This is a genomic window from Klebsiella sp. PK18 (assembly GCF_057784655.1).
Genome location: NZ_CM173493.1, coordinates 226,501 through 341,337, shown reverse-complemented (window position 1 = coordinate 341,337; position 114,837 = coordinate 226,501). Strand labels below are relative to the sequence as shown.

Genomic DNA, 114,837 nt, shown 5'->3' with positions numbered 1-114,837 from the left:
CGGCAGTCTGACCACCAGCTTCTGCTCGCCCCAGCGCCCGTGGGCGAGGTTATCGGCACCTAAAATTTCCAGGGTATCCATCAGCAGCGGGATGCCGCCTTGCGCCTGCGAGCTTAAAATAAAGTGCTCCGGGCGGATACCGAGCGTCATTTTACGCCCGGCGTAGCGCCGATGCTCGTGATTCATCGGCAACGCCATGCCACCGGCCAGCTCGAAGCGGCCGCCGTCATCGCTCACCCGCCCTTCCAGCAGGTTCATGGCCGGGCTGCCGATAAAGCTTGCCACAAAGCGGCTGGCGGGCTTCTCATACACTTCCACCGGCGTGCCGATCTGCTCGGCAACGCCTTTATTCATCACCATCACCCGCTGGGCCAGGGTCATCGCTTCGACCTGATCGTGGGTGACATACAGCGAAGTCGTTTTCAGGCGGCGATGCAGCTGCTGCAGTTCCAGACGCATCTGCACGCGCAGCTTGGCGTCGAGATTTGACAACGGTTCGTCGAACAGGAATACCGCCGGGTCACGCACGATAGCGCGGCCCATCGCCACGCGCTGGCGCTGACCGCCGGAGAGCTCCCGCGGGCGACGCTTGAGCAGACCATCCAGCTCCAGAATACGCGCCGCCTCCTGCACCCGCTCGGCAATCAATCCCTTACCCATGCCGCGGATCTTCAGCCCCCACGCCATGTTCTCTTCCACGCTCATATGCGGATAAAGCGCATAGTTCTGGAACACCATCGCGATGCCGCGATCTTTCGGTTCCATCTCAGTCACCCGTTTGCGATCGATCCAGATATCGCCGCTGGTCACCCGCTCCAGTCCGGCAACCATCCGCAGCAGCGTTGATTTCCCGCAGCCCGACGGGCCGACCATGACGATAAATTCCCCGTCCGCCACGTCCAGCGTCAGCGGTTGAATCACCTGGGTTTTGCCATCCCAGCTTTTGCTTACTGCCTGTAGTTTTAAACCAGCCATTTTATTTCTCACTATCGACCAGGCCACGCACAAAGGCGCGCTGCATGGCTAAAACGATGACAACCGGCGGGATCAGGGTCAGCAGCATCGCCGCCATCACCTGATTCCACTGGGTAGTACCTTCGCCGGTGGCGATCATGCCTTTGATACCGGCGACGGCGGTGCCAAGATTCACATCCTGAATAATCAGCAGCGGCCACAGATATTGGTTCCAGCCGTAGATAAAGGTGATGACGAACAGCGCCGCAAGATTGGTTTTCGACAGCGGCAGCACGATGTCGCGGAAAAAACGCATCGGCGAAGCGCCATCAATACGAGCCGCTTCAATCAGTTCGTCCGGCAGGGTCATAAAGAACTGGCGGAACAGGAAGGTGGCGGTGGCCGAAGCCATCAACGGCAGCGTTAACCCGGCGTAGCTGTCGAGCATGTTGAGGTTAGCGATGACCTCCACCGTCGGGAAAATCCGCACCTCAACGGGCAGCATCAGGGTGATAAAGATCATCCAGAAGAACAGGTTACGCAGCGGAAAGCGGAACCAGACGATGGCGAACGCCGAAAGCATCGACACCACGATTTTGCCGACCGTAATGGCGAATGCCATGATGAAACTGTTGAGCATCATCAGCCAGAACGGCGCGCTGTTGACGCCGACGCCGTTCACCCAGATGGTCTTCATGTTCTCCAGCAGATGGCCGCCGGGGATCAGGGTCATCGGCGTTTCAAACACCGATTGGTTATCCAGCGTCGCCGCCACGAAGGCGACGTACAGCGGGAATAAAATGACGGCAATACCCAGAATGAGCATGGTGTGGCTGAAAATCGTCAGCCCGCGACGGTTCTCAATCATTGGTAACGCACCTTACTTTCAACGTAACGGAACTGCACCACCGTCAGGATAATAACGAGGAACATCAGCACCACCGACTGCGCGGCGGAAGCGGAAAGATCGAGTCCGGCAAAACCTTCGCGATATATTTTGTAGATTAGGGTGGTGGTGGCCTGCACCGGGCCGCCGGCGGTGGCGGCATCGATCACCGGGAAGGTGTCGAAGAAGGCGTAAACCAGGTTGACCACCAGCAGGAAGAAGCTCACCGGCGCAATCAATGGCAGCGCCAGCTTAAAGAAGCGACGAATGGGCCCGGCGCCGTCAATGGCGGCGGCCTCAACCAGCGAACGCGGGATCGACTGCAGCGCGGCGAAGAAGAACAGGAAGTTGTAGCTTATCTGCTTCCATACCGAGGCGAAGACCACCAGGAACATCGCCTGGCCGCTGTTTTGCGCGTGGTTCCAGTCGTAGCCCAGCTCGCCGAGGAAATGGGTGATCAGCCCGCGCCCGGGGTTAAAAAGGAAGATCCACAGCACCGCCGCGACGGCGGGAGCCACGGCGTACGGCAGCAGCATCAGCGTTTGATAAAAGCGGCTGCCGCGCACCACATAGTCGACCAGCGCGGCAAAAGACAGCGAAACGAGCAGGCCGCTGACAGTCACCAGGGTGCTGAATTTTATAGTGGTCCAGAACGAGTCCAGATAGTACGGGTCGTGGAACAGCGCAACGAAGTTATCCAGGCCGACAAACTGGCTGGAGAGACCAAACGGATCGACGCTCTGCAGCGAGTACCACAGCGCTTCGCCCGCGGGCCAGATAAAGAAAATCAGCGTGATAATCAGCTGCGGCGCGACCAGCACATAGGGCAGCCAGCGCGAGCGGAATACCGGACGGGATGATGACATTGAGATTGGGTTCCTGAACAATGCCGGGAGGCGGCTACGCCTTACCCGGCCTACATAGGGCACATCGTAGGCCCGGTAAGCGCAGCGCCACCGGGCAAGTTACAGATTACGATTTGGTCGCTTGCTCGAAGCGACGCAGCAGTTGATTCCCACGCTGAACAGCGGAATCCAGCGCCTGTTGCGGGGTTTTCTTGCCGGTCCACACGCTCTCCAGCTCTTCATCGACGATGGTGCGGATTTGCGGCATGTTGCCCAGACGCAGGCCTTTGGTGAACGGCAACGGCGGCTTGTTAAGCATCTGGCGGGTGGCGATATCGGCGCCCGGGTTCTTATCATAGAAGCCCTGCTGGCGCGTCAGATCGTAGGCCGCAGTGGTGATCGGCAGATAGCCGGTTTTCTGGTGCCATTCGGCGGCGATTTCCGGTTTGGTCAGGAAGTCGAGGAACTTCGCCACGCCGGTGTAAGTCTCTTTGTCTTTACCCTGCATCACCCACAGGCTGGCCCCGCCGATGATGGCGTTCTGCGGCGCGCCTTTCACGTCGGCATCGTATGGCATCATGCCGACGCCGTAGTTGAATTTGGCGTACTGACGAATATCGGCCAGCGAGCCGGATGACGCGGTAGTGATCGCGCAGTCGCCGTTATAGAACTTCTCGGTGGATTCATCCTTACGCCCGAAATAGCTGAAATCACCCTTCTTGTTCATCTCTTCGAGCAGCGCGATATGCTTCACCTGCTCCGGCTTGTTGAACTCCAGTACCGCGTCGGTGCCGTCAAAACCGTTATTTTTCGTGGCCACCGGCAGGCCGTGCCAGGCGCTGAAGTTTTCAATCTGGATCCAGCCCTGCCAACCGCTGGCGTAGCCGCACTTCATTCCGGCCGCTTTCAGTTTGGCGGTGTAAGCCGCCAGATCCTGCCAGGTCTTCGGCGGCTGCTCCGGATCTAAGCCGGCTTTTTTGAAGGCGTCTTTGTTGTAGTACAGCACCGGCGTAGAGCTGTTAAATGGCTGGGAGAGCAGATGGCCGGTTTTCGAATCGGTGTAATACCCGGATACCGTCGGCACGAACTGCGATTCATCAAACTTGATGCCCGCCTCGCTAAACACCTGGTACACCGGCTTAATGGCTTTTGACGCCATCATGGTGGCGGTGCCGACTTCATACACCTGCAGGATCGCCGGGGCGTTGCCGGTACGGAAAGCGGCGATACCAGCACTCAGGCTCTGTTCATAGTTGCCTTTGTATACCGGAACGATTTTGTAATCAGGATTGGCCGCGTTAAAGCGTTGCGCCAGAGAATCCACTTCTTTACCCAGCTCGCCTTCCATTGAGTGCCAGAATGGGATGGTGGTAACCGCCAGGGCCTGACCGGCAAAAGCCAGGCTCAGCGCCAGTCCTAAAGCTGTATGTCGTAACGATATCATCGGTTATCTCTCTTGTTGTGCCGGATGCGCGATTTCACGCGTTTTATGCTCGCGGGGTAACATGACATGTTCGAATTACAGAAAAATAACTTTTTTATTACAAAAAAAAGATAGTAACGGGTCAAAGAGATGACAAGCCGATGAAAGGACGGGGGAAGTAAAGTGGGAGCTGAGACACGGATAATAGTTGCGCGATCGGCTCCCGGGGTCGGCGCAAGCGCCTCGCCCGGGCTACAACGGCTTGGGTAGCCCGGCCAAGCGAAGCGCCGCCGGGTTGCAACGATTTAACCGTCATCCGCGCAAACGCGCGACAATCTGTTCCAGGGTAAGTTGCCCCGCTGCCGCCTCGACGGTCATGCCGACGAAGTCCGGGTTCGCCGGCAATATAATTCCATTTCGCTTTAAAAAAAGCAGGGTGATAAACAGTGCCGTACGCTTATTACCATCATTAAATATATGACCGCGAGAAATCGCCAGCAGATGCATCGCAGCGAGTCGCCACACGTCTGTCATACCTTCATATTCAATTTTGTTTAGCACCCTATACATTATCGCTTCGGCACGCCCCGGATCGGGCATACCGGCAACGCCAGGCGTGACGCGGAGCAGCCTGTCGTGAAACTGTATTATCTCTTCCGCTGAGATAATCTGCAGCGTCATTTATCCGCAAGCTCCCTGATCTCATCACCATGAACCGCCATAATAGCCGCGAACTCATCATCCATTCTGGCCGCCTGGTAGCGTTCAAATTCTTCTGCACTAATGATGACCGCAGATTTATGCCCACGACGGGTAATGGTCACAGGTATACCTGTCACTGCGCTTTCCAGCACATCGGCCAGATTTTGTCGGGCTTCGCTATAGTTAACCGTTCTCATAAATACCTCCAAAGCTGTACTCTTTTATTGTACAACATACATGTACAAAAAAAGAGCTATCAGGCTCTTTTAAAGGTATTTGTGCGATCGGCTCCCGGGGTCGGCGCAAGCGCCTCGCCCGGGCTACAAACCGGCGAAGTGAACGACGCCGGGTTGCGATGAATTAACCGCCGAGATAGGCGCTGCGCACCGCCTCGTTGGCCAGCAGCGCGTCGCCGGTATCCTCCAGCACCACGTGACCGTTTTCCAGTACGTAGCCGCGATCGGCCAGCTTCAGCGCCTGGTTGGCGTTCTGCTCAACCAGGAAGATCGTCATCCCCTGCTCGCGCAGCTGCTCGATGGTGTCGAAAATCTGCTGAATGATAATCGGCGCCAGCCCTAATGAGGGCTCATCAAGCAGCAGCAGGCGCGGCTGGCTCATCAGAGCGCGACCGATCGCCAGCATCTGCTGCTCGCCGCCGGACATAGTGCCGGCGCGCTGAATACGGCGTTCATGCAGACGCGGGAACAGCTCATACACCCATTTGATGCGGGTCTGGAACTGATCGCGGTCGGCAAAGAAACCGCCCATCGCCAGGTTCTCTTCCACCGTCATACGCGAAAAGACGCGCCGCCCTTCCGGGACGATCGCCACCGCTTCACGCATGATTTTCGCCGTCTGCCAGTCGGTAATATCCTTACCGTCAAAGACAATGCGCCCGCTGGAAGCGCGCGGATCGCCGCACAGCGTGCCGAGCAGGGTGGTTTTCCCCGCGCCGTTGGCGCCGATCAGCGTGACGATTTCACCCTGTTTGATATGCAGGCTGACGTTGTGCAGCGCCTGAATCTTGCCGTAGTGGGCGCTGACGTTGTCAAAAGTTAACATCGCGTTTTCCATCTTATGCCTCACCAAGGTATGCGCGGATCACGTCCGGGTTATTACGAATCTCTTCCGGCGTCCCGTTGGCCAGCGGCGTCCCCTGGTTCACGACGTAGATGCGATCGGAAATGCCCATCACCAGCTTCATATCGTGTTCGATAAGCAGGATGGTGGTGTTGTGATGGTTACGCAGCTCGGCGATAAGCTCGTCCAGCTCTTTGGTCTCTTTCGGGTTCAGCCCCGCCGCCGGTTCATCGAGCATAAGAATTTCCGGCTGGGTCACCATGCAGCGGGCAATCTCCAGCCGGCGTTGGTCGCCGTAAGCCAGGTTGCTGGCCTGACGGTTGGCGTGCTCCAGCAAGCCGATACGCTCCAGCCAGGTGGCGGCCCGGTCCAGCGCTTCGCTCTGCGCCCGACGGAAGGCCGGCGTTTTCAGCAGGCCGGAGAAGAGCCCGGTTTTCAGCTGCTGATGTTGCGCCACCAGCAGGTTTTCAATCACCGTCATTTCGCGGAACAGACGCACGTGCTGGAAGGTTCGCACCACCCCCATCCGCGCAATCTGCTGGCCCGGCAGCCCTTCCAGGTGCTGGTCGCGCAGCATAATGGTGCCGCCAGTGGGCTTGTAGAAACCGGTCAGGCAGTTAAAGACGGTGGTCTTCCCGGCGCCGTTGGGGCCGATCAGCGAGACAATCTCGCGCTCTCTGAGCTCCAGCGACACATTGTTGACGGCCAGCAGGCCGCCGAAACGCATCATCAGGCCGCTGACGGATAATAATGGCTGACTCATGCCTGCTCTCCTTTCGCCTGACCGTTTTTCAGCTTCAACTGCACGCGCGTCATTGGCAGAAGCCCCTGCGGACGCCAGATCATCATCAGCACCATCAGGCCGCCGAGCATTAACATGCTGTATTCGTTGAAGTCACGCATCAGCTCGCGCGAGACCACCAGCAGAATAGCCGCCAGGATCACCGCGAACTGCGAGCCCATCCCGCCCAGCACCACGATCGCCAGTACGAAGGCCGACTCAGCGAAGGTGAAGGACTCCGGGCTGACAAAGCCCTGGCGCGCAGCGAACAGCGTCCCGGCGAAGCCAGCAAACGCGGCGCTGATGGTAAAGGCGGTCAGCTTGATGCGCGTCGGGCTCAGGCCCAGCGAACGACAGGCGATCTCATCTTCACGCAGCGCTTCCCACGCCCGCCCCAGCGGCATTCGCAGCAGGCGGTTGATGACGAACAGGCTGAGCACGACCAGCAGCAGCGCCACCAGGTAGAGGAAAATCACCCGGTCGGAGGGATCGTATTTGACGCCGAAGAAGTTGCTGAAGGTATCCCAGCCGCCTTCGCGGGCGGTACGGCTAAATTCGAGGCCAAAGAAAGTCGGTTTCGGGATCTGGCTGATGCCGTTCGGCCCGCCGGTGATCTCGGTATTGTTGAGCAGCAGAATACGCACAATTTCACCGAAGCCTAAGGTCACAATCGCCAGATAGTCGCCGCGCAGACGCAGCACCGGGAAGCCCAGCAGGAAGCCGGCCGCCGCGGAGACCAGGCCAGCCAGCGGCAGACAGGTCCAGAAGCCGAGACCGTAATAGTGGTTCAGCAGCGCGAAGGTATACGCGCCGATGGCGTAGAACCCGCCGTAGCCCAGCACCAGCAGGCCGGAAAGGCCGACCACCACGTTCAGCCCAAGGCCGAGGATGATATAGATCATCGTCAGGGTGGCGATATCCACCGTACCACGCGACACCATAAACGGCCATGCCACGGCGATCACCAGCAGAGCAATCAGGAACAGCTTCTGCTTCACCGTTGAGCCGTCAATCGCCGGCATAATAAACTTCGGCCCGGAGACGTTCTTAACCGCTTTCTGGAACAGCGGCCGCAGCAGCTGGAAGAAAAAGACCACCGCGGTGCCGATAAAGATCCACTGCCAGCGAATATCGGCGGCGGTATCGACCACCAGCTTGGTGCCGTCCAGCTCCAGCTGCACGCCCATAAAAACGCCCGCCAGAATGAAGAACATCACGGCAGACAGCAGCGCCATTGCAATTTGCATCGGTTTCATACTTTTTCCACCTCCGGGCGGCCCAGAATGCCGGTCGGCATCACTAACAGCACCAGAATCAGCAGCGCGAAGGAAACGACGTCCTTATATTCGGTGCTGAGATAGGCAGAAGAGAGCGCCTCGGCAATACCCAGGATCAAGCCGCCGATCATTGCGCCAGGAATACTGCCGATACCGCCGAGCACGGCGGCGGTGAAGGCCTTCATCCCGGCCATAAAGCCGATATAGGGGTTAATCACGCCGTAGAACTGGCCGAGCAGCACACCCGCCACCGCCGCCATCGCTGCGCCGATGACAAAAGTCAGGGCGATGACGCGGTCGGTGTTAATCCCGAGCAGGCTGGCCATTTTCAGGTCTTCGGCACAGGCGCGGCAGGCGCGCCCCATCCGCGAGTAGCGAATGAACAGCGTCAGGGCCAGCATGGCGATAAAGGTCACCACCCAGATCACCAGTTGCATGGTGGTGATCGTCGCGGAGAAGCTGTCGCTGTGGCCGACGATCCACTGGCCGTTAAACAGGCTTGGCAGCGCCACGTCGCGCGACCCCTGGGTCAGGCTGACGTAGTTCTGCAGGAAGATAGACATCCCGATAGCGGAGATCAGCGCAATCAGACGCTTAGAGTTACGCACCGGCCGATAGGCAACGCGCTCGATACTCCAGCCGTAGGCGCTGGCTATCACAATGGCGCCCACGAATCCGGCGGCGACCAGCAGCCAGCTGGTGTCGATGCCCATCATCATCAGCGCGGCGATGATCATGAAGGAGACATAGCTGCCAATCATGTAGACCTCGCCGTGGGCGAAGTTGATCATGCCAATAATGCCATACACCATCGTGTAGCCGATGGCGATCAGCGCATAGGTACTGCCCAGCGTGACGCCGTTAAACATCTGCTGCAGAAAATAGAGAAACTGCTCGGACATAAGGTAACCTTTTTCAAACCGCCCGCGGTTCGCGGGCGGAGGGATAACTCGTCTTCAGCGCTTATTTCGCCGCGCTCGAAGAGCCGTCGGCGTGCCACTGGAAGACACCAAACTCAAATCCCTTCAGATCGCCTTTTTCATCCCAGGTCAGCGGCCCAATCACGGTTTTCGCCCCGTGCGCTTTCAAATCTTTGATTAAATCCAGCGGCTGCTGGCTGCCGGTTCTGTCCATCGCCTGCGCCAGCGACTGAACGGCGGCATAGGTGATCCAGACGTACGGCCCGCTCGGATCTTTCTTCTCCGCTTTCAGCGCGTTGACGATGGCGCTATTGGCAGGGTCCTGATCGTAGCGTTTTGGCATCGTCACCAGCATGCCTTCCGCCGCGGCGCCCGCGATATTGGACAGCGAGGCGTTGCCGACCCCTTCCGGCCCCATAAACACGGTTTTCAGCCCGACGGAGCGCGCCTGGCGCAGCATCTGGCCCATTTCCGGGTAGTAGCCACCGTAGTAGACGAAGTCGATGTTCTCTTTCTTCAGGCGCGCCAGCAGGGCGGAGAAATCTTTTTCCCCCGCGGTGATGCCGTCGAAGAAGACGATATTGGCCCCGGCTTTCTTCAGGTTGTCCTGCACCGAACGCGCCAGCCCTTCGCCGTACTGCTGCTTGTCATGAATGATGGCGATACGCTGCGGTTTCACTTTCTCGACGATATATTTCGCCGCGGTCGGCCCCTGCGAGGAGTCGAGGCCGGCGGTACGCATGATGTACTGGTATCCGCGTTGGGTCAGCTCCGGGTTGGTTGCCCCGGGGGAGATCATCAGGATGCCTTCATCCTCATAGATGTCGGAAGCCGGCTGGGTGGAAGAGGAGCAGAGGTGGCCGATAACGTACTGAATGCCGTCGTTGACGATTTTGTTGGCCACCGCGACCGCTTGCTTCGGATCGCAGGCGTCGTCATATTCGACGGCCACCAGCTTGTCACCCTTAATACCGCCGCTGGCGTTGATGTCTTTAATCGCCTGACGCGCGCCATTGAACTCCATGTCGCCCCACTGGGCCACCGGACCCGACATCGCGCCGACCACGGCGACCTTAATATCCTTGGCCATCGCCGCGTGCGACATCGCTAATGCGACAATGCCCGCGACGATGGTTTTCGCGTTCCTTTTCATGCTGCAGAACCCCGTTCGTGATGTGGTGTAAATGTTTTGTATTTTTATGGTTAAAAAGCATTCTGTGCTTTTATTAAACAACGCCATTTTTACCATTGAGTTTAATGGTTTAGCGCAGCTTTTCACTAAAAAACAGATTAAAATCTCTATTTTTCAGTCGATTAAGCAAAGATAATATTCTGTATTTTGGTGAAGATAAACAAAAAAAAGTCCATCCTGCAGCATAAAATAACGATACATAAGGCGGAATAAAACGCTGCGCATTAGGTTAAAATTCTGCTTATTTTTCGATCCATGACGGATTGCGCTACCCTGACAACGTCAGGAAAACGAATCCCCTGATGTATGCGCAAAAAACAGCGCTCCGCCAGACAGCAATTTTGGGTACACTGGCGCCTCTGTTTTGCACTGGATTTGCCGCCCATGAAACTGACCATTATCCGTTTACAGCACTTCAGCGATCAGGATCGCATCGACCTGGGGAAAATCTGGCCGTCTCAGGATCTGTCGACCCTAACCCTGGACGAGAATCATCGTCTCTACGCCGCCCGCTTTAACGAACGCCTGCTGGGCGCCGTGCGCGTCACCCTGCGCGGCGTCGAAGCCGAGCTCAGCGATCTGTGCGTGCGTGAAGTGACCCGCCGCCGCGGCGTCGGGCAATACTTAGTGGAAGAGACGTTGCGTGATAACCCGGCCATCAATAGCTGGCGCGTCGCCGACCAAGGGGTGGAGGACCGCGGCGTGATGGCCGCATTTATGCAGGCGCTCGGCTTTAGCGCCCAGCAGACCGGTTGGGAAAAGCATTAAGCCGTAGCCCCAATATGCGGAGCATGACCAAGGAAGAACCCGGCGGCGCTTCGCTTAGCCGGGCTACCTGGAAATTGTAGCCCCGGTAAGCGCAGCGCAACCGGGGTCAGACAACGCATCTGCGGCGTGAAAGGCCCCCCCCCCATTTAACCCAGCATTTCGCGTTGCAAAAAGGCGTCAAGACCCGAAATCCCCGGGAGCTTACTCAGTAAGTGACCGGGGTTGAGGGCCGCAGACAACGCATTTGCAGCGTGAAAGGCGCCCCCCATTTAACCCAGCATTTCGCGTTGCAAAAAGGCGTCAAGACCCGAAATCCCCGGGAGCTTACATCAGTAAGTGACCGGGGTTGAGGGACGCAGACAACGCATTTGCAGCGTGAAAGGCGCCGGTTAAATTATTTGGCGTCGGTCGCCGTACCGTTAGCATGCCAGGTAAAGACCCCGAACTCGAAGCCTTTCAGGTCGCCTTTCTGATCCCACGACAGCGGGCCCATCACGGTGTCTACCGTCGCGCCTTTCAGGTATTTAGCGATTTCCGCCGGATCGTCAGACTGATTCAGGCCCGCCTGCAGCGACTGCAGCGCCGCGTAGGTGGTCCACACGAAGGCGCCGCTCGGATCCTGTTTCTTCGCCTTGATCGCATCCACGATCGGTTTGTTCGCCGGCACCTGGTCGTAGTTCTTCGGCTTGGTCACCAGCAGGCCTTCCGCCGACTCGCCGGCGATGTTAGACAGGGAGACGTTCGCTACGCCTTCCGGGCCCATAAACTGGGTTTTCAGACCGGCAGCACGGGCCTGACGCAGGATCTGGCCCATTTCCGGGTGGTAGCCACCGTAGTAAACGAAATCGATATTCTCTTTCTTCAGGCGCGCCACCAGGGTGGAGAAATCTTTCTCACCGGCGGTGATGCCGTCGAAGAAGACCACGTTCGCCCCGCCTTTTTTCAGGCCATCCTGCACCGCACGGGCCAAACCTTCACCGTACTGCTGTTTATCATGTACCACAGCGATACGCTGCGGCTTCACTTTGTCGAGAATGTATTTCGCTGCGGTGGGTCCCTGATCGGAGTCCAGGCCGGTGGTGCGCAGGATCAGCTTATAGCCGCGCGCGGTCAGCTCCGGGGCAGTCGCTGCCGGCGTGATCATCAGAATGCCTTCGTCTTCATAGATGTCAGACGCCGGCTGAGTGGAAGAGGAGCACAGATGGCCAATAACGTACTTGATGCCGTCGTTGACCACTTTGTTGGCGACCGCTACCGCCTGTTTCGGGTCGCAAGCGTCATCATATTTGACGATCTGCAGCTTATTGCCCTTGATGCCGCCCTTAGCGTTGATATCCGCTACCGCCTGCTCGGCACCGGTAAACTCCTGGTCGCCGTACTGAGCCACCGGGCCGGACATCGCCCCGACGACCGCGATTTTGATGTCTTCCGCCAGCGCCGCGCTGCTCATAACTAAGGCAATACATCCTGCCAGTAACGCTTTACCCTTCATATTCATCCTGAGGCTCCCCATTATTATGGTTTTTGCATTTGTTGTGATGTTGTTTGTTAGCGCATTATTTTGTTTATATCGATAGGAAAAGCATATGATAGCTAATCCACCGGGGGCTGCTCGCGCTTTTGCAGCACACTATGCTAAACATACCGTCATTCTGAGGAATTTGAAACGACTAAATTGCGGGCTATGTAACAGATAAGTGACAAATAAAAAAACCGCGCCAGCATGAACCGGACGCGGTGCAAAACAGGCCCTGATTACCAGCCAGCGGGCAGGTAGCCTACCGCGGACGCTATCGCGTAGACGGCGCTGCAAAGATACAACAACACAATGAAGCATTGGATAAGCGGATGGGTCATCCAGGCCGGACAGGTCCAGCCTGGGGTCAGGTCGCCACGCTGGCGGGCGCCCTTCAGCATCAGGATCGGCATAATTGATAAAATGACGCCGCTGAACACTCCGGCAAAATAGAGCGCGTTGACGAAAGAAACCATGCCGCTATAGGCCAGCACGAACGGCGGGATCGCCACCACCAACAGCACCATCAGGCGCCGGGCGGGCTGTTCGTCATTCCCCAGGCGGAACTGATCGAAGATATTGGTCAGAAAGCTGCCGCCCAGCCCCCAGTAAGAGGTCAGCATGGCGCACAGCGCAAACAGGTTGGCCGAGAAGAACGCCCATTCGCCAAGCGCCCGCCCCCAGGAGATGGTGGCCACATCCGAGATATTGTCCAGGCCATTAAGCGAGATAACCGATAGCGGCACCAGCGCCAGCAGGGCAAAGGTCAAAGCCATACCGACCATAATGGCCCTGGGCAATTTTTCCGGTTTGTCGGCGAAGCCCCGCGCCATCTCCGGCACGATATACTGTGCCGAGAAGCAGAATGCCACGACGTTGAAGACCGGAACCATATACAGCCAGTTGCCGTCGAGCAGATAGCCCACGCGGGTGGTCTCTTTCAACAGCGTGGCAATCACCAGCACCGAGATCATCACCACCATGCCGATGCTGATAAATTTCTCGCCGCGGCCGATCGCCTTCAGGCCCAGGTAGAGCACCCCTGCCGCCGGGACGAAAAACAGCACGCTGCCCAGCGCCGGCGAGATGCCAAACAACGAGTGCAACAGCTTGCCGCTGCCGGTCATATAAGCCGTCAATGCGCCGACGCTGTTAACGCAAACGGAGAGGAACATCATCAGCGCGCCAAAACCGCCGACGTAGCGCTTCGATAAACCACTGAGCTGCAGATGTTTACGGGTGCGGAGCGTGGATTCCGCGACATAGAGCATAGTCACCGTCGTCAGGCTGCCCACCAGCACCAGCCAGAACAGCAGCGGTAAGAAGCCCGCTTTGCTCGACGCATAGGCGATAGAGAGGACACCCGCACCGATATTGGTACCGACAATCATCGATACCCCTTCGATGAAGCTCAGAGATTTTGTAGGGACAGCCGTACGTTCCCGGCCGGTGAGGACGGGAGAAAAGGTGGAGTTTTCAGACATAATACTTTCCGTTTTACTCCGGCGGTTTTTACCGCCGGAAAAAAGGTGATATCAGGGTGATAAACCACTCACGCTGAGCATGAACAGCTGGCTGCGGCGTCCTGTTTCTGTTCGGCTTCCGTGCCGCCGCAGCCCGCCGGGGAGACGTTAGCTCTTCAGGATGCGCGCCAGAATATCCAGCGCTTTCGAGAACTGGGCGTCGGGGATAGTCAACGGATACAGGAAGCGGATCACGTTGCCGTAGACGCCACAGCTCAGCAGCAGCAGGCCGTTTTCCTGCGCTTTCTGTTGCACCTGGCGGGTGAACTCCGGCGACGGCTCGCCAGTTTGCGGATCGTTAAACTCCACCGCCACCATCGACCCCCGGCCACGGACATCAACGATCGCCGGGCAGGTAGCGCGCGCCTGGTTGAGCACTTCCTGCAGATGGCTACCCAACTGCTCAGCGCGCTGGCACAGCTGTTCTTCGGCAATGACATCCAGCACCGCGTGCGCCGCGGCCACCGCCAGCGGGTTACCGGCATAGGTTCCGCCCAGCCCGCCTGGGGCTGGCGCATCCATCACCTCGGCGCGACCGACAACGCCCGACAGCGGGAAACCGCCGGCGAGGCTTTTCGCCATCGTCATCAGATCCGGTTTCACCTCATAGTGCTGCATAGCGAACAGCTTGCCGGTGCGGGCGAAACCGGTCTGCACTTCATCAGCGATCAGCAGAATACCGTGGGTATCGCACAGATCGCGCAGCGCCTGCATAAAATCGGCCGGCGCGACGTTAAAGCCGCCTTCCCCCTGGATCGGCTCGAGGATGATGGCCGCTACCTGGTCCGGCGCAATATCCGCTTTGAAAATGCGCTCCAAGCTTTTCAGCGCATCCGCGGTGGTCACGCCGTGCGCCGCATTCGGATAGACACCGTGATACACCGAGCCCGGGAAGGGCCCGAAGCCGATTTTGTAGGGCGCGACCTTACCGGTGAGGGCCATGGTCATAAAGGTACGGCCGTGGAAGCCGCCGCCGAAAGTAATCAGCCCCGGGCGGCCGGTGTAAGCGCGGGCAATTTTCACTGCGTTCTCAACCGCTTCCGCGCCGGTGGTGAAGAAAGCCGTTTTTGCCGGCCCGTCAATTGGCGCCAGATCGTTGATACGCTCCGCCAGCGAAACATAACTTTCGTACGGCACAATCTGATAGGCGGTGTGGGTGAACGCCTGCAGCTGATCGGCGACCGCGGCGACCACTTTCGGATGACGGTGACCGGTATTTAACACGGCGATCCCGGCGGCGAAATCGATCACCTCATTGCCTTCGATATCCCACAGCGTGGCGTTTTCCGCCTTCTCGACAAAGTAGTTACACATTACGCCTACGCCGCGCGGCGTCGCCTGCTGGCGACGTTGATTCAGTTCTGAGCTTTTCACCTGCGAATCTCCTGTCGTGTATGTCACGTTATCGCAACAAATTAGAAACGATGTCGTTTATTTACACAGGAGTTGGCCCTATAATCGAGTACCAATTTAGAATATCTGAGGGATCCAATTGCGTTCGCTGGTGGGTGACCTGGTGCTGGTCCGTCTGCAGGAAGAGCGGGATCCTCTTCTGCACAAACGCTTATATAACGCGCTGCGCCGCGCGATCCTCGATGGTTCGCTGGCGCCGCAAAGCCGCCTGCCGCCGTCGCGCGATCTGGCGGGTGAACTCGGCGTATCAAGAAACACCATATTAACAACTTATGAACAATTACTGGCGGAAGGATATGTGGTTTCCCGCCGGGGAAGTGGAACATTCGTTGCCCAAACCGCCCCTGAAAGCTCATTGACGGCTAAAGGTCAGCAAGAAAACAGCAGTATCGCGGCACCGACGGTGCATCTTTCACGCCGAGGCCAACATCTGCTCGGCCAGGTCAGCGCCAGCCCGCGCCAGTGGGGGGCGTTTATACCCGGCGTGCCGGACGTTAACGCCTTTCCCCACCCGCTGTTCAGTAAGATCCAGGCCCGTATCAGCCGTCGGCCCAAGCCGGAGCGGCTCAGCTATAGCTGCAACGGTGGCACCCCGGAACTGCAGCAGGCGCTGGTGGATTATCTGCGCGTGTCGCGCGGCGTCCACTGTCAGGCAGATCAAATTCTTATCACCGAGGGGATCCACCAGGCGATCGATCTGGTCACCCGCATGCTGTGTGATAACGGCGATCTGGCGTGGGTGGAGGAGCCTTCCTATTGGGGGATCCGCCACGTGCTGGCGATGAACGACGTTCGGGTGGAACCCCTGACCGTCGATGCCAACGGCCTGTGCCCGCCGGAAACGGTTGACGACGCGCCGAGGCTCATCTTCGTTACGCCTTCCCACCAGTACCCGCTGGGCGCGGTGATGAGCCTTGAGCGCCGCCAGCGACTGCTGGCGCTCGCCCGTCAGCAGGGGAGCTGGATCGTCGAAGATGATTATGACAGTGAGTTTCGCTTTTCCGGCCAGCCGATCCCCGCCCTGCAGGGTCTGGTCCCCGATGCCCCGGTGGTCTATATCGGCACCTTCAGCAAAACGCTCTATCCCGGCCTGCGCCTGGGCTACGTGGTGCTCCCCCGTCCGCTGGTCAGCGATCTGAAGCACGCCCATGCCGAGCTTTACCGCGGCGGCCATTCGCTGATCCAGATGGCGCTGGCGGAGTTTATTACCGCCGGCCACTATTCGGCCCATATCCGCCGTATGCGGTTGCTCTACAGCCGTCGCCGCGCCTTTTTAACTGAGCTTATCCAGCGGTACTGTATGCCGTACGCCCTGTCTGACTTCAGCGATAATGCCGGTCTGCATTTGATCCTCAATTTGCCCGCAGAGGCTGACGATGTGGCGATTGCCAAAGAGGCTAATGCGCGCCACATTCTGGTGCGGCCACTGTCGCGCTACTACCTGACGGCGGCGCGGAAGAAAGGATTACTGATGGGATTCGCCAGCCAGCCCGAAGAGCAGATGGCGCCGGCGTTCAGCGTCTTACTCGGCAGCCTGCAGACGCACTGCCCGCAGATGCTCCTGCCCCGGGAGGACGCAGAAAAACAAAACGCCCCAACCTGAGGCGGGGCGTTATCGGGGAGCCTGATATCAGGTATCAGGCAGGCGTGGCGTATCAGGCTTCGATAGCGGCACGCAGTTTTTTCATGGCGTTCTTTTCCAGCTGACGCACACGCTCTGCGGAGACGCCGTAGCGGTCGGCCAGTTCCTGCAGCGTGGACTTGTTGTCTTCGTCCAGCCAGCGGGCGCGGATGATGTCCTGGCTACGCTCGTCCAGGCCCTGCATCGCGTCAGTCAGCTTATTCGCCGCCTGCTCTTCCCAGTTGTCGTCTTCGATGCCGTCGGCAAAGTTAGACGTTTTGTCCTGCAGATAAAGGACCGGCGCCATCGGCTGGCTGTCGGACTCATCGTCGGAAGACATGTCGAAGGTCATGTCCTGGGCCGCCATACGGGATTCCATCTCGCGGACGTCTTTGCTCGACACGCCCAGCTCACGGGCCACCATTTCCACTTCATCCTGGTTGAACCAACCCAGACGCTGTTTGGTTTTACGCAGGTTAAAGAACAGCTTACGCTGTGCTTTGGTGGTAGCGACCTTCACAATACGCCAGTTACGCAGCACGTATTCGTGAATTTCAGCTTTAATCCAGTGCACGGCGAAGGAGACCAGGCGCACACCCACTTCCGGGTTGAAGCGACGCACGGCTTTCATCAGGCCGATATTGCCTTCCTGGATCAGATCCGCCTGCGGCAGGCCATAGCCCGAGTAGTTACGAGCAATGTGAACAACAAAGCGCAGGTGAGACAGAATCAGCTTTTTAGCTGCTTCCAGATCGCCCTGGTAATGCAGCTTTTCAGCAAGCTCCCGCTCTTCATCAGCCGACAGCATCGGCCAAGTGTTAGCGGCCCGGATGTACGATTCCAGGTTACCAACGGGGGCTAAAGCTAAAGTTTGCATTTCTTTGGTCATTCAAATCCTCTCAATTGATATCTTCTGACGCGTTCTTGTCCCCATCAGGCAACAAGCATGCCAGCATTCATGAGCAACGAGAATATCACTCAGATTAGTATCAGACAGTGATTTTATCCACAAGTTCCATGCAACGGTGTGAATAAATTACGCACAAAATGTGACACCACGATGAACAAGTGAGGGCAGGAAAAGGAGAACAAGCTTGCGGTATCTTTCCCTGCGAACAGGAACTCATTGCAGCAGGGAAAGATTATATCACGCTTTTTTTAATCGGGAGTAAAGTGACGTAAATGTTGCACTGTCGCCAGCCAGGCGGCGACCCACCCGATCATCGAGCAGACAATCAGCATCAACAGGCACTCGTCGAAGCCCAGGCCGCTCAGCTCAAACTGGGTGCCGAACACTTTCGCCACTTCGGTCACTGCCGACGAGAGGCGCATCACCAGAATCTCCGACAGGATCAGCGATAAAAACGCGCCGGAGAAGCCCAGCATCGCTCCGCCGTAGAGGAACGGACGCAGGATAAAGCCGTCGGTGGCGCCGATCAGCTTCTGCACGTTAATGGTATCGCGGCGGGCAAAGATGCTCAGGCGCACGCTGTTGCCGATCACCAGGAACACCGCCGCCACCATCAGCACGCCGATCATCGCCGACACGCGGCCTACCAGCCCGGTAAGCGAGGAGAGACGGGCAAACCAGCTGTCGTCCATCCGCACCTCATCCACCCCCTGGATCCGCGATACCCGCTCGCGCAGGGTATTGAGCGCTTCCGTGCTCTGGAAATCCAGCTTCGGCACCACGATGGCGACCGCTGGCAGCGGGTTCTCTTCCAGCATATCCAGTGCGCCGCCAAAGCCTGACCAGTTACGGAATTCACCCAGCGCCTCGTCACGGGACAAATAGTTTACCTTGTCGACGCCCTGCTCCGCCTGCAGCTGGCCCACCACCCGCGCCGCGGCGTCGTCATCCAGCGTTTTTTCCAGATAAACGGTGATCTGCGGCGATGGATAATACTGTGACGCCGCGCTGCTGACGTTTTTGTAGACCATGTAGCAGACGCTTGGCAGGGTCAACGAAATGGCGATGACCATCACCGTCAGGAAGGTCGCCAGCGGCGTACTTTTGAGATCCTGCAACGCGCCGTGCCAGGCATAGCGCACCTGTTCGTTGAACACGTTACTCTTACGCGAGGCCGGGTTAGGCGCCGCTTTCGGCCGTTTTGGCGCATTGCGCCCGCCGCCGCTGCCGCCCGCCGCGTTGCGCAGGCGATCGAACTTACTGCCGAACTGGCGAATCTGGTTCATTGCGTCGCGCTTATTCACCCCGAATGCCTCCATGCAGATGGCCGTCGCTGAGCGACAGCACGCGGTACGGACGACTGGAGATAAGCCCCAGATCGTGCGTCGCCATCAGTACCGTCACCCCAACGCGGTTAAACTCTTCAAACAGACGTAAAATCCCCTCCGAGAGCGCCTCGTCGAGGTTACCGGTCGGTTCATCCGCCAGCAGCACCGCCGGCTTGTTGACCACCGCGCGGGCTATACCGACGCGCTGCTGCTCACCGCCGGAGAGCTGAATCGGAAAGTTCTTCGCTTTGTCCAGCAGGCCGACCTTGTCCAGCGCCGCCGAGACGCGGCGACGAATGTCATCGCCGCTGGCGCCGGCGATAATCAGCGGGATCGCCACGTTGTCATACACGGTACGATCCATCAGCAAATGGTGGTCCTGGAAAATCATGCCGATCTGGCGGCGCAGGAACGGCACCTCACGGCTCTTCAGGCGGCTGATTTCATGACCGCTGAAGAAAATTTTCCCGGCGCTGGGCCGTTCGATACCACAGATAAGCTTCAGCAGGGTACTCTTCCCTGCGCCGGAATGGCCGGTCAGAAACGCCATCTCGCCCGGCTGCAGGTGGAAGGTCACCCCCTGCAGCGCTTGTCTCCCACCGAGATAGGCTTTGCTGACTTGTTCAAAGCGAATCATTCTTAATCCTCTCGGGCAAAAAGTGCCTCAATAAAGTCGCCCGCATTAAACGGACGCAGATCCTCAATACGCTCGCCGACGCCAATATAGCGAATCGGAATGCCGAACTGATCGGCCACCGAGAAGATCACGCCGCCTTTGGCGGTGCCGTCCAGCTTGGTCAGGGTGATCCCGGTCAATCCTACCGCCTCATGGAACAGTTTGGCCTGGCTAATGGCATTCTGCCCGGTGCTGGCGTCAATAGTTAACATCACCTCATGCGGCGCGTCGACGTCCAGTTTTTTCATCACCCGGACAATCTTCTTCAGCTCTTCCATCAGGTGCGATTTATTCTGCAGACGCCCGGCGGTGTCGGCAATCAGTACGTCAACATGGCGCGCCTTCGCCGCCTGAATGGCGTCGAAAATCACCGAGGCGGAGTCCGCGCCGGTATGCTGGGCGATCACCGGGATATTGTTACGCTGACCCCAGACCTGCAGCTGTTCCACCGCCGCCGCGCGGAAGGTATCCCCCGCCGCCAGCATCACCGATTTACCCTGCTGCTCAAACTGACGCGCCAGCTTGCCGATGGTGGTGGTTTTCCCCACCCCGTTTACGCCGACCATCAAAATAACAAATGGCGTTTTGCCTTCTACGTTCAGCGGCTCATCCACTTTGGCGAGAATCTCGCCCATCTCTTCTTTCAGCAGGCCGTACAGCGCTTCCGCATCGCGCAGTTGCTTACGGCTGGCGCCTTCCGTCAGGTTGGTAATGATCTTGCGAGTGGTTTCCACCCCGACGTCGGCGATCAGCAGTTGCTCTTCCAGCTCTTCAAATAGATCATCGTCGATCTTCTTGCCGCGGAACAGGCTGATAAATCCGGAACCAAGATTTTCTTTGGTTTTCAGAAGGCTACGCTTGAGGCGGGCGAAAAAGCCTTCTTTCGTCGGTTTTTCCTGCTCCTGAGCCAGCGCTTCCACCGGCGCCTCGTCCTCGGGCTCCGGCACCACGACCGCCGCCTCTTCGGCCGCCTCGGCCGCCAGCGCCAGTGCTTCCAGCTCTTCATCGCTTAACGGGGCGTCCTCTTCAGGGACATCCGTCTCCTGCGGCTCGGCGATAACGTCTGCCACAGGCTGCTCTGCTACGGCTTCCGCCACCACCGGTTCGGCGATCACCTCTTCCGCCAGCGGCTCAACCACCGCAGGCTGTTCAGACGGTTCGCTGACCGCGGGCTCCGGTTCAACAACAGGCGCTTCATCGGTCAGAGCAGGCGTTTCCACCCACTCTTTTTCCTGCACGCTGGCAGGCTCCGCGAGGTGCGCTTTTTCGCTTTCGACCACCGTCTCGGTCACTTCGACGACATCTTCGGCAAACGCCTCCGGGTCTGCTTTCGGCGCGCTCGGCTCAGCAGGGGTTTCCGCTACCGGCGTCTCATCGGCAACTGCTTGTTGTTCTTCTACTTTTTGTTCAGTCTCGGTTTCCTGTGCCTGTTCTTTCTGTCCAAAGCCCAGCCAGGAAAAGAAGCCACGTTTTTTCTCTTTTGCCATTTGCGACCACACTCCTCGCTGTTTTATTCATGGCGCAGCTTCATCAGAAGCTGAAAAAATGATGAAATTAGTCGGATAGTCTATCACTTAACTTAACTCGCAGCACCGCCCCCGGATTAAGGTTTCGTCAACCGCCGTCGATCGCTAGAATAGCAGGCCGGAAGTTGAGACTTGAGCAGAGAGATGAAAAAACCAAACCACGCGGGCAGCGGCCAGATCCGCATTATCGGTGGGCAATGGCGCGGCCGTAAATTACCGGTGCCGGAGAGCCCGGGCCTGCGGCCGACCACCGACCGGGTTCGCGAAACCCTTTTTAACTGGCTGGCGCCGTCCATCGTTGACGCGCACTGCCTCGACTGCTTTGCCGGCAGCGGCGCGCTGGGGCTGGAGGCGCTGTCCCGCTATGCGGCCAGCACCACGCTACTGGAGATGGAGCGCGGCGTAGCCCAGCAGTTGCAAAAAAATCTCGCCACCCTGAAAGCGGATCGCGGCAAGGTGATCACCACCAACACCCTCAGCTTCCTGAGCCAGCCGGGGACACCGCACCAGATCGTGTTCGTCGACCCGCCGTTCCGTCAGGGGCTGCTGGAGGAGACGCTACGTCTGCTGGAGACACAAGGATGGCTGGCCGATGAGGCCCTGGTGTATGTCGAAAGCGAAGTCGAAAACGGTTTACCGCCGGTGCCAGCTAACTGGCAGCTGTATCGTGAAAAAGTGGCCGGACAGGTCGCCTACCGTCTTTACCAACGTGAGGCCCAAGGAGAGCACCATGCTGATTAATTTAGGCCGCCTGCTGATGCTGTGCGTCTGGGCCTTTCTGTTATTGAACCTGTTTCAGCCCTTCCCGAAGCCGCTGAATATCTTCGTCAACGTCGCGCTGATTTTCATGATCCTGATGCACGGGCTGCAGTTGACGCTGCTCAAGGCGACGCAGCCGAAAGAGGCGCCGCCGCTGAGCCGCTTTGAGCAAATCCGCATTTTTATCTTCGGCGTGTTTGAGCTCGTCGCCTGGCAGAAAAAACTGAAGGCGACGCTGAAAAAGTAGTCCTGAAAAGGGCTCAGGGATCGGGAGTAAACGCCACGAACGCTGTGCCCTTATAACTCAACATCCCGCGATCGCCCACGCTCAGCGCATGATATTGCGGCGCGTCGAGGCGAAACACCACCTCCAGCCCACCGTTTTCGGGGCGAAAGCTCGCTTCATAGCGCATCTCACTGCCTGCGGGCGTCACCGTCTGCTGCCGCGAGCGCCGATCGTTAATCACTTTTTCCCGTTTATTGCTGACGATAACCCGCTTTTGTAGCAACGGCGCGGCGTCATTCGCCTGTTTCTCACGGCGCTGCTGGACATAGCGAAACGAAGCCGCCACCACAATCACCGCGACGACCAGAACAAAAAAGAGGGGCATTTTACTCATCAAGGTAACCCATAAAAAATATCAGGAATCAGCATACTGCGTCGGGAATAACATTGTCATCTGCTACGCCAAACCACTACACTGAGTTGTAGCATCACGCATCCGTAACTTTCTTTATGATAACAGATACAGGGACTTACTATGCTTTGGTCATTTATTGCTGTCTGTTTCTCCGCATGGCTTTATGTCGATGCATCCTATCGTGGGCCGGCCTGGCGACGTTGGGTATTTAAACCTGTCACCCTGATTCTGTTGCTGTTACTGGCCTGGCAGGCGCCGATGTTCAATGCCATCAGCTATCTGGTGCTGGCCGGCCTGTGCGCCTCGCTGCTCGGCGACGCCCTGACCCTGCTGCCGCGCCAGCGGGTGATGTACGCGGTGGGCGCTTTCTTCCTGTCACATCTGCTGTATACCATCTGGTTCGCCAGCCAGCTGACGCTGTCGTTCTTCTGGCCGCTGCCGCTGGTGCTGCTGGTATTCGGCGCCCTGCTGATGGCGGTGATCTGGAGTCGGCTGGAAGAGATGAAAATGCCGGTGCTGACCTTTATTGGAATAACGCTGGTGATGGTCTGGCTGGCCGGTGAGCTGTGGTTTGCCCGCCCCACCAACACCGCGCTGTCCGGTTTCGCCGGCGCGGCCCTGCTGCTGCTGAGCAATGCCGTGTGGCTGGTGAGCCACTATCGTCGCCGCTTCCGCGCCGATAACGCCATTGCCGCTGCGTTCTACTTTGCCGGCCACTTCCTGATCGTGCGCGCGCTATACCTGTAATTTAGTCCTTGACTCTGGAGTCGACTCCAGAGTGTATCCTACGGCTAATGAGAAAATTATCATTTCCCGGAGGGTGCCATGTCGACTCCAGACGCGCAGGATAAAAAAGTCCCACAATTCTCGTCATTCACCATGCGGCCAGCGACCGCGCCGGCGGAGAGCTGCTGTACAGATCACGCCTGCGCCACAGAATCCGCCCCTGCCGCCGAAGCGCTCGACGACGCCCGCTATAGCTGGCAGGTTGACGGCATGGACTGCGCCGCCTGCGCCCGCAAGGTGGAAACCGCGGTTCGCCAGGTGCCCGGCGTCAGTCAGGTCCAGGTGCTGTTCGCCACAGAAAAGCTGCTGGTTAACGCCGAGGGCGATATCCGCGCTCAGGTTGAGAACGCGGTCCGCCAGGCGGGCTATACGCTGCGCGATGCCGATGCTCCCGCAGCAGAGAAAACCCGAGGGTCGCTGCTGCGCGACAATCTGCCGTTACTGACGCTGTTTATCATGATGGCCCTGAGCTGGGGGCTGGAGCAGGCCAACCACCCCGCCGGTCAGTTGGCCTTTGTTGCTACCACCCTGGTCGGCCTGTGGCCGGTTGCTCGCCAGGCGCTGCGCCTGATCAAGAGCGGGAGCTGGTTTGCCATTGAAACGCTGATGAGCGTCGCCGCCATCGGGGCGCTGTTTATCGGCGCCACTGCGGAAGCGGCGATGGTCCTGCTGCTGTTCCTGATCGGCGAGCGTCTCGAAGGCTGGGCCGCCAGCCGCGCACGGCAGGGGGTGAGCGCGCTGATGGCGCTGAAGCCCGACACCGCCATCCGTCTGCGCAACGGTGTGCGGGAAACCGTCGCCCAGCGCGACCTGCGTCCCGGAGATGTGATTGAAGTGGCCGCCGGCGGGCGTCTGCCGGCGGATGGCCAGCTGCTGTCGCCGTTTGCCAGCTTTGATGAAAGCGCCCTGACCGGCGAGTCGGTGCCGGTGGAGCGTCAGGCCGGGGAACGAGTCGCGGCGGGCGCCACCAGCGTCGATCGCCTGGTGCAGCTTACCGTGATATCCGAACCGGGCGACAGCGCCATCGACCGCATCCTGAAGCTGATTGAAGAGGCAGAGGAACGTCGGGCGCCAATCGAGCGTTTTATCGATCGCTTCAGCCGGATCTACACCCCGGCCATTATGGTCGTAGCTTTGTTGGTCGCCATTGTCCCACCGCTGTTCTTCGCCAGCGCCTGGCTGCCGTGGATTTATAAAGGGCTGACGCTGCTGCTGATCGGCTGTCCGTGCGCGCTGGTCATCTCCACGCCGGCGGCCATCACCTCCGGCCTGGCGGTCGCCGCCCGCCGCGGGGCGCTAATCAAAGGCGGCGCGGCGCTGGAACAGCTGGGCCAGGTGCGGCAGGTGGCGTTCGATAAAACCGGCACCCTGACCGTCGGCCAGCCGCAGGTGACTTCGGTGATCGCCACGGCTGAGTTTGACGACAACGCGCTGCTGGCGCTGGCGGCGGCGGTGGAGCAAGGCTCCAGCCACCCGCTGGCGCAGGCCATCGTCCGTGAAGCACAGCGGCGTCAGCTGAGTATTCCGCTTGCCAGCGGCCAGCGGGCTCTGGCGGGCTCTGGTATCGAAGCCGAGGTGAACGGCAGCCGCATCTTGATCTGCGCCGCCAGCAAAGCCGCCCCGGCAGAGCATGAGGCGCAGATCCAGCAGCTGGAAAGCGCCGGGCAAACGGTAGTGCTGGTGATGCGCGGCGAGACGCTGCTCGGTATTCTGGCGCTGCGCGACACCCTGCGCGACGACGCGCGTCAGGCGGTGGATGCCTTGCATCAGTTGGGGGTTCAGGGGGTGATCCTTACCGGGGATAACCCGCGCGCCGCGGCAGCCATCGCCAGCGAACTGGGGCTGGAATTCCGCGCCGGTCTGCTGCCGGCGGACAAAGTGAAAGCCGTCATGGCGCTGAATGCCGATGCGCCGCTGGCGATGGTCGGGGACGGCATCAACGACGCCCCGGCGATGAAAGCGGCCACCATCGGCATCGCCATGGGCAGCGGCACCGATGTGGCGCTGGAGACGGCCGACGCCGCGCTGACCCATAACCGTCTGACCGGCCTGGCGCAGATGATTTCCCTGGCGCGCGCCACCCATGCCAATATTCGCCAGAACATCGCGATTGCCTTAGGGCTGAAGGGGATTTTCCTCGTCACCACCCTGCTCGGCCTGACCGGCCTGTGGCTGGCGGTGCTGGCGGATACCGGCGCCACCGTGCTGGTAACGGCTAACGCGCTGCGGTTATTGCGTAAGAAGTTGTAGCATAGATACCGGCTTCCCTGCTCGCGCTACGCTTAGCAGGGCTACGGTTCCAGACCGTCGGGTAGCCCGGATAAGGCGCTACGCGCCGCCATCCGGGGTATTCCCTGCTCGCGCTGCGCTTAGCAGGGCTACGGTTCCGGACCGTCGGGTAGCCCGGATAAGGCGCTACGCGCCGCCATCCGGGATATTCCCTGCTCGCGCTACGCTTAGCAGGGCTACGATTCCGGACCGTCGGGTAGCCCGGATAAGGCGCTACGCGCCGCCATCCGGAGTATTCCCTGCTCGCGCTGCGCTTAGCAGGGCTACGGTTCCGGACCGTCGGGTAGCCCGGACAAGGCGCTACGCGCCGCCATCCGGGATATTCCCTGCTCGCGCTACGCTTAGCAGGGCTACAATTCCGGACCGTCGGGTAGCCCGGATAAGGCGCTACGCGCCGCCATCCGGGGTATTCCCTGCTCGCGCTGCGCTTAGCAGGGCTACGGTTCCGGACCGTCGGGTAGCCCGGATAAGGCGCTACGCGCCGCTATCCGGGAAAAGCTCAGTGGCTTTTGCGGATCAGATAGCGGTACGGCAGGGCTTCGGTTTCCTGGGCCACCAGCTCATGCTCCATAAAGCGGCAGAATCCCGGGATATCGCGGGTGGTGGCCGGATCGTCAGCAATAATCAGCAGCGTCTCGCCGACCGGCATCGTCCGCACGGTTTTACGCACCATCATGACCGGCTCCGGGCAGCGGAGCCCCAGGGCATCCAGGGTATGGTCAGGAGTGGAGAAAAGTTCGCTCATTTTAGTCTCACGTTAACAAAACGGCCCTAGTTTACCCCCAGTTCGCCAGTACGCAAGCCAGGTTAACGTTTGCGCGAAAAACAACCATTGCATTACGCCGACAACGCAGTATCATGCAGCCGTTTTTTATTGGGTTCCCTCACCCCAACGTTCCGCTGCCGATTGCTCATTCACCTGAAGCATGACGGGCATAAAAAGGTCACAATATGAATCCGTTTACTACCGTACAGCGCAAAAAAGCGCTCGTCTGGCTTTCGCTATTTCATCTGCTGGTCATCACCTCCAGCAACTATCTGGTTCAGCTGCCGATCTCCATTTTTGGTTTCCATACCACCTGGGGCGCGTTTAGTTTTCCGTTTATCTTTCTCGCCACCGATCTGACGGTACGCATTTTTGGCGCACCGCTGGCGCGACGCATCATTTTCGCGGTGATGGTCCCGGCGCTGGTTATCTCTTACGGCATCTCTGCGCTGTTCTACATGGGCGAGTGGCAGGGCTTTGCCGCGCTGGGCACCTTTAATCTCTTCGTCGCGCGCATCGCCATCGCCAGCTTTATGGCCTATGCGCTGGGGCAGATCCTCGACGTCCACGTCTTCAACCGCCTGCGGCAGAGTCGCCACTGGTGGCTGGCCCCCACCGCCTCGACGCTGTTCGGCAACATCAGCGATACCGTCGCGTTCTTCTTTATCGCTTTCTGGCGCAGCCCGGACCCGTTTATGGCCGCCCACTGGGGGGAAATCGCCCTCGTCGACTACAGCTTTAAAGTGCTTATCAGCATTATTTTCTTCCTGCCGATGTACGGCGTGCTGTTAAATATGCTGTTGAAAAGACTGGCGGATAAATCTGATTTGTCGGCATTACAGCCGAGTTAAAGGTACTCGCGGGCCGATGTGTTAAGATAGCCGGATGAGCCATTAGTGGCCGTTTATCGAAAGGAAGATGTCAATGCGCAATTTGGTTAAATATGTCGGTATTGGCCTGCTGGTAATGGGGCTTGCCGCCTGCGATAACAGCGATTCAAAAGCGCCAACCGTTGGCGCAGCAGCGGAGAGCAATGCCAGCGGCCAGGCAATCAGCCTGCTGGATGGCAAACTGAGCTTCACCCTGCCTGCGGGCATGGCCGACCAGAGCGGCAAACTGGGTACCCAGGCGAACAACATGCACGTCTACTCTGACGCTACCGGCCAGAAAGCGGTCATCGTCATCGTCGGCGACAGCACCAATGAAGATCTGGCGGTACTGGCGAAACGACTGGAAGATCAGCAGCGTAGCCGCGACCCGCAGCTGCAGGTGGTGAGCAACAAATCGCTGGAGATGAAAGGCCATACCCTGCAGCAGCTGGACAGCATCATCTCTGCCAAGGGGCAGACCGCCTGGTCTTCAGTGATCCTCGGCAAAGTGGATGACAAACTGCTGACCCTGCAGGTGACCCTGCCGGCGGACAACCAGCAGCAGGCGCAGACCGAAGCAGAAAGCATCATCAACACCCTCACCATCCAGTAATTACTGGCCTGGTGCTATGGCCTCCGGTTCGCTAACCGGGGGCCGTTTTTTTAGCCGCCAGCCCAACAGCAGCGCCGCCATCACCAGCCCAGCCGCGGCGAGATAAATCATCGAGATCCCGGTCCACGCCATCAACAATCCGGCCAGCGGCCCGGTGACCCCCAACGACAAATCCATAAACACGGTATAGGTCGCCAGCGCCGACCCCTGATTGTGCTGCGGCACCGCTTTGACCGCCACCACCCCCAGCGCCGGGAAGACCAGCGAGAACCCCGCCCCGGTAAGGAAGGTACCGATTTTCGCCAGCAACGGCGTATCGGCAAAGCCGACCAGCAGTAGTCCGATAATCTCCACGCTAAAGCAGAGCATCGCCACGTTCAGTCCACCGAGGCGATTAATGCCGTTAGGAAACAGCAGCCGCGTGCCAACGAACGCGCAGCTGAATAACGTCAGAGCGAAAGCCGCGCCGTCCCAGCCTTTGGCGTCATAAAACAGCGTGATAAAGGTGGCGATCACCCCGAAGCCGGCGGAGGCCAGCGCCAGCGCCATGCCGTAGGGCCAGACGCGGCCAAGCACCGCGCGAAACGACATCGCTTTACCTTTGGTAGCCTTCACCGCCGCGCGGGGCAGCGCACAGAGGATCGCCACCAGCGCCACCGTCATAATGACTACCGCCAGGCCGCAGAGGCCAATGTGTGAATAGCACAGCACGCCGAGCGGCGCGCCCATCGCCATCGCCCCGTAGGTCACAATCCCGTTCCACGAGATCACCCGCCCGATATGCAGCGAACCGACCACACCGACGCCCCACAGCGTCGAGCCAGTGCCGGCGAAGCTCTGGCCGATACCAAGGATCACCCGTCCGAGGCATAACAGCAGCAGGCTAACCAGAGGCCAGCCGCTGCTCCAGGCCGCCAACAGATAGCTCAAACCGCTCAAAAAACAGCCACAGAGACCGAAGACGACAATCTTTTTAGGCCCCAGCAGGTCGGCGTAACGCCCGGCATGCGGGCGGCTGAGCAGCGTGGCGAAATATTGCAGACTAATCACCAGCCCGGCCCAGAAAGCGCTAAAGCTCATGACATCATGCACATAGCCGGGCAGCACCGCCAGCGGCAGGCCGATGGTGAGATAACTGGCAAAGTTAAAGATAACGACAGAGACAATCCGCAGATTGAGGCGCAGTCCATTGAGCGCCGGTTCGGCGACGGATTCGGGCATCAGGTTCCACCAGAGTTCTACAACATAGAACCACTATTACCACGACCTCCGTTGAAAAGCAGCCTTCCGATAGTAATAGCCGGACCGGCGGCTTCGCCATGCCCATCACCGCAAATTCCCCAACGATTAGTCGGCTTTACTCAATTGAAATGTATACATGCATATTAATGATTGTCGCTATTGCCTGGTCAGTATTAAATTACATATACTTCACCGCTGCCCTGATAGCGCCTTATTGTTTATCAGAATCTTAATATTTCAATAACATTGGAGTATCCATCTGTCATATTTATAAATACAGATGAAGATTTTAATCTGACAGAGCAACCACAGCATATCAGCCTGCTTAAATTTTTCTCACGTGGCATAAACCAATGCCCTGTAGCTAATAAATTGATATGGAGTATTCATGAAAAAAATTATTCATTGGATGATTGCCGCAACGGTTGTCGGCGCGCTTGCCGGTTGCGCGCGTACTGCCCCTATTGAACAAGTCAATACGATAGTGAGTGCCGGTCATACTGCGGCGCAGGTGAAGGATGCGATTATCAAAGCGGGTGCGCAGCGCGAATGGATTATGTCTGATGCGGGCCCCGGCGTTATTAAAGGTCACTTACAAAATCGCGACCATGTTGCTGACATTAAAATTAACTACTCCGCAACAAGTTATTCTATTGTTTATGTGAGTAGTCTGAATCTAATGGCCGCCAACGGAAAAATTCATAGAAACTATAACCGTTGGGTACACAACCTCGATAAAGATATCCAGGTTACCCTGGCGGCAAACACCGCTATGCAACAATAAATATACATACGGGTCACTAATGACCCGTTTCCTCCGATTATATGTAAAAGGTTGTACCAAACGTGTACCAACAGGATTCTCTCAGCGCGCTTGATGCCATCACTGAAGCGCAGCGTATTGCTTTTGCTCCTATGCTCTTTCAAAGTGCATTATGTCTACGAAACTCAGGCATTCTGGCTTTTCTGGACCAGCAAGGTAAACTCGGCGCGACGCTTGAAGCCATCAGCGAAATTTTCGAGGGAAAACAATATGCCGTTAGCGTTTTGCTGGATATGGGGTTAAGCGGTCGTATCCTTACCTGTAAAGAAGAGCGCTATTACCTTTCTAAAATAGGACATTTCTTACTTCATGATACGATGACGCGAGTAAATATGGATTTTACTCAAGACGTTTGTTATCAGGGATTATTCTTTCTGGAAAATGCCCTCCAGGAAGGAAAGCCTTCAGGGTTAAAAGTTTTTGGTGAGTGGCCAACGATCTACCCAGCATTGTCGCAACTTCCGCAAGCGGCGCGTAAAAGCTGGTTTGCTTTCGATCATTACTATTCCGACGGCGCCTTCAGCGCTGCGCTGCCATATGTATTCGCCAGTCGGCCCGCAACCCTGTACGATGTCGGCGGAAATACCGGCAAGTGGGCGCTGCGCTGCTGCCAGTATGATGAAAATATCGCAATTACGTTATTAGATTTGCCGCAACAAATTGCGCTGGCCCGCGAAAATATAGAAAATGCGGGCCTTACCCATCGCATTGACTGTCATGCTGTGGATATGCTGAGTGACGCCCCCTTACCAGGAGAGGCGGATATCTGGTGGATGAGCCAGTTCCTTGACTGTTTTTCCCCGGAACAAATTATCACCCTACTCAGTAACGTCGCGCAGGTCATGAAACCCGGCGCGCGCCTGTGTATTCTGGAGCTGTTCTGGGATGCGCAGAAGTTTGAAGCAGCATCATTTAGTCTGAATGCGTCTTCGCTCTACTTTACCTGTATGGCCAACGGCAACAGTCGTTTCTACAGCGTAGAGAAGTTTTATCGCTATCTGGAAATGGCGGGTTTCCGGGTAGAACAACGCCACGATAATTTAGGCGTTGGGCATACCTTGTTGATATGTCAGAAGAATAATTGATTTTTCGCGGACGCGTGTAGATGACATTTGCATTTAACATAGTTGATTGGCAGGCCTTCGCGCCTGGAGTCAGTGGCACCGAGCAGTGGCAACGGTGGTCACAGCATTTGCACGCCATCGATCCAACCGCGGCGCCGGCCAAACTTAGCGAATTACCGATGATGACCGCCCGTCGACTCAGTTCAGGCAGCAGGCTGGCCGTGGATTGCGGGCTGGCGATGCTGCGCCGCCATGAGATCGACGCCGTTCTCTATACCAGCCGTCACGGCGAACTAGAACGTAACTATCGCATCCTGCACGCCCTGGCGATGGAGCAGGCGCTCTCGCCTACCGATTTCGCCCTATCGGTACATAACTCCGCCGTCGGCAACCTGACGATTGCAGCGAAAAAACCCATTGCATCGTCATCGCTTTCCGCTGGGCGCGATACTTTCCAACAGGGTTTATATGAAGTGATGGCTCTACTACAGGCGGGCTATCAGCGCGTCTTGATGGTAGATTTCGATGGTTTTCTGCCTGAATTTTATCACTCGCAGCTACCACCGGCGATGCCAACCTGGCCCTACGCGGTGGCGTGGGTCATTGAAGCGGGAAACCAATGGCACTGCAAAGCGCAACGTCATGACGCAGTCGAAGAGAGCACGCTGCCGCAAAGCCTGTTGTTTTTACAGTATTATTTGCAGAATGCGCGCGCATTTACGCTACCCGGCGAACGCGTGCAATGGCAGTGGAGCCGTTCATGAACGCGCTTCTTTGTCGCCTTAATCGGCTCTGGCGCGCGGCGATGACCGGTTTTTGTTTCGCGCTGTTTGGCCTTGGCGGGCTGCTGCTCTCTGTCGTTTGGTTCAATCTATTGCTGCTCCTGGTGCGCGATAAGGTCCGCCGCCGCCGCATCGCACGGCGCAGTATTTCGCTCAGTTTCCGCTGTTTTCTCAGCGTGGTGAAAGGCGTCGGCGTACTCGATTACCAGATTCAAGGACGCGATATTTTACGTCAGGAGCGCGGCTGCCTGGTGGTCGCCAACCATCCCAGCCTTATCGACTACGTTATGCTGGCCTCGGTGATGCCGGAGACCGACTGCCTGGTGAAAAGCGCGTTGCTGAAAAACCCATTTGTCAGTGGCGTGATCCGCGCGGCGGATTATTTGATTAACGATCGCGCCGATGCCCTGCTCCCGGCCAGCCGGCAGCGCTTACAGCAGGGCGATACCATTTTGATTTTCCCGGAAGGAACCCGAACGGTACCGGGAGAAAAAATGCAGCTACAGCGCGGCGCGGCCAATATCGCCGTGCGCTGCGGCAGCGACTTGCGCGTCGTCATCATCCGCTGCACCGAGCATATGCTGGGTAAACAGAGCAAGTGGTACGACGCGCCGCGAACGAAGCCGTTATTTACCGTCGAAGTCGGAGAACGGCTGCGAATAGACCAGTTTTACGAGGCAAATAAACAAGAACCGGCGCTGGCCGCACGGCAGTTAAACCGGCATATTTTGCTTAAATTAGAATCAGGCACTACACCTGAAACAGGAATTAATGATGCAAGCGCTTTATCTTGAAATTAAGAATCTGATAATCAGTACATTGAACCTGGACGAGTTGTCCGCTGATGATATCGACACCGATGCCGCCCTGTTTGGCGATGGCCTGGGTCTGGACTCCATCGATGCGCTGGAGCTGGGCCTGGCGGTGAAAAATCAGTACGGCGTGGTGCTGTCGGCTGAGAGCGAAGAGATGCGTCAGCACTTTTTCTCCGTTGCCACGCTGGCATCATTTATTCAAGCGCAGCGTGCCTGAGGAGAACCGTCATGACCGAACAACAAGCCATTTACGAAGAAGTCTCCTCGCTGCTGGTGAAGGTATTTGAAATCGATCCGCAGGATATTAAACCTGAGGCCCGCCTGTACGAAGATCTCGAACTGGACAGCATCGACGCCATCGACATGATCGTCCATCTGCAAAAGAAAATCGGCAAGAAAATCAAGCCAGAAGAGTTTAAAACCGTACGCACCGTGCAGGATGTCGTCGATGCGGTAGAACACTTACTGAAAGAAGCGTAATTCACCATGTCGGGCATACGCTCGCTGCCGGTCGTTCCGTTATTGACAGGGGTATTGCTGCTGGCCTGGCCGTTCTTAGTCTGGTTTGGCCTCGCGCATAACAGTCTGCAATGGCTACTACCGTTAATGGCGCTGCTGCTGTTTTTACGCTTTCGCCAGACCCGGCGACAGGCGGGACCACTGAGCGTGGTTACTCAGGTCGTAGCGGCAGCCGGCATGACGCTGTGCATTGCCAGCTATCTGCTAAAAACCCATCAGCTGCTGCTGTTTTATCCGGTAGTAGTAAATAGCGTCATGCTGGCAGTGTTTGGCGGTTCGCTGTGGTCAAGCATGCCGATAGTCGAGCGCCTGGCGCGGCTGCGGGAACCGGTTCTTCCCGAGCGCGCCGTGCGTTACACCCGCCGGGTTACCCAAATCTGGTGCGCCTTTTTCATCCTCAACGGCGGCGTTGCGCTGTTTACTGCGCTATACGGCGATATGTCCCTGTGGACGGCGTGGAACGGCATGATTTCCTATCTTCTGATGGGAACTCTGATGGCCGGCGAGTGGCTGACCCGCCAGCAGATGATTAAACGAGATAAACCATGAAGCAGCCCCTTATGCTGGCCCAGTGGCTCAGCACAGCGCGTGCGGCGGACACGCTGATTGCGTGGCAGGAAGAACACCGCTGGACGCTGGCGCATCTGCGCTACGATGTCGCCCAGTTGCTTGCCTGTTTGCAGCAACAGCAAGGCGAACGCTGGGCGCTCTGTTTTGATAACAGCTACCTGTTTCTGGTCGCCCTGCTGGCCACGCTGCATGCGGGAAAAACGCCTGTGCTTCCCGGCCACAGTCGCGCGTCGTTATTAAACGAACAGCGGGCGCTTTTCGACGGCATATTGAGCGATAAGCCGCTGGCGTGGCGCGGGCCGTTACAGGTTGTGCATTCCGCCATGACGACCGCCCCCCACGAATACGCATTCCCGGCAATCGACGATGACGCCGATATTGAGCTTTTTACCTCCGGTTCTACCGGTGAACCGAAGCGAATTAGTAAGCCCGTCAAGAGTCTCGACCGCGAGGCGGCGCTGTTAGCCGCGCACTATGCCGGACGCCTGGCAGACTGCCAGGTAGTGGCATCGGTCGCGCCACAGCATTTATATGGCCTGACGTTCCGCCTGTTCCTGCCCATGGCGCTAGGTTTGCCGCTCCACGCAGCGATGATTGAGTATGCCGAGCAGTTAACGGCATTGAACCCTGACCATCGCTATCTTTTTATCAGCAGTCCGGCTTTCCTCAAACGTCTCGATCGCCAGTTGCCCCCGCCACCAGTCGCGATGATTTTGTCCGCCGGCGGCAAGCTTCTGTGGCAGGATACGGTGCAAACCGCCAGTTGGTTTGCTGTCTGGCCGGATGAAATTTACGGCAGCACGGAAAGCGGAGTTATCGCCTGCCGCCAGCGCCTGCAGGATGATATGCCGTGGCAGCCGTTCCCCGGCATCCGCCTTCAGCCGCAGGGCAACACAATTCGTCTATTTTCGCCGCTTATCGCCGACGATAACGGCCTGGTTATCGATGATATTTTGCATTTCAATGAAAGTGGTCAATTCCAGCTGGCAGGTCGTCGCGACCGGGTGGTGAAAATTGAAGAGAAGCGCATTTCACTAAGCGAAGTGGAACATCGATTACTGGAACTGGATGGCATTCTTGATGCCGCCGCCCTACCTATTACCCGCGGCAGTCGCCAGAGCGTTGGCGCGTTGTTAGTTCTGCACCCAGACGCCCGTCGCCGCTGGGGAAAAAGTCAGGAATTACAGTGGCGAAAAGCGCTGCGCGCCTTGCTGGAACCTGTGGCCATCCCTCGCTACTGGCGGGTGATTGACGAGATCCCCGTTAACAGCATGAACAAGCGTGTCTACGCGCAATTACAGGAGTTATTTCATGAAGCCCCATGAAATTGAGCGCCGTCAGCCGCAAGCCGATCGGGTTGAAATCGTACTCTCTCTCGACCCGGCTCTATTCTGGTTTCGCGGCCATTTTGCCGTGCAGCCGCTGCTCCCCGGCGTCGCGCAGATGGACTGGGCGATGCATTACGCCACCATGCTGCTGGCCCCCGGCTGGCGTTTTCACAGCGTTCAGAACGTGAAGTTTCAGTCGCCGCTATTGCCGGACACGACCGTTACGCTCGCCCTCAACTGGCAGGAGGCGCGCCAGACTCTGACGTTTAGCTATCTGCGCCACGACGGCGAAGCGCGACACACCGCCAGCAGCGGGAAAATTCGCTTATGCCGCTAGATTTCTCTCCCTGCGTTCTGATCCCCTGCTATAACCACGGCGCAATGATGCCGCGGGTGCTGGCCCGCCTGCAGCCCTTTGGCCTGCCGTGCATCGTGGTGGACGACGGCAGCGATACCAGTACGCGGCAGCAGCTGGAGCGGCTGGCGGCGGAAACCGCCAGCCTGACCCTAATCCGCTTACCACAGAACGCGGGCAAAGGCGCAGCGGTGATCCGTGGGCTACAGGCCGCGGCGGAAGCCGGGTTCAGCCATGCGGTGCAGGTCGATGCCGATGGTCAGCACGCCATCGAAGATATTCCACAACTGTTGGCACTGGCGCAAACGCATCCTGAAGCGCTGATTTCCGGGCAGCCGATTTACGACGACTCTATCCCGCGTTCGCGCCTGTACGGGCGCTGGATAACCCACGTCTGGGTATGGATTGAAACGCTGTCGCTGCAGCTGAAAGACAGTATGTGCGGCTTTCGCGTCTATCCGATAACGCCAACGCTACGGCTGGCGCAGCGCGTGCTCCTCGGCCAGCGTATGGATTTCGATACCGAAGTGATGGTGCGCCTCTACTGGCAGGGGAATACCAGCTACTTTGTTCCGACCCGCGTGACCTATCCACCGGACGGTTTGTCGCATTTTGATGCCTTCAAAGATAACTGCCGCATCTCGCTGATGCACACACGTCTGTTCCTCGGCATGCTGCCGCGGATGCCGTCGCTGCTGTTTCGCCGCGCCTCGCCGCACTGGGCGCGCCAGCAGGAGGTAAAAGGATTATGGGGAATGCGCCTGATGCTTCTGGTGTGGCGGCTGCTGGGGCGCAAGGCGTTCACGCTGCTGCTTTATCCGGTAATCGGCGTGTACTGGCTGACGGCCGCGACGGCGCGCCGCGCGTCGCAACAATGGATCACCCGCGCGCGCGAACAGCTCGCCGCGCGCCAGATGCCGATACCGCCAACCCTGACCAGCTACCGGCACTTCCTGCGCTTTGGCGAGGCGATGCTGGATAAAATCGCCAGCTGGCGCGGCGAGCTACAGTTTGGTCGCGACGTGGTCTTTGCCGCAGGCGCCGAGGAGACGCTGAATATCAGCGATCCGCGAGGAAAACTACTGCTGGCCTCGCATCTCGGCGATGTCGAAGCCTGCCGCGCGCTGGCGCAACTGCAGGGCAGCAAAACCATCAACGCCCTGGTATTCAGCGAAAACGCGCAACGTTTTAAACAAATTATGGCGGAGATGGCGCCTCAGGCCGGACTCAACCTGATGCCGGTGACCGATATCGGCCCGGAAACCGCCATGCTGTTGCAAGAAAAGCTGGATCGCGGCGAATGGATCGCTATTGTCGGCGACCGTATTGCGGTTAACCCGCAGCGCGGCGGCGAATGGCGCGTCTGCTGGAGCCGTTTTATGGGACAAGACGCCCCCTTCCCGCAGGGGCCGTTCATTCTCGCGGCTATTTTGCACTGCCCGGTGAATTTGATTTTCGCTCTCCGCCAGCAGGACAAACTGCGCATTTACTGCGAGCCGTTCGCCGATCCGCTGCTGCTGCCGCGCGCCGATCGCCAACAGGCGCTCCAGCAATGCATCGACCGCTACGCCGAACGGCTGGAACACTACGCGCTGCAGTCGCCGCTCGACTGGTTTAACTTTTTCGATTTCTGGCGTTTGCCGGATCCCAAAGATAAGGAGTAAAGGGTGCTTAACGATCCCCGTTTTACTGCTGAAGTAGAGCTGACTATCCCGTTTCATGACATCGATATGATGGGCGTTGTGTGGCATGGCAACTATTTTCGCTACTTCGAAATTGCCCGTGAGGCGCTGCTTAACCAGTTCAACTATGGCTACCGGCAGATGAAAGCCTCGGGTTATTTGTGGCCGGTGGTGGATACCCGCGTGAAATACCGCGACGTCATTACCTTCGAGCAGCGCATTCGCGTCCGCGCGCGGATAGAAGAGTTTGAGAACCGCTTGCGCATCGGCTACGAAATTTTTGATGCCGTCAGCGGCAAGCGCACCACCACCGGGTACACCATCCAGGTCGCGGTAGATGAAAATAGCCGCGAGATGTGTTTCGTCAGCCCGGATATCTTGTTTGAACGCATGGGGGTCACGCCATGAGATTACTGCTGCTGTTAGGGCTGTTTATCAGCCCGCTGGTCAGCGCCCTGACGCTTGATACCCTACAACAACGGTTCACCGAACAGCCGGTGGTACGCGCCCATTTCGATCAAGTTCGCACGATTAAGGATCTGCCGCAGCCGCTGCGATCCCAGGGGAAGATGTTGATCGCCCGCGACAAGGGATTGCTGTGGGATCAAACCTCGCCGTTCCCAATGCAGCTGTTGCTGGATGACAAACGGATGGTGCAGGCGATTAACGGCCAGCCGCCGCAGACCATCACCGCCGAAAACAACCCGCAGATGTTCCAGTTCAACCATTTACTGCGCGCGCTGTTCCAGGCGGATCGTAAAGTCCTGGAAGAAAACTTCCGCGTGGAATTTGCCGATAAAGGCAACGGCCAGTGGACGCTGTGCCTGACGCCCATCACTACGCCGCTGGATAAGATTTTTGCCCGCATCGATTTAGCCGGAAAAACCTATCTGGAGCATATTCAGCTCAACGACAAACAGGGCGATCACACCGATATTACGCTTTCCCAACATCAACTGACGCCAGCGCAACTGACCGATGACGAACGCCAACGCTTTGCCGCCCAGTAAACGCCCTGCGCTGTTATGGGCCGTCGTCTGCCTGATCTTCGCGGGCGCGCTGCTGTCGCTGCTGCCGCAGGCCAGGCTTAACAGTAGCGTACTGGCTATGCTGCCGAAACAGACGCTTGGCGCGATCCCGCCCGCCCTGAACGACGGTTTTATGCAGCGGCTGGACCGCCAGCTAGTGTGGCTGGTCAGCCCCGGTAAACAGGCCGATCCGCAGGCGGCCCGCGACTGGCTGCAGCGGCTGCAACAATCGCAGGCGTTGGCCGAGGTAAAAGGCCCAATGGATGCCGATAGCCAGCAGGCCTGGGGCGCGTTTTTCTGGCAACATCGCAACGGTTTAATTGACCCCGCTACCCGCGCGCGCCTGCAAAACGGCGGCGAAGCGCAGGCGCAATGGATCCTCTCGCAGCTCTATTCGGCATTTTCCGGCGTCAGCGGCAAAGAACTGCAAAACGATCCGCTGATGCTGATGCGCGGTTCGCAGCTGGCGATGGCGAAAGGCGGCCAGCGGATGCAGCTGCAGAACGGCTGGCTGGTGACCAAAGACGCCCAGGGCAACCTCTGGTATCTGTTGCATGGCGAACTGGCGGGATCGTCATTCGATATGCAGCAGACGCACCGGCTGGTCACGACCCTCGGCGAGCTGGAGAAGGAATGGAAAACGCGGTATCCGCAGGCGCAGCTATTGTCACGCGGCACCGTGTTCTATAGCGATTACGCCAGCCAGCAGGCGAAGCACGATATTTCTACGCTCGGCGCGGCGACGCTGTTCGGCGTGATCCTGCTGATCGTCGCGACGTTTCGCTCGCTCCGCCCGCTGTTGCTATGTCTGCTCTCTATCACGATCGGCGCGCTGGCCGGCACCGTCGTCACACTGCTGCTATTTGGCGAGCTGCATCTGATGACCCTGGTGATGAGCATGAGCATCATCGGCATCTCCGCCGACTATACGCTCTATTATCTGACCGAACGGATGGTGCATGGCGCGGAATTAACCCCGTGGCAGAGTCTCGCCAAAGTGCGTCATGCGCTGCTGCTGGCGCTGCTCACCACCGTCGTGGCGTATCTGATTATGATGCTGGCCCCCTTCCCGGCGATTCGCCAGATGGCGCTCTTCGCGGCGGTCGGCCTGAGCGCCTCATGCCTGACGGTGATTTTCTGGCATCCATGGCTGTGCCGCGGGCTCCCCGTGCGCCCGGTACCGGCAATGCTGCTACTGTTACGCTGGCTCGCCGCCTGGCGGCGCAATAAAAAGCTGTCCATCGGCCTCCCCGTTGCGCTGGCGCTGTTGTCGCTGGCGGGGCTCGCGACGCTGCGGGTGGATGATGATATTTCGCAGCTCCAGGCGCTGCCGCAGGATATTCTGGCTCAGGAAAAAGCGATTACCGCGCTCACCGGACAAAGCGTCGACCAGAAGTGGTTTGTGGTTTACGGCGAATCCGCCCAGCAAACGCTGGAACGGCTGGAAGCATTTATGCCCGCGCTGGCTAAGGCGCAAACCGACGGTATACTCGGCGGATATCGCGCCATTCCGCTGAATTCGCTCGCCCGACAGCAGCAGGATCTTACCCTGCTGCAACGCGCCACGCCCGTCGTCGGCCAGGCGCTAAGTCACGCCGGGGTGGCAAAAGTTAATCCCGATCTCAACCCGATGCCGGTAACGGTCGACGACTGGCTTGCCAGCCCGGGCAGCGAAGGCTGGCGGCTGCTATGGCTGACGCTGCAGGATGGCGAAAGCGGCGTACTGGTCCCGGTGAGCGGCGTGAAAGACAGCGCGGCGCTGAAGGCGCTCAGCGCAAAGCAGGCTGGCGTTGCGTGGGTCGATCGTAAAAGCGATTTCGACCAGCTTTTCGCGCTCTACCGCCATATTTTAACCGGACTGTTGTGCGTTGCGCTGGCGGTGATTGCCTGCGGCGCCGTTCTCCGCCTTGGCTGGCGCAAAGGGCTAATAAGCCTGGTGCCGTCGGTACTGTCACTGGGCTGCGGGCTGGCGGCGCTGGCGCTTAGCGGCCACCCGGTTAACCTGTTCTCCTTGCTGGCGCTGGTGCTGGTACTGGGCATCGGCATTAACTACACGCTGTTTTTCAGCAACCCGCGCGGCACGCCGCTGACATCGCTGCTGGCGGTCACGCTGGCGATGATGACTACCTTATTAACGCTTGGCATGCTGGTCTTTAGCGCCACTCAGGCCATTAGCAGTTTTGGCATTGTTCTGGTGAGCGGCATTTTCACCGCTTTCCTGCTTTCGCCGCTGGCGATGCCGACCAAAAAAGAGAAAAAAAGACGATGATAAGACCATCATTCTGGCGCGCCTTCGCGCTACTCGCCGCCTTAGTACTGGCCGGCTGCAGCCATTCGCAGCCGGAGCCGCAAGGCCGCCCGCAGGCATGGCTTGAGCCGGGTACGCGCGTCACGTTACCGCCGCCTGGCATCTCGCCGGCTATCAGCTCGCAACAGTTGCTCACCGGCAGCTTCAACGGCCAAACCCAGTCGCTGCTGGTCATGCTCAATGCCGATGATAAAAAGCTCACGCTGGCAGGCCTGTCGTCCGTCGGTATCCGTCTGTTTCTTGTGACCTACGATGAAAAAGAGCTGCGCGCTGAACAGTCAATCGTGGTTCCGCAACTGCCGCCAGCCAGCCAGGTGCTGGCCGATGTCATGCTCAGCCATTGGCCGGTTAGCGCATGGCTACCGCAGTTGCCGAAAGGCTGGACGCTAACCGACCGCGGCGACAAACGCGAACTGCGTAACGCGCGCGGGAAGCTGGTCACGGAAATCACCTATATCAACCGCAAAGGCAAGCGCGTGCCGATTAGCATCGAACAGCACGTCTTTAAATACCACATCACCATTCAATACCTGGGTGACTGAGATGATCTACATTTCTGCCGTCGGCATGATTAACGCGCTGGGTCGCGATAATGATGAAGTCGCCGCCAATCTGGCTCGCGGTATCGCGCCCGGCATGCGCCCGCGCGAGGGGTGGCTACAGGGACATCCGCAGGCGGTTTTCGCAGGCGTGGACGGCGAATTACCCACCATTCCCGATACCTTTAGCGCCCATCGTTCGCGCAATAATCAACTGCTGCTGGCGGCGCTGGCGCAAATTCAGCCGCAGGTGGATGACGCCATCGCCCAATACGGGCGTGAACGCGTTGCCGTAGTGCTTGGCACCAGCACCTCGGGGCTCGACGAAGGTGACGCGCACGTCACGTTGACCCTTAGCGGCGCGGAAAGCGCGGCCTGGCAATATCCGCAGCAGGAGCTGGGAGACCCGTCGCGTTTTCTCAGCCACTGGCTGGCGCTGGATGGCCCGGCATTTACGCTGTCAACCGCCTGCTCATCCAGCGCCAGAGCCATTATCAGCGGACGCCGACTGATTGAAGCCGGGCTGGCGGATGTGGCGATTGTCGGCGGCGCGGATACCCTCAGCCGAATGCCGATCAACGGCTTTCACAGCCTGGAGTCGCTCTCCACGACTCAGTGCCAGCCGTTTGGCCGCGATCGCTGCGGCATCACTATCGGCGAAGGGGCGGCGCTGATGCTGCTGACCCGCGAGCCGCAGCCTATCGCGCTGCTGGGTATCGGCGAGTCCAGCGACGCCTGGCATATTTCCGCCCCGCATCCTGAGGGAGAAGGGGCAATTCGCGCTATCCAGCAGGCGCTGGACGATGCGGGTATCGCCCCTGAACAGGTGGGCTATATCAACCTGCACGGCACCGCCACACCGCTGAACGATCGGATAGAGTCTCACGTCGTCAACGCGCTATTTGGCGAGCAGGTGCCATGCAGCTCCACCAAACATCTGACCGGGCATACGCTGGGCGCGGCGGGGATCACCGAAGCCGCCATCGGCATGCTGATCCTGCAACGCAATCTGCCGCTGCCGGCGCAGGACTTCAGCCAGTCGCCGCGCGACGCGACCCTTCCGCCGTGCGGGATTATCGAACGTCCCCTACCGTTGCCGCGGTCGATTATCCTGTCGAACTCGTTTGCCTTTGGCGGTAATAACGCCAGCATTCTGCTCGGGAGCATTTAATGAGCCACTACTTACCGCCCGGCGCTTATCTACCGCACAAGCCACCAATGCTGCTGCTGGAAGAGATCGTCAATGTCACCGACGAAACCGCTACCTGCCGGGTCACGGTCTCGACCCATGGCGTCCTGGCGCCGTTTATTGATGCCGAGGGCAATCTCCCCGGCTGGTTCGCCCTGGAACTCATGGCGCAAACCGTTGGCGTCTGGTCCGGATGGCACCGCCAACAACAGGGGCAAACGTCCATCTCACTAGGCATGGTGCTTGGCGCGCGCGAGTTAGTCTGCGCGGCAGGATATCTGCCGGGCGGCAAGGCGCTGTCCATCACCGTAAAGCTGTTAATGCAGGACGAGCGTTTCGGCAGCTTCGAATGCGCCATTACGGCAGACGATGAAGAACTGGCAAGCGGACGGGTCAATACTTTCCAGCCGACGCCAACAGAACTTAACACCCTATTTCAACAAGGAGCGTCAGAATGAGTCGTTCAGTTTTGGTCACCGGCGCCAGTAAAGGCATCGGTCGCGCTATCGCCCGTCAGCTGGCGGCGGATGGCTTTGTGGTCGGCATCCACTATCATCGCGATGCGTCGGGCGCACAGCAAACGCTGGAGGCGATTACCGCCGCTGGCGGCTCGGGTCGTCTGCTGAGCTTTGATGTCGCCAACCGCGCACAGTGTCGCGACGTGCTTGAGCAGGATATGGCCGAACACGGCGCATGGTACGGCATTATCAGCAACGCCGGCATCGCCCGCGACGGCGCTTTCCCGGCGCTCGGCGAAGAGGACTGGGACGCGGTGATCCACACCAACCTCGACAGTTTCTATAACGTCATTCATCCCTGCATCATGCCGATGATTAGCGCGCGCCAGGGCGGACGTATCATCACGCTCTCGTCCGTATCCGGCGTCATGGGCAACCGCGGTCAGGTCAACTATAGCGCCGCTAAGGCGGGGATCATCGGCGCCACCAAAGCGCTGGCCATTGAACTGGCGAAGCGCAAAATCACCGTCAACTGCATCGCCCCGGGGCTTATCGACACCGGGATGATCGAAATGGAAGAGACTGCGCTAAAAGAAGCGATGTCGATGATCCCGATGAAACGCATGGGACAGGCGGACGAGGTGGCAGGGCTTGCCAGTTATTTAATGTCGGATATTGCGGGATATGTCACCCGACAGGTCATTTCAATCAATGGAGGGATGTTATGACACGTCGTGTGGTCATTACCGGGATGGGCGGCGTCACCGCCTTTGGCGACAACTGGCAGGATGTTTCGGCGGGACTGCAGCGTTATAAAAACGCCGTGCGCGCCATGCCGGAGTGGCGTATTTACGAGGGTCTGCATACGCTACTGGGCGCGCCAATCGATGATTTCACCCTACCGGCCCACTATACCCGTAAGCGTATTCGTGCGATGGGCCGCGTGTCGCTACTTTCTACCCGCGCCACTGAACTGGCGCTCGAGCAGGCCGGGCTTATCGATGATGCCGTGCTGAGCAACGGCGAAACCGGCATCGCTTACGGCTCGTCAACCGGCAGTACCGGCCCGGTGAGCGAGTTCGCCACTATGTTGACGGAAAAGCACACCAACAATATTACCGGCACCACCTACGTGCAGATGATGCCCCACACCACCGCCGTTAATACCGGGCTGTTTTTCGGCCTGCGCGGCCGCGTTATTCCGACGTCAAGCGCCTGTACTTCCGGTAGCCAGGCGATCGGTTACGCCTGGGAAGCCATTCGCCACGGTTATCAAACGGTGATGGTCGCCGGCGGCGCGGAAGAGCTATGCCCGTCGGAAGCCGCGGTATTCGACACCCTGTTCGCCACCAGCCAGCGTAATGAACAGCCCGACCTCACCCCCGCCCCGTTCGATGAACAGCGCGATGGGCTGGTGATCGGCGAAGGCGCCGGTACTCTCATACTGGAAGAGCTGGAGCACGCCAAAGCGCGCGGCGCGACTATCTACGGTGAAATCATCGGCTTCGCCACCAACTGCGATGCCGCGCATATCACCCAACCGCAGCGCGAAACCATGCAGATCTGCATGGAACAATCGTTAAAAATGGCAGGCTTAAGCGCCTGGGATATTGGCTACATTTCGGCCCACGGCACCGCAACCGATCGCGGCGATGTCGCCGAAAGCCAGGCGACGGCGGCGATTTACGGCGACAGCGTGCCGATCTCCTCGCTGAAAAGCTATTTCGGCCATACCCTTGGCGCCTGCGGAGCGCTGGAGGCGTGGATGAGCCTGCAGATGATGCGTGAGGGCTGGTTCGCGCCTACGCTGAATCTGCATAATCCGGATGCTAACTGCGGCAATCTTGACTACATCATGGGCGAATCGCGCAAGATTGATTGTGAATTCCTGCAGAGCAACAACTTCGCCTTCGGCGGCATTAACACCTCAATCATTATTCAGCGCTGGCCGTGAGATGTATCAGCTTATCCTCGGCCACATCTCAACCCTTAGCGCCCTGCCGCTGCCGCCTGTGCTGATGGCGCAGGCGCCGGACGGCCCGCGGCGGGCCAGCTGGCTTGCCGGGCGCGCGCTGCTGGCGCATGCGACTACCCCGCTAATGGATATTCAGTATGGCGAACAGGGTAAACCGGCATTCCCGCCCGGTAGCGGGCGGTGGTTTAACCTTAGCCACAGCGGCGACCATATTGCCCTACTGCTGAGCGATGAAGGCGAGGTTGGCTGCGACATTGAAGTGATTCGCCCGCGCGAAGGCTGGCAGCGGTTAGCCAACGCCCTGTTCAGCGAGCGCGAGCACCAGGAACTGGAGCGTGAACCGCCGGAGCGGCGGTTAGTCGCCTTCTGGCGTATCTGGACGCGCAAAGAGGCCCTGGTGAAACAGCGCGGCGGCAGCGCCTGGCAGATGGCCTCTGTTGACAGCGCCTTTCACGGCGCGCTGTCATTAAGCCAGATTCAGTATGAAGGGTTAAGTATTGCGCTCTGTACGCCAACGCCATTCACGCTGACAGACGCGCACATTCAACATTTCAGAGGCGCGGTTTAAGCGGTCAAAAGATGATGACGGAAAAGCAGCCCTCCTTTCGGAATATTGGCAGTCGGCGAACCGCTACACTTATCTGGCGCGACTCATAAAAGGAATACCTATGTCCTCTCCGCAGGCTGATAAAGCCGGGCTCCATATTTTACTTAAGCTGGCAGCGTTAGTGATTATCCTCGCCGGGATCCACGCCGCCGCCGATATTCTGGTGCAGCTGCTGCTGGCGCTGTTTTTCGCTATTGTTCTCAACCCGCTGGTCACCTGGTTCATTCGCCGCGGGGTGCGGCGTCCGTTCGCCATTACCCTGGTGGTGACGGCGATGTTGGTGATGCTCACCGCGCTGCTTGGCGTACTGGCGGCGTCGCTCAATGACTTTGTCGCCATGCTCCCCGATTTCAACCGCGCCCTGACGCGCAAGATCCTCCAGCTCCAGGAGTATCTCCCCTTCCTTAATCTGCATATCAATCCGGAGCGCATGCTGCGGCGCATGGATTCAGAACGGCTGATGACCTGGGCCACGACGCTAATGACCCAGCTTTCCGGGGCGATGGCCAGCATCGTGCTGCTGGTGATGACGGTGATCTTTATGCTGTTTGAGGTTCGCCACCTGCCCTACAAACTGCGTTTTGCCCTCAATAACCCGCGCCTGCATATCGCCGGCTTGCACCGGGCGCTGAAAGGCGTCACCCATTATCTGGCGCTGAAGACGCTGATTAGCCTGTGGACCGGGCTGATTGTCTGGCTGGGGCTGCTGGCGATGGGGGTACAGTTCGCCCTGATGTGGGGGGTGCTGGCGTTTCTGCTGAACTATGTGCCGAACATTGGCTCCGCTATCTCCGCAATCCCTCCGATGCTGCAGGCGCTGCTGTTTAGCGGCATTTATGAGTGCCTGTTGGTCGGGGCGCTGTTTCTGGTGGTGCATATGGTGCTGGGCAACATGGTGGAGCCGCGCATGATGGGCCATCGGCTGGGAATGTCGACCCTGGTGGTGTTCCTGTCGTTGCTGGTCTGGGGCTGGCTGCTGGGGCCGGTGGGGATGCTGCTCTCGGTACCGTTAACCAGCGTCTGTAAAATCTGGATGGAGACCACCGTCGGAGGCAGCAAGCTGGCGATCCTGCTCGGCCCGGGCCGTCCCAAAAGCCGGCTCCCCGGCTAGCGGCGTTTGACCGGCCAGAAGATGGTCAACACGCCGGCGACAATGATCGTCACGCCCAGCAGCGATTGCCAGTAGAACGGCTCATGCCAGCCGGGCAACCAGATGGCGGCGGCCCACACGAGGATATAGCTCAGGCTCAGCAGGGCATACGCTTTCGACAGCGGCAGGCGATGCAGGGCAAAGTACCAGCAGACCATCGACAGCAGGTAGCCCAGCAGGCCGAAAAACAGGCCGAAGGTCCCGGGCTGGAAATGCAGCAGATGCTGGAGAAATGCCACAATATCGGTCAGCGGCGGCAAGGCCACCATGGCGCTGCGCAGCAGCAACTGCGCGGCGCTGACGAGGCCGACGCTGAATAATGCCCAGAGAAAGCCCATCAGACGCTGGTCCCCAGAATGACAATGCCCACGACGATCAACCCGACGCCAAGCCAGTGACGGCGAGCGACCGGCTCATGCCAGATGCCCCAGCCCGCGAGGGTAACCCAGACGAAATTCAGGCTCAGCATCGGATAGGCGATGCTGACCGGAATAGACTGCAGCACGCTCAGCCACAGCAGCATGCCGCAGCCCAGGCATAACAGCGCCATCCCCAGCCAGAAGAGTATATGGCGACTCCGCCGTCCGCGACGGGACGGGCGGGTCGCCTGTTTCTGGCAGAGTTGCCCGGCGCAGCTCAGCAGGCTGGCGAACACCAGACAGATCCAGACGCTCATTGCGGCAGATACTGAAGGAAGACCACCCGACCCAGCTCGTAGGCGTTATCTGGCTTCGGTAACGGTAAGTCAACCATACTCTCTCCTTTATCCATCAACAGCACCAGCGAGACCGGCCCCTGCTGACGGTGCGCGGCCAGCCAGTCGGCAAAACCGGCCTGGCTGACAAAGCTTCCCTGAGCATCCGGCCAGTCGAGACCGTACTTCAGCTCACCCTGTTTGTCGAACATAATAATATCGCTGCGCTTCAGCTCCCAGGCCAGGCCGCCGGCGATCCCAACGTTGTTGGTCAGGACGTAACGGCTGGGCTGCAGGGATTCACTGACGATATCCACGAGGAACTGCGGCTGTTTGCTGTCGATAACCCGGTCCGGGATGGCGAAGCCCACCAGCAGCGCCAGGCCGAGCGGACAGAGCGCGGCGAGGCTCCAGCGGCGGCCAGGGTTTTTCATCGCCAGCCAGCCCATCAGCGCCCAGACGGCGAAGGCGATCGCCGCCAGCAGACATTTATACAGCTCAATCTTGGTCCACACCGGCTTGTGCATCACGCCCCAGGGTGAGACCACCAGCACGGCGATCAGCCCCAGCAGGCCAACGCCCAGGTTGATCATCCCGTTGATGCGCAGCGCTTTTGCGCCGGTCTTTGCGGCCTCCAGCGCGTAGCGGGCCATCAGAATCGACAGCGGCGCAAAGCACGGCAGGATATAGGTCGGCAGTTTGCCTTTGGCGATACTGAAGAACAGGAACGGCATCGCCACCCAACCCAGCAGATACAGCGCGCCGCGAGCCTCATCGCGCTCAAGCCAGCCGCGCTTCAGCGCCCCCGGCAGCAGGGCCAGCCACGGCAGGCTGCCGGCGATCAGGAACGGAATGTAGTACCAGAACGGCGCTTTGTGCTGGGCATCTTTTTCGGCAAAACGCTGAATATGCTCGACCCAGAAGAAGTAGCGCCAGAAGTCAGGCTCGCGCTGGGCGATAGCCAGCCCCCAGGGCAGCACCACCAGCGTACAGACGATCACCGCCAGCCAGCCGTAGGTCAGCACTTCACGCCAGCGTTTACGGGCGATCACCCACGGCAGCACGCCCACCACCGGCACCGCCAGCGCCAGGAAGCCCTTGGTCATCACCCCCATACCGCAGGCGACGCCCAGCAGCGCGTAGCCCAGTATTTTGCCGCTGCGGCTCTGCGCCTGCGCCGCGCCCCAGAAGCTGCACATCGCCAGCGCCAGCCACAGGGTGATCATCGGGTCCAGCACCGCATAGGTGCCAATCGCATACACCAGCATCGCGGTAAGGAAAATCACCGGCGACAGGACAGCCACCTTTTTGTCGCGAAAGACGCGCCACGCCAGCCAGGCCACCAGCAGGGCAGTCATGGTGATAGCGAAGACCGACCCAAAGCGTACGCCGAAGTTATTATGGCCAAACAGCCACTGACCGATACTGTTGATCCAGTAACCGGCAATCGGCTTTTCGAAGTAGCGCAATCCGAGAAAATGCGGCACCACCCAGTCACTGGTGGCCAGCATTTCACGGCTGATCTCCGCATAGCGGGTTTCATCGGGTTGCCAGAGCAAACGAAAATTAAGCGGCAGCAGGTAATACAGCGCAAACAGCGCAATCAGAGAGACGCCATAGCGAATGCTTTTCATCAAACACCCGAAGTCAGTAATTGTTCACGTCCGAGCCAGCCTTCTCGGCCAGCCAGTTCACCCCGAACCACTTTGCCAGACGGCAGCTCGCTAAAGTCAGCGGGCAGCAGCTGGCTCAGTGGGCAAAACTGAATTTCCTCTTCCGCCGCCATGGTCAGCAGTTCATTGAACTGATCGGCGTAAGCAATACCTTCCACTTCGGCGTGAATGGTATAGACCGGCACGCCCGGGTCGCGATGGATGCAGTCGAGCAGGTAGCGGTTAAAGCCGGCGATATCGACCGCCGTGCCCACCGCCTCATCCCAGGTCGGCAGCGTGACCGGGATCTGCACCGTACCAAACGTGCCGCTACCGAGCTGGGGCAGGAACGGCCGCGTGCCGCGACAGTCGCTGTTGTAGAGAAAATCGAAGGATTCTTTGGCTTTGACCACCCGCTGATCGGCGCGCCAGCCGGCGACAGCCGAACAGGTGACCGGCCGGCCGATGATGCGTTCCAGTTCGAGCAGGCCGCGCTCAACCTCCAGCGCCAGCCGTTCCTGCGGCCAGACGCCGCTCCACGCCTGCCAGCTGTAGTGATCCCAGGCGTGCAGCCCGACTTCATGAGACTCGGCGGCCGCGCGGATCACCGCTTCGTTCCCCGCGCCGATGCGGCGTCCCGGCCACGCGGTGCCAGCCAGCAGAATATCCCAGCCGTACAGCGAAGCCGCTCTGGAACGCAGCATCTTCCACAGAAACTTCGGTTTTACCAGGCGCCACAGATGGCGCCCCATATTGTCCGGCCCGACGCTGAAGAAGAAGCTTGCCTGGATCCCGTGCTGGCCCAGCAGGTCCAGCAGCCGCGGAACGCCGTCCCGCGTTCCGCGAAAGGTATCGACATCTATGCGTAAGCCGACCTGTTTCATGGATTTTTATCGTCCACCAGTTCAACTGTACGCAGGAAGAAGTCCAGCGTGTGTTCGACCGTTTCTTCCATCTCCACCTTCGGTTCCCAGTTCAGGCAGCGTTTGGCGTTGCGAATGCTCGGCTTACGATGCTCAACGTCCTGGTAGCCCTTCCCGTAGTAATCGCTGCTTTCCACTTCACGGAAGCCGGCAAACGGCGGGAAGCGATCGCGCAGCGGATGGCGTTCGAAGCAGGCGAGCAGCATTTCGGCCAGCTCTTTGATGCTCGCTTCGTTTTCCGGGTTGCCGATGTTGATGATCTGCCCGTCGCAGCGGCCGTCTTTGTTCTCGATGATGCGGAACAGCGCTTCGATACCGTCGCTGATATCGGTGAAGCAGCGCTTCTGCTTGCCGCCCTCGATGAGCTTGATCGGCGACCCTTCCACCAGGTTGAGGATCAGCTGGGTGATGGCGCGGGAACTACCGATACGCGCGGCGTTGAGGTTATCCAGGCGCGGTCCCATCCAGTTGAACGGACGGAACAGGGTGAACTTAAGATCGTACTTATCGCCGTAGGCCCAAATCACGCGGTCCAGCAGCTGTTTAGAAACCGAGTAGATCCAACGCTGTTTGTTGATCGGCCCGACCACCAGATTGGAGGTATCTTCGTCGAAGTTTTTGTCGGTGCACATGCCGTACACTTCAGAGGTCGACGGGAAGATGATGCGCTTATTGTATTTCACGCAATCGCGGATGATCTTCAGGTTCTCTTCGAAATCCAGCTCGAACACGCGCAGCGGGTTGCGGGTGTATTCGATAGGGGTGGCGATGGCCACCAGCGGCAACACCACGTCGCATTTCTTAATGTGATACTCGATCCACTCGGAGTGAATGCTGATATCGCCTTCCACGAAGTGGAAACGCGGGCTCTCAAGGAAACGGCTGATGGCGTCGGAGCCGATATCCAGGCCGTAAATTTCATAGTTGTCGTCCTGCAGCAGGCGCTCGGTCAAATGGTTACCGATAAAGCCATTGACGCCGAGGATCAGCACGCGGGTGCGACGCTTAATCGCCACCACCGGTTTGCTGCTGATCACCGCCCCGGACACCAGGCCCAGCGCCTGCGCCAGCTGAGCGCCCTGCATGTACACACCGCGTTCGGTCTGGCCGGTGACAATTTCCAGCGCCCCGTCCTGGCACGCCACGATCAGCGGCGCAACGGAGATAACGGTGCCCGGTTTGGCTGCCGGCAGATCGTGACGGACGCGGGATTTCCAGACGATAAACTTGTTCGCGCCAGCGTAGCCGAACGCGCCCGGCCACGGATCCGAGACGGCACGCACCAGATTGTGCAGGGTCTGCGCCGGCTGCTCCCAGTCGAGGCGGCCATCCTCCGGGGTACGACGCCCCACGTAGGTCGCCTGGCTGTGATCCTGCGGGCGCTCTGCGGTTTTTCCTTCAAGGATCGCCGGCAGCGCCTGGCCCAGCAGCTCAGTGGCGGCGGCGCACAGCTTACGATGCAGCGTCAGGGCCGCGTCATCCGGGCCAATCGCCACGGTTTGCTGGGCGACGATATCGCCGGCATCCGCGCGGTTCACCATGCGGTGCAGGGTGACGCCGGTTTCGCTTTCGCCATTGACCAGCACCCAGTTCAGCGGCGCACGGCCACGATATTTCGGCAGCAGCGAACCGTGCAGGTTGAACGCCCCTTTCGGCGCCAGATTGAGGATCTCATCGCCCAGCAGGTTGCGGTAGTAGAAGGAGAACAGCACGTCCGGCTTCATCTCGCGGATACGCTCAATCCACAGCGGATGGTTCACGTCTTCCGGCGCCCACACTGGAATGCCCTGCTCGGCGGCAAGGCGCGCCACGGAGCCAAAGAAATGGTTTTCGCCAGGGTTATCCGGGTGGGTGAAAATAGCAGCGATATCATACCCGGCGTCCAGCAGGGACTGGATACCGGTGCAGCCCATATCGTGATAAGCGAAGACTACGGCTTTCATGAACGATCTTCCTCTTTAGATGCCGTTTCCGGCTGGCGAACAACACGTTGAATAAAGTAGCGGGGACGAGCGCGAACGTCGTTATAGATGCGTCCGATATACTCGCCGAGCAGGCCCATACCGATAAACTGGGCGCCGATGAACATAAACAGCACGGCGAAGAGCATGAACACCCCTTCTGCCGCCCACTGCGGCCCAAAGGCCAGGCGCAGCACCACCAGCAGCAGGCCGAAGGCGAAGCCCAGCAGGGCAATCACGCTGCCGAAAATGCTGAGCAGACGCAGCGGCGTGGTGGTCAGACAGGTCACCAGGTCGTACATCAGGTTGATCAGGCGCATGAAGCTGTATTTGGAGTCGCCGAATTCGCGCTCGGCATGCATCACCGGGATCTCGACCGCGCGACGGGCGAAGGTATTCGCCAGGATCGGGATAAAGGTGCTGCGCTCGTGGCAGTTGAGCATCGCGTCGATAATATGGCGGCGGTAAGCGCGCAGCATGCAGCCGTAGTCGCCCATCGCTTTGCCGGTGGTGCGCTGGATCAGGCGGTTGATCATCTTCGAGGCGCTTTTGCGGAAGATGCTGTCCTGACGGTTCTGGCGGACGGTGCCCACCACGTCGTAGCCTTCATCAGCCTTCTCTACTAACCGCGGAATTTCCTCCGGTGGGTTTTGCAGATCGGCATCAAGGGTAATAATCAGATCGCCCGTCACATGGCTAAAGCCGGCCATGATCGCCGAGTGCTGGCCGTAGTTACGGTTTAACAGCACGGCGACGACGTGACTGCCTTCCGCCTCGGCGGCTTCGGTCAGCATGCGCGCGGAATCGTCGCTGCTGCCATCGTCGATCAGCAGAATTTCATATTGCCGCCCCAGCGTGGCGCAGGCGGTATCCGTACGACGAAGCAGTTCCGGCAGACTATCCTGTTCGTTATAAACCGGGATAACCACCGAGACCTTCTTCACGGGAGGGTAAGTAAGCATATCAACGTCCTGACAGCTGGCGCAGTGCGGAAATGACGCGAGTGACATCGTCATCGGTCATGTCCGGGAACAACGGGAGAGAACAGATGCGGGCGCTGTTCCATTCGGTATTCGGCAGGGAAACCTCAGGGAAGCGCTCGCGGTAATATTTTTGCGTATGAGCCGCACGGAAATGCAGACCCGTGCCGATACCCATCGCCTTCAGTTTTTCCATCAGCGCGTCGCGGCTGATGCCGCATGCGGCCTCATCGACGCGGATGATAAACAAGTGCCAGGCGTGCTGGTGATCCCATGCCGGGACGGTCAGCGGTTTAAACGGCGTGTCCGCCAGCTCGCGCAGGTAGCGCTGGGCAATCTCCGTCCGGCGCTGATTGGCGTGGCTCAGTTTTTCCAGCTGGACCAGCGCCAGAGCGGCGTTGATATCGGCAAGGTTGTACTTAAAGCCCGGGGTGATCACCTCCGCCTGCGGCGCGCGGCCGTGGGTCTGACGATCATAAGCGTCCACGCCCAGACCATGGAATTTCAGACTGCGGATACGGGAGGCCAGCTCGTCGTCGTCGGTGACAATCAGCCCGCCTTCGGCGCAGGTCATGTTCTTGATCGCGTGGAACGAGAAAATGGCGGTCCCCTGCCAGCCAATGTGGCGGCCTTTATAATGGGTACCCGCCGCATGGGCGGCATCTTCAATCACCGGAATGCCGTGGCGCTCGCCCACCGCGCGAATGGCGTCGATGTCGGCTGGCGCGCCCGCGTAGTGCACGGGAATTATCGCTTTGGTACGCGAAGTGATCGCCGCTTCCACCGCGTCAGGGGTGATCATCAGATTGTCGTTATCGACATCGATCATCACCGGCGTAGCGCCCAGCAGGCAGATCATATTGAGAGTGGAGACCCAGGTCTGGGACGGCGTAATGACTTCATCGCCGGGGCCAATACCCAGCGCCATCAGGGTCACATGCATCCCGCCGGTCGCTGAACTGACGGCAATCGCGTGGCGGTTGCCGGTCAGCTGGCAGAATGCCGCTTCGAGTGCCTGATTCTTCGGTCCGGTGGTGATCCAGCCCGACGCTAAAACTTCACGCAGCGCAGCCAGCTCTGCGTCGCCCATCGACGGGCGCGAAAACGGCAAAAAATCGCTCATCATCATCCTGTTCTGTAGTTGACCCACGCACAAATCAGGGTCGTTAGAATAAAATATCCTGCGCCTGCGGACTTAAACGAAATTAAAATGAAGTGAGTTCAGCGCGGCATTCCATTTCAGGGTATTTCGACCACTATTAATGTAGTCGACCTTGCTTAGGATAATATTAAGAAATTAATATTTTCTCAGAATAAGTAATAACTCATTACTAAACAGCATGATAGGAATTTTTTATGGCAGGGGTATGGCAGGAAAGCGTTCCTGTTAAGCGGCAAGAAACAGGAACGCAATAGCAAAAAGTAAACGGGAATTAAACCAATACACAATACTTAAATTAGCGATCGTCACGCTTAATGACAAAATGTTAGCGCAGATCACAAAGTTATTTCTGCTGAATTACAAGTTTGCAGGAAAATCCGCAGGTAATTCGCTCGCCGGGCAATTAATGACCTCGTCATTATCGGCGCCACAGTCGCGAATGAAGGTGATAGTGGCGAACTCGTCAATCACTTCCGTTGGATAGGCCGGGCCGGCATCACGGTACGAATTCATCAGCGGAATATGGTCGTTCTGGAAGCAGACGGTTTTTTCCGGGTTATTCATGATCCAGCGCGGGAAGAAAATGGTGCCGTGGAACAGTTTGTCGCCCAGGTTGACGATCAGGCTGACGTCGGTGCCGGTCGGTTCGGTCCAGGAGATTTTGTAGATACTTTCCCCCACCCGCACGATGTACGCTTCCTGATCTTTCACCCAGCGATTGCCGACGATGCCGCTGTGAATACGGTAGTCGAGGGTGTGGCCATTTTTGACGTAAATCTCGTAGTTCCAGCCGTTGTCGTAGGTATAGACCAGATGTTTACCGATAAAGCCGCTGAGGTCATGTTTGTCGAAAGTGCTCATCATTTATTCTCCTCTGTTTTGTTGAGGACAGCATACGTCTTTAAAAAATGAATGAATAACGCTATGTTTGGATTAAATACATCCAAATTTTAGATTGATTATGCACAAGACAACCCTGGAGCAGTGGGCGTTACTCGAAAAGGTAGTGGAATTGGGGAGCTTTGCCAGAGCGGCGGAGGAGACCAACCGCAGTCAGTCTTCGGTGAGCTATAACCTCGCGCTGCTGCAGGAGCGCTTAGGCGTGGCGCTGCTGGCGCCGTCCGGCCGGCGGGCGGTGCTGACCCCGGCCGGCGAACTGCTGCTGAATCAGGTCAAACCGCTGCTGCAGGCCTTCGCCTACGTCGAGACCCACGCCGCCACCTTACGCAACGGGGCGCGTACCCGCCTGGATCTGGTGGTCGACAGCATTTTCCCTCGTCAGCGACTATTCGCCATTCTGCGCCAGTTTCAGCAGCGCTATCCGCAGACCCAGGTCAGACTCACCGAAGTGCTGGAAAACGTTGATGACGAGAGCGCGGCGCGGACGGAAGCTGATGTGATGGTGCTGACCCGCCGCCAGGATATTACCGGCCGCGGAGAGTGGCTGATGAATATTGATTTTATCGCCGTCGCCCACCGCGACCACCCTCTCGCCACGCTCGACGGGCCGCTGGAGGACAGCACGCTGGCGCCGTGGCCGCTGGTGCGCATTGCCGATCAGACCGGCGATGGCCAGGCGACGCGTGACGCCTGGACCTTCTCCACCATTGACGCCGCCATTGATGCGGTGATGTATCAGGTCGGGTTCGGCTGGCTGCCGGAAGAGCGCATTCGCCCCCATCTCGACCAGGGCGTGCTGAAGCGGCTGCCCCTCAGCCACGGCGCGCGCCGCGCGACGCCGCTGCACCTGATCGTTAAGCGGGACCTGGCGCCGATCGACGAGCAGGTAGCCACGCTGCTGGGCTTATTCCGGGCGCCCTGAGAAGCGCAGGCGGTGTTTACCGCCCGCGTGTAATGATACGATTTTCTTATACTTTCCGGCGCAATATTGATCCAGGTTACTCCCAAAGTATGATGAATCACTAAAATCGTCATACTTTCCTGTCGCTGAGATCGCCGTCTTGTCTACTATCCGCCTCACCCTGCTGGCGCTGGTTGCCTGCGTCCCTTTACTGGCTCAGGCCGCGCCGCACCAGCTCACCACCGCCTGGCCGGTTAACGTCGGCCCGCTGAATCCCCATCTCTATACACCCAACCAGATGTTTGCCCAAAGCATGGTCTATGAACCGCTGGTGAAGTATCAGGCTGACGGCAGCGTACAGCCCTGGCTGGCGACCCGCTGGCGTCACGCCGCCGATGGTAAAACCTGGTGGTTCACCCTGCGCGACGATGTGACCTTCTCCAATGGCGAACCGTTTAACGCCCAGGCCGCGGCGGCCAATTTCCAGGCGGTGCTGGCCAACCGCCAACGCCATGCCTGGCTTGAGCTCGCCAACCAGATCACCGACGTGCGGGCGCTCAGCGCCACTGAGTTGCAGATCACTCTGAAAAGCGCCTACGCGCCCTTACTCCAAGAGCTGGCCCTGCCCCGCCCGTTCCGCTTCATCGCGCCCTCGCAGTTTATCGATGGCGGCACCGCCAGGGGCATTAAAGCCCCGATCGGCACCGGTCCGTGGCGACTGGCGAGCTCGCAGCTCAATCAGCGCGATGTGCTGGTACGCAATGAGCGCTACTGGGGTCGTAAACCGGCACTGCAGCAAATCACCATCAAGGTGATCCCCGACGCCACCAGCCGGGCGGTGGCGTTCGAAACCGGGGAAATCGATATGCTCTACGGTGACGAAGGGCTGCTGCCGCTGGACACCTTCGAACGTTTTCGCCATCACCCCGGCTACGTGGCGCGCCTGTCCGCCCCGGTGGAAACGGTGATGCTGGCGCTGAACGCCAGCCAGGGCCCGACCCGCGAGCAGGCGGTTCGTGAGGCGCTCAACTACGCCGTCGATAAACAGACCCTTGTCGATAGCGTGTTGTATGGCACCCAGCAGGTTGCCGACACCCTTTTTGCCCCCTCGGTCCCCTACGCGCCGCAGGATCTGACGCCGCGCCGTTACGACCCGGCAAAAGCCCGCGCCCTGCTGGAGCAGGCTGGCTGGCAGCAGCCGGATGGCCAGCCCTGGCGACAAAAAGCCGGGCAACCGCTGGCGATTGAGCTGGCGTTTATCGGCACCGACGCGCTGGCTAAATCAATGGCCGAAATTATTCAGGCCAATCTGCGGCAGGTCGGCGTCCAGGTCACCCTGGTGGGTGAGGAGGAGAGCAGCATTTACGCCCGCCAGCGCGAAGGCCGCTTCGGTATGATCTTCAATCGCACCTGGGGCGCGCCCTACGATCCGCATGCCTTTTTAAGCTCGATGCGCGTCCCGTCGCATGCGGATTACCAGGCCCAGCGAGGCCTGCCGGACAAGGCGCTGATTGATAAAGAGATTAGCGAAGTACTGACCACGGGGGACGAGGCGCTGCGGAGAAAACGGTACCACGATGTGCTGACCCGCCTGCATCAGGACGCGGTGTATCTGCCCATCAGCTATGTCTCGCTGATGTCGGTTGCGCACCAGGAGGTCGGGGAGATCCCGTTCGCCCCGGTGACCACCGAGATCCCTTTCGATCAGATTAACCCGGTAACGCCATAATGCTACGCTATATTTTACGCCGCCTGCTGCTGCTGATCCCGCTGCTGCTCGCCGCCTCCGCCATCATCTTTCTGCTGCTGCGGCTCGGCACCGGTGACCCGGCGCTGGATTATTTACGCCTGTCGAACCTGCCGCCCACTGAAGAGATGGTTGCCTCGACCCGCGAGCTGCTGGGGCTCAACCAGCCGCTCGCGATGCAGTATCTGCACTGGCTGTGGCGGGCGCTGCACCTGGATTTCGGTCTCTCCTATGCCACCCAGCGCCCGGTGCTGGATGACCTGCTGCACTTCCTGCCAGCCACCCTGCTGCTCACCGGCGCGGCGCTGGCGCTGATCCTCGTCACCTCCCTGCCGCTGGGCATCTGGGCGGCGCGCCATCGCGATCGCCTGCCGGACTATGTGGTACGGCTGATTGCCTTTCTTGGCGTCTCAATGCCGAACTTCTGGCTGGCCTTTCTGCTGGTGATGCTCTTTTCCGTGCATCTGCAGTGGCTCCCGGCGATGGGGTATGGCGACTGGCAGCACCTGATTTTGCCCGCCGTCTCCATCGCCTTTATGTCGCTGGCGATCAACGCCCGCCTGCTGCGCGCCAGCATGCTGGACGCCGCCAGCCAGCGTCACGTGATATGGGCGCGGCTACGCGGATTGAGCGCGCGCCAGGTGGAGCGCCGACATATCCTGCGCAATGCCACCCTGCCGGTGGTGACCGCCATGGGCATGCACATTGGCGAGCTGATCGGCGGCACCATGATTATCGAAAATATCTTTGCCTGGCCCGGGGTCGGCCGCTACGCAGTTTCCGCCATTTTCAATCGCGATTACCCGGTGATCCAGTGCTTTACCCTGATGATGGTGACGGTGTTCGTGCTGGCTAATCTGGCGGTAGATGTGCTTAACGCGGCGCTCGACCCGCGCCTGCGCCGCCACGAGGAGGTGAGCGCATGAGATGGCTACAAAGCTTTCGCTGGCCGGTAAAACTGGCCATGCTGGTTATCGCGCTGTTGGCAGTCATCGCCATCGGCAGCGGCTGGTGGCTGCCCTGGGATCCAGCGGCGATTGACCTTCAGCAGCGGCTGCTACCGCCGGGCGCAGCGCACTGGCTCGGCACCGATCATCTCGGCCGGGATATTTTCTCACGCCTGCTGGCCGCCACCCGCGTTTCGCTGGGGGCGGTGATGGCTTGTCTGCTGCTGGTGCTGCTGATCGGTCTGGCGGTCGGCGGCAGCGCCGGGCTGCTGGGCGGCCGCGCCGACCGCGGCCTGATGCGCCTCGCCGAACTGTTTATGACCTTTCCGACCTCGATCCTGTCGTTCTTTATGGTGGGGGTGCTGGGTACCGGGTTGACCAACGTGATCCTCGCCATTGCGCTGTCGCACTGGGCCTGGTATGCCAGAATGGTGCGTAACCTGGTGGTTTCCCTGCGCCAGCGCGAATTTATCCTCGCCGCCCGACTGAGCGGCGCCAGCCAGTGGCGGCTGTTCAGCGACCATCTGGCCGGGGCGGTGATCCCCTCGCTGCTGGTGCTCGCCTCGCTGGATATCGGCCATATGATGCTTCACGTGGCAGGCATGTCGTTCCTCGGTCTCGGCGTCAGCGCGCCGACGGCGGAATGGGGGGTAATGATCAACGACGCCCGACAGTATATCTGGACCCAGCCGCTGCAAATGGTCTGGCCGGGGCTGGCGCTGTTCATCAGCGTGATGGCTTTTAACCTGCTGGGCGACGCGCTGCGCGATCGTCTCGATCCCCACCTGATCGCGGAGCATAGCCACTGATGCCGCAGAAGATCCAACTGGAACAGATCTCGCTTGCCGCTGACCGACCGCTGGTCAGCGACGTTTCCTTCACCCTGCGCCGCGGGCAGGTGCTGGCGCTGCTCGGCAGCAGTGGCTGCGGAAAATCGCTGACCTGCGCCGCCGCGCTGGGCATGTTGCCGCCTGGCGTCAGGCAAACCGCCGGCCGGGTGCTGCTCGACGGCATTCCGGTGCACGGCGAACAACTGCGCGGCTCGACTATTGCCACCATCATGCAAAACCCACGCAGCGCCTTTAATCCACTGCAGACCATGGCCGCGCACGCCCGGGAAACCTGCCGGGCAGCGGGTCGTGAAACGAATGACGCCGTGCTGCTGGCAGCGATGGAGGAGGTCGGTCTGGACAATCCGCGGGCGCTGCTGAAGCGCTACCCCTTTGAGATGAGCGGCGGCATGCTGCAGCGGATGATGGTCGCTCTCGCCCTGCTCAGCCGCGCGCCCTTTATCATCGCCGACGAGCCGACGACCGATCTCGATGCCATCGCCCAGGCGCGCATTCTCGATCTGCTGGCGGATATCGTCGCCAGGCGCGGTCTGGGGCTGCTGCTGGTGACGCATGATATGGGCGTCGTGGCGCGGCTGGCGCATCACGTGACGGTCATGGAGAACGGTCGCCTCGTTGAACACTGCGATGTGAATACGCTATTTAGCGCCCCGCGGCACCCGCTCAGCCAGCGCCTGCTGGCCGCGCATCTGGCGCTGTACGGCCTGGAGAAAACACCATGAATTTACTCAGCGTCACCGGAGTGAGTCACGATTATCCTCACCACGGCAGGGTCCTGCATGCGATCCATCTCGCCATCGCCCCCGGCGAAACGGTGGCCCTGCTCGGACGCAGCGGCTGTGGGAAAAGCACCCTGGCGCGGATGCTGGTGGGTCTGGAAACGCCGCAGCACGGTGATATTGCCTGGCGCGGCACGCCGCTGACTGCCCTCAAGGGCGAGGCCATCGGCGCCTTCCGCCGTGATATTCAGCTGGTATTTCAGGATGCCTTCAGCGCGGTGAATCCGCGCAAAACGGTGCGCGAGATCGTCAGCGAGCCGCTACGCCATCTGTTACGCTTGTCGCGTGAGGCGCGTTCGCGGCGGGTGGAAGAGATGCTGCTGGCCGTCGACCTCGCGCCGTCGCTGCTCGATAAGCGCCCGGCGCAGCTCAGCGGCGGACAGCTGCAGCGCGTCTGCCTGGCACGCGCCCTGGCGGTACGGCCGCAGCTGTTGATCCTGGATGAAGCGGTTTCAAATCTCGATCTGCTGCTGCAGGCGGAGATTATCGCCCTGCTGAAGCGTCTGCAGGCGCAGTTTGACACCGCCTGCCTGTTCATCACCCACGACCTGCGGCTGGTGGAGCGCTTTTGCCAGCGAGTGCTGGTGATGGAGCACGGGCGCATCGTCGAAACCGCGACGGTCAGCTTACCGCTGCGCCTGCACTCCCCTGCCGGACAGGCGCTCCAGCAAGCGGTGCTCCCCCCTTTTCCTGCCACTCTGCTAAACGAGGCCATGCCATGCAGCGCGTAACCCTGACCCTTGATGATGACCTGCTGGCCGCCCTCGATGCGCTCAGCGCCCGCCGTGGCTACCACAATCGCTCGGAGGCGGTACGCGATATTCTGCGCGACGCCCTCAACCAGGATCCTGCGTCGCCGGAATCACGGCGCGGGTATGCCGTCCTGTCGTACGTATATGAACATGAGAAACGCGAACTGGCGAGCCGGCTGGTGGCCACCCAGCATCATCATCACGATCTCTCCGTCGCCACGCTGCATGTGCATATCAGTCATGACGACTGCCTGGAGATTGCGGTGCTGAAAGGTGACATGGCCGAGGTACAGCATTTTGCCGATGAGGTGATTGCCCAGCGCGGCGTGCGCCATGGGCATTTGCAGTGTTTAGCGGATGAAAATTAAAACGATGGCGAGCTGCTGCATACTGTTTTAAGCCTGTTTGAGACGTTCATTGAGCGTCTCAAGGATCCAGGTATTTACGGAAACCTGCTCCTCCGCAGCGGCGGAGCTAAGACGCTCGCCAAATGACTCAGGATAGCGCAGCGTGAAGGTTTTCATCTTTTCCGGGTGAGCATAAGGCTCAATCCCCGCTTCATGACAATCTGCGAGATACTCCTGTAATGATATCTCGCCCTCCTGTTGTAACCCTTGAATACTATCGGAAACAAAATCGCAATATCCTGATAATCCAAGGAACTTACCGCGGAATGCATTGAGCTCAGGCACGTAATTGATAACGGCAGGCTGGCCGGCAATCTCCATTGAGTTTGGCGTTTTAGGTTTGATCATGGTTTTACCCCTATAGTGATTAACCAATCGCGCACGCTCTCCACGGCGCCTTTGTCAGTATCCGGCGAAGGATGAGGCCTGTGAAAGCTGGCAATGCTGTGGTTCAACAAAAATTTACAGCGCGAGCCGCGTCCTTCTTTAATCTCCCCGCCTAACGCTTTGATTAGCGATTCAATGTCGGCCCATTTAATGCCCTGTGGCACAGGGATTTTAAACAGTTGCTCCAGCGTGTGGCGCTGTTTATTACGTAAAGATAAAACCTGCTGCTCCATCGCCCTGCCCCATGACTTCATCCATTGAAGTCAAGCTAATGATAGCACAAGATGAAGTCAAGCCAAATTCTGATGAAGTTTGTTTATCAACAGTTGATAAACCACATAAACTATACGCTTTGTGAATTATCCCTCTTCGCCAATAATGGCGCCTCATTTAACGATCTCGTTATGGCGAGGCTCCTGCATAAATACAAGTTACCGCCCTGTTGGTATCGAGAGAGACCACTCAGGGAAATACAGGCTTCCATCGAATCAAGGTGTTGCCAAGGTAACTTCTGGCGGTCATGACCGTTCAGATACGTTATGCAGTGCTAAAACCAGGACGTAGGGATCTGCCTGCGCTAACCCTGTCTTGTTCGCCCCTATGAGTGATTTTTTATAGGGATTTTAATCATGTCTTCCATTCAACTCTGCGCCGCCCATCAGGCGACCTCTGGCTTCGACGGCGATGCGATCGCCCAGTACATGCGTACCGATTTTATTACGCTGCAGGAACATCTCAGCGTCCATGAGGCGCGCGAACACTTTATCTCCCAGCTGGACAGTGATGACATTCCCGGCCAGGTGTTTGTCGTCGCCGGCAGGAAACTGCGCGGCAGCCTGTCGGTCAAAAAGCTCCTGCAGGAAGGGGATGTCGGGCAGTCTATCCGCTACCTGATGGACAGCTGCCTGTTTCGCGTCAAACCTGACGACGAGCGCCCGCAGGTGATTGCCGAACTCACCGAGCGCGGCCTCGACCTGGTACCGGTTGTCGATAAAGGCGAGCTGGTCGGCTGCCTGATGGAAAAGGAGATCGCCCATCTGCTGGAGGATGACGTCACCGAAGACGCCCAGCTGCAGGGGGCGACGCTACCGCTGGAAAAACCGTATCTGGAAATCAGTCCGTGGACGCTGTGGAAGAAACGTTCGGTCTGGCTATTGCTGCTGTTCGTGGCCGAAGCCTATACCAGCAGCGTGCTTCAGCATTTCGAAGAGGCGCTGGAATCGGCCATCGCCCTCGCCTTCTTTATTCCGCTGCTCATCGGCACCGGCGGCAATAGCGGAACGCAGATCACCTCGACGCTGGTGCGCTCGATGGCGCTGGGGGAAGTGCGGCTGCGCGATATGGGGCGGGTGATCCGCAAAGAGGTGTCGACCTCGTTTCTGATTGCCCTGACCCTGGGTCTGGCGGGCTGCCTGCGCGCCTGGATGATGGGGATTGGCATGGAAATCACGCTGATCGTCAGCCTGACGCTGGTATGTATTACCCTGTGGAGCGCGATTGTCTCGTCGATCATTCCGATGGTGCTTAAGCGGATCGGCATCGACCCGGCGGTGGTTTCCGCGCCGTTTATCGCTACGCTGATTGATGGCACCGGGCTGATTATCTATTTCAAAATCGCCCAGTATTTTCTTGGGTTGAACTGATCAAGTAAGCCCGGGTGCCACAGTACCCGGGCCCTTGGATTACCCTTCCACCAGCGCCTGCGCGCAGGCCCAGGCGCTTGACCACGCCCACTGGAAGTTATAGCCGCCGAGCCAGCCGGTGACGTCCATCACTTCGCCGATAAAGTAGAGACCCGACGCCTTACGCGCCTCCATGGTACGTGACGAAAGTTCGTTGGTATCCACGCCGCCGAGGGTCACCTCCGCCGTCCGGTAGCCTTCGGTGCCGTTCGGCTGCACGCGCCAGGCGGTCAGTGTCTCCACCAGCGTCTGCTGATCGCGAACGTTCAGTTGCTTCAGTGTTACATCAGGTATCTGTCCCAGCTGCTGCAGACACTCCACCAGCCGCTTCGGCAGCTGCATCGCCAGGGTATTTTTCAGGCTCTGGTTGGGATGCGCGCTGCGCTGCTCGTTAAGGAAGTCCTCAAGATTGCAGTCCGGCAACAAGTTAACAGTGACGAACTCGCCGGGCTGCCAGTAGCTGGATATCTGCAGCACCGCCGGCCCGGAAAGGCCACGATGGGTAAACAGCAGATTTTCGCGGAACAGGGTGCCGTTCTCGGCGGTAATGGTAGAAGGCACCGAAACGCCGGAGAGCACCTGAAGCTGCTCGAGCAGCGGCTTATGCAGGGTAAACGGCACCAGCCCGGCGCGGGTCGGCAGTACCTTCAGGCCGAACTGCTCGGCCACCTTGTAGCCAAACGGCGAGGCGCCGAGCCCCGGCATCGACAGACCGCCGGAGGCAATCACCAGCTTTTTGGTCATCAGCGTTTCGCCGTTCACCTGTAGCCGGTAGCCTTGTTCATCTCGCTCGACGCTGAGGATTTCGCTGCGCAGGCGGATCTGCACGTCGCCCTTTTCGCATTCCGCGAGCAGCAGATTGACGATCTGCTCCGCCGAATCATCACAAAACAGCTGGCCGAGCGTCTTCTCATGCCAGGCGATGCCATATTTGCCGACCAGCTCGATAAAGTCCCACTGGGTGTAGCGCGCCAGGGCAGATTTGCAAAAATGCGGGTTTTGGCTCAAATAGGCCGCCGGCTCAACATACATGTTGGTAAAGTTGCAGCGGCCGCCGCCGGACATCAGAATTTTTCGTCCCGGCTTTTTGCCGTTATCGAGCAGCAGGACGCGGCAGCCGAGCTGGCCCGCCTGCGCTGCGCAAAACATTCCCGCCGCTCCGGCGCCAACGACAATGGCATCAAACCTTTCCACACCGCGTTCCTCGTTCCCCAATTGTCGGGTTTTGTAAATATTTCACTCTGGTCACACCAGCGGGAAAAATCCCGCATTAGATACATCATTGAAAGATATAGGATTACTCCCAACAGGGTAAAACCTAAACAGGAAGAAAATCAAAAAAAGTCTATATTTCACTTTGCCCGCGCCGCTAAAGTCACTGATAATGCGCCGCGTTCATGTCCTCAAAATGGCGTAACGTCCTATGCTACATTTATTTGCCGGTCTGGATTTACATACCGGACTATTATTATTGCTTGCTTTAGCTTTTGTACTGTTTTATGAAGCGATTAACGGTTTCCATGATACCGCAAACGCGGTGGCTACGGTTATCTACACTCGCGCAATGCGGTCGCAGCTTGCTGTTGCGATGGCGGCGCTCTTCAACTTCTTCGGCGTTCTGCTGGGCGGTCTCAGCGTAGCCTATGCCATTGTGCATATGCTGCCCACCGATCTGCTGCTTAACATGGGTTCCGCACATGGCCTCGCCATGGTGTTCTCTATGCTGCTGGCGGCGATCATCTGGAACCTCGGCACCTGGTATTTCGGCCTCCCGGCCTCCAGTTCTCACACCCTGATTGGCGCCATCATCGGTATTGGTTTAACCAATGCGCTGATGACCGGTACTTCAGTGGTTGATGCGCTGAATATCCCGAAAGTCATCGGCATTTTTGCTTCGCTTATCATCTCGCCGATCGTCGGTCTGGTGATTGCGGGCGGCCTGATCTTCATTCTCCGTCGCTACTGGAGCGGTACCAAAAAACGCGCGCGTATCCACCTGACCCCCGCAGAGCGTGAAAAGAAAGACGGTAAGAAAAAACCGCCGTTCTGGACCCGTATCGCCCTGATCCTGTCCGCTATCGGCGTGTCGTTCTCCCACGGCGCCAACGATGGGCAGAAAGGCATTGGTCTGGTGATGCTGGTGCTGATTGGCGTCGCCCCGGCGGGCTTCGTGGTGAATATGAACGCCTCCGGTTACGAAATCACTCGTACCCGCGATGCGGTCAACAACGTGGAAACCTTCTTCCAGCAGCGCCCTGACCTGCTGAAGAAAGCCACCGGTGTTGACCAGTTGGTTCCGTCTCCGGATACCAATACCGCGGCCAACGGTGAGTTTCATTGCCATCCAGCAAATACTATCAACGCGCTTGACCGCGTGAAGACTATGCTGACCGGCGTTGAAACCTACGATTCACTGTCACCGGATCAGCGCGGTCAGCTGCGTCGCATTATGCTCTGCATCTCCGACACCACTGATAAAGTGGCGAAGCTGCCGGACGTCAGCGCTGACGACCAGCGTCTGCTGAAGAAACTGAAAACCGATATGCTGAGCACCATCGAGTACGCGCCAATCTGGATTATTATGGCGGTCGCGCTGGCGTTAGGTATCGGCACCATGATCGGCTGGCGCCGCGTGGCGACCACCATCGGTGAGAAGATTGGTAAGAAGGGCATGACCTACGCTCAGGGGATGTCGGCACAGATGACCGCAGCGGTTTCTATCGGTCTGGCGAGCTACACCGGAATGCCGGTTTCCACCACCCACGTGCTCTCCTCCTCGGTGGCGGGGACAATGCTGGTGGATGGCGGTGGTCTGCAGAAAAAGACCGTGACCAGCATCCTGATGGCCTGGGTGTTGACCCTTCCGGCAGCGATTATCCTTTCAGGCGTCCTTTACTGGCTCTCCCTGAAACTGATTTAAACGTCATTCGATCAAAACGGGTCAGCTTGCTGGCCCGTTTTTTTATCCCGAAGATGTCGTTAGTGCCAGATCATCAGCGCAATCAGGCTCACCACCACCAGACCGCACAGCGCGCTGGTCAGGATAAACTGACGACGGACACGTTCGCAGCGACGAATAAATTCATCATCGTGATGGTCACGGTAACGCTGGGCGTAGATATACCACACCAGCCGCATCTGTTTGCTGGGCTGCCCATGCGAGGTAAAAAAGCCGCCGCCATCAACATACTGATAGAGCAAGGGATCGCAACCACGTAGCACCACCAATAATGCACGCAACGATGAGAAGTAGCGTGCCATATTCACCACACAAACGACACACAGGGCCCAAAACAGCGCAATAGTGCTGATCATACCTCCTCCCCGGCGACCCGCCCACGGAGAAATCCTCCGCGGCTACCGCTCCCCAAATAACCCACGACGATACCGTAAAGAGTGCGATTCCGATCACATTTATTTTTCCGACCGGCTCATTAAATAGTGTAGGAGATCCATTAATTTTTTTACCACAAGGTTATTCGTTATCAATACGTAAGACGGATAAATTTGTTTAACTTTTAGGTGAACCCAGTGCATTGACGGAGTGCGGGGGGCGCTATAAGGTAGGAAATATCTTCTACAATGAAGTCCTTAAAGGCTACCCTCCCGCGAATGTAGCACGCAGGACGCGGGCGAAACGGCAGCGCCAGCTGTCAGGTCCAATGGTCATCGACAAACTTATGGAAGGAGTAACACTATGGCTTACAAACATATTCTTATTGCAGTAGACCTGTCCCCGGAGAGTAAAGTACTGGTTGAAAAAGCCGTTTCTATGGCCCGCCCGTATAACGCAAAAGTGTCCCTGATCCACGTGGATGTGAATTACTCCGACCTCTACACCGGGCTGATTGACGTTAACCTCGGCGACATGCAAAAACGCATCTCCGAAGAGACCCATCACGCGCTGACCGAGCTCTCCACCAACGCGGGCTACCCGATCACCGAGACCCTGAGCGGCAGCGGCGACCTCGGCCAGGTGCTGGTCGATGCGATTAAAAAATATGATATGGATCTGGTGGTCTGCGGCCACCATCAGGACTTCTGGAGCAAGCTGATGTCCTCTGCCCGCCAGCTGATCAACACCGTCCATGTCGACATGCTGATCGTCCCGCTGCGCGACGAAGAAGACGAATAACCTTCCCGTTTTATCCGCGTAAGACGCCCGCCGATGCGGGCGTCTTTATTTTCGCTTTCCCCTCACCGCATGGCAGAGATTAAAGCCATAAAATCGCCATTCAATTAGTGTGATCAACCAGTTATTTGCCAAAACATCTATATAATAATCTATTCACTAAGCCAATAACCGCAGCATGGCGAGTTATCAGACATTTTCGGCGCGTTCTGGCATACGCGTTCATACTTTTTGGGAAAGTAAAACAAGGCGAAGGAATATGAATACAACTGCACCTACGGGCTTGCTGCAGCAACCTCGTCCGTTCTTCATGATCTTCTTTGTGGAGCTCTGGGAACGTTTTGGCTATTACGGCGTTCAGGGGATCCTGGCGGTCTTCTTTGTCAAACAGCTGGGCTTCTCTCAGGAACAGGCCTTTATCACCTTCGGCGCCTTCGCGGCGCTGGTTTACGGGCTGATCTCCATCGGCGGCTACGTGGGCGACCATCTGCTGGGGACTAAACGCACGCTGGTGCTCGGCGCCATTGTGCTGGCTATCGGCTACTTTATGACCGGGATGTCGCTGCTGAAACCGCAGCTGATCTTTATCGCTCTCGGCACCATCGCCGTCGGCAACGGTTTGTTTAAAGCCAACCCGGCGAGCCTGTTGTCAAAATGCTATCCGCCTAAAGACGCCCGTCTCGACGGGGCGTTTACCCTGTTTTATATGTCGATAAACATCGGTTCACTGCTGTCGCTCTCGCTGGCGCCGGTGATCGCCGAAAAGTTTGGCTATGCCGTGACCTATAACCTGTGCGGCGCGGGGCTGATTATCGCGCTGCTGGTCTACTTCGCCTGCCGTGGGATGGTGAAAGATATTGGCTCCGAGCCGGATCATCGCTCCCTCAGCCTGCGCAATCTGGCGCTGGTGCTGGCCGGGACGGTGGTAATGATTTTTCTCTGCGCCTGGCTGATGCATAACGTGATGGTCGCCAACCTGGTGCTGATTGTCCTGTCGATCGTGGTCATTGCGTTCTTTTTCCGCGAAGCGTTTCGCCTCGATAAAACCGGACGCAACAAAATGTTCGTCGCCTTTATCCTGATGATCGAGGCGGTGTTGTTCTACATTCTGTATGCCCAGATGCCGACCTCGCTAAACTTCTTCGCCATCAACAACGTCCATCATGAGATCCTGGGCTTTACCATCAATCCGGTCAGCTTCCAGGCGCTCAATCCCTTCTGGGTGGTGGTTGCCAGTCCGGTGCTGGCGGCGATCTACACCCATCTCGGTCACAAAGGGAAAGACCTGACCATGCCGGTGAAGTTTACCCTCGGGATGTTGCTCTGCGCGCTGGGCTTCCTGACCGCCGCAGCCGCCGGGATGTGGTTTGCCGACGCCCAGGGATTAACCTCGCCGTGGTTTATTGTGCTGGTCTATCTGTTCCAGAGCCTGGGCGAACTGCTGATCAGCGCCCTGGGGCTGGCGATGGTTGCCGCGCTGGTGCCGCAGCATCTGATGGGCTTTATTCTGGGGATGTGGTTTCTGACCCAGGCCGCCGCGTTCCTGCTGGGCGGCTATGTGGCGACCTTCACCGCAGTGCCGGAAAACATTACCGATCCGCTGCAGACCTTGCCGGTCTATACCAATGTGTTCAGTAAAATTGGCCTGGTGACGCTGGGCGTCACGGTGGTGATGGCGCTGATGGTGCCGTGGCTGAACCGGATGATTAATACCCCGGCCAGCGCCGAGTAACCGTTTAAGACGGCCGATCCGCGCTGGCGCCGTTTGTTCAGATATTGCGGTTCCCGGCTTACGCTACGCTGAGCCGGGCGACAATTCGGTAGCCCGGATAAGGCGCGTTGCGCCGCTATCCGGGAGATACCACCACGGCGTAATATTACTCCGGCGTACCGGCGTAAATATCAAACCGATGTCCTTTGGTCACCACCGCGTTCGGCGTGGCGACCTCCGCCAGCGGCGGCGCGTAATCCGGGCGCTTCACCACCACCCGTTTGGTCGCCAGCTGGCGCGCCGGGGCCAGCAGGCCATCGGCGTCTAAATCGGGCCCCACCAGCGACTGAAAGACGCGCATCTCTTTCTTCACCAGCGCGCTTTTCTGCTTATGCGGGAACATCGGATCGAGGTACACCACCTGCGGACGCGGGGTGATATCGGTCAGCGCCGTCAGGCTGGAGGCGTGGATCAGCTGCAGCCGCTCCTGCAGCCAGCCGCCAATTTCCGCATCGGCATAGCCGCGCGCCAGGCCATCGTCGAGCAGCGCGGCGACCACCGGATTACGCTCCAGCATTCGCACGCGGCAACCGACCGACGCCAGCACGAAGGCATCGCGTCCCAGCCCGGCGGTGGCGTCGACGACATCCGGCAGGTAATCACCTTTAATACCCACCGCTTTGGCGACCGCTTCACCGCGGCCGCCGCCAAACTTGCGCCGGTGGGCCATCGCCCCGCCGACAAAGTCGACGAAGATGCCGCCAAGTTTGGGCTCATCGCGCTTACGCAGCTCCAGATGCTCCGTCGTCAGCACCAGCGCCATCAGGTTATCTTCATCCTGCTCCAGCCCCCAGCGGGCGGCTAAAACAGATAAGGCGCCGTCTCCGGCGCCTGTTTCATCAATTAAGCAGATCTTCACCGCAGACTTAACCCTTGATCCCGTAGTGCTCCAGCATCGCGTCCAGCTGCGGCTCACGGCCGCGGAAGCGTTTGAACAGCACCATCGGCTCTTCGGAACCGCCGCGGCTCAGGATATTGTCGAGGAACGACTGACCGGTTTCGCGGTTGAAAATCCCCTCTTCTTCGAAGCGTGAGAAGGCGTCTGCCGCCAGCACGTCGGCCCACAGGTAGCTGTAGTAACCTGCCGCATAGCCGCCGGCGAAGATGTGGCTGAACGCATGCGGGAAACGGCCCCAGGTCGGGCCCGGCACCACAGCGACCTGCTTTTTAATCTCGGCCAGGGTCTCAAGAATTTTCGCCCCCTGCTCCGGCTTGTATTCCGCATGCAGGCGGAAATCGAACAGGCCGAACTCCAGCTGGCGCAGAATAAACATCGCCGCCTGGTAGTTTTTCGCCGCCAGCATTTTCTCCAGCAGCTCCTGCGGCAGCGGTTCACCGGTTTCATAATGACCGGAGATAAACGCCAGCGCTTCCGGCTCCCAGCACCAGTTTTCCATAAACTGGCTCGGCAGTTCGACTGCATCCCACGGCACCCCGCTGATGCCGGAAACGCCGGCGGTATCAATGCGGGTCAGCATGTGGTGCAGACCGTGGCCGAACTCGTGGAACAAGGTAATCACTTCGTCGTGGGTGAACAGCGCCGGTTTGCCGTTGACCGGGCGGTTGAAGTTACAGGTCAGGTAGGCGACCGGCTTCTGCAGGGAACCATCCAGTTTACGCATTTGGCCGACGCAGTCGTCCATCCACGCCCCGCCGCGTTTATGTTCGCGGGCATACAGGTCAAGATAGAAGCTGCCGCGCAGCTCGTTGTGTTCGTCATACAGCTCGAAGAAGCGCACTTCCGGATGCCACACATCGACATCGGTACGCTCTTTAGCGGTAATGCCGTAAATGCGCTTCACCACTTCGAACAGGCCGTTAACGGCTTTGTTTTCCGGGAAATAAGGGCGGAGCTGCTCATCGCTGATGCTGTAGAGGTGCTGCTTCTGTTTTTCGCTGTAGTAGGCGATATCCCACGGCTGCAGTTCATCGACGCCAAACTCGGCTTTGGCGAAGGCGCGCAGCTGGGCCAGCTCTTTTTCGCCCTGCGGACGGGCGCGTTTGGCCAGGTCGGTGAGGAAGTCGAGCACCTGCTGCGGATCCTCCGCCATTTTGGTGGCGAGGGATTTAAAGGCATAGCTGTCAAAGCCCAGCAGCTGCGCCAGCTCATGGCGCAGGGCGAGGATCTCCGCCATCACCGGGCTGTTATCCCATTTACCGGCGTTCGGCCCCTGATCGGAGGCACGCGTGGAGTAGGCGCGGTACATCTCTTCGCGCAGCGCCTGGTTGTCGCAGTAGGTCATCACCGGCAGGTAGCTCGGGATATCCAGGGTCAGCAGATACCCTTCCTGCTCTTTCGCCTGGGCCTGAGCCTGAGCGGCGGCCAGCGCGCTTTCCGGCATACCGGCCAGATCGGCGACGTCGGTCACCAGCTTGTTCCAGCCCATGGTGGCGTCGAGGACGTTGTTGCTGTACTGGTTGCCCAGCTCAGAGAGGCGCGCGGCGATTTCACCGTAGCGTTTCTGCGCCTCCGGCGGCAGGCCAATACCGGATAATTCAAAATCGCGCAGCGCATTATCAACCGCTTTTTTCTGCGCAGTATTCAGCGTGGCGTAGTTATCGCCATCGCGCAGGTCGCGGTAGGCTTTATACAGCCCTTCATGCTGGCCAACCCAGGTACTGTACTCGGAGAGCAGCGGCAGGGTCTGTTCGTAAGCTTCGCGCAGTTCCGGGCTGTTTTTTACCGAATTCAGATGGCTGACTGGCGAGAAGATGCGTCCCAGCACATCGTCCACTTCCGCCAGCGGCTGGCAAAGATTTTCCCAGCTATACGGCGCGCCGTGCGCCACCGCGCTTTCCACCGCGGCCCGGCAATCATCCAGCGCTTTGGTGACCGCAGGGACCACGTGTTCCGGTTTGATCGCAGAAAAAGGCGGCAGGGAAAAAGGCGTCAGTAATGGATTGGTCATATGCGCTGTCCTGTTGAAAAGGGTGAATGAAGCGCGCGTCCGGCGCTTATGCATGAGATCTAGAATGGGGGATAGTTGGGGGAATTTCAATGACGGGCGGTGCGTCATCCTGGGTATTGCTGCGATAAGTCCGCCCGTTGCGGGAAAAGGCCGACACGCGGTGCAGCGTGCCGGAAACCGCATTAATGCCTTTTTTGCGCCATCTCCCAGGCCGCCGACAGATTCAGCCGCTGCCAGAACTGCTGTTCGGGGGTGGCGCCGGAAAGGGGGTAACCCGCCGGCAGCGCGGTGTTGACCATCAACGCCCGACGCTGGGCCGCTGACAGTTGCGGCAGGGCAGCCTCCAGCAGTACTTCCGCCCCCTCAGGCACCTGCAGACGCGGCTGCGGCCCCTTCTGCTGCGGCAGATCGTAGGTCATGGTGAAACGAGAGAAATCACGCATCGCCGGATCGCGCCAGGGATCGTCTTTCACGCTGCTCTTCGCGCACTCAGCAAGCGATGTGCCGCAGGCTTTCGCCAGCGCGGCGCGCAGCTGATCGCGAGCTTCGTTAAATAATACCCGGTAGTGCGGATCGTTAAGATAATGGGCCACGTTGCGCTCGGCCACCATCCGCGAGCCGATCACGTCCAGCGGATAGTGGACGCCCAGCACGATGCGCGAGTAGCCATAGCGGGCGCCGCGGGTTACCAGCGCGTCGTAGCGCTCCGGGATCATCGCCGCCAGCAGCAGCGCATCGGTATAGCCGGTGTTGGTGTGGCCGCTGGGGAACGAGCCGCCGTCGGCGGTATAGGGCTGGTTATCCTTCACCACCACGTCGTCAGGCACCAGGTGAATGGTGTTGCCCTGAACCAGAAACGGCCGCGGATTGTTGAAGTGCTTTTTCGCCTCGCCGGTGCTGACTTCCGAGGCTTTGATCAATGCTGCCGCTTTCCCCAGCGCGCCCTGGTCATAGGCGGTCAGAAACGCTTTGCCCAGCCGCGGCCCCAGCGCATCGCTGAGGAAGTAGAGGTAGCTAATCCCTTCCGCATCGGCCAGCGCCTGACGGCGTGTCGTCTGCACGGCATCGCGATTGATGCTAGTCACCGTCGCCAGATTCTGCTTCACGACGGTCTCCGGCAGGGTGCTGAACGCCGACAACAGCGCAATACCCGCCTGCTGGTTGGCCCGGGTCTGGAAGTCATAGCCGCTGGCCTTCAGCCAGGCGGTATCGGCCTGAGTTTTGTTTTGTTTCGTGTGCGCCAGCCGATCGCGGGTCAGCGTGGCGGCATCCCCCTGCAGAGCGTGACGTAGCTGCGTCAGCCCCTGTTGCTCAAGATCGTCATACGCCTGGCTGGAGGCAGCCGGCGTCACGCTATTGGCGAGGGCCGCCGCCCTGTCCAGCGGGATGTCTTTGGCCAGAACCGGTTGCGCCAGCAGCAGCGCGATGGCCAGCAGTGAGAGTTGCCTTTTCATTATTTTTCCTTTTATTCAGATAATTACCTTGCCTGCACCCGACGCTAGCGCGGCCGTTTGACGTTTTTATGACAGCGTTATGTTTTGCAACGCTTTTGGCAGAAATGAAACAGCGCGGCGGCGCAGCGGTAATCTCGGCCGATCTGCGGTAAACTATCGGTTAACTTGTTTACTTCCCGGAATCTCTGTATCCATGCTCAGTTATCGCCACAGCTTTCACGCAGGCAACCACGCCGACGTCCTCAAACACACTGTTCAGAGCCTGATCATCGAAGCGCTGAAAGAGAAAGAAAAACCGTTTCTCTACCTGGACACCCACGCTGGCGCGGGCCGCTATCAGCTGAGCGGCGAGCACGCCGAGCGTACGGGCGAGTATCTCGAAGGCATCGCCCGCATCTGGCAGCAGGACGACCTGCCGGCAGAGCTGGAGCCGTATATTTCCGTGGTCGAACACTTCAACCGTAATGGCCAGCTGCGCTACTATCCGGGCTCTCCGCTGATCGCCCGCCAGCTGCTGCGCGAGCAGGACAGCCTGCAGATGACCGAGCTGCACCCGAGCGACTTCCCGCTGCTGCGCGCTGAATTCCAGAAAGACCGCCGCGCGCGCGTCGATAAAGCCGATGGCTACCAGCAGCTGAAAGCCAAGCTGCCGCCGGTATCGCGCCGCGGTTTGATTCTGATCGACCCGCCGTACGAAATTAAAACCGACTATCAGGCGGTGGTGACCGGGATCCACGAAGGCTACAAACGCTTCGCCACCGGTACCTACGCCCTGTGGTATCCGGTCGTGCTGCGCGCACAGATCAAACGCATGATCAAAGAGTTAGAAGCCACCGGCATTCGCAAAATTCTGCAAATCGAGCTGGCGGTGCGTCCGGACAGCGACCAGCGCGGCATGACCGCCTCCGGGATGATCGTCATCAACCCGCCGTGGAAGCTGGAGCAGCAGATGAACAATGTGCTGCCGTGGCTGCACAGCAAGCTGGTTCCGGCCGGCACCGGCCACGCTACCGTCAGTTGGATCGTACCGGAGTAATCGCAACCATCGGTGGAACCTTTTAAGCCTCGCGCTACAATCGCGGCAATCAACGATTAAGGACATATGGGCATGAGCAAACATTATGATTACCTCGCCATCGGCGGCGGTAGCGGCGGTATCGCCTCGATTAACCGCGCGGCCATGTACAGCCAGAAGTGCGCGCTGATTGAAGCCAAAGAACTGGGCGGCACCTGCGTCAACGTCGGCTGCGTGCCGAAAAAAGTAATGTGGCATGCGGCGCAGATCCGCGAAGCGATTCATCTTTACGGCCCGGACTACGGTTTCGATACCACCATCAACCATTTCGACTGGGAGAAGCTGGTCGCCAGCCGTAGCGCCTACATCGACCGCATCCATACCTCCTACGACAACGTACTGGGTAAGAACAACGTCGACGTGATCAAAGGCTTCGCGCGCTTTGTCGATGCCCATACCGTGGAAGTGAACGGCGAGACGATCACCGCTGACCATATCCTGATCGCCACCGGCGGCCGGCCGAGCCACCCGAATATTCCGGGTGTGGAATACGGTATTGATTCCGACGGTTTCTTTGAACTGCCGGCGCTGCCGAAGCGCGTGGCGGTGGTCGGCGCGGGCTATATCGCCGTTGAGCTGGCGGGGGTGATTAACGGCCTCGGCGCCGAAACGCACCTGTTCGTGCGTAAACACGCGCCGCTGCGCAGCTTCGATCCGCTGATCGTGGAGACCCTGGTGGAAGTGATGAACGCCGAAGGCCCGCAGCTCCACACCAACGCGATCCCGAAAGCGGTAGTCAAGAATGCCGACGGCAGCCTGACGCTGGAGCTGGAAGATGGCCGCAGCCAGACCGTAGATTGCCTGATTTGGGCGATTGGCCGCGAACCGGCGACCGATAACTTCAACCTGGCGGCTACTGGCGTCAAAACCAACGAAAAAGGCTACATCGTCGTTGATAAGTTCCAGAACACCAACGTGCCGGGCATCTACGCGGTGGGCGATAACACTGGCGCCGTCGAGCTGACCCCGGTGGCCGTGGCCGCAGGCCGTCGCCTCTCCGAACGCCTGTTTAACAACAAGCCGGAAGAGCATCTGGACTACAGCAACATCCCGACCGTGGTCTTCAGCCACCCGCCTATCGGCACCGTCGGCTTAACCGAGCCGCAGGCGCGCGAGCAGTACGGCGACGATGCCGTGAAGGTCTACAAATCCTCTTTCACCGCGATGTACACCGCCGTCACCTCGCACCGCCAGCCGTGCCGCATGAAGCTGGTGTGCGTCGGCCCGGAAGAGAAGATTGTCGGGATCCACGGCATTGGCTTCGGGATGGATGAGATGCTGCAAGGCTTTGCGGTGGCCCTGAAGATGGGCGCCACCAAAAAAGACTTCGACAACACGGTTGCCATTCACCCGACGGCGGCAGAAGAGTTCGTCACCATGCGCTAAGACGCGATCGCCGGATGATAAAAAGAAGCCCCAGGGGCTTCTTTTTTTATGTTCAGGCCACGCCGTTATTGCCGTGGCGCATAAACGCCGGGCGCTGATTGAGCGCCATATACCAGCGTTCCACGGCCGGCATCTCCGGATGGGCAAAAGGGGTCATCTTCCAGCGATGCACCGACAGCCCCAGCACGATATCGGCGAGAGTGAAGCGCTCGCCGGCTATCCACGCCCCGGTACGCTGCAGTTGCGCTTCGACAATGCGCACGCAGTGGGTCCAGGTGGCAATACTCTCTTTAATCGCCGCCGGATCCTGAAAGCGCGGATCTTTACGCACCAGCCCCATAAAGGCATGGCGCCAGGCAGTGTTAAACTCGGTCGCCTGCCAGTCCATCCAGTGCTCCACCTCGGCGGCGGGCTGTGGCTCGGCGGGCAGCAGATCCCAGCGCTCCGCTTTCCGCGCCAGATAGCGGCAGATACTGTTCGACTCCCAGAGCACGAAGTCACCGTCCAGCAGCACCGGCACCAGGCTGTTAGGATTCAGGCGCTGAAACTCAGGCGTATCCAGAGGCTTAAATCCGCTGCCGTAATCCTCCTGCTGGTACGCCAGCCCGGCTTCCTCGCAGGTCCACAACACTTTCCGTACATTGATTGAAGAGCGTTTGCCCAGAATTGTTAGCATTGTCAGCGATTCCTCAGCCATAAAAGAGAGATCTTTCACTCTACTCTATTGTCAGCCTTGCCAGCCAGCAACAAGGCAGAGTAGTGGATAATGTGTATAGTTGATTCCAGCCTGTTTGCCGAAAAGGAACCCGACATGTTGACCCCTTTTACCGTTTTGATGCCCGCAAATATTCGTTTTGGCCGTGGTCAGGCCCTGAGCGCTGCCCCCTGGCTGGCGCAGCAGGGCGGCCCCATTCTGCTGGTGCATGGCGCCAGCCCGCAGCGGGCGGCGTTTCTGCGCCATCAGCTGGAGGCGCTGCAGCTGGAGGTCACGATGCTGGCGATAAGCCGCGAACCCTGGCTTATCGATATCGAGCAGGGCGTCCAGCTGGCGCGCGAGAAAGGCGTCCGGGCAGTGGTCAGCCTCGGCGGCGGCGCGGTGATTGACGCCGGTAAGGCGATTGCGGCGCTGGTCCCCGCCGCCGGCCCGCTGGTCGACTATCTGGAGGTGGTGGGAACGGGTCGTCAGCTGGAAGCCAGTCCGCTGCCGTTCGTGGCGATCCCGACCACCGCCGGGACGGGCGCGGAGGTCACCAAAAATGCGGTGATCAACGTCCCGGAACAACAGCGGAAAGTGAGCCTGCGCGACGACCGAATGCTGCCTGACCTGGCGATTGTCGACCCGGCGCTGACCGACAACGCGCCGCGGAGCATCACCCTGAGCTCCGGCCTCGATGCCCTGACCCAGGTGATCGAGCCCTGGCTCTGCAGCCGGGCCACTCCCTTCACCGATGCCCTCTGCCAGCAGGCGATCCCGCGGGGCATCCGCGCGCTGAAAATCCTGATGGAACAAGAGTGTCCGGCCAGCCGCGACGAGATGGCCTGGGTCAGCCTGTGCGGTGGACTGGCGCTGGCGAACGCCGGGCTGGGAGTGATCCACGGCCTTGCCGGCCCGCTGGGCGGCCTGAGCCGCGCCTCGCACGGTGCTTTATGCGGCAGCCTGCTGCCGTTTGGCCTGGCGCTCAATGAGTCGCAGATAAGCGACCCTGCCCTGCGCCAGCGCTTCAACGACGTTCGCCGCTGGCTGGCCGACGGGCTGGACGTCCCTGTGGATCGGGTCTGGGACAGTCTGCGGGAATGGAGCCATCGCGCCGGCCTTGGCACCCTGCGCGACCTCGGCGTAGCGCGCGATGCCCTGGAACCGGCGGCGCTGGCCGCCAGCACCTCCTCATCGATGAAGGCCAACTCGGTCAGCCTGAGCGGCGAACAGCTGCTGGAGATGCTGGAGGCGGCGTGGGAGTGAGCGCGCCGGGATAAAATTTTGTTGCATAATGAATGCTCCGAATTTCATCTGTGCCAAGATGTACAATTTTTAATTACTTATCAACAACATACTTTAAAATGACAGCTTTTCTTCTCGGCGGAAAAGCGTGATCTCACGCACAGTTTGCTTCACACTCACCGAAGCGACTGTCTACGCTTAATAGACAAGGCCGGGTATGCCCGGCCCCGAACTCACGCTATCCGGAGGTCCGTATCGCTATGTTCAGCCAGAAATTACGCCACGTTGAAGACGACGAGTTAAGGATCGACATCGATCCCTGCTACGAAGCCGATCCGTACGAATTAAAGCTGGATGAGATGATAGACGCTGAACCGGAGCCTGAGGTGATCGAGGGGCTTCCGGCGTCCGATGCCCTTACCCCGGCGGATCGCTATCTTGAGCTGTTTACCAACGTGCAGAAATCACGCATCTTTGCCGACAGCAAAACCTTCCCCGACTGCGCGCCGAAACACGATCCGCTGGACATCCTGCGGCACTACCGGAAGGTCAAACGTCAGCCCGACTTCGACCTGCGACAGTTCGTGGAAGACAACTTCTGGCTGCCGGAGAACCAGACCGACGTCTACACCTCGGACCCCAGCCTGACGCTGAAAGAGCACATCGATAAGCTGTGGCCGGTGCTGACCCGCGAGCCTCAGGATCATATCCCCTGGTCGTCGCTACTGGCGCTGCCGCAGGCCTATATTGTGCCTGGCGGTCGCTTTAGCGAAACCTATTACTGGGACTCTTATTTCACCATGCTGGGGCTGGCGGAGAGCGGCCGGGAAGATCTGCTGAAATGCATGGCCGATAACTTTGCCTGGCTGATTGAAACCTACGGTCACATTCCGAACGGCAACCGCACCTACTACCTCAGCCGATCGCAGCCGCCGGTGTTTGCCCTGATGGTCGAACTCTTTGAAGAGGATGGCGTGCGCGGCGCGAAGCGCTATCTGGACCATCTGAAGATGGAGCACGCCTTCTGGATGGACGGCGCCGAGTCGTTGATCCCGCACCAGGCGTATCGCCACGTGGTGCGTATGCCGGATGGCTCCCTGCTCAATCGCTACTGGGACGACCGGGACACGCCGCGGGATGAGTCCTGGCGCGAGGACGTGGAGACCGCCCGACACTCCGGGCGGCCCGCCAATGAAGTGTACCGCGACCTGCGGGCGGGCGCCGCGTCCGGCTGGGACTACTCCAGCCGCTGGCTGCGGGATATCACGCGGCTGGCCAGCATCCGCACGACGCAGTTTATCCCCATCGACCTGAACGCCTTCCTGTTCAAGCTGGAGACGACCATCGCCAATCTCTCCGGCCTGAAGGGCGATCGCGAGACAGAGGCGGCCTTCCGCCAGAAGGCTCAGGATCGGCGGGCGGCGGTCAACCGCTATCTGTGGGATGATGAGAACGGCTGTTTCCGCGATTATGACTGGCGCCGTGAACAGCTGGCGCTGTTTTCCGCGGCCAGCATCGTCACCCTTTACGTCGGCCTGGCGACTCACGAGCAGGCAGAACGCCTTGCCGATGCGGTGCGGGCCCGCCTGCTCACCCCCGGGGGGATCATGGCCACCGAATATGAAAGCGGTGAGCAGTGGGATAAACCCAACGGCTGGGCGCCGCTGCAGTGGATGGCGATTCAGGGATTTAAACGTTACGGCCAGGATCCGCTGGGAGATGAGATTGCCTGGAGCTGGCTGCAGACGGTCAACCACTTTTACAAGCAGCATCACAAGCTGATTGAAAAATACCATATTGCCACCGGCGTCCCGCATGAGGGTGGCGGCGGGGAGTATCCCCTGCAGGATGGCTTTGGCTGGACCAACGGCGTGGTGCGCCGGCTGATTGGCCTGTACGGTGAGCCAACCTAGTCGGGCTGTTCCCGGCGGCTTTCTCCTGCTATGTTCAGAGGATTCGCCCTGCCCGGAACGACGCTTATGCCTGAACTTCTGACGCCGCGCCTGCGCTGCTCACCGCTGCAGCTGGACGACTGGTCGTTTTTTCTTTCCCTGCAGCAGGATCCGCAGGTCATGCTCTACGTTGCCGATCCCCGGCCGCAGGCGGCCATCCGCGAGGCGTTCGATTCGCGGCTGCCGCCGTGGACGCCCGGGGATGAACACTGGCTGTGCCTGGTGGTGCGCGACAGGCTGACCCATACCCCGCTCGGCCTGACCGGTTACCAGCATCATCAGCGCGACATTGCCGAGGTTGGCTTTCTCTTCGCCCCGGCGGCGCAGGGCCGGGGCTACGGCTACGAATCGCTGCGCGCGCTGTGCGACTACGCCTTTACCACCGGCGGCGTCCGCCGCCTGACCGCCAGCGTCACCGCCGGCAACGAGGCGTCTAAGCAGTTACTGCTCAAAGCCGGCTTCCGGCTGGAGGGAGAGCTGCGGGAAAACTACTGGCTCAACGGACGCTGGCACAACGACTGGCTGTTCGGTCGGCTGCGTGGGGAGGGCGATGCGCCGTAGCGCACCGCCGGTCACAGGCTGGGGGCAGTCAGGATCAGAGGAACATCCCGCCCGAGACTTCCACACGCTGCGCGTTCATCCACGCCAGCTCATCGCTGAGCAGGGCGGCGATGGCGTCGCCGATATCATCCGGCAGCCCAACGCGCCCCAGCGCAGTCTGGGCGGCGATATGCCGATTCACCTCGGCGTTATCGCGCACCTCCCCGCCGCCAAAGTCGGTCTCAATGGCACCCGGCGCGATGATGTTCACCGATATCCCCCGTCCGCCCAGCTCTTTCGCCTGATAGCGGGTCAGAACCTCCATCGCCCCCTTCATCGCGGCGTAGGCCGCATAGCCCGGCAGGGCAAAGCGCGCCAGGCCGCTGGAGACATTAAGGATACGCCCCCCATCCTGCAGGAGAGGCAGCAGACGCTGGGTCAGGAAAAACGGCCCTTTGAACTGGATATTCATCAGCTCGTCAAACTGCGCTTCGCTGGTCTCGGCGAAGGGCGCGTTGAGTCCGATCCCGGCATTGTTCAGTAAATAATCAAAGGTTGTGCGTCCCCACTTCTGCGCCAGCACCTGCGCCACCTCGCTGGCGAATGCGTCAAATGTTGTGGAATCGCCGACGTTCAGCGCTAATGCTGCCGCTTTGACCCCTTTTTGCTCTATTTCCGCCACCACGTCGAGGGCCGCCTGGCGGTTGCTGTGATAGGTCAAAAGAATATCGGTTCCCTTTGCCGCCAGCTTCAACGCGGCGTTTTTACCCAGACCGCGGCTGCCGCCGGTCACTAAAGCGATACGTTGTGTCATCAGAAGACCCCTTTCAGGTTGCGTTGTGATTGTGTTGTAGCTTATTAACTGCTCATGCAACAATAAATACGCTACATTGCGTTTTACTGTTTCATTAACAACAACAATAGGCGATCGGCATGGATAAAATTCATGCAATGCAGTTATTCATTCGCGTAGCGGATCTGGAGAGCTTCTCCCGCGCCGCCGAGACCCTGGCGCTACCTAAGGGTAGCGTCTCGCGACAGATTCAGGCCCTGGAAAGCCATCTTGGCGTGCGGCTCCTGCACCGCACCACCCGCCGGGTCCAGCTCACCCAGGATGGGATGGTCTACTACGAGCGGGCGAAAGATCTGCTGAGCAACCTCGACGAACTGGACGGCATGTTCCAGCACGATCCGGCGAGCATCAGCGGCCGGCTGCGGGTGGATATGCCGGTCGGTTTTGCTAAAAAACTGGTGATCCCTCATCTGCCGACTTTTTTACAGCAGTATCCGGGCATCGAACTGGAGCTGAGCAGCAGCGACCGGCTGGTGGACGTGATCCGCGAGGGGTTTGACTGCGTGGTACGCGTCGGCGCGCTCAAAGACTCAGGGCTTATCGCCCGCCCACTGGGCAAGCTGACGCAAATTAACTGCGCCAGCCCGGACTACCTTGCGCGATTTGGCTATCCGCAATCCCTTGAGGATCTGGCGGATCATGCCCTGATCCACTACGCCAGCACCCTCGGGGTCCGTCCCCCCGGCTTTGAGGTGGTGATCGATGGCGCGGTGCGCTGGGTAAAAACCGGCGGCATATTGACAGTCAACAGTACGGAAACCTATCAGGCAGCCTGTATCGCCGGGCTGGGGATCATTCAGGTGCCGCGTACCGGCGTGCGCGAGGCGTTACGCGCCGGCGACCTGACGGAGATCCTGCCCCAGTACCGCGCCGAGCCGCTGCCGGTCTCGCTTATCTACCCCCATCGGCGCAATCTCTCCCGTCGCGTACATCTGTTTATGGAGTGGCTGGGCGGGTTGATGAAAGATTATGTCGATTGATCCCCGCGGATGGTGAACGGGTGGCGGGTAGATGCGTTCCTGCAGGATACGCCATTTAAGGTATACTTTTTGCTGAATCTCGCGGTAAAAAAGGAAGAAATCACGTATGACGCCGGAAAACGACGATCGACGCCCACCACAGGAACCGGACACGCAGCCGGAGAAAAACAAAAGCCCCCTCGACGCTCTCAATGACACGGCCGTCGGGCAAAAAGCCAGCCAGGCGCTGAAGACCGTCACCGGAACGGCGGCCAAAGTGCAGCGCAACCCGGTGATCGCCCACTTACTGCGCGCCGCAGAACGTTTCAATGACCGGCTGGGCAATCAGTTCGGCGCGGCCATCACCTACTTCTCGTTCCTGTCGATGATCCCAATCCTGATGGTCTCCTTTGCCGCCGCCGGTTTCGTGCTGGCCTGGCACCCGACCCTGCTGCAGGACATTTTCGACAAGATTCTGCAAAACGTCAGCGACCCGACGCTGGCGGCGACGTTGAAAAACACCATCAACACCGCGGTGCAGCAGCGCACCGCCGTCGGTCTGGTCGGCCTGCTGGTCGCCCTCTATTCCGGTATTAACTGGATGGGCAATCTGCGTGAAGCGATCCGCGCCCAGTCGCGCGACGTCTGGGAGCGCCGGCCGCAGGACGAAGAGAAAATCTGGATAAAATACTTCCGCGATCTTATCTCGCTGATCGGTCTGCTGGTGGCGCTGATTATTACGCTGTCCATCACTTCTGTCGCGGGTTCCGCCCAGCAGTTGATTATCTCCGCGCTGTATCTCGACAACATTGAATGGCTGAAGCCCGCCTGGCGGCTGATCGGCCTCGCCATCTCGATTTTTGCCAACTATCTGCTCTTTTTCTGGATCTTCTGGCGGCTGCCGCGCCATCGTCCGCGGCGCAAAGCCCTGTTTCGCGGCACGCTTATCGCGGCGATTGGCTTTGAAATCATCAAAATCGTCATGACCTGGACGCTGCCGGCGCTGGTGAAATCCCCCTCCGGGGCGGCGTTCGGTTCGGTGCTGGGGCTGATGGCTTTTTTCTATTTCTTTGCCCGCCTGACGCTATTCTGCGCCGCATGGATCGCCACCGCGGAGTATAAAGACGACCGGCGGATGCCTGGCAAAACCCACCGTTAACGCATTGCGAGGATGAATTGAAGAGGCAAAATTCATCCTCGCGCTTTATTTCAGTAGATAAATCCACCCATTAACTTTTATTTAACCAAAAACTGGTTTTATCCTCTATCTTTTTAATTGTGTGAAGCATTTCATAGAACCATTTTTACTGGTGTAAAAATTATCCGCTTTTTGCCTGTTTTTTGCCCACTTTCCACGTTTGTTACAGATTGAAATGTCCCTGTGGCTGTGGCTATATGGCTTTTCGTTCGCGCAAAAATAAGAAAGATCTATGCAAGCCACAGCCACCACACTCGAAAACTCGCAGGAAACCGCCCCGGTCAATTCACGCAACAAAGTCGTTGTCGCCTCGCTCATTGGCACCGCCATTGAGTTTTTCGACTTCTACATCTATGCCACTGCCGCGGTCATCGTCTTCCCGCATATCTTTTTCCCGCAGGGCGATGCCGCCGCGGCCACCCTGCAGTCGCTGGCCACCTTCGCCATCGCCTTCGTCGCCCGGCCGATCGGCTCCGCGCTGTTTGGTCACTTTGGCGATCGCGTCGGCCGCAAGGTCACTCTCGTGGCCTCGCTGTTAACCATGGGGATCTCCACCGTGGTGATCGGCCTGCTGCCCGGCTATGAAAGCATTGGCATTGTCGCGCCGATGCTGCTGGCGCTGGCGCGCTTCGGTCAGGGGCTTGGCCTCGGAGGGGAATGGGGCGGCGCAGCGCTGCTGGCAACGGAAAACGCCCCGGCGCGCAAGCGCGCCCTGTACGGCTCCTTCCCGCAGCTGGGCGCGCCGATCGGCTTCTTCTTCGCCAACGGCACCTTCCTGCTGCTCTCCTGGCTGTTAACCGATCAGCAGTTTATGGAGTGGGGCTGGCGCGTGCCGTTTATCTTCTCCGCGGTGCTGGTGATCATCGGTCTGTACGTGCGCGTCTCGCTGCACGAAACGCCGGTCTTCGCCAAAGTGGCAGCGGCGAAAAAACAGGTCAAAATCCCGCTGGGTACCCTGTTGACCAAACACGTCCGCGTGACGGTGCTGGGCACCTTCATCATGCTGGCAACCTATACCCTGTTCTACATCATGACCGTCTACTCGATGACCTTCAGCACCGGCGCCGCGCCGAATGGCCTGGGCCTGCCGCGTAACGAAGTGCTGTGGATGCTGATGATGGCGGTGATTGGCTTCGGCGTGATGGTGCCTGTCGCCGGCCTGCTGGCGGACGCCTTTGGCCGTCGCAAGAGCATGATTGTCATCACCACGATGATTATTTTGTTCGCCCTGTTCGCTTTTAAACCGCTGCTGGGTTCCGGTAACCCGCTGCTGGTCTTCGCCTTCCTGCTGCTGGGCTTAAGCCTGATGGGACTGACTTTTGGCCCGATGGGCGCGCTGCTCCCGGAGCTGTTCCCCACGGAAGTGCGCTACACCGGCGCGTCATTCTCCTATAACGTGTCGTCGATCCTCGGCGCCTCGGTCGCGCCGTACATTGCCGCCTGGCTGCAGGGCAACTACGGCCTGGCGGCGGTCGGCACCTATCTGGCGGCGATGGCGGCGCTGACGCTGATCGCCCTGCTGCTGACCCACGAGACCCGCCACCAGTCGTTGTGATCCTTCGCCCTGACGCCAGCGGCGTCAGGGCTCTCCCCTACTTTTTCATCTGCGACAAAATGGTCCGGCACTGGTTGCTATCGCCCTCCGCCGGGGAGACCAGCGCCAGCAGCGCGGCGGCCGGCGTCACCAGGGTTGCCAGCGCGGCCGCTACCGCGCCGCGGACAATCAGCGGCCCGGCCTTCACCCCCGCCTGCGGCGATTTAAAGGTGCCCCGAACATACAGCGGTGAACGCAGGGTGATCACCCGGAAGCCTTTGCTTTCCGGATCGATGGTCAGGTCCAGCTGCTCGGAGGCGAAGCTGGCGGTTCCGGTCACATTGATCAGCGCGTTTTCCGTATCGAAGGCAAAAATCTGCGGCCGGGCGACGCCGTTGGTCACGTCGATATTGGCCGCCGCACAGTTCACCCGAACTTCCTCATCACCAAAAATCTGGCCGATCAGGTAGTTGCCGACGTTAAGACCGAGAATTTCCATCAGGTTACGACTGATCAGGCCGTCGTTCATCAGCAGTTTCAGGTTGCCATTACTGTTGCCGAGCAGGGCCGCCACCGAGTTGCCGCTGCCGCGCAGCTGAACATCGCCATTCATCTCGCCAAGGGTTTTCTGCATCATCTCGACGTTCGGCATCAGCGCCTTCAGCTTCAGGCGTCGCGCCTGCAGATTGGCCTCACCCTGCAGCGGCTTTTTATCGCCCTGCAAGTGTACGCTGCCGGCAATCGACCCGTTGGCCAGGCCAAAGCGCACCGGCTGCAGGCGCAGGTCGCCATCTTCCAGGATCACATGGGTCGACAGATCGCTGATCGGCAGGGTGCCGCCGTGCTCAATTCTCCGGCCCTTAAAGCGTACATCGGCATCCATCACCTGCCATTTATCGGTTTCAAAACGGTCTGCCGGCAGCACTTTACCCGCCGGCTGCGGTCGGTCGCCCGCCTGGCGCGCAGCACCTTTCTTCGTCCCTTTGCCGGAATCGACGCCGATTAACGGCCCGAGATCCGCCAGCCGCAGCTGCTTCGACTCCATATCGCCGCTGAGTTTCGGCCGCGGTTTGCCGGTGGTATAGGTGAGGGAGCCATGAATGTCGCTATCGCCGATCCGACCATTAAAATCCTGGTAGTCAAAACGCATGCGGTTTTTCTGCTTAAAGTCGGCGCGCAGGCGGCCATCGGTAGAGAACGATGGCGTCTCCGGCAGCAGCACACCGGTCAGGTCGTAGAGATCGCGCAGCGAGTCGCCGGCGAATTTCAGCCGCAGGTCAATACCGCCGACGTTGAGCGGGTCGCTGACCGTGCCGCTGAATGCCACCCGGGTGTTGCCGGAGTGGAAGTCGCCCTGCAGCGGGAAAGGGGTGCTTGCGCTGCGCAGGGCCAGCATGCCGCCGATTTTACCGTTGCCGGTGACCGGCTGGTCCTTGTAGCGGCCCTTCAGCGACAGGCCAAAGACGTAATCGCCCACTTTCGCCGCGCTATGCTGATCCTTCGTGCCGGTCACTTCGCTGAACGGCAGCGGTTTGCCGAGGGGATCGACAAGGATGGTGATATCGCTGCGGGTGATCTTGTCATCGATGGCGATAGTCCCGCGGTCAAAGAGAATATTATCGAGGCGAAAGGACCAGCTGGAGGGGGCGCTGTCGCCCGACGTACGCTGATCGCCAGCCAGCTGAAAGGTCCAGTTATTATTGTCTTCCGCCAGGCGGATCAGCCGTACATCGGGCTGTTCCAGCTTGATCCACGGCAGGTACACCGTTTTACTCAGCAGCGCCAGCGGGGCGAGGGTCGCCTCCACCCGCGGCAGGTGGATCATGGTCACCTGGGGGATGGCCGGCGGGTTGCCCAGCACGATATCTTCCGCGTGCACATGGGGCCACGGGATCCAGCTGCGCCAGCCGCGCTCGTCCGGCTGCCGCTCCCAGACCACGCCGAGATCGCCGCGGATGGCGAACGGGCGGTTAAGTTCGGCGGACACTTTCTGATTGATCGTCGGCTTCAGCCGGTTCCAGTCAAAGGTGGCCAGCACGATAAAGAAGAGAACGATCAGCAACAGTATCGTTCCTGTGATGATAACCAACGTTTTACGGGTTCTGCTCATCCCTACTCCGCTCCTTTTGCATCACGTCAGTCCTGAATATAGTCAAAACGCGGCGTTTATCCTGGAAATGCGCTTTTCGTCACATTACGCGCGTCAGGTCAAAAAAATAATGGAACGATGTTTTAATATGATTGACCAGCAAAACAGCGCAGCGCACACTAGCGCTTATATCGATTCCATTGCAGGTTCTGGCTATGTCTAAAAAAATTGCCGTTATTGGCGAATGCATGATTGAGCTGTCAGAGAAGAACGGGGCCGTTAACCGCGGCTTTGGCGGCGATACCTTAAACACCTCGGTCTATATCGCGCGGCAGACCGATGCCAGCGCACTGAGCGTCCACTATGTCACCGCGCTGGGAACCGATGCCTTCAGCCAGCAGATGCTCGACAGCTGGCAGCAGGAAAACGTCAACACCGATCTTATCCAGCGGATGGCCGACCGCCTGCCGGGGCTGTATTACATTGAAACCGATGACACCGGCGAGCGCACCTTCTACTACTGGCGCAACGAGGCGGCGGCAAAGTTCTGGCTGGAGAGCGATCGCGCGGCGGCGATTTGCGAAGAGCTGGCCACTTTCGACTATCTCTATCTGAGCGGCATCAGTCTCGCCATTCTCAGCCCGGCCAGCCGCGACAAGCTGTTCACGCTGCTGCGTGAGTGCCGCGCCAAGGGCGGCAAGGTGATCTTCGACAACAACTATCGTCCACGCCTGTGGGCCAGCCAGGCGGAGACGCAGCAGGTCTATCAGGAGATGCTTGCCTGCACCGATATCGCGTTTCTGACGCTCGATGATGAAGACGCGCTGTGGGGGGAAAAACCGGTTGCTGAGGTGATCGCCCGCACGCATGCCGCCGGCGTGGAAGAGGTGGTGGTGAAGCGCGGGGCGGATGCCTGCCTGGTCTCGGTTAGCGGGCAACCGCTACAGGAAGTGCCGGCTGTCAGGCTGGCCAAAGAGAAGGTGGTGGATACCACCGCCGCCGGAGACTCCTTCAGCGCCGGCTACCTGGCCGTTCGCCTGACCGGCGGCGATGCTGAATCCGCCGCCAAACGCGGACACCTGACCGCCAGCACGGTGATCCAGTATCGCGGGGCGATCATCCCGCGGGAAGCGATGCCGCAGTAATTCTCCGCAGGAAGCGCTCTCCGGCCGCCGCTGGCGCGCCGGAGAGGCGTTAGTTACTGCCCTGGCGGGATGTCGCTGGCCTCGCTGTGGGCGTCAACTGTATCAGCGCTGCCGCTGACCGCCGCGGCCGCCGGATTCGGCGCCATCAGTTTTTCCCACGTGGACTGCAGCTCCTTCATGTTGTATTCCGGTTCGCCTTTCGGCTGCTGTAGCACCAGCGCCATATCCTGGGACAGCTGCTGACGCAGGTACTGATTCAGCATGTCTACCGTCAGGGAGTTGAGGAACTCCTGGCGCAGCTTCTGATACTGCTCCGGCGCGATATCCACCACCTGATTCTGCAGGGAGCGCATGCGCTGGCTCATCAGAATATCGGTGTCAGTGCGCGCATAGGTGGCAAACAGCCTCTGCAGCTCGAGGCTTTTCTGGGCGATAAGCGCGTCAAACTCCTCCTGCGGCAGGCCGTTGTCCCGCACTTTCGCCAGCTCGCGCGAGACCACGCTCAGGTTGTTGTTCAGACGCTCGCCCGGCGATTCGATGTTGATCGCGCACTGCGCGCGCTGATAGAGCACCCGGCAGTCAAAGCCAAGACCAATATCCTTCACGTTATTTTTGCTCAGGCTCTGCTGCACGTGCCAGAACAGCGCTTCGCGGGCGAGGTCGTCGCGCCAGTAGCGCTGCAGCGCCGCGGAGTCGCGGATTGGCTGCCAGGGCGCATCCCACATGATGGACAGTTTGTCCTGACGCACCGCGCTGGTCATGATGCTGACCGGCACGGTAGGCAGTGGCGATAAGGTCGGCACCGCCGCGGGCGTTTCCCGCTTGCCCTTCAGATCGCCGAAGGTTTTGCTGATTTGCTCAGCGACGCTGCGGCTGTCGACGTTACCGACCACAATCAGCGTCATGGCGTCGGGGGTGTACCATTTATGATAAAAGTCTTTCAGCTGCGCCACGTCTATCGGCTGCTTCAGCGGCGCGGCAGGATCATGGCCCAGCATGGTGGACCCTTTCAGGCGGTAGCGCCACCAGCCCTCTTTGGTATCCAGCGGCCACGTCGCCACCATGTCGCTGCCCTGCAGCGCATGATTGATCGATTCAGGCGTAATGGTCAGCTTACCGCTGGCGTCCGCCAGCCAGCTCAGCGCCTCTTTCAGCAGATCGTTGCGGTTATTGGGCAGACTGAGATTAAACATTGTGTAATCGTAGGAGACGATGGCCGGCGGCAGAGGACGCTTCGGGTCAATACTCTGCTGCCATAAAGAGCGCGCCTGCATCGTCGGCAGGCTGCCGCTTTGCGTCAACGCCAGGCGAGGAACAAAGCGGCTGAAACCACTCTGCTGAGTGCTTTCGCTCAGCGAGCCAATATTCACGGACAGACGGACTTCAATACGGTCGCTGGGACGCTGCGGCGTGGCCAGCACCTGCCACGTCAAACCATTCGCTAAGGTCCCTTGTTGCCAGGCCGGATCAGGCTGGAGCGCTTCTGCCTGCACATAACCGGCCGCCGCTACCATCAGCAAACCGCCCGTTAAGAGTTTAATTGTTGTGCCCTGCATGTGAACCCCTGATGAACATTCCTGGTTACAACAGCACCCCACTGACGGGCTGCCGAAAAAAAGTGAGAGTGAAATACGTCGGTTAGACCACACGGAGACGAAAATGTCGCATGACAACGCAAAATAATCATTTCGTGTCATTTCCGCCAAGCGGAAATGACCTCTAATTATGCGCAGGAGCCCGTACTCCAGCAAGGGAGTACGGGCCTAAGAGGAGGATTTAAGAGGATAATTCGTGCGATTTGTTCGCTGGAACACGGTTATTCAGAACATCATCCATCTGTTTGGCATCGAGTTCTTTGACCCATTTAGCCACCACCACCGTAGCGACGCCGTTACCCACCAGGTTGGTCAGCGCACGGGCTTCGGACATAAAGCGGTCGATACCGAGGATCAGCGCCAGGCCCGCCACCGGCAAATGCCCGACGGCGGAGATGGTCGCCGCCAGCACGATGAAGCCGCTGCCGGTCACCCCCGCCGCCCCTTTCGAGGAGAGCAGCAGCACCACCAGCAGGGTGATCTGATGGAAAATATCCATATGGCTGTTGGTCGCCTGGGCGATAAAGACCGCGGCCATCGTCAGGTAGATGGAGGTGCCATCGAGGTTGAACGAATAGCCGGTCGGGATCACGAGGCCCACCACCGATTTGCGGCAGCCCAGCTTCTCCATCTTGTCGAGCATTCTCGGCAGCGCTGATTCTGACGAGGAGGTTCCCAGCACAATCAGCAGCTCCTCACGGATATAGCGGATAAATTTGAAGATGCTGAAGCCGGTAGCCCGGGCGATACTCCCCAGCACCACCACCACGAACAGAATACAGGTGATGTAGAAGCAGATGATCAGCTGCCCCAACTGCACCAGGGTGCCGACGCCATATTTACCGATGGTAAAGGCCATGGCCCCGAAGGCGCCAATCGGCGCCAGGCGCATGATCATATTGATGATGCCGAAGATAACCTGGGAGAAGCTTTCAATGACGTTGAAAATCAGCTGGCCCTTGCTGCCCAGACGGTGCAGGGCAAAACCAAACAGGACGGCGAACAGCAGCACCTGCAGAATGTTGCCGCTGGCGAAGGCGCCAATGACGCTGCCCGGGATCACATCCAGTAAAAAGGCCACCACCCCCTGGTCTTTCGCCTGCTCAGCGTACACCGCCACCGCTTTCGCATCGAGCGTTGACGGGTCGACGTTCATCCCGGCGCCAGGCTGCACCACGTTGACGATAATCAGACCGATAATCAGCGCGATGGTGCTGACCACTTCGAAATAGAGCAGCGCCACCGCCCCGGTACGACCGACGGCTTTCATGCTTTCCATCCCGGCGATCCCCGTCACGACGGTACAGAAGATAACCGGAGCAATCACCATTTTAATCAGCTTAACGAAGGCGTCGCCGAAGGGTTTCATTTGCGCGCCCAGTTCCGGGTAAAAATGGCCCAGCAGAATACCGATCGCTATGGCCGTCAGAACCTGGACATAGAGGCTTTTAAAGATAGAGGTTTTCATAGGGTGTCCTTTGGGAATAACCACAGAGCAAGAAGGGATATTTGACGTCTGTGGCTTAAAAATAACACCCTGGAAACATTTCAGAAATAACTAACGCCGAAAGTGCAACGCAATTGTTAAAATCTTTGAGCTGACTCGCACAAGTCAACAAAACATTTACAAATTTTCATCCTCACGAACCGGGGAGAGATAGCGCGCGCTGAATGCCTCCAGCGGCAAAGCGCAACCGAACAGATGGCCCTGGAGCACCTCGACGCCCGCGGCTTGCAACCAGCGGTACTGGGCGTCGTTCTCCACCCCTTCCGCCACGATACGCAGCGACAGGCCGCGCGCGAGCTGGATCATCGCCGGCACCATGCTGACATCCTCCGGCAGCATATCGATGAATACTTTATCGATTTTCAGAATATCCACCGGCAGAGCTTTCATCTGCTGCAGCTGGTGCAACCCGGCATAACCCATGCCAAAATCATCCAGCGCAATCTGTACCCCGGCCTCGCGCAGCGGTCGCAACCGCGCCATCGCATCCTGCGGATCGTCCATCCGGCAGCTCTCCGTCACCTCGAGGATGAGGGTGCCAGGGGCGATACGGTAGCGGGCGATCAGCTTTAGCATCTCCTCGCCACGGTCGTGTTCCAGCAGCTGGAGCAGGGAAACATTGACCGACAGCGGCAGCATAATCCCCTGGCTTTGCCAGGCCGCCAGCTGGCGGCAGGCCTCTTCCATCACCCAGTAGCCGACCGGGATAATCAGCCCGCAGGACTCAATGCGCTCAATCAGCGACGGCGGTAGCGACCAGCTGCCATCCGCCTGCCGCTGGCGCAGCAGCACTTCGGCGCCGCAGATCTCGCCGCTGGCGCAGGCCACCTGCGGCTGCAGCCAGATAGCGAACTGCTGGTTGTCGAGGGCGGTCATAATGTCGTGCTCTTCCATCAGACGGCGCTGAGCCTTTTCCATCTGCTCGGGATCGAAGAACTCAATCTGGTTTTTGCCTTTACGTCGTGCGGTGACGGCAGCCGACACCGCGCGCCGGTAAAACTGCTCGGCGCTGAGCCCGGCGTGGAACATGGCGATCCCGACGCTGGCGTAGGGCCGCAGCTGCAGCCCATGCAGCGGCAAACGCTCATTAATAATAGTGAGCACTTGCTTACTTAACGTCACCGCCTGCCACGGTTCGGCAAGGCCATCGGCGAGAATCGCGAAGTCATACCCGCTCACCTGAGCCAGCACCATTTGCGGCGGAATGGCGGCTCGCAGCTTCTCCACCAGCGTCAGGAGCAGCATTTCGCGCTGGCTCTCCTTGAGGACCCCGGCGGCATCCTGCAGGGTTTCGCAGGCGACGACGATTAGCGCGGCGCTCTGGGGGCGGGCCACCGTCTGCTCCAGCATCGCCAGCAAAAAGGCTTTATTCGGCAGCTCTGAGACCGGGAAGCGGGTCGACTGGATGGACAGTTCATCATGCTGGCGCACCAGGCTCTGCTGGTTGCGGTTATAGCTGCGCACCAGCATACCGATCTCGTCGTCATGGTGCAGGCGCGGGAGCGTTAGCTGATGGCCGAGACGATCCTGCTGGGAGAGATCGTTCAGCTCGCGGGCGATACGCCGCAGGGGGCGCACCATCAGCCGGTTGATGCACCAGGTAAGCGCCACCGTCAGCATCAGCACCAAAAGTAAGTAAGCCGTCACTAACGTAGCAAGGGCGCTCATGACGAATTTATACATGCGGTATGAATCCGCCTGCAGCACCAGATAGGCCAGCGGCTGGGGATTAGCCGGCCGTTCCAGTGAATAAATAGGCAGCGAAATCTGCACCGGCAGCTCAAACAGCCGGGTGACGGTCACCGGCACCGGCCGCTCGGGGATAAATCGCATCCGCAGCGCCTGGAACTGGTTCGGCAACACCACATCCGCCCGGCTGACGATGCCAGCAGGCTGGATACGGCTTAAAATGGCTTCCGCTTCCGGAATATCGGCTTTCAGAATAGCCGCAGACAGCGGTTCGCGAACGGATCGCGCGATACTTTCTAACTGCGTGGCCGTGGTAAAGCGACTCTGTTGCACAAAGTGAAACAGCAAAATAGTGCAAAAAACCAATACAAAGGCCATGGACACGCTCGCGACCATCGCCATCTGTTTGATTGTAAGTGAACGGCTGACGCGCAACGGTGTTCTCCACTGATACTGAATGCATACCCGGTATCAATCCTTCAATGCCGGTCGTTTCAGGCTGATTATATACTCAAATCCTTCGCCCACGCCCGCGAGGGATGAAGTGACGGGATATTTCCGCGCGGTGGCGCAGACGCCGGGGAAATCGCCCCGGCGGCCGACGGTGGGCAATGCCTCACGAGTATACGCGAAGCGCGTCGTGGAGTGGCGCTCTGTGACGTAATTCAGCCTATTCTGCTACCAGTCGGCGTAGGGCACCAGCGGCTGGGGCGGCATATCCAGATCCCCCTGCCAGCCGGCCGCCGAGTAGCGGACGTAAAGCAGCGCATGGCTCGGGGTGTAATCCTTCGCCTGCTGAATATCGACCGCGGCGCCGACGAACCAGTTGCTGGTCACCCGCCGCTCCACCAGCGCTCTGGCGGTGTAACCGAATCCCTGACTGCTGCTCCCCTCCTCCGTCAGCTCGCTGGCGCGCTGGCGGTAGTCGGACGGGATCAGGTTCAGCAGCGGATAACGGGCTTGCGTCTGGGTGCGCGAATGGGACCATGACACCGACCCGCCGAGCTCCCAGGACCAGTTCTCGGTACGCTGACGCCAGGTCACCGGCACGGCGAATGAGAGATACTCCTGCGGGCTGTAATAGCCGCCCTGGCCGAGGGTGTAACCGCTGAGATCTTTGTCGTAGTGCCAGATCATATTGTTGAGGCCGACGGTGACGCGACGATTATTCTCGTTGATGACCTTGTAGTAGTACCCGGTCATCCAGCGCACGCGCCAGTTATCCGCCACGTTTTTACCGGTCAGCGAATCGGCCCCCAGCGAGGACCAGATGCCGTGCGCTTCGCCCCGGTCATAGCTGAGGCTCAGGCCGCCGCCGTCGGCGCGGACGCCGCCCCAGGTGGTGCCGGTATGGCTGCTGCTGTCTTTCTGCCCGCCAAAGGAGAGCAGCGAGCTGGAGATGGGGCGCCGGTGGACGTTGACCGTGTACCCCACCGGCCCGACGTCGCTGCTGTAGCTCAGCCCCCCCACCACATCGACGACATTGAAGCCCATCGGGGTGGTGCCGATATCGCCGCTCCAGGTGTCATTCTTCCAGCCGACCGCCACGCTGGCCCCGCTGTCGGTCTGGTTTTTACTGCCGCTGGTACAGGCGATCTCCCCGCAGGTGCCCCAGCTGGGCGAGTAGCTCCCGTCGCTGTGGGTGGAAAAGCTGCCGGCATCCATATTGACCAGATCGGTGCGAAAGAACATCCGGCCATCCGCCAGCGGAGCATCCACCTGCAGCATGGTGGTATGCGCCTTCAGGTCGGAATAGCCGCCGGTGCCGCTGGAACCCCAGAAGTCGTGTTCCAGGGTGACGTTCAGATCCTGCTGGCGATAAAGATCGGCGGCATCGCTACGGATCCCGCGCTTCAGCCAGTCATCCTGGCTGTCGTTGCGCGTCAGCCGCGTAAAGGTATCGTTATTCTGCGGCTGCACGGGGGCGATGCCGGAGGCCACCATCGCCTCCCGGTAGTGCGTCAGCGCCTGCTGCGGCGCCCCGGTCTGGGTGGCAAAGCGCGCGGCATCGCGCAGCACCAACGCGCTCTCCATCGAGGGCGGCTGCGCCTTCGCCTGCGGCACAATCTGGTTAAAAATCTGTTGGGCATCAGCGGTATCGCCAAGGCCGGCTCGCGCCAGCGCGACCCGACGCTGCATATTCATGGATTCGGTCTCTGCGCCTTTCAACTGCATGACCTGCGCCCGGGCAGCCTGTTTATCGCCCTCGGCCAGGTAGACTTCCGCAAGGCCGAGGCGCGCATCGCCATTGTCGGCCTCCTGGCGCAGCACCCGCTGATAGTCGGCAATCGCCGTCTGGCTGTCGCCGCGCTGCTGCGCCCAGTCGGCCAGCGTCAGGTCATAGCGCACCGAGGCGGGCTGCTGTTGGATAAGGGCGATCGCCTGCGCTTCGTTACCGCTGTCGCGCAGCTGGTTGGCCTGGCGCAGCACCCGGTCGCTTTGCAAACGCGCTTCGAGCTCACGAATATTATCCGTCCACGCGCTGCGCGGCAGAGCGGCGATTTGCGCCAGGGCCAGATCGTCCTGGTCGTTTCCCGACAGGTAGAGCCCCGAGGCGTAGACCCGTTCAGCATCCTGCGGCTGGCGGTTGACCATCGCCCGCATCAGCGCGTCGGCCTCCTGGCGTTCACCGGCGCTAACCAGATCGCGCGCCAGACGGTAGGTTATCCACACGCTGTCCGGATCCAGCGCCAGGCGCCGACGCTGGACTTCCGCCGCCTGCGCCCAGTTGCCCTGACTTTCCAGGGCCTGCGCCTGTTTCTCCAGCCGGTCGTTGGTCAGACTGCGCTCAATATCATCGATGCTCCGCCGCTGAGCGGGAGGGAGGCCGGCGATCCAGGCGCTGGCTTTCTCCGGCGATTCGGCGCGATAGAGGTTGGCCAGACCGCGCACCGCCAGATTATTACCGCGATCCAGGCGCAACGCCTGCTGGTAATAGCGCTCCGCCGCTGCCGACTCTTTGCGCGCCGCCGCGACGTCCCCCAATCCCAGCACGGCATAACTGTCGGTGCGATCGACCCGCTGCGCCTGGGCATAATAGTTCTGCGCCTGCGAAAGCTGGCCGGCTTTCAGGGCGTTATCCCCCTGCTTGATCAGCAGCCAGTAACGGTTGGTTTGCAGCAGGCTGTCCCATTTGCCGCGGTTCGGGCTGTCGGGGTCCATGGCAATCGCTTTATTGAGCTGCGCCACTGCCCGCGCGCGATCGCCGCGCTGGGAATAGGCCTGGCCGAGGGCGCCCACCGCATCGCTGTCGCGGCTGTCGGCCTGAACGGCTTTCTGAAGATCCGCGACCGCCTGCGAGGCATTCCCGGACTTGACCGCCGCCAGCCCTTCCGAGCGGGCGCGGAAGGTCGGATCCTGCAGCTGCGCCTGCTGCTGGTCGAGCAGAACGCGGGCGTTCGCCGCCACCGAGCCGGTGGGAAACTGCAGGAGAAATTGCTGCAACGCCTGCACGCTGGCCTTGCTCACCGGCATGCTTTTCACTTCACTGAACCACATGTCGGCGGCGATGCCGCGTCCTGAGGCCGAGCGGGCCATCTCCGCCAGATAGGCAAACCCTTCCTGCGGTTTGTTATCGGCAAACATCTGCTTCGCCAGCGAAGTCAGCAGGCTGACGTTGCCCGGCGCGCTGGCGTTCAGCTTTTTCAACTGGCTGACGCCTTCGCTATGGCGAGCGGGCAGGCGCGCCACCAGCGTCCAGTATTCAATGGCGACGTCAACGTCATCCGGCACCCCGCCGTACAGTTTTTCATAGGCGGCGATGGCTTCATCGACCTTCCCGGCCACGCCCAGCAGTCGCGCCTGCTGCAGCGCCTGCCGGCCCTCGCCGGTGTTGCTTTTCATCTCATTGCGCGACGCCTTCAGCTCCGGGGAGTCCGGCGCCAGCTTCGTCAATCGTTCCAGCTCTTTTTGCGCCCCGGCGGCATCCCCCTGACGCAGCAGGTAGCGCATCCGCGCGGCAATCAGATCCGGGTTGTTGGGATCAATCAGCTCCAGGCGGTACAGCGACTGGCGCACCAGGTCTTCACGATTACTGGCCTCGCCAAGGCGGACCTGCTCCAGCAGATGCTCCTGGGCAGGCGTCGTCGCCGCCTGCGCTAACGGCAGCAGCGCCACGCCGAGGGACAGCGTGAGTAAACTTAGTGAGAGCTTGCGCATTCCTGGTTCCAGTCAGGTTGTAATTCGCCACCCGCAGTGAAACGAAAACGGTGTTGATCCCAACCCTGGCCGAACAGCGTCAGAACTGCGCTGTAGTAGGCATCCGCGCCGGGATAGTTATCGGCGACGCGCTGGCGTTGCACCGACCGGGCCTCGTCGTCCTGTAAAAACGGTAGCATCACCGCGGAGAAGCCCACGGGCCCCTGGCCGCTGGTTTTGCCGGTGGCGATATTCACTTTCTCCGGCGGCACCCCCTGCTCCGTGGTCTGCGCCGCCATCGGCGCGAAGCGTTGCAGCAGGCGCGCTTTCTGCTTATCGCCATCATGGAGCATGCCCACCCACAGGTAGACGCGAATCGCGTCATAGCTGCCGATCAGCGGCTTTTCGGTTTTCAGCTGCCAGCCTTTCCCTTTCTCATAGCGCACCCAGTCCGGGATAAAGCCTTTCGGCGCGGTCTCCAGCAGCAGGCGCAGGTTGCTGTCGCGCAGGGCAGGCCACGGCGCGCCAAAACGCACAAAGTAGGTGGCCAGCTGCGGCGGAAGATAGCTGGGGTTAAACCGCCAGCCGCTGTCATCGGCAAAACCGACTTTTCCCGGCAGCAGCATCGTGCCAAGACCGGGCACCGCCACCGTCTCTTCCTCGACAATCCGCGCCAGCAGTGCTTTGCCGGTCTCGGTGTACTGCGGCTGCTGCCACAGGCGGCCCGCCTCCAGCAGCGCCCAGGCTATCCACAGATCCGAGTCGGAGGCCGAGTTGCTGTCCAGCAACGTCCACTGCTCATCGTCCTTTTTGCCCCACAGCCAGCCCGGCAGATGTTGCCGCAGGTCGCCTTCCGCCAGGTTGTTCTGCGTCCAGGTCAGTAGTTTGTCGAACCCTGCGCGATCGTTGGCGGCCAGGGCGAAAAACAGGCCATAGCTCTGTCCTTCCGAGGTGGAGATTTTGCGCGCATCGCTGGGGTCAATCACCCGTCCCTCAGGGCTGACGTACGCTTTTTTAAACTGCTCCCAGGCGGGCCACTGGCAGGCGGCGCTCACCGGGCCCGCCGCCAGCAGCAGCGCGGAGAGCACCGCGCCACAAAGTACTTTCATCATGGTTTATTCATCATCCAGGCTAAGACGGCGGCGACTGATGATGCGCAGCATGCGCCACAGCACCCACGCCAGCAGCACAATACTGATAGCGGCGAAGATCGCCAGCAGTATCGGGTGGTTAGAGAGCGCGAACCAGATGCGCTCGAACCAGGGCAGATGACCCACGTAGTAGATATCCCCTACCCGCAGACTGTTGACGCCGGACTCGCGGATCACCGCTACCGAGCCAAACATTGCTGCCCGCTTACCGCTGTCGTTGAGGGCGTTGGTCAGCAGTTCATTACCGCGCGGGCTGTCGGCCAGCAGGGCCACCACGCTGCGCTGATCGTTATACGGCGACTGGAAGCCAATCACCGCCGCCATCGGCCCGGAAGAGGTAATGTCGGTGCGGGTATTGGGCGTGCGGGCATCGTCATCGGGATAAATGCTCGCCAGGTCATAGTGGCGCATCGGCATTTTCACCCAGCTTTTGGTCGCCTCGACCAGCAGGTTGATTTTGGTGTCGTCCTTGAGGGACGACGGGATCGCGCCGATCAACAGCAGATCCGCATCTTTGTTCTTGATCTGGTTGCCATCGTCGGTCATCTGCAGATTAATCGCCGCCAGACCGGTCTGCGAACCGATACCGCCCAGCGCCTGCAGCAGCGTCGCCACCTGGCCCTGGGTCGGCGCTTTCGGCACCACCACCAGCGTGTCGGAGAGGTCGGCCATACGGCTGTAAGGGAAGCCCGCATTGGCGAAGACGCGCAGGTCCGGCAGGGCGATAAAGTGATAATACTTCGAGAAGTCGATGGTCGAATCGTCGCCAATCACCACATGGTTCTGCACCGGCTGGAAGGTAATACAGTTGTCGATGGAGCCGCCCGGCATCGGGTTCATGTACTGGAAGTCAAAGCGCAGCTGGTTGACCGCCCCGAGACGCAGCGCGGGGATGGTGACCTCTGATTTGCCGTCCAGCAGCCCCTGCAGCACCGGCAGGCGCAGGATCAGTTTGTTCACGTCCTGAGCGCTGTTCAGGCTGAACGACTGCAGGAACTGGTCGTTGAGGCTGATATCCATCCGCGAACTGTCCTTCACCGGCGGCATGGTGTAGCGATATTTCAGATCCATATCGATGCCGTTGGCCCGCAGCAGATAGAGATCCGGCGGCAGATTAAGCGCCACGGTGATGGCATCCGGCACCAGCCCGCTGGACTGCAGCTGTTGCTCATAGGTTTTCAGCTCAGCGAAGGTGACCGAGCGGTCGGTGCGCACCCAGTTCGGTGCGTCGTAAGGCTGACGCGGCTGCAGGGTTTTGATGCCGTCCACAGTGACACTGCTGCCGCGGAACAGAATATTGCCCTGGGCAATCCCCTTCGCCGCCAGCAGCAGGTCGTTATCATCGCGGCCGAAAATTACCAGCAGCTTGACGTAAGGATCGTTCGGGTTGTCGATCATTTCGATGGTCGGCGCCTTGACCGGCGGATGATCGCGCAGGAAGTCCGGGCGCTTGTCGTTGGTGGCGAAGACAATGGCGTTACGATCCGGCAGTTCGTTGAAATAGACCGGGAACTGCTGGCCGCGCCAGCCGGCCTTGCTGCCGAACCAGGAGGCGACAATCGCCGCCGCCTGCTGCTGGGCCACCGCTGGCGAGCCCGGGAAAATCATCGGTAGCGTCAGCGGGCGGTTATCGCGCGGATCGTAGAACGGCACCGGGAAGTGTGACAGATCGTTATGCACCTTCAGCGACTGGTAGGTGAGATCCAGATAGCTTTCGCGCCCGACGTCCAGCCACAGCGTGCTGCTGGCGGGGTTTTCGCAGACATCGCGGTAGTGACCGACAAACTCCAGCCGTACGCGGTTGAAGTCGGTGATGTACAGCGGGTCAATCGGCAACTGCGCGCGGATCTTTTTCCCCAGCTGCTCTTTGGTCACGGGCAGGACGCCCATCAGCTCATCGTTGAGATAGACTTTCAGCTGCGACTGCACGGGCAGCAGCGAAGGCGATGGGGTGTATTCCAGGTTGAGCAGCGCGTTGGCGACCAGCTCATCGCTGCGCATGCCGAATTCGACCGACGCGTCAGGCCGTGAGCCTCGCAGCACGATGCTGCCGGGCGGCGGCGCGATGGTGGCAAAAGTCAGCTTCACCTCCCGCTGCGGGACGTTCTCGGCCACCGCCGCCGGGGCGGTCGGTTCGGCAAGGGCCGCCGTTGGCTCGCCCACCACGATCGGCGCGCCCGGGGTCGCTACCTGCGGCTGAACGCCAGGGGCGGCGTTCGCCACGACGGCCGGCGCCGCATAAGAGGCCAGCGGATACCAGCTGCACATGCCCACCGCTACTGCACACATCCAGGAAAGTTTTCTTTTCATCGCATTATCATCATTGTTGAGCCATTGCCGGGTCTGCGGAGAGCGTCGGCGCGGCGCGTTCAGGGCGTCGGGGTACAAACGACACTATCCAGGCCACCAGCGAAGTGAGCGCGCGGAAAACCACCTTCACCGACGGCGGCGAAAACTCCGCCAGGTGACGATAGCCACGGAAGCCCAGCTTGAGGATATCCAGCAGGCTTTCCATCGGCTTGTCTTCCGGGAAGCTATCCTGCCAAAGCGCCCACGTATCAGCGCGGGCAAACGTACACTGCACAAAATCGATATGCTGTTGGTTGGTCAACGGCAGTAGCTGGAGCCCCACCTCGCTGCCGTTGACCCGCGCGACCCTTACCGGGAAGGCATATTCCTGCTGTCCTCGTTTGAGCAACAGCCGGGCGTTCTGGCCTTCCAGCACCTGCGCGTCGCCGTGAATTTTGATCCCCAGCCCGCCGTCGGAATAGTCGTGAACCGTGCAGGAGAACAGATGGCCATCTTCGCGGGCAATCGCCGCCGGCATGCTCATTTCGACACGATGCGAACGGCGAACCTGCTTGCTTTCGACCGAGACCGCCACCGCGCCGCCAAGAATAATCAGGTTGTAGAACACCCAGACAATACTCACCCAGACGGTGAGAATTTCGTTTTCCGGGCCATACATAAATCGCCAGATCCCCACCGCGACGCCGACCAGATTGAGCAGTACAAGGTAGATATAGGGCCGGGAGATCACCCAGTCGACATACTCTTCTTCCACCAGCCCGCCCTTCGCGGTGACGTTGAACTTACCTTTATGCGGGTTAATCAGCGCCACAAAGGTGGGCGGCGCGATATACCAGGCCAGCACCGTCTCGTAGATTTCACTCCAGAACGAATGGCGGTATTTGCCCTGAATCTTCGAGTTGGTCAGGCTGGCGTGGATCATGTGCGGCAGCACGAACAGCGCGATCATCAGCGCGGGCGCATAAATGATATAGGCATGGAGCAGCAAAAAGGCCAGCGGCGCCGTGAGGAAGATGAGGCGCGGAATACCGGAGAGGAAGTGGAGCATGGCGTTGGCGTAGCAGACGCGTTGCGCCAGCTTCAGGCCTTTGCCAAACAGCGGGTTATCGAGCCGAAAAATCTGCACCATCCCGCGCGCCCAGCGGATGCGCTGGCCGATATGCGCGGACAAACTCTCCGTCGCCAGCCCCGCCGCCTGCGGGATCCGCATATAGGCTGAGGTGTGTCCCCGCCGGTGCAGACGCAGAGAGGTATGGGCATCTTCGGTTACCGTTTCGACGGCTATCCCGCCAATCTCATCCAGCGGGCCGCGACGGATAACGGCGCAGGAGCCGCAGAAGAAGGTGGCGTCCCACATGTCGTTCCCGTCCTGCACCAGGCCGTAGAACAACGTCCCTTCGTTCGGCGTTTTGCGAAAGCGGCCAAGGTTGCGCTCAAAGGGATCGGGCGAGAAGAAGTGGTGCGGGGTCTGCATCATCGCCAGCTCTTTCTCTTTCAGGAACCAGCCCATGGTCATCTGCAGAAACGAGCGCGTCGGCACATGGTCGCAGTCAAAGATCGAGACGAACTCCCCTTTGGCGTATTTCAGCGCATTGTTGATGTTACCGGCCTTGGCGTGCTCGTGGCTGGTACGGGCGATATAGTGCACCCCGACATCTTTGGCAAACTGGCGAAACGCTTCCCGTCCGCCATCGTCGAGGATCCAGATGTTCAGCTTGTCCTTCGGCCAGTCGATGCCCTGCGAGGCGTAAATGGTGTTTTTCACCACGTTGAGATCTTCGTTGTAGGTAGGGACGAAGATGTCCACGGTTGGCCACAGATCCATATCCTCCGGCAGCGGCACCGGCTGGCGGTTCAGCGGCCAAACCACCTGGAAGTAGCCCAGCACCAGCACCACCCAGGCGTAGGTCTCTGCGAACAGCAGAATGATCCCGCACACCAGGCTTACCGGGTCGTTCCAGTTCAGCGTCGAGGTGTAGCGCCACCAGATATAGCGGCACGACACCGTCAGCGACAGTACAATAAGCATCAGCGCCGAGAAACGCCCCGGGATGCGCCGCACCAGCAGCGCCACGCCCCACAGCAGCATCAGGAAGATAAACTGCGACAGCGGGTTAAAGGGCTGCGTAATACACATTAGCGCCAGCACCAGCGAGCAGAAGGTCACCCCCCCAAGGATCGCCCGACGCAGCTTCGGATTAAGGTGCGCCAGCTCTTTCTGTTTATCCAGATGGCCGGTGCGGGCATTCACCTGTTCAGGCAATTTTTCCAGCCATTGCGTATAGCGACCGTGCACCCCTTCCAGGGCCGCCAGCGAGCGCCAGTTGACCTTTTTTTCCGGCTCCGGCACGCGCGTCGCCAGCAACCACAGGGATTGCAGCAGGTAGCGCACCGGATCCAGCGGACGCGGGCGATGCGGATTAATATGGGGAAAATAGGTTTCATGGTGGGCCAGAATCGCCTGCCAGCGCGGCGTCTCCAGCGGCATCAGCGCCCAGACCAGCGACGCCCACAGACAGCCAAGCGACGCCGAGAGCCAGGAGGCCCCGTGCTGCCGATAGTCGTCATAGCGCGCGCGCAGCCGTTCCCCCACCGGCGGAGCCAGCAGCAGCGTGCTGAGGCGGATCATGCCGGCCTCCCGCCGGAATAGTGGATCAGGCACCAGTTCGCCAGGGTCAGCACCTCTTCCGCCGCCAGGGAGTCCTGACGATACTCCCCGAGAGGTTGTTTCGCCGCCAGGCACTCGGCCATCGCCTCGTCGCGGTGAATCGTCACCGGCAGGATGCGCGGCTGGCTCTCCAGCCACAGCTGGTAGAGATCTTCCTGTAGCTGGCTGCCGACCCGCAGATCGTTAATCAGAATGTCGCTGTTGGCCGGGAGGGGCTGCTGGTGTAGACGGATATGGCTATTGGCGTCGGGATGAACCACCACCAGTGTGCGATCGCACAGCGTCAGCAGCTCGCGGGTTAATGGCGAATAACCGTTCGGCAGATCCAGCAGCAGCCAGCGGTACTGGCTCTGCAGCCGCTGCACAGCCTCCGCCATCGCCCCCAGCGCGGGCTGCAGCTGGTCAGCATTTTCTCTTTCGCCGGCGCTGAGCTGGCCAAACGGCAGCAGATCGATATGTTGCGTATAGCGCAGACCCGCGTCGCGCCAGTCCCGACCGTCGAGCAGCGCCCGCGCCCAGCCGTCCTGATGATGGACGTCGGTATTGAAAAAAAAGCGCAGCATATTATCCGGGCTGGCGTCGATCGCCAGCACCGTTTCACCGAGCAATTGCAGCGCCCAGGCGAGTGCAGCCGTAATGGACGTGACGCCAGTCCCCCCGCGCACGCCCTGTAATCCCAGAATAGCCATCTCCGGCTTCCTTATTTTTTCTCTGCAAACTCTGCCAGTAACGGCCAGCGCTTCAGCGCCGCATTCAGCTGCTCGCGCCGGGAAATATCATGATAATCAATATCCGGCAGGGAAAATGCCCGGCTTAGCGCCAGAAAATCATTTTGAAAGGTGTACCCCAGCGTGGCGTCCGTGGGTACTGCAGGATCTTTTGCTGGCATATCTCTGTCCGTTTGAAATTTATTATTAAACCAGAGGACGAATACAGCGCATCCTTAAAAGCAGGTGTACATGCTAAAACTGATGACCTTTAATTTCAATGTTAGGTTTACTCTGTCGGTTTCGCTAGTAAACTTATCCAGTGTCAATCAGGGCGCACGAGGGATGCCGTGGATAGTGTATTTACTTTGGGTATTTCATCATTATGGGATGAAGTGTGCCATATGCCGGTCGGTGGGGTATGGTGGCTCAACGTTGACCGTTATACCGATGCCGTCAGTCTGTTTAATCAGACGCTGGCCGCGCAGGCGAAAAACAGCAAGATCGCCGCGCTGGTAATGGGAGACAAACCTAATAATATCATTTCATTAGATAATGAAGGTGGCCCGGATAATATCGCGCTGTTCACCCTGCCGAATCGTCCGGAAGCCCTGGAAGAAATACATCGTGATTTAGTCTGCTCCCTCGAACCTGGCAATTACTTGTTTATTCTGCTATGCGCTGAAAATACCTGGCAAAATATAAATAAAGATAAGCTATGCGCGTGGGTGGAAAAGACCAGCCGCTGGGCGCAATATCACCGTTGCGCTTTCCTGGCGATCAATTCCGCCCAGGATATCGATCGACAGCTCACCCCATTATTACGCGAGTACCGTTCCCTTTCCGGCCTGGCAAGTATTCGTTACCAGGGCGACCGGCATCTCTTTGATATTGCCTGGTGGGGAAGCGACAAAGGCATCAGCGCTCAGCAGCAGCTGATGGTCCAACGCGATGATGCCGGCTGGCGGCTGGCGCAGGAGACGGAAACCAACGTTCAGCCACGTAGTGATGAGAAGGTGATCCTCAGCAATATGCGCGTGCTGGAAGGCGCCCCGCCGCTGTCGGAATACTGGACCCTGTTCGATACCAACGACGAGGTTTTCAACGCCGGGCGCACCGCACAAGCGGCCACGGTACTTTTCTCCATCACCCAGAATACGCAAATTGAACAGCTGGGCCGCTATATTCATACCCTGCGTCGCCAGCGCGGTACGGCGCTGAAAATTATTGTCCGTGAACAAACGCCCAGCCTGCGCGCGACAGATGAGCGGCTACTGCTTAGCAGCGGTGCCAGTCTGGTGATCCCCAGCAGCGCGTCGCTCTCCCGCTGTCTGACGTTGATCGAAAGCGTGCAGAACCAAAAATTCTCCCGCCATATTCCGGAGGATTTCGCCACGCTGTTGACCTGGAGCCAGCCGTTAAAGCTGCGCGGCTACCAGAAGTGGGATGCTTTCTGCGAGGCGGTACAGAACGTGATGGCCAATACCCTGCTGCCCGCCGACAGCAAAGGCGTAATGGTGGCCCTGCGCCCGGCGCCAGGGCTGCGCGTTGAGCAGGCGCTGACGTTATGCAAACCCAACCGGATGGGCGATATCATGACCATCGGCAATAACCGGCTGGTGCTGTTTTTGTCGTTTTGCCGGATCAATGACCTCGATACCGCGCTAAACCACATTTTCCCGCTGCCGACCGGCGATATTTTTTCTAACCGCATGGTGTGGTTTGAAGACAAGCAGATCCTCTCGGAAATCGTGATCATGCGCGGCGTCGAACCGGCGCGCTGGAACACGCCGCTGCCGCTGTCGGTGGGTAAAAACGAGACCATCAACGCCACCCACGATGGACGCCACTGGCGACGCTACCCCGAGCCGCACCGGTTAACCACCCGCGAGGAACAAGCCTGATGATGTCTATCGCCGATATTCTGCAACTGGTGGTGCTCTGCGCCCTGCTGTTTTTCCCGCTGGGTTACCTGACGCGCCATTACCAGCGCCGTATTCGCACGACGTTAAGATTGATGTTCTTTAAACCCCGTTACGTGAAACCGGCAGGCGTATTACGCCGGGGAGCCACGGTTAAGCAAGGCAAAGCGAACAAATGACAAACACTAAACCGACCGCGACACCGCTTCCGCTCTGGCAGTACTGGCGCGGCCTTGGCGGCTGGAATTTATATTTTCTGGTCAAATTTGCCCTGCTGTGGGCCGGGTATCTCAATTTCCACCCGATGCTGAACCTGGTGTTTCTCGCCTTTCTGCTGGTGCCGATCCCGCGCGAAAAGCTACACCGTATCCGCCACTGGATCGCTATTCCGCTCGGCTTCGCGCTGTTCTGGCACGATACCTGGCTGCCCGGTCCGGAGACGCTTCTTAGCCAGGGTTCGCAAATCGCCGGCTTCAGCGCCAGCTATATCTGGGATCTGATCGTCCGGTTTATTAACTGGAGCATGGTCGGCGCCTTCTTTGTTTTACTGGTCCTGTGGCTGTTTATCAGTCAGTGGCTGCGCGTCACCGTGTTTGTCTCCGCGATGGTCGTCTGGCTGGCGGTCAGCCCGCTGCTGCCAGCCTTTACCCTATGGCCCGCCGGTCAGCCCACCACGGCCGCCGCCACGACCGCGCCGGCCAATACCGGGGCCAACGCCGCCGCTGGCGCCGCGACCAGCCCCGCCAGCAGCGATATTCCACCGCAGACCGAGCCGCCGACGTCAGCCAATCTCACCAACTGGCTGAACGGTTTCTATGCCGCCGAGCAGAAACGCAAAACGCCGTTCCCGGACCAGCTGCCGGCGGATGCCCAGCCGTTTGACCTGCTGGTGATCAATATCTGCTCGCTCTCCTGGTCGGATATTGAAGCCGCCGGTCTGATGGACCATCCGCTGTGGAAGCATTTCGATATTGTCTTCAAAAACTTTAACTCCGCGACCTCCTACAGCGGCCCGGCGGCGGTGCGCCTGCTGCGCGCCAGCTGCGGCCAGCTGTCGCATACCAACCTGTATCAGCCGTCCGGCGCCGATTGCTACCTGTTTGAAAACCTGGCGAAACTCGGCTTCAACCAGCAGCTGATGCTCGGCCATAACGGTCTGTTCGGCGACTTCCTGAAAGAACTGCGTTCGCTGGGCGGCATGCAGAGCCCGCTGATGGACCAGACCGGATTGCCGGTCAGCCTGCAGGCGTTTGACGGCTCCCCGGTGTATGAGGATCTGGCGGTCCTCAACCGCTGGCTGAAGACCGAAGAGGCCAGCAGCAATCCGCGGAGCGCCACCTTCTATAACACCCTGCCGCTGCATGACGGCAACCACTTCCCGGGGCAAAGCAAAACCGCAGACTACAAAGTGCGGGCGCAGAAGCTGTTTGATGACCTGGATAACTTCTTCACCGAGCTGGAGAAATCGGGGCGGAAAGTGATGGTGGTGGTGGTGCCGGAACACGGCGGCGCGCTGAAGGGCGATAAGATGCAGGTCTCTGGCCTGCGGGATATCCCGAGCCCGTCGATCACGAACGTCCCGACGGCGGTAAAATTCTTCGGCATGAAAGCGCCGCATGAAGGGGCGCCGATTATCATCGATCAGCCCAGCAGTTACCTGGCGGTGTCGGAGCTGGTGGTGCGTGCCCTCGACGGCAAAATGTTCAGCGAGGACAGCGTCAACTGGCAGCAGTATGTCGCAAACCTGCCGCAGAGCGCAGCGGTGTCCGAAAACGCCAACGCCATCGTCATCCAGTATCAGGGCAAGCCTTATGTCCAGCTGAATGGCGGTAGCTGGGTGCCTTATCCGCAATAAGCGACAAGGCCGTCCAAACTGGCGGCCTTACATCGTGAGACGTTCCCATTCTCCCTTCCCCACCCGCATGCCTACGGGCGGGGAAGGCGGCAAATCAATCACCGTCTCTAACGCTGATCCTGTTTCGCCAGCCAGACCAACTGCTTGAGGCTGGCAGAGTAATAATCATCCTTGTCGTCAATCTGCGGCGCCTCCTGCGGTTCACCCAGCGTCAGATCGCGCACCGCCAGCAGACCGCCGGCCATATACCAGGGGGCCACCTCGTTGGTGCTGACGTTGATCCACGCCGGGGTTTGCAGACGCGGGTAACTCTGCATCCAGGCCTTCCACGGCGCGAGCAAAGCGCTTTGCGGATCGGCCCACGAGAGATACAGCGGGATACGAATCGCATCGAAACTCATCCGCGGCGGCCACTCTTTGGCTGGCAGCATCTTGCCATCCGCCCGCAGCGCCACCCAGTCGCTGGGCAGGTGTAATTTCCCCCACCCCATCTGCCCCAGCAGCGCCTGTCCGTCGGTCTGCAATGTCCGCCAGGCGGTCAGATGCGTCCGCTCCGCGAAGGCGCGCCAGGCCGGAAAGATGAAATAGGAGGGATTAAGGTTCAGATGGTCGTTGAGATTGAACCCTTTCACGCCCGGGAGCATCACCTGACGACCGGCGAAGGTCACCACCGTATATTTCAGCAGGGAGGCGGTGATGGCATCCGAGGCAATCGCGTAGCGCTTGTCCTGCCACTGCTTTTGCGCACGCAACAGCGCCCAGGCGATCAGCGTATCGCCATCAGAGGCGTTGTTTTTATCGGCGATAGGGTCCGGTGCCACCGGGTTATAACGCCAGTAAAACAGCCCGTTAGACTTATCGCGCAGGGTGCTGTCCGTCCACTGCCACAGCTTGTCGAACGCCGGGCGATCGTTATTCGCCACCGCCAGGAGCATGGCAAAGCCCTGACCTTCCGTATGCGACACATTGCCATTGGCGGTATCAATGATACGGCCGTCCGGCATCATAAAACGGGCCTTATAGCGCTCCCAGGCCGTATCCGCCCACGCCCGGGGCACCAGCATCACTGCCGTTGTCACTATCACCGCCACTAAAGCACGCAGGGGCATACATTCACTCATTATGGATGGTAGTAAAGAAACTGAACGTCAGAGACAGAGAACACCCGCTCACGTTGTAAAACGACATGAGCACTGCCTCCCTGACTCTGCAGCCAGCGAGAATATAACCCCTCCAGTATGGCACAGAACGCGTTGCACCAGCGCACGCGTCCCGCGTCGTCCCGGCTGACCGGCAACGCCTGATGGCGCAGGCGCAGGCCATCCTCACCGACATCAATCGTCACCACGCCCCAGTGGAAATGGGTCAGCAGCCGGTTGATATTCGCCTCCAGCTCTCCCACCGTCTCCGACGCCGGCAGCGGATGGGTCTCCGCCAGCGAGGCGCCCATCTGACGCAGGAAGGGCTGGCTTTCCAGCTCGCCGGCATTATTTAACATACCTTCGACCATAATAACCAACAGATCGAACCATCCGGCAGGCGTCTGCTGCTGCTGGAACCAGGTCGTGACCACCGGGTTATTGTTCTCCGTCATCATCAATGATCTCCCAACATATAGCGGATATAGAGCCCGGCGGTGCTTTCGTTATAATCCCCGAAGGTGTCATAGCCAATCTGGCCCCCCAGCGTCATCTGTTTGTTAACCTTGTAGTCCGCCCCGGCGCGCAGGGTATAGCCGATGCCGCTCTTCGAGGTCGCGGAATAGTAGGCTTCCTTGGCAAACCCATTGCTCACCGCCGTTTCCAGGGTTTGCTGCCACTCCGAATTGGTCGGGAAATAGGCGCTCTTATCCTGACTGTAAGACTGGTAGCCCACCGAGCCGCCAAGCTTCATGGTCCAGTTATCATATTTCTCCGTCAGACTGACCGGCAGCGACACGCTGACATAGTTTTGCGGGCTAAAGTAGCCCCCCTGACCATAGGTGAAGTAGCTGAGGTTCTTGGAATAATCCATATAGCTCATGCTCAACCCGGTCTGTAACTGGCGGTATTCGTCATGATAGGGCCGCAGATAGACCCCGGCATTGGCGTTAATGCTGGTGTTGCTGGCGACGTTCTGCCCCAGATAGCTGTATCCGCCGCCGCCGACATAGAAGCCCGCGTCGCCGTCGTCATAGCTCAGCTGCAGGGTGCCGCCGTTTTTCGTCACCTGCCCCCAAGTTTTACCGGAATAAGTGTCCTTCAGACCAACGTAAGAAAGCAGGCTGTCGGTCAGTGAGCGGCGTTCGCCGGTCAGGATCAGCGACAGGTAGTTGCTCAGCTTAGGCGACCATTTCACCCCGCCGACAACGGTATTGAGATCCTGGCCCAGCGGCGTGCTGCCAATGTCGACGCGATAATCGTCACCGCTTAACGCCAGCGCCAGCTCGACGCCGTTAGCCTTCTGCGAATCGGTTGAGCCGCTGGTCTGGTCAACGTTCGGCTTAAGGCTGGAAGAGGCCAGATAGCTGGCGACCTGTCCCGAATCATAGCTCCCGAGCTTCGCCAGGTTTTCCATCCCGCTGCTGGTGGTCGGATTGAAATCTGCCGCATTCAGGGTGCCCAGGCCGCTTAAGGCTTCGGCCCCCGGATTGCTGGCAAAATAGGCCGTCCGCTCCGCCTCGGTCATCGAGGCGATCGCCGCCTGCTCGCTGGTGGCGGTACTCACCATATTGGAGACCGCATTAGCCAGCGGGTTGGCGCCGTAGCGACGCCAGGCGTCGCCGCTGGCGGTTCCGGCGTTCAACGACATCGGGGTGACGGTAAAGTCAAAGCGCGAATCGCCAAATGGCGAAGAAGACCAGGTCAGCGGCGTCCGGAGCTCCGTCAGCTTGCTGGTACCCGATTCGCCGTCGCGCCCGCGCACGTCCATACCGCCCTGCAGCCAGCTGCCGGTTTTCTCCTGCAGCGACTCCATCATGGTGTCCACCTGGCGCAGCATCCGCGTCTCGGCGGTGTCCACTGGCAGATCGGGGCGCTGGATCCCCGGCAGCGTGGAACCGGGCGCGGCGGCCGACTGGGCGACCTGCCACGGCATATACTGCCCGTAGGCGGAGGCCGTTCGCGTCGGCGCCGACGTTTGCGACACGCCGATGAAGGGGTTATCCGCCGCCAGCACCCCGCCGACGGTTGGCGTTTCGCTGCTGTTGGTGCTTTGCATACCCAGCAGTTTGCCGCGGGCGCTACGCAGGTAGGTCATCGCCTGCTGATGATGGCCCTGCGCCTCTGCGACTCTCGCCAGCAGCAGTAAGCGATCCGGGGAGTTATCCTGGCGCAAACCGCCGGCCAGCTGTTCGGCACGATCGTTGTTCCCCGCCGACAGCGCCACGTCGATGGCCCCGGCGCGCGCGTCCTGGTTCGGCGTATCGCGCGTCATCAGGTAGTCATAGACCACCCCGGCCTCTTTGTTCATTTTGCCGCTCTGGTACAACCGCGCCATCGCGAACATCAGATCGGTATTCTGCGGATCGCTTTGCATGGCGCGGATCAGCTTGTCATACGCCGCAGCGTAATTGCCCTCCTCGCGCAGGCGATCGGCTTCGTTGATCACATAGCCGTTGCGAATACTCGCCAGCTGCGTCGGCGTACTGCTGGCCTGCAGCTGCGGATTGCTGAGCAGGTTCTGCGCCTCGCCGGTCAGCCCGGCCTGATTCAGCACCGCAATCTGATCGGCGTAATCACCGGCGTTGCCGGACACCCCGCTGCTGATATTGTTGCGCACCAGCGAGACCGCGGTAGTCAGATCGCCGCTCTCGGCCAGCAGCCGCGCCAGCTTGCCGGCGTCCGCCGGGGCTTTCGGCGGCGTGGAGGCCATCGCCCGCAGGGTATTGCTGGCGGCAGTGCGGTTGCCCTGCGCCAGATAGTTTTCGGCGGTCGCCAGCTGCAGGTTGTAGTTCACCCGCTGGCGTAAATCGCGCATGTCGCTGGTCTGGCTGCCGCCGGGAATGCGCGCCAGCAGCGTCTGCGCCTGCTGCCAGGCGCCGTTTTCGCTGGCAAACAGGGCGGCGGCATACAGCGCATTGTTGCTGGCGCCCGGGCGATAGGCCGCCGACATCAGCGAAGAGGCCTCGCTACCGTTACCCGATTTTTGCAACAGCCGGGCCAGATCAAGGCGCAGCCAGGGATCGTCCGGATAACGGGCGACGCCTTCGCGCAGAGTGGCAATCGCGCCGGCTGGATTACCGCTGCTGACCTGCGCCTGGGCCTGACGGCGCACGGCATCGCCCGGCATACCGGCCACCACCCGCGGCTGCAGTTTTTGCTGCAGGCTCTGCGGGAGCGTCTGCAGCATCGCCTGCGCCTCGGCGGATTTATTCTGCTCGCGCAGCACGTAATAGAGGTTTTCCCGCCCCGCCGCGTTCTGCGGATCGTCGCTTAACAGCGAACGTAGCGTTTGCTCCGCCTGGGGCAAATCTTTGTTATGTCGCAGCACATCGGCGCGGAACAGCTTCGCCGAGGCGCCCCGCGCCCCGCTCTGCTGCGCCAGCGGCGCGGAGAGCGCCAGCGCCTGACTAATATTGCCCTGCTTATAGGCCTGCTGCGCCTGCGCCAGCTGGCCGTAGAACAGCGCATCGGCCGCCTGCTGACGACGGGTCGCCGAGGCGTCGCCGCCGAGATCCGCCGCCCGGCTCAAATACTGCGACGCGGCCTGGTAGTCGCCGCTGCGCTGCGCGATATAGCCCATGCCCGCCAGCGCATCGGCATCCTGCGGGTTGGTCTGCAGCACCTCTTCAAATTGCTGCTTCGCGGCGGCGGTATTGCCGCTGTTCAGATTGGCATAGCCCTGGCCACGCGCCTGACCGCTGCGCCGTTCGCGAAAGTAATTCTGGACTTCGCTATCCTGCGGATGCCGCTGCATCCAGGTGTCGTAATACTGTTCATCGCCGGCCTGCGGGCCCAGCCAGAGCAGCGCCTGACGCAAGCCGCTGTCCGCCTCTTTATTGCCGCTGGCCATCGGCTCGAGCAGAGCGATCCCTTCCCGGCGGGTCTCTTCCCGCCAGGTTAAGGCTTTGCCCAGCGCCACCCGCGGGGCGTTCTCCTGCGGATGCTGGGCCACGTACTGGCGCAGTTCGCTGATGGCCTGCGGATAAAGCGATTTGTCGCTGGCCATGGTCAGGTAATATTCCGCCGCCAGCCCGGCAGGCGGCGTATTGCCATTAAACATGCTGCGCCAGGTCGCCAGCGCCCCGGGAATATTGCCGCCGCGCGCCTGCTGGCGGGCCAGGCTGAGCTGCCCCTGCGGCACCTGCGACATCTTTTTAGCGTTGTCTAAATCCTGCAGCCCCGGGCTGTCAGGCGCCGCTTTCGCCAGCCGGGCGCGCCACTGCGCCGCCGCCTGCATATCGCCACCCTGCTGCGACCAGAGCGCCATCAGATACAGCGCCTGGGTGTTATTGGCATCGACCGAAAGCACCTTCTGCAGGGACTCCATCGCCAGTTCGTCATGGGATTTCTCATGCCAGTAGTTGGCCTGGGCGAACAGCGCCTGCAGCGCCGCGTCGTTACCTGCCGCCAGCGCGCCGCCAGCAGCACCGAGAGTCAACGCGCCGGTGAGGCAGAACGTCGTGAACCGGCGGGAGGTTTTCATCGTTATTGTTATCTTTCTTTTCATTAGTTATCCCCCGAACCCAGACGCTTACGGGCATGACGTTTAAACATCGCGGTCAGCGCCAGTCCCATTATCGAGGTGGCAATCAGCCCCAGCACCGCCAGGAAACCGGAATGCTGGCTGGCATACCAGACGGCCATCATGTACCACGGCATCTGACCGCTGGGGAACGGGGTGCTGACCTGGAAGCTGCGCACCCCGTTATCACTGGTGATCACCGCGGTATCGCCACGGATCCCGGCGTTGATACGCGGCGAGTCCAGATCGGTCTTCAATCGCGCCAGCTGGTCATCATTGCTGGCCATCGCCACCACCACCAGGCGAGTCGCGTTCCACGGCGAACGATAGCTGATGAACCCGCGCCAGGCGCTGCTGGACGAGAAGTAGCGATCGGCATCGAGGCTGGCCGAGGTCCAGTCGCCGGTGAGCCGACGCTGCACTTTTTGCCACAGGTCAGGCTCACGGACGCTCAGCGTGTTATCCACCGGACGATACGGTGAATCAGCCAGCAGGCTCTGGTTAAAGGCCTGCTGATCGAGAGCGGTGACCGCCAGCACGTCACGTTCGCGCAGCGACTGCAGATCCGCGCCGCCGGTCGGCATCCCGAGCACGACGCGGTTATTCGCCAGCGCGGTGCCGGTCGCATTTCCGGAGCGCGCCGCCAGATTCAGCAGGGTGGCCACCTGGGTCTCAGACGGGTCCGCCGGCAGCATGAGCGTCGTTTGCGAATAGTCCGCCAGTCGCGAGAAAGGGAATGAGGCGCCAACGAAATAGGAGAGGTTTGGCAGCAGCGAGAAGTGTCGCGTTTTGCTCAAATCAATCCAGGAGTCGTCAGTGATCCGGCTCTTGATATTGTTATTCAGCAGTACCGAGCACGGAACATCATCCTTCGGCACCACATTGAAGTACATCGACAGCTGGTTATCGCCGTAGATCAGGTAAGGTGCCAGCGGGATGGTAAAGCGCTCCTGGCGCGCATCGCCCCCGAGGTGGCGCCAGACTTTCTCCAGTGGTCCCTGCTTGTTCATCGCCAGGTTATTGAGGAAGGTGCCGTTGAGCGTGACGCTCAGCAGGGACTTGTCCTCATTAATCCAGTTTTCCGATGGGAAGCGGTAGCCAACCTGCAGCGGGATCGTCTCGCCATCCCAGAGATAGAGGTCGGGCGCGGCGCGAAAGGCGATACGTAAAGGCTCATGCCAGACGCCGCTGACGGTCGGGCTTTGATCCTTACGCAACAGTTCGCTGAGCCTGACCGGACGATCGGTGGGGATCCAGCGCGGCGCATCGTACGCTTTACCAACCGGGATGGTCTGCGGTTCGACATCCTGCGTCGCGGTTTGCGGGGCGAAGTTGCCGCGGGTCAACCGCCAGGCGGCCATGCGCAGCGCCATATCGTTTTTACCGACAATCAGCAGCAGTTTGTAGGCCGGATTGGCAGGGTTAGCGATGACGCGCAGCAGCGGTTTATCGGTTTCCGGCAGCGTCATGCCG

General features: G+C 59.5%; 103 protein-coding genes and 1 riboswitch (2 of these 104 cut by a window edge). Of the genes, 51 read left to right on the top strand and 52 right to left on the bottom strand.

Going from position 1 to position 114,837, the window contains the following annotated elements:
• The 11 genes from AC3EMD_RS01595 to livK all read right to left on the bottom strand — a co-directional run.
• Positions 1-975: the 5' portion of a sn-glycerol-3-phosphate import ATP-binding protein UgpC gene (locus AC3EMD_RS01595; protein ID WP_008806977.1), read on the bottom strand. 96 nt of this gene lie to the left of the window's left edge; the window shows 975 of its 1,071 coding nt (coding positions 1-975); the start codon lies at positions 973-975; its stop codon lies beyond the left edge, outside the window.
• 1 nt (position 976) lies between these two features.
• Positions 977-1,822, bottom strand: coding sequence for a sn-glycerol-3-phosphate ABC transporter permease UgpE (ugpE, locus tag AC3EMD_RS01590; RefSeq protein ID WP_008806976.1), 846 nt, complete (start codon positions 1,820-1,822; stop codon positions 977-979).
• A complete protein-coding gene (gene ugpA / locus AC3EMD_RS01585) occupies positions 1,819-2,706 on the bottom strand; it encodes a sn-glycerol-3-phosphate ABC transporter permease UgpA (RefSeq protein ID WP_302073904.1) in 888 nt (295 codons plus the stop codon). The genes ugpE and ugpA overlap by 4 nt, the downstream gene beginning before the upstream one ends.
• A 106-nt stretch (positions 2,707-2,812) precedes the next feature.
• Positions 2,813-4,129 carry a sn-glycerol-3-phosphate ABC transporter substrate-binding protein UgpB gene (gene ugpB / locus AC3EMD_RS01580; RefSeq protein ID WP_008806974.1) on the bottom strand — a complete coding sequence of 439 codons (1,317 nt, stop codon included), beginning with the start codon at positions 4,127-4,129 and terminating at the stop codon, positions 2,813-2,815.
• Between the two features lie 291 nt (positions 4,130-4,420).
• Positions 4,421-4,789 (bottom strand): type II toxin-antitoxin system death-on-curing family toxin, encoded by a 369-nt coding sequence (locus tag AC3EMD_RS01575; RefSeq protein ID WP_012967118.1) that lies wholly within the window; start codon positions 4,787-4,789, stop codon positions 4,421-4,423.
• Positions 4,786-5,007: a type II toxin-antitoxin system Phd/YefM family antitoxin gene (locus AC3EMD_RS01570; protein ID WP_032731361.1), complete on the bottom strand. Its 222-nt coding sequence runs from the start codon at positions 5,005-5,007 to the stop codon at positions 4,786-4,788. Before AC3EMD_RS01570 ends, AC3EMD_RS01575 begins: the two co-directional genes overlap by 4 nt.
• A 163-nt stretch (positions 5,008-5,170) precedes the next feature.
• A complete protein-coding gene (gene livF / locus AC3EMD_RS01565) occupies positions 5,171-5,884 on the bottom strand; it encodes a high-affinity branched-chain amino acid ABC transporter ATP-binding protein LivF (protein WP_004145133.1) in 714 nt (237 codons plus the stop codon).
• Position 5,885: 1 nt separating this feature from the next.
• Entirely contained in the window at positions 5,886-6,653 is a 768-nt protein-coding gene (livG, locus tag AC3EMD_RS01560; protein ID WP_008806972.1) for a high-affinity branched-chain amino acid ABC transporter ATP-binding protein LivG, read from the bottom strand.
• Positions 6,650-7,927, bottom strand: coding sequence for a branched chain amino acid ABC transporter permease LivM (gene livM / locus AC3EMD_RS01555; RefSeq protein ID WP_008806971.1), 1,278 nt, complete (start codon positions 7,925-7,927; stop codon positions 6,650-6,652). The genes livG and livM overlap by 4 nt, the downstream gene beginning before the upstream one ends.
• The gene (gene livH / locus AC3EMD_RS01550; protein WP_012540389.1) at positions 7,924-8,850 is read right to left on the bottom strand and encodes a high-affinity branched-chain amino acid ABC transporter permease LivH; all 927 of its coding nucleotides are present in this window, start codon (positions 8,848-8,850) and stop codon (positions 7,924-7,926) included. Before livH ends, livM begins: the two co-directional genes overlap by 4 nt.
• A gap of 61 nt (positions 8,851-8,911) precedes the next feature.
• Positions 8,912-10,021, bottom strand: coding sequence for a high-affinity branched-chain amino acid ABC transporter substrate-binding protein LivK (gene livK / locus AC3EMD_RS01545; RefSeq protein WP_002920808.1), 1,110 nt, complete (start codon positions 10,019-10,021; stop codon positions 8,912-8,914).
• A gap of 423 nt (positions 10,022-10,444) precedes the next feature.
• Between livK and panM the strand changes: the two genes are divergently transcribed.
• Positions 10,445-10,828, top strand: coding sequence for an aspartate 1-decarboxylase autocleavage activator PanM (panM, locus tag AC3EMD_RS01540; protein WP_012540387.1), 384 nt, complete (start codon positions 10,445-10,447; stop codon positions 10,826-10,828).
• A 394-nt stretch (positions 10,829-11,222) separates the two neighbouring features.
• On the opposite strand, the gene livJ is transcribed toward panM, so the two are convergent.
• From livJ to AC3EMD_RS01525, 3 genes are all read right to left on the bottom strand, one after another.
• Positions 11,223-12,326: a branched chain amino acid ABC transporter substrate-binding protein LivJ gene (gene livJ, locus AC3EMD_RS01535; RefSeq protein WP_002920812.1), complete on the bottom strand. Its 1,104-nt coding sequence runs from the start codon at positions 12,324-12,326 to the stop codon at positions 11,223-11,225.
• A 257-nt stretch (positions 12,327-12,583) separates the two neighbouring features.
• On the bottom strand, positions 12,584-13,828 hold the full coding sequence (locus AC3EMD_RS01530) for an aromatic amino acid transport family protein (protein WP_008806968.1): 1,245 nt from the start codon (positions 13,826-13,828) through the stop codon (positions 12,584-12,586).
• A 147-nt stretch (positions 13,829-13,975) separates the two neighbouring features.
• Positions 13,976-15,241, bottom strand: a complete 1,266-nt coding sequence (locus AC3EMD_RS01525) for a 4-aminobutyrate--2-oxoglutarate transaminase (protein ID WP_012967115.1) — start codon at positions 15,239-15,241, stop codon at positions 13,976-13,978.
• Between the two features lie 118 nt (positions 15,242-15,359).
• Between AC3EMD_RS01525 and pdxR the strand changes: the two genes are divergently transcribed.
• Positions 15,360-16,883 (top strand): MocR-like pyridoxine biosynthesis transcription factor PdxR, encoded by a 1,524-nt coding sequence (gene pdxR / locus AC3EMD_RS01520; RefSeq protein ID WP_302073903.1) that lies wholly within the window; start codon positions 15,360-15,362, stop codon positions 16,881-16,883.
• A gap of 52 nt (positions 16,884-16,935) precedes the next feature.
• Here pdxR and rpoH read toward each other — a convergent pair whose 3' ends face one another.
• The 4 genes from rpoH to ftsY all read right to left on the bottom strand — a co-directional run bounded on the left by rpoH (position 16,936) and on the right by ftsY (position 21,302).
• Positions 16,936-17,790 carry an RNA polymerase sigma factor RpoH gene (gene rpoH / locus AC3EMD_RS01515; RefSeq protein ID WP_002920815.1) on the bottom strand — a complete coding sequence of 285 codons (855 nt, stop codon included), beginning with the start codon at positions 17,788-17,790 and terminating at the stop codon, positions 16,936-16,938.
• 269 nt (positions 17,791-18,059) lie between these two features.
• On the bottom strand, positions 18,060-19,115 hold the full coding sequence (gene ftsX, locus AC3EMD_RS01510; protein ID WP_008806965.1) for a permease-like cell division protein FtsX: 1,056 nt from the start codon (positions 19,113-19,115) through the stop codon (positions 18,060-18,062).
• On the bottom strand, positions 19,108-19,776 hold the full coding sequence (gene ftsE / locus AC3EMD_RS01505; RefSeq protein WP_008806964.1) for a cell division ATP-binding protein FtsE: 669 nt from the start codon (positions 19,774-19,776) through the stop codon (positions 19,108-19,110). The genes ftsX and ftsE overlap by 8 nt, the downstream gene beginning before the upstream one ends.
• A gap of 2 nt (positions 19,777-19,778) precedes the next feature.
• Positions 19,779-21,302 (bottom strand): signal recognition particle-docking protein FtsY, encoded by a 1,524-nt coding sequence (ftsY, locus tag AC3EMD_RS01500; protein WP_302073902.1) that lies wholly within the window; start codon positions 21,300-21,302, stop codon positions 19,779-19,781.
• A gap of 183 nt (positions 21,303-21,485) precedes the next feature.
• Here ftsY and rsmD point away from each other — a divergent pair, with 183 nt between their 5' ends.
• Together rsmD and AC3EMD_RS01490 are read left to right on the top strand one after the other, a co-directional pair.
• Positions 21,486-22,082 carry a 16S rRNA (guanine(966)-N(2))-methyltransferase gene (rsmD, locus tag AC3EMD_RS01495; RefSeq protein ID WP_002920820.1) on the top strand — a complete coding sequence of 199 codons (597 nt, stop codon included), beginning with the start codon at positions 21,486-21,488 and terminating at the stop codon, positions 22,080-22,082.
• On the top strand, positions 22,072-22,347 hold the full coding sequence (locus tag AC3EMD_RS01490; protein ID WP_002920822.1) for a DUF1145 family protein: 276 nt from the start codon (positions 22,072-22,074) through the stop codon (positions 22,345-22,347). The genes rsmD and AC3EMD_RS01490 overlap by 11 nt, the downstream gene beginning before the upstream one ends.
• A gap of 13 nt (positions 22,348-22,360) precedes the next feature.
• On the opposite strand, the gene AC3EMD_RS01485 is transcribed toward AC3EMD_RS01490, so the two are convergent.
• Positions 22,361-22,711 (bottom strand): DUF2500 domain-containing protein, encoded by a 351-nt coding sequence (locus AC3EMD_RS01485; RefSeq protein ID WP_004173989.1) that lies wholly within the window; start codon positions 22,709-22,711, stop codon positions 22,361-22,363.
• A gap of 150 nt (positions 22,712-22,861) precedes the next feature.
• Here AC3EMD_RS01485 and AC3EMD_RS01480 point away from each other — a divergent pair, with 150 nt between their 5' ends.
• Complete coding sequence (locus AC3EMD_RS01480; RefSeq protein WP_302073901.1) at positions 22,862-23,488, top strand: lysoplasmalogenase; 627 nt, start codon at positions 22,862-22,864, stop codon at positions 23,486-23,488.
• Positions 23,489-23,566: 78 nt separating this feature from the next.
• Positions 23,567-25,777: a Zn(II)/Cd(II)/Pb(II) translocating P-type ATPase ZntA gene (zntA, locus tag AC3EMD_RS01475; RefSeq protein WP_302073900.1), complete on the top strand. Its 2,211-nt coding sequence runs from the start codon at positions 23,567-23,569 to the stop codon at positions 25,775-25,777.
• Between the two features lie 538 nt (positions 25,778-26,315).
• Here the strand turns inward: zntA and tusA are convergent.
• Entirely contained in the window at positions 26,316-26,561 is a 246-nt protein-coding gene (gene tusA / locus AC3EMD_RS01470; protein WP_002920858.1) for a sulfurtransferase TusA, read from the bottom strand.
• Positions 26,562-26,767: 206 nt separating this feature from the next.
• Between tusA and AC3EMD_RS01465 the strand changes: the two genes are divergently transcribed.
• Entirely contained in the window at positions 26,768-27,433 is a 666-nt protein-coding gene (locus AC3EMD_RS01465) for a 7-cyano-7-deazaguanine/7-aminomethyl-7-deazaguanine transporter (protein WP_008806961.1), read from the top strand.
• Positions 27,434-27,506: 73 nt separating this feature from the next.
• Positions 27,507-28,064, top strand: coding sequence for a DcrB family lipoprotein (locus AC3EMD_RS01460; RefSeq protein ID WP_012540380.1), 558 nt, complete (start codon positions 27,507-27,509; stop codon positions 28,062-28,064).
• On the opposite strand, the gene AC3EMD_RS01455 is transcribed toward AC3EMD_RS01460, so the two are convergent.
• Positions 28,065-29,285 carry an MFS transporter gene (locus tag AC3EMD_RS01455; RefSeq protein ID WP_302073899.1) on the bottom strand — a complete coding sequence of 407 codons (1,221 nt, stop codon included), beginning with the start codon at positions 29,283-29,285 and terminating at the stop codon, positions 28,065-28,067.
• Positions 29,286-29,694: 409 nt separating this feature from the next.
• Between AC3EMD_RS01455 and AC3EMD_RS01450 the strand changes: the two genes are divergently transcribed.
• From AC3EMD_RS01450 to AC3EMD_RS01355, 20 genes are all read left to right on the top strand, one after another.
• A complete protein-coding gene (locus AC3EMD_RS01450; protein WP_048964471.1) occupies positions 29,695-30,090 on the top strand; it encodes an LptM family lipoprotein in 396 nt (131 codons plus the stop codon).
• 62 nt (positions 30,091-30,152) lie between these two features.
• A complete protein-coding gene (locus tag AC3EMD_RS01445) occupies positions 30,153-31,214 on the top strand; it encodes a methyltransferase (protein ID WP_064171490.1) in 1,062 nt (353 codons plus the stop codon).
• A 20-nt stretch (positions 31,215-31,234) separates the two neighbouring features.
• Entirely contained in the window at positions 31,235-31,957 is a 723-nt protein-coding gene (locus tag AC3EMD_RS01440; protein WP_048964470.1) for a beta-ketoacyl synthase chain length factor, read from the top strand.
• Entirely contained in the window at positions 31,954-32,769 is an 816-nt protein-coding gene (locus tag AC3EMD_RS01435; protein WP_048964469.1) for a lysophospholipid acyltransferase family protein, read from the top strand. The genes AC3EMD_RS01440 and AC3EMD_RS01435 overlap by 4 nt, the downstream gene beginning before the upstream one ends.
• Positions 32,750-33,007: a phosphopantetheine-binding protein gene (locus AC3EMD_RS01430; RefSeq protein WP_045397051.1), complete on the top strand. Its 258-nt coding sequence runs from the start codon at positions 32,750-32,752 to the stop codon at positions 33,005-33,007. The genes AC3EMD_RS01435 and AC3EMD_RS01430 overlap by 20 nt, the downstream gene beginning before the upstream one ends.
• An 11-nt stretch (positions 33,008-33,018) precedes the next feature.
• Positions 33,019-33,270: an acyl carrier protein gene (locus AC3EMD_RS01425; protein ID WP_047047899.1), complete on the top strand. Its 252-nt coding sequence runs from the start codon at positions 33,019-33,021 to the stop codon at positions 33,268-33,270.
• 6 nt (positions 33,271-33,276) lie between these two features.
• Positions 33,277-33,858: a COG4648 family protein gene (locus AC3EMD_RS01420; protein ID WP_064171491.1), complete on the top strand. Its 582-nt coding sequence runs from the start codon at positions 33,277-33,279 to the stop codon at positions 33,856-33,858.
• Complete coding sequence (locus AC3EMD_RS01415; protein WP_211743765.1) at positions 33,855-35,204, top strand: class I adenylate-forming enzyme family protein; 1,350 nt, start codon at positions 33,855-33,857, stop codon at positions 35,202-35,204. Before AC3EMD_RS01420 ends, AC3EMD_RS01415 begins: the two co-directional genes overlap by 4 nt.
• On the top strand, positions 35,191-35,544 hold the full coding sequence (locus AC3EMD_RS01410; protein WP_045397064.1) for an ApeI family dehydratase: 354 nt from the start codon (positions 35,191-35,193) through the stop codon (positions 35,542-35,544). Before AC3EMD_RS01415 ends, AC3EMD_RS01410 begins: the two co-directional genes overlap by 14 nt.
• On the top strand, positions 35,535-37,226 hold the full coding sequence (locus AC3EMD_RS01405) for a glycosyltransferase family 2 protein (RefSeq protein WP_302073898.1): 1,692 nt from the start codon (positions 35,535-35,537) through the stop codon (positions 37,224-37,226). Before AC3EMD_RS01410 ends, AC3EMD_RS01405 begins: the two co-directional genes overlap by 10 nt.
• Positions 37,227-37,229: 3 nt before the next feature.
• A complete protein-coding gene (locus tag AC3EMD_RS01400; protein ID WP_047047887.1) occupies positions 37,230-37,652 on the top strand; it encodes an acyl-CoA thioesterase in 423 nt (140 codons plus the stop codon).
• The gene (locus AC3EMD_RS01395) at positions 37,649-38,254 is read left to right on the top strand and encodes an outer membrane lipoprotein carrier protein LolA (RefSeq protein WP_048964464.1); all 606 of its coding nucleotides are present in this window, start codon (positions 37,649-37,651) and stop codon (positions 38,252-38,254) included. Before AC3EMD_RS01400 ends, AC3EMD_RS01395 begins: the two co-directional genes overlap by 4 nt.
• Complete coding sequence (locus tag AC3EMD_RS01390; protein WP_218408230.1) at positions 38,223-40,541, top strand: MMPL family transporter; 2,319 nt, start codon at positions 38,223-38,225, stop codon at positions 40,539-40,541. Before AC3EMD_RS01395 ends, AC3EMD_RS01390 begins: the two co-directional genes overlap by 32 nt.
• A complete protein-coding gene (locus AC3EMD_RS01385; RefSeq protein WP_064171494.1) occupies positions 40,538-41,122 on the top strand; it encodes a DUF3261 domain-containing protein in 585 nt (194 codons plus the stop codon). The genes AC3EMD_RS01390 and AC3EMD_RS01385 overlap by 4 nt, the downstream gene beginning before the upstream one ends.
• A 1-nt stretch (position 41,123) precedes the next feature.
• Positions 41,124-42,290 carry a beta-ketoacyl-[acyl-carrier-protein] synthase family protein gene (locus AC3EMD_RS01380; RefSeq protein ID WP_302073897.1) on the top strand — a complete coding sequence of 389 codons (1,167 nt, stop codon included), beginning with the start codon at positions 41,124-41,126 and terminating at the stop codon, positions 42,288-42,290.
• On the top strand, positions 42,290-42,766 hold the full coding sequence (locus AC3EMD_RS01375) for a hotdog family protein (protein WP_302073896.1): 477 nt from the start codon (positions 42,290-42,292) through the stop codon (positions 42,764-42,766). Before AC3EMD_RS01380 ends, AC3EMD_RS01375 begins: the two co-directional genes overlap by 1 nt.
• The gene (locus AC3EMD_RS01370; protein WP_047047872.1) at positions 42,763-43,494 is read left to right on the top strand and encodes a 3-ketoacyl-ACP reductase FabG2; all 732 of its coding nucleotides are present in this window, start codon (positions 42,763-42,765) and stop codon (positions 43,492-43,494) included. Before AC3EMD_RS01375 ends, AC3EMD_RS01370 begins: the two co-directional genes overlap by 4 nt.
• Positions 43,491-44,720 carry a beta-ketoacyl-ACP synthase gene (locus tag AC3EMD_RS01365; RefSeq protein ID WP_211743761.1) on the top strand — a complete coding sequence of 410 codons (1,230 nt, stop codon included), beginning with the start codon at positions 43,491-43,493 and terminating at the stop codon, positions 44,718-44,720. The genes AC3EMD_RS01370 and AC3EMD_RS01365 overlap by 4 nt, the downstream gene beginning before the upstream one ends.
• A 1-nt stretch (position 44,721) precedes the next feature.
• A complete protein-coding gene (acpT, locus tag AC3EMD_RS01360) occupies positions 44,722-45,309 on the top strand; it encodes a 4'-phosphopantetheinyl transferase AcpT (protein ID WP_302073895.1) in 588 nt (195 codons plus the stop codon).
• Positions 45,310-45,409: 100 nt separating this feature from the next.
• The gene (locus AC3EMD_RS01355) at positions 45,410-46,459 is read left to right on the top strand and encodes an AI-2E family transporter (protein WP_008806958.1); all 1,050 of its coding nucleotides are present in this window, start codon (positions 45,410-45,412) and stop codon (positions 46,457-46,459) included.
• On the opposite strand, the gene arnF is transcribed toward AC3EMD_RS01355, so the two are convergent.
• The 8 genes from arnF to AC3EMD_RS01315 all read right to left on the bottom strand — a co-directional run bounded on the left by arnF (position 46,456) and on the right by AC3EMD_RS01315 (position 54,734).
• Positions 46,456-46,836: a 4-amino-4-deoxy-L-arabinose-phosphoundecaprenol flippase subunit ArnF gene (gene arnF / locus AC3EMD_RS01350; protein WP_008806957.1), complete on the bottom strand. Its 381-nt coding sequence runs from the start codon at positions 46,834-46,836 to the stop codon at positions 46,456-46,458. The genes AC3EMD_RS01355 and arnF overlap by 4 nt on opposite strands.
• Entirely contained in the window at positions 46,836-47,174 is a 339-nt protein-coding gene (gene arnE / locus AC3EMD_RS01345) for a 4-amino-4-deoxy-L-arabinose-phosphoundecaprenol flippase subunit ArnE (protein ID WP_008806956.1), read from the bottom strand. Before arnE ends, arnF begins: the two co-directional genes overlap by 1 nt.
• Entirely contained in the window at positions 47,171-48,826 is a 1,656-nt protein-coding gene (arnT, locus tag AC3EMD_RS01340; RefSeq protein WP_221019670.1) for a lipid IV(A) 4-amino-4-deoxy-L-arabinosyltransferase, read from the bottom strand. The genes arnE and arnT overlap by 4 nt, the downstream gene beginning before the upstream one ends.
• Positions 48,826-49,728: a 4-deoxy-4-formamido-L-arabinose-phosphoundecaprenol deformylase gene (arnD, locus tag AC3EMD_RS01335; RefSeq protein WP_008806954.1), complete on the bottom strand. Its 903-nt coding sequence runs from the start codon at positions 49,726-49,728 to the stop codon at positions 48,826-48,828. Before arnD ends, arnT begins: the two co-directional genes overlap by 1 nt.
• On the bottom strand, positions 49,725-51,710 hold the full coding sequence (gene arnA / locus AC3EMD_RS01330; protein ID WP_008806953.1) for a bifunctional UDP-4-amino-4-deoxy-L-arabinose formyltransferase/UDP-glucuronic acid oxidase ArnA: 1,986 nt from the start codon (positions 51,708-51,710) through the stop codon (positions 49,725-49,727). The genes arnD and arnA overlap by 4 nt, the downstream gene beginning before the upstream one ends.
• Positions 51,707-52,690: an undecaprenyl-phosphate 4-deoxy-4-formamido-L-arabinose transferase gene (gene arnC, locus AC3EMD_RS01325; protein WP_008806952.1), complete on the bottom strand. Its 984-nt coding sequence runs from the start codon at positions 52,688-52,690 to the stop codon at positions 51,707-51,709. Before arnC ends, arnA begins: the two co-directional genes overlap by 4 nt.
• A gap of 1 nt (position 52,691) precedes the next feature.
• Entirely contained in the window at positions 52,692-53,831 is a 1,140-nt protein-coding gene (gene arnB / locus AC3EMD_RS01320; protein WP_012540377.1) for a UDP-4-amino-4-deoxy-L-arabinose aminotransferase, read from the bottom strand.
• Between the two features lie 396 nt (positions 53,832-54,227).
• Positions 54,228-54,734 (bottom strand): phenolic acid decarboxylase, encoded by a 507-nt coding sequence (locus AC3EMD_RS01315; RefSeq protein WP_012540376.1) that lies wholly within the window; start codon positions 54,732-54,734, stop codon positions 54,228-54,230.
• A gap of 97 nt (positions 54,735-54,831) precedes the next feature.
• Between AC3EMD_RS01315 and AC3EMD_RS01310 the strand changes: the two genes are divergently transcribed.
• From AC3EMD_RS01310 to nikR, 7 genes are all read left to right on the top strand, one after another.
• Positions 54,832-55,692: a LysR family transcriptional regulator gene (locus AC3EMD_RS01310; RefSeq protein WP_008806950.1), complete on the top strand. Its 861-nt coding sequence runs from the start codon at positions 54,832-54,834 to the stop codon at positions 55,690-55,692.
• Positions 55,693-55,831: 139 nt separating this feature from the next.
• The gene (gene nikA / locus AC3EMD_RS01305) at positions 55,832-57,400 is read left to right on the top strand and encodes a nickel ABC transporter substrate-binding protein (protein ID WP_008806949.1); all 1,569 of its coding nucleotides are present in this window, start codon (positions 55,832-55,834) and stop codon (positions 57,398-57,400) included.
• Positions 57,400-58,344, top strand: coding sequence for a nickel ABC transporter permease subunit NikB (gene nikB / locus AC3EMD_RS01300; RefSeq protein WP_016161924.1), 945 nt, complete (start codon positions 57,400-57,402; stop codon positions 58,342-58,344). The genes nikA and nikB overlap by 1 nt, the downstream gene beginning before the upstream one ends.
• Positions 58,341-59,174 (top strand): nickel ABC transporter permease subunit NikC, encoded by an 834-nt coding sequence (nikC, locus tag AC3EMD_RS01295; protein WP_012967107.1) that lies wholly within the window; start codon positions 58,341-58,343, stop codon positions 59,172-59,174. Before nikB ends, nikC begins: the two co-directional genes overlap by 4 nt.
• Positions 59,174-59,938, top strand: a complete 765-nt coding sequence (locus AC3EMD_RS01290) for a nickel import ATP-binding protein NikD (RefSeq protein ID WP_023340796.1) — start codon at positions 59,174-59,176, stop codon at positions 59,936-59,938. Before nikC ends, AC3EMD_RS01290 begins: the two co-directional genes overlap by 1 nt.
• The gene (nikE, locus tag AC3EMD_RS01285; protein WP_012540373.1) at positions 59,935-60,726 is read left to right on the top strand and encodes a nickel import ATP-binding protein NikE; all 792 of its coding nucleotides are present in this window, start codon (positions 59,935-59,937) and stop codon (positions 60,724-60,726) included. The genes AC3EMD_RS01290 and nikE overlap by 4 nt, the downstream gene beginning before the upstream one ends.
• Positions 60,714-61,115 carry a nickel-responsive transcriptional regulator NikR gene (gene nikR, locus AC3EMD_RS01280; protein ID WP_023323361.1) on the top strand — a complete coding sequence of 134 codons (402 nt, stop codon included), beginning with the start codon at positions 60,714-60,716 and terminating at the stop codon, positions 61,113-61,115. Before nikE ends, nikR begins: the two co-directional genes overlap by 13 nt.
• 27 nt (positions 61,116-61,142) lie before the next feature.
• Here nikR and AC3EMD_RS01275 read toward each other — a convergent pair whose 3' ends face one another.
• Together AC3EMD_RS01275 and AC3EMD_RS01270 are read right to left on the bottom strand one after the other, a co-directional pair.
• The gene (locus AC3EMD_RS01275; RefSeq protein ID WP_004181489.1) at positions 61,143-61,502 is read right to left on the bottom strand and encodes a type II toxin-antitoxin system HicB family antitoxin; all 360 of its coding nucleotides are present in this window, start codon (positions 61,500-61,502) and stop codon (positions 61,143-61,145) included.
• Entirely contained in the window at positions 61,499-61,774 is a 276-nt protein-coding gene (locus tag AC3EMD_RS01270) for a type II toxin-antitoxin system HicA family toxin (protein ID WP_044650325.1), read from the bottom strand. The genes AC3EMD_RS01275 and AC3EMD_RS01270 overlap by 4 nt, the downstream gene beginning before the upstream one ends.
• A gap of 158 nt (positions 61,775-61,932) precedes the next feature.
• A riboswitch (M-box (ykoK) riboswitch) is annotated at positions 61,933-62,114 on the top strand.
• Between the two features lie 56 nt (positions 62,115-62,170).
• Between AC3EMD_RS01270 and AC3EMD_RS01265 the strand changes: the two genes are divergently transcribed.
• Entirely contained in the window at positions 62,171-63,184 is a 1,014-nt protein-coding gene (locus tag AC3EMD_RS01265; protein WP_012540371.1) for a magnesium transporter, read from the top strand.
• A gap of 39 nt (positions 63,185-63,223) precedes the next feature.
• On the opposite strand, the gene AC3EMD_RS01260 is transcribed toward AC3EMD_RS01265, so the two are convergent.
• On the bottom strand, positions 63,224-64,417 hold the full coding sequence (locus tag AC3EMD_RS01260; RefSeq protein WP_012967106.1) for a BaiN/RdsA family NAD(P)/FAD-dependent oxidoreductase: 1,194 nt from the start codon (positions 64,415-64,417) through the stop codon (positions 63,224-63,226).
• Between the two features lie 229 nt (positions 64,418-64,646).
• Between AC3EMD_RS01260 and pitA the strand changes: the two genes are divergently transcribed.
• Positions 64,647-66,143, top strand: a complete 1,497-nt coding sequence (pitA, locus tag AC3EMD_RS01255; protein ID WP_008806938.1) for an inorganic phosphate transporter PitA — start codon at positions 64,647-64,649, stop codon at positions 66,141-66,143.
• Between the two features lie 59 nt (positions 66,144-66,202).
• Here pitA and uspB read toward each other — a convergent pair whose 3' ends face one another.
• Positions 66,203-66,538, bottom strand: a complete 336-nt coding sequence (uspB, locus tag AC3EMD_RS01250; RefSeq protein WP_002921203.1) for a universal stress protein UspB — start codon at positions 66,536-66,538, stop codon at positions 66,203-66,205.
• A gap of 382 nt (positions 66,539-66,920) precedes the next feature.
• On the opposite strand from uspB, the gene uspA reads away from it, so the two are divergent.
• Both uspA and dtpB read left to right on the top strand, forming a co-directional pair.
• The gene (uspA, locus tag AC3EMD_RS01245; protein WP_004145166.1) at positions 66,921-67,358 is read left to right on the top strand and encodes a universal stress protein UspA; all 438 of its coding nucleotides are present in this window, start codon (positions 66,921-66,923) and stop codon (positions 67,356-67,358) included.
• A 256-nt stretch (positions 67,359-67,614) separates the two neighbouring features.
• The gene (gene dtpB, locus AC3EMD_RS01240; RefSeq protein ID WP_282446769.1) at positions 67,615-69,087 is read left to right on the top strand and encodes a dipeptide/tripeptide permease DtpB; all 1,473 of its coding nucleotides are present in this window, start codon (positions 67,615-67,617) and stop codon (positions 69,085-69,087) included.
• A 145-nt stretch (positions 69,088-69,232) separates the two neighbouring features.
• Here dtpB and rsmJ read toward each other — a convergent pair whose 3' ends face one another.
• From rsmJ to AC3EMD_RS01225, 3 genes are all read right to left on the bottom strand, one after another.
• Positions 69,233-69,985 carry a 16S rRNA (guanine(1516)-N(2))-methyltransferase RsmJ gene (gene rsmJ / locus AC3EMD_RS01235; protein ID WP_012540366.1) on the bottom strand — a complete coding sequence of 251 codons (753 nt, stop codon included), beginning with the start codon at positions 69,983-69,985 and terminating at the stop codon, positions 69,233-69,235.
• A gap of 7 nt (positions 69,986-69,992) precedes the next feature.
• A complete protein-coding gene (gene prlC / locus AC3EMD_RS01230; protein ID WP_008806935.1) occupies positions 69,993-72,035 on the bottom strand; it encodes an oligopeptidase A in 2,043 nt (680 codons plus the stop codon).
• A 182-nt stretch (positions 72,036-72,217) separates the two neighbouring features.
• On the bottom strand, positions 72,218-73,489 hold the full coding sequence (locus AC3EMD_RS01225; protein WP_110245049.1) for an acid phosphatase: 1,272 nt from the start codon (positions 73,487-73,489) through the stop codon (positions 72,218-72,220).
• A 193-nt stretch (positions 73,490-73,682) separates the two neighbouring features.
• Here AC3EMD_RS01225 and AC3EMD_RS01220 point away from each other — a divergent pair, with 193 nt between their 5' ends.
• Together AC3EMD_RS01220 and gorA are read left to right on the top strand one after the other, a co-directional pair.
• Positions 73,683-74,525: a 23S rRNA (adenine(2030)-N(6))-methyltransferase RlmJ gene (locus AC3EMD_RS01220; protein ID WP_012967103.1), complete on the top strand. Its 843-nt coding sequence runs from the start codon at positions 73,683-73,685 to the stop codon at positions 74,523-74,525.
• Positions 74,526-74,597: 72 nt separating this feature from the next.
• Positions 74,598-75,950: a glutathione-disulfide reductase gene (gene gorA, locus AC3EMD_RS01215; protein ID WP_302073894.1), complete on the top strand. Its 1,353-nt coding sequence runs from the start codon at positions 74,598-74,600 to the stop codon at positions 75,948-75,950.
• Between the two features lie 52 nt (positions 75,951-76,002).
• Here the strand turns inward: gorA and AC3EMD_RS01210 are convergent, their stop codons facing one another.
• The gene (locus AC3EMD_RS01210) at positions 76,003-76,626 is read right to left on the bottom strand and encodes a glutathione S-transferase family protein (protein WP_012540364.1); all 624 of its coding nucleotides are present in this window, start codon (positions 76,624-76,626) and stop codon (positions 76,003-76,005) included.
• 135 nt (positions 76,627-76,761) lie between these two features.
• On the opposite strand from AC3EMD_RS01210, the gene AC3EMD_RS01205 reads away from it, so the two are divergent.
• The 3 genes from AC3EMD_RS01205 to AC3EMD_RS01195 all read left to right on the top strand — a co-directional run bounded on the left by AC3EMD_RS01205 (position 76,762) and on the right by AC3EMD_RS01195 (position 80,402).
• Positions 76,762-77,910 carry an iron-containing alcohol dehydrogenase gene (locus AC3EMD_RS01205; protein WP_117116349.1) on the top strand — a complete coding sequence of 383 codons (1,149 nt, stop codon included), beginning with the start codon at positions 76,762-76,764 and terminating at the stop codon, positions 77,908-77,910.
• A 239-nt stretch (positions 77,911-78,149) separates the two neighbouring features.
• A complete protein-coding gene (locus AC3EMD_RS01200) occupies positions 78,150-79,802 on the top strand; it encodes an alpha,alpha-trehalase (protein WP_032740305.1) in 1,653 nt (550 codons plus the stop codon).
• A 66-nt stretch (positions 79,803-79,868) separates the two neighbouring features.
• Positions 79,869-80,402: a GNAT family N-acetyltransferase gene (locus tag AC3EMD_RS01195; protein ID WP_002921333.1), complete on the top strand. Its 534-nt coding sequence runs from the start codon at positions 79,869-79,871 to the stop codon at positions 80,400-80,402.
• 34 nt (positions 80,403-80,436) lie between these two features.
• On the opposite strand, the gene AC3EMD_RS01190 is transcribed toward AC3EMD_RS01195, so the two are convergent.
• Positions 80,437-81,195: an SDR family NAD(P)-dependent oxidoreductase gene (locus AC3EMD_RS01190; protein ID WP_002921336.1), complete on the bottom strand. Its 759-nt coding sequence runs from the start codon at positions 81,193-81,195 to the stop codon at positions 80,437-80,439.
• 119 nt (positions 81,196-81,314) lie between these two features.
• On the opposite strand from AC3EMD_RS01190, the gene AC3EMD_RS01185 reads away from it, so the two are divergent.
• The 3 genes from AC3EMD_RS01185 (at position 81,315) to AC3EMD_RS01175 (ending at position 84,946) form a co-directional block, all read left to right on the top strand.
• A complete protein-coding gene (locus AC3EMD_RS01185; protein ID WP_022065187.1) occupies positions 81,315-82,214 on the top strand; it encodes a LysR family transcriptional regulator in 900 nt (299 codons plus the stop codon).
• Between the two features lie 106 nt (positions 82,215-82,320).
• The gene (gene yhjD, locus AC3EMD_RS01180; protein ID WP_008806925.1) at positions 82,321-83,352 is read left to right on the top strand and encodes an inner membrane protein YhjD; all 1,032 of its coding nucleotides are present in this window, start codon (positions 82,321-82,323) and stop codon (positions 83,350-83,352) included.
• Positions 83,353-83,623: 271 nt separating this feature from the next.
• Positions 83,624-84,946: an MFS transporter gene (locus AC3EMD_RS01175; RefSeq protein ID WP_012967096.1), complete on the top strand. Its 1,323-nt coding sequence runs from the start codon at positions 83,624-83,626 to the stop codon at positions 84,944-84,946.
• Between the two features lie 37 nt (positions 84,947-84,983).
• Here the strand turns inward: AC3EMD_RS01175 and AC3EMD_RS01170 are convergent, their stop codons facing one another.
• On the bottom strand, positions 84,984-87,035 hold the full coding sequence (locus AC3EMD_RS01170; protein ID WP_012967095.1) for an AsmA family protein: 2,052 nt from the start codon (positions 87,033-87,035) through the stop codon (positions 84,984-84,986).
• A 194-nt stretch (positions 87,036-87,229) separates the two neighbouring features.
• Here AC3EMD_RS01170 and kdgK point away from each other — a divergent pair, with 194 nt between their 5' ends.
• Positions 87,230-88,159, top strand: a complete 930-nt coding sequence (gene kdgK, locus AC3EMD_RS01165; protein ID WP_302073893.1) for a 2-dehydro-3-deoxygluconokinase — start codon at positions 87,230-87,232, stop codon at positions 88,157-88,159.
• Positions 88,160-88,212: 53 nt separating this feature from the next.
• Here kdgK and AC3EMD_RS01160 read toward each other — a convergent pair whose 3' ends face one another.
• From AC3EMD_RS01160 to bcsR, 9 genes are all read right to left on the bottom strand, one after another.
• Complete coding sequence (locus AC3EMD_RS01160; protein ID WP_204364557.1) at positions 88,213-89,715, bottom strand: M16 family metallopeptidase; 1,503 nt, start codon at positions 89,713-89,715, stop codon at positions 88,213-88,215.
• A 220-nt stretch (positions 89,716-89,935) separates the two neighbouring features.
• On the bottom strand, positions 89,936-91,222 hold the full coding sequence (locus AC3EMD_RS01155) for a dicarboxylate/amino acid:cation symporter (RefSeq protein WP_008806920.1): 1,287 nt from the start codon (positions 91,220-91,222) through the stop codon (positions 89,936-89,938).
• A 156-nt stretch (positions 91,223-91,378) separates the two neighbouring features.
• Positions 91,379-93,385: a biofilm formation regulator HmsP gene (gene hmsP / locus AC3EMD_RS01150; protein ID WP_302073892.1), complete on the bottom strand. Its 2,007-nt coding sequence runs from the start codon at positions 93,383-93,385 to the stop codon at positions 91,379-91,381.
• A gap of 243 nt (positions 93,386-93,628) precedes the next feature.
• Positions 93,629-97,108, bottom strand: a complete 3,480-nt coding sequence (gene bcsC, locus AC3EMD_RS01145) for a cellulose synthase complex outer membrane protein BcsC (protein WP_008806918.1) — start codon at positions 97,106-97,108, stop codon at positions 93,629-93,631.
• Positions 97,090-98,199: a cellulose synthase complex periplasmic endoglucanase BcsZ gene (bcsZ, locus tag AC3EMD_RS01140; RefSeq protein WP_012967091.1), complete on the bottom strand. Its 1,110-nt coding sequence runs from the start codon at positions 98,197-98,199 to the stop codon at positions 97,090-97,092. The genes bcsC and bcsZ overlap by 19 nt, the downstream gene beginning before the upstream one ends.
• Before the next feature lie 3 nt (positions 98,200-98,202).
• Positions 98,203-100,548: a cellulose biosynthesis cyclic di-GMP-binding regulatory protein BcsB gene (bcsB, locus tag AC3EMD_RS01135; RefSeq protein WP_008806916.1), complete on the bottom strand. Its 2,346-nt coding sequence runs from the start codon at positions 100,546-100,548 to the stop codon at positions 98,203-98,205.
• A 10-nt stretch (positions 100,549-100,558) separates the two neighbouring features.
• The gene (gene bcsA, locus AC3EMD_RS01130; protein ID WP_048268299.1) at positions 100,559-103,177 is read right to left on the bottom strand and encodes a UDP-forming cellulose synthase catalytic subunit; all 2,619 of its coding nucleotides are present in this window, start codon (positions 103,175-103,177) and stop codon (positions 100,559-100,561) included.
• Positions 103,174-103,905, bottom strand: coding sequence for a cellulose biosynthesis protein BcsQ (gene bcsQ, locus AC3EMD_RS01125; protein ID WP_023323370.1), 732 nt, complete (start codon positions 103,903-103,905; stop codon positions 103,174-103,176). Before bcsQ ends, bcsA begins: the two co-directional genes overlap by 4 nt.
• 11 nt (positions 103,906-103,916) lie before the next feature.
• Complete coding sequence (gene bcsR, locus AC3EMD_RS01120) at positions 103,917-104,105, bottom strand: cellulose biosynthesis protein BcsR (RefSeq protein ID WP_002921513.1); 189 nt, start codon at positions 104,103-104,105, stop codon at positions 103,917-103,919.
• A 168-nt stretch (positions 104,106-104,273) separates the two neighbouring features.
• Between bcsR and bcsE the strand changes: the two genes are divergently transcribed.
• The 3 genes from bcsE to bcsG are packed head-to-tail and all read left to right on the top strand — an operon-like array spanning position 104,274 to position 107,700.
• Entirely contained in the window at positions 104,274-105,827 is a 1,554-nt protein-coding gene (gene bcsE / locus AC3EMD_RS01115; protein WP_064166791.1) for a cellulose biosynthesis protein BcsE, read from the top strand.
• Positions 105,827-106,024 (top strand): cellulose biosynthesis protein BcsF, encoded by a 198-nt coding sequence (gene bcsF, locus AC3EMD_RS01110; protein WP_008806912.1) that lies wholly within the window; start codon positions 105,827-105,829, stop codon positions 106,022-106,024. Before bcsE ends, bcsF begins: the two co-directional genes overlap by 1 nt.
• Complete coding sequence (gene bcsG, locus AC3EMD_RS01105; RefSeq protein WP_032740318.1) at positions 106,021-107,700, top strand: cellulose biosynthesis protein BcsG; 1,680 nt, start codon at positions 106,021-106,023, stop codon at positions 107,698-107,700. Before bcsF ends, bcsG begins: the two co-directional genes overlap by 4 nt.
• Positions 107,701-107,807: 107 nt before the next feature.
• Here bcsG and AC3EMD_RS01100 read toward each other — a convergent pair whose 3' ends face one another.
• The 4 genes in view from AC3EMD_RS01100 to bcsB (AC3EMD_RS01085) are tightly spaced (at most 11 nt apart) and all read right to left on the bottom strand, a layout consistent with a single transcriptional unit that may run on beyond the window.
• The gene (locus AC3EMD_RS01100) at positions 107,808-108,809 is read right to left on the bottom strand and encodes a family 8 glycosyl hydrolase (RefSeq protein ID WP_032733919.1); all 1,002 of its coding nucleotides are present in this window, start codon (positions 108,807-108,809) and stop codon (positions 107,808-107,810) included.
• An 11-nt stretch (positions 108,810-108,820) separates the two neighbouring features.
• Complete coding sequence (gene bcsD, locus AC3EMD_RS01095) at positions 108,821-109,297, bottom strand: cellulose biosynthesis protein BcsD (protein ID WP_008806909.1); 477 nt, start codon at positions 109,295-109,297, stop codon at positions 108,821-108,823.
• Positions 109,297-113,349: a cellulose biosynthesis protein BcsC gene (locus AC3EMD_RS01090; RefSeq protein WP_302073891.1), complete on the bottom strand. Its 4,053-nt coding sequence runs from the start codon at positions 113,347-113,349 to the stop codon at positions 109,297-109,299. The genes bcsD and AC3EMD_RS01090 overlap by 1 nt, the downstream gene beginning before the upstream one ends.
• A protein-coding gene (gene bcsB / locus AC3EMD_RS01085; protein WP_302073890.1) for a cellulose biosynthesis cyclic di-GMP-binding regulatory protein BcsB crosses the window boundary here: on the bottom strand, positions 113,349-114,837 show its 3' portion. The gene runs 944 nt beyond the window's last position; 1,489 of the gene's 2,433 nt are visible here — the last part of the coding sequence; its start codon lies off the right edge, out of view — the gene reads right to left on this strand; the stop codon is at positions 113,349-113,351. Before bcsB (AC3EMD_RS01085) ends, AC3EMD_RS01090 begins: the two co-directional genes overlap by 1 nt.

Bases quoted from the DNA above. Each gene is read 5' to 3' on its own strand.
- ugpE (WP_008806976.1), bottom strand. From the start codon at position 1,822: ATGATTGAGAACCGTCGCGGGCTGACGATTTTCAGCCACACCATGCTC.
- ugpA (WP_302073904.1), bottom strand. From the start codon at position 2,706: ATGTCATCATCCCGTCCGGTATTCCGCTCGCGCTGGCTGCCCTATGTG.
- ugpB (WP_008806974.1), bottom strand. From the start codon at position 4,129: ATGATATCGTTACGACATACAGCTTTAGGACTGGCGCTGAGCCTGGCT.
- AC3EMD_RS01575 (WP_012967118.1), bottom strand. From the start codon at position 4,789: ATGACGCTGCAGATTATCTCAGCGGAAGAGATAATACAGTTTCACGAC.
- AC3EMD_RS01570 (WP_032731361.1), bottom strand. From the start codon at position 5,007: ATGAGAACGGTTAACTATAGCGAAGCCCGACAAAATCTGGCCGATGTG.
- livF (WP_004145133.1), bottom strand. From the start codon at position 5,884: ATGGAAAACGCGATGTTAACTTTTGACAACGTCAGCGCCCACTACGGC.
- livG (WP_008806972.1), bottom strand. From the start codon at position 6,653: ATGAGTCAGCCATTATTATCCGTCAGCGGCCTGATGATGCGTTTCGGC.
- livM (WP_008806971.1), bottom strand. From the start codon at position 7,927: ATGAAACCGATGCAAATTGCAATGGCGCTGCTGTCTGCCGTGATGTTC.
- livH (WP_012540389.1), bottom strand. From the start codon at position 8,850: ATGTCCGAGCAGTTTCTCTATTTTCTGCAGCAGATGTTTAACGGCGTC.
- livK (WP_002920808.1), bottom strand. From the start codon at position 10,021: ATGAAAAGGAACGCGAAAACCATCGTCGCGGGCATTGTCGCATTAGCG.
- panM (WP_012540387.1), top strand. From the start codon at position 10,445: ATGAAACTGACCATTATCCGTTTACAGCACTTCAGCGATCAGGATCGC.
- livJ (WP_002920812.1), bottom strand. From the start codon at position 12,326: ATGAATATGAAGGGTAAAGCGTTACTGGCAGGATGTATTGCCTTAGTT.
- AC3EMD_RS01530 (WP_008806968.1), bottom strand. From the start codon at position 13,828: ATGTCTGAAAACTCCACCTTTTCTCCCGTCCTCACCGGCCGGGAACGT.
- rpoH (WP_002920815.1), bottom strand. From the start codon at position 17,790: ATGACCAAAGAAATGCAAACTTTAGCTTTAGCCCCCGTTGGTAACCTG.
- ftsE (WP_008806964.1), bottom strand. From the start codon at position 19,776: ATGATTCGCTTTGAACAAGTCAGCAAAGCCTATCTCGGTGGGAGACAA.
- ftsY (WP_302073902.1), bottom strand. From the start codon at position 21,302: ATGGCAAAAGAGAAAAAACGTGGCTTCTTTTCCTGGCTGGGCTTTGGA.
- rsmD (WP_002920820.1), top strand. From the start codon at position 21,486: ATGAAAAAACCAAACCACGCGGGCAGCGGCCAGATCCGCATTATCGGT.
- AC3EMD_RS01490 (WP_002920822.1), top strand. From the start codon at position 22,072: ATGCTGATTAATTTAGGCCGCCTGCTGATGCTGTGCGTCTGGGCCTTT.
- AC3EMD_RS01485 (WP_004173989.1), bottom strand. From the start codon at position 22,711: ATGCCCCTCTTTTTTGTTCTGGTCGTCGCGGTGATTGTGGTGGCGGCT.
- AC3EMD_RS01480 (WP_302073901.1), top strand. From the start codon at position 22,862: ATGCTTTGGTCATTTATTGCTGTCTGTTTCTCCGCATGGCTTTATGTC.
- zntA (WP_302073900.1), top strand. From the start codon at position 23,567: ATGTCGACTCCAGACGCGCAGGATAAAAAAGTCCCACAATTCTCGTCA.
- tusA (WP_002920858.1), bottom strand. From the start codon at position 26,561: ATGAGCGAACTTTTCTCCACTCCTGACCATACCCTGGATGCCCTGGGG.
- AC3EMD_RS01465 (WP_008806961.1), top strand. From the start codon at position 26,768: ATGAATCCGTTTACTACCGTACAGCGCAAAAAAGCGCTCGTCTGGCTT.
- AC3EMD_RS01460 (WP_012540380.1), top strand. From the start codon at position 27,507: ATGCGCAATTTGGTTAAATATGTCGGTATTGGCCTGCTGGTAATGGGG.
- AC3EMD_RS01455 (WP_302073899.1), bottom strand. From the start codon at position 29,285: ATGCCCGAATCCGTCGCCGAACCGGCGCTCAATGGACTGCGCCTCAAT.
- AC3EMD_RS01450 (WP_048964471.1), top strand. From the start codon at position 29,695: ATGAAAAAAATTATTCATTGGATGATTGCCGCAACGGTTGTCGGCGCG.
- AC3EMD_RS01440 (WP_048964470.1), top strand. From the start codon at position 31,235: ATGACATTTGCATTTAACATAGTTGATTGGCAGGCCTTCGCGCCTGGA.
- AC3EMD_RS01435 (WP_048964469.1), top strand. From the start codon at position 31,954: ATGAACGCGCTTCTTTGTCGCCTTAATCGGCTCTGGCGCGCGGCGATG.
- AC3EMD_RS01430 (WP_045397051.1), top strand. From the start codon at position 32,750: ATGCAAGCGCTTTATCTTGAAATTAAGAATCTGATAATCAGTACATTG.
- AC3EMD_RS01425 (WP_047047899.1), top strand. From the start codon at position 33,019: ATGACCGAACAACAAGCCATTTACGAAGAAGTCTCCTCGCTGCTGGTG.
- AC3EMD_RS01420 (WP_064171491.1), top strand. From the start codon at position 33,277: ATGTCGGGCATACGCTCGCTGCCGGTCGTTCCGTTATTGACAGGGGTA.
- AC3EMD_RS01415 (WP_211743765.1), top strand. From the start codon at position 33,855: ATGAAGCAGCCCCTTATGCTGGCCCAGTGGCTCAGCACAGCGCGTGCG.
- AC3EMD_RS01410 (WP_045397064.1), top strand. From the start codon at position 35,191: ATGAAGCCCCATGAAATTGAGCGCCGTCAGCCGCAAGCCGATCGGGTT.
- AC3EMD_RS01405 (WP_302073898.1), top strand. From the start codon at position 35,535: ATGCCGCTAGATTTCTCTCCCTGCGTTCTGATCCCCTGCTATAACCAC.
- AC3EMD_RS01395 (WP_048964464.1), top strand. From the start codon at position 37,649: ATGAGATTACTGCTGCTGTTAGGGCTGTTTATCAGCCCGCTGGTCAGC.
- AC3EMD_RS01390 (WP_218408230.1), top strand. From the start codon at position 38,223: ATGACGAACGCCAACGCTTTGCCGCCCAGTAAACGCCCTGCGCTGTTA.
- AC3EMD_RS01385 (WP_064171494.1), top strand. From the start codon at position 40,538: ATGATAAGACCATCATTCTGGCGCGCCTTCGCGCTACTCGCCGCCTTA.
- AC3EMD_RS01380 (WP_302073897.1), top strand. From the start codon at position 41,124: ATGATCTACATTTCTGCCGTCGGCATGATTAACGCGCTGGGTCGCGAT.
- AC3EMD_RS01375 (WP_302073896.1), top strand. From the start codon at position 42,290: ATGAGCCACTACTTACCGCCCGGCGCTTATCTACCGCACAAGCCACCA.
- AC3EMD_RS01370 (WP_047047872.1), top strand. From the start codon at position 42,763: ATGAGTCGTTCAGTTTTGGTCACCGGCGCCAGTAAAGGCATCGGTCGC.
- AC3EMD_RS01365 (WP_211743761.1), top strand. From the start codon at position 43,491: ATGACACGTCGTGTGGTCATTACCGGGATGGGCGGCGTCACCGCCTTT.
- acpT (WP_302073895.1), top strand. From the start codon at position 44,722: ATGTATCAGCTTATCCTCGGCCACATCTCAACCCTTAGCGCCCTGCCG.
- AC3EMD_RS01355 (WP_008806958.1), top strand. From the start codon at position 45,410: ATGTCCTCTCCGCAGGCTGATAAAGCCGGGCTCCATATTTTACTTAAG.
- arnF (WP_008806957.1), bottom strand. From the start codon at position 46,836: ATGGGCTTTCTCTGGGCATTATTCAGCGTCGGCCTCGTCAGCGCCGCG.
- arnE (WP_008806956.1), bottom strand. From the start codon at position 47,174: ATGAGCGTCTGGATCTGTCTGGTGTTCGCCAGCCTGCTGAGCTGCGCC.
- arnT (WP_221019670.1), bottom strand. From the start codon at position 48,826: ATGAAAAGCATTCGCTATGGCGTCTCTCTGATTGCGCTGTTTGCGCTG.
- arnD (WP_008806954.1), bottom strand. From the start codon at position 49,728: ATGAAACAGGTCGGCTTACGCATAGATGTCGATACCTTTCGCGGAACG.
- arnA (WP_008806953.1), bottom strand. From the start codon at position 51,710: ATGAAAGCCGTAGTCTTCGCTTATCACGATATGGGCTGCACCGGTATC.
- arnC (WP_008806952.1), bottom strand. From the start codon at position 52,690: ATGCTTACTTACCCTCCCGTGAAGAAGGTCTCGGTGGTTATCCCGGTT.
- arnB (WP_012540377.1), bottom strand. From the start codon at position 53,831: ATGAGCGATTTTTTGCCGTTTTCGCGCCCGTCGATGGGCGACGCAGAG.
- AC3EMD_RS01315 (WP_012540376.1), bottom strand. From the start codon at position 54,734: ATGATGAGCACTTTCGACAAACATGACCTCAGCGGCTTTATCGGTAAA.
- AC3EMD_RS01310 (WP_008806950.1), top strand. From the start codon at position 54,832: ATGCACAAGACAACCCTGGAGCAGTGGGCGTTACTCGAAAAGGTAGTG.
- nikB (WP_016161924.1), top strand. From the start codon at position 57,400: ATGCTACGCTATATTTTACGCCGCCTGCTGCTGCTGATCCCGCTGCTG.
- nikC (WP_012967107.1), top strand. From the start codon at position 58,341: ATGAGATGGCTACAAAGCTTTCGCTGGCCGGTAAAACTGGCCATGCTG.
- AC3EMD_RS01290 (WP_023340796.1), top strand. From the start codon at position 59,174: ATGCCGCAGAAGATCCAACTGGAACAGATCTCGCTTGCCGCTGACCGA.
- nikE (WP_012540373.1), top strand. From the start codon at position 59,935: ATGAATTTACTCAGCGTCACCGGAGTGAGTCACGATTATCCTCACCAC.
- nikR (WP_023323361.1), top strand. From the start codon at position 60,714: ATGCAGCGCGTAACCCTGACCCTTGATGATGACCTGCTGGCCGCCCTC.
- AC3EMD_RS01275 (WP_004181489.1), bottom strand. From the start codon at position 61,502: ATGATCAAACCTAAAACGCCAAACTCAATGGAGATTGCCGGCCAGCCT.
- AC3EMD_RS01270 (WP_044650325.1), bottom strand. From the start codon at position 61,774: ATGGAGCAGCAGGTTTTATCTTTACGTAATAAACAGCGCCACACGCTG.
- AC3EMD_RS01265 (WP_012540371.1), top strand. From the start codon at position 62,171: ATGTCTTCCATTCAACTCTGCGCCGCCCATCAGGCGACCTCTGGCTTC.
- pitA (WP_008806938.1), top strand. From the start codon at position 64,647: ATGCTACATTTATTTGCCGGTCTGGATTTACATACCGGACTATTATTA.
- uspB (WP_002921203.1), bottom strand. From the start codon at position 66,538: ATGATCAGCACTATTGCGCTGTTTTGGGCCCTGTGTGTCGTTTGTGTG.
- uspA (WP_004145166.1), top strand. From the start codon at position 66,921: ATGGCTTACAAACATATTCTTATTGCAGTAGACCTGTCCCCGGAGAGT.
- dtpB (WP_282446769.1), top strand. From the start codon at position 67,615: ATGAATACAACTGCACCTACGGGCTTGCTGCAGCAACCTCGTCCGTTC.
- prlC (WP_008806935.1), bottom strand. From the start codon at position 72,035: ATGACCAATCCATTACTGACGCCTTTTTCCCTGCCGCCTTTTTCTGCG.
- AC3EMD_RS01225 (WP_110245049.1), bottom strand. From the start codon at position 73,489: ATGAAAAGGCAACTCTCACTGCTGGCCATCGCGCTGCTGCTGGCGCAA.
- AC3EMD_RS01220 (WP_012967103.1), top strand. From the start codon at position 73,683: ATGCTCAGTTATCGCCACAGCTTTCACGCAGGCAACCACGCCGACGTC.
- gorA (WP_302073894.1), top strand. From the start codon at position 74,598: ATGAGCAAACATTATGATTACCTCGCCATCGGCGGCGGTAGCGGCGGT.
- AC3EMD_RS01210 (WP_012540364.1), bottom strand. From the start codon at position 76,626: ATGCTAACAATTCTGGGCAAACGCTCTTCAATCAATGTACGGAAAGTG.
- AC3EMD_RS01205 (WP_117116349.1), top strand. From the start codon at position 76,762: ATGTTGACCCCTTTTACCGTTTTGATGCCCGCAAATATTCGTTTTGGC.
- AC3EMD_RS01200 (WP_032740305.1), top strand. From the start codon at position 78,150: ATGTTCAGCCAGAAATTACGCCACGTTGAAGACGACGAGTTAAGGATC.
- AC3EMD_RS01195 (WP_002921333.1), top strand. From the start codon at position 79,869: ATGCCTGAACTTCTGACGCCGCGCCTGCGCTGCTCACCGCTGCAGCTG.
- AC3EMD_RS01190 (WP_002921336.1), bottom strand. From the start codon at position 81,195: ATGACACAACGTATCGCTTTAGTGACCGGCGGCAGCCGCGGTCTGGGT.
- AC3EMD_RS01185 (WP_022065187.1), top strand. From the start codon at position 81,315: ATGGATAAAATTCATGCAATGCAGTTATTCATTCGCGTAGCGGATCTG.
- yhjD (WP_008806925.1), top strand. From the start codon at position 82,321: ATGACGCCGGAAAACGACGATCGACGCCCACCACAGGAACCGGACACG.
- AC3EMD_RS01175 (WP_012967096.1), top strand. From the start codon at position 83,624: ATGCAAGCCACAGCCACCACACTCGAAAACTCGCAGGAAACCGCCCCG.
- AC3EMD_RS01170 (WP_012967095.1), bottom strand. From the start codon at position 87,035: ATGAGCAGAACCCGTAAAACGTTGGTTATCATCACAGGAACGATACTG.
- kdgK (WP_302073893.1), top strand. From the start codon at position 87,230: ATGTCTAAAAAAATTGCCGTTATTGGCGAATGCATGATTGAGCTGTCA.
- AC3EMD_RS01160 (WP_204364557.1), bottom strand. From the start codon at position 89,715: ATGCAGGGCACAACAATTAAACTCTTAACGGGCGGTTTGCTGATGGTA.
- AC3EMD_RS01155 (WP_008806920.1), bottom strand. From the start codon at position 91,222: ATGAAAACCTCTATCTTTAAAAGCCTCTATGTCCAGGTTCTGACGGCC.
- bcsC (WP_008806918.1), bottom strand. From the start codon at position 97,108: ATGCGCAAGCTCTCACTAAGTTTACTCACGCTGTCCCTCGGCGTGGCG.
- bcsZ (WP_012967091.1), bottom strand. From the start codon at position 98,199: ATGATGAAAGTACTTTGTGGCGCGGTGCTCTCCGCGCTGCTGCTGGCG.
- bcsB (WP_008806916.1), bottom strand. From the start codon at position 100,548: ATGAAAAGAAAACTTTCCTGGATGTGTGCAGTAGCGGTGGGCATGTGC.
- bcsA (WP_048268299.1), bottom strand. From the start codon at position 103,177: ATGATCCGCCTCAGCACGCTGCTGCTGGCTCCGCCGGTGGGGGAACGG.
- bcsQ (WP_023323370.1), bottom strand. From the start codon at position 103,905: ATGGCTATTCTGGGATTACAGGGCGTGCGCGGGGGGACTGGCGTCACG.
- bcsR (WP_002921513.1), bottom strand. From the start codon at position 104,105: ATGCCAGCAAAAGATCCTGCAGTACCCACGGACGCCACGCTGGGGTAC.
- bcsF (WP_008806912.1), top strand. From the start codon at position 105,827: ATGATGTCTATCGCCGATATTCTGCAACTGGTGGTGCTCTGCGCCCTG.
- bcsG (WP_032740318.1), top strand. From the start codon at position 106,021: ATGACAAACACTAAACCGACCGCGACACCGCTTCCGCTCTGGCAGTAC.
- AC3EMD_RS01100 (WP_032733919.1), bottom strand. From the start codon at position 108,809: ATGCCCCTGCGTGCTTTAGTGGCGGTGATAGTGACAACGGCAGTGATG.
- bcsD (WP_008806909.1), bottom strand. From the start codon at position 109,297: ATGATGACGGAGAACAATAACCCGGTGGTCACGACCTGGTTCCAGCAG.
- AC3EMD_RS01090 (WP_302073891.1), bottom strand. From the start codon at position 113,349: ATGAAAAGAAAGATAACAATAACGATGAAAACCTCCCGCCGGTTCACG.